The organism is Meiothermus sp. (assembly GCF_026004075.1).
Taxonomy (GTDB): domain Bacteria; phylum Deinococcota; class Deinococci; order Deinococcales; family Thermaceae; genus Meiothermus.
In genome coordinates, this window is record NZ_BPIK01000001.1 from 987118 (window position 1) to 1102460 (window position 115343).

99 protein-coding genes and 1 CRISPR repeat array (1 of these 100 running past the window's edge) are annotated in these 115343 nt (G+C 61.8%); of the genes, 52 read left to right on the plus strand and 47 right to left on the minus strand.

Annotated elements, in window-relative coordinates; all coding sequences use genetic code 11:
• Positions 1-56 precede the first annotated feature (56 nt).
• The 21 genes from Q0X18_RS04830 (at position 57) to Q0X18_RS04930 (ending at position 20989) form a co-directional block, all read left to right on the plus strand.
• Positions 57-1085, plus strand: a complete 1029-nt coding sequence (locus Q0X18_RS04830) for a transposase (RefSeq protein WP_297559263.1) — start codon at positions 57-59, stop codon at positions 1083-1085.
• 16 nt (positions 1086-1101) lie between these two features.
• Positions 1102-1443 carry a hypothetical protein gene (locus Q0X18_RS04835; RefSeq protein ID WP_297559265.1) on the plus strand — a complete coding sequence of 114 codons (342 nt, stop codon included), beginning with the start codon at positions 1102-1104 and terminating at the stop codon, positions 1441-1443.
• A 166-nt stretch (positions 1444-1609) separates the two neighbouring features.
• Entirely contained in the window at positions 1610-2638 is a 1029-nt protein-coding gene (locus Q0X18_RS04840; RefSeq protein ID WP_297559268.1) for an AHH domain-containing protein, read from the plus strand.
• A 99-nt stretch (positions 2639-2737) separates the two neighbouring features.
• Positions 2738-3337: a hypothetical protein gene (locus Q0X18_RS04845; RefSeq protein ID WP_297559270.1), complete on the plus strand. Its 600-nt coding sequence runs from the start codon at positions 2738-2740 to the stop codon at positions 3335-3337.
• A 107-nt stretch (positions 3338-3444) separates the two neighbouring features.
• Positions 3445-3597 (plus strand): hypothetical protein, encoded by a 153-nt coding sequence (locus Q0X18_RS04850; RefSeq protein WP_297559272.1) that lies wholly within the window; start codon positions 3445-3447, stop codon positions 3595-3597.
• 17 nt (positions 3598-3614) lie between these two features.
• Positions 3615-3953, plus strand: a complete 339-nt coding sequence (locus Q0X18_RS04855; RefSeq protein ID WP_297559274.1) for a hypothetical protein — start codon at positions 3615-3617, stop codon at positions 3951-3953.
• A gap of 147 nt (positions 3954-4100) precedes the next feature.
• The gene (locus Q0X18_RS04860) at positions 4101-5240 is read left to right on the plus strand and encodes a phenylacetate--CoA ligase family protein (RefSeq protein ID WP_297559277.1); all 1140 of its coding nucleotides are present in this window, start codon (positions 4101-4103) and stop codon (positions 5238-5240) included.
• A gap of 254 nt (positions 5241-5494) precedes the next feature.
• Complete coding sequence (locus tag Q0X18_RS04865) at positions 5495-5854, plus strand: NADH-quinone oxidoreductase subunit A (RefSeq protein ID WP_297559279.1); 360 nt, start codon at positions 5495-5497, stop codon at positions 5852-5854.
• Between the two features lie 26 nt (positions 5855-5880).
• Positions 5881-6420: an NADH-quinone oxidoreductase subunit B family protein gene (locus Q0X18_RS04870; RefSeq protein WP_013014132.1), complete on the plus strand. Its 540-nt coding sequence runs from the start codon at positions 5881-5883 to the stop codon at positions 6418-6420.
• A gap of 15 nt (positions 6421-6435) precedes the next feature.
• Positions 6436-7059 (plus strand): NADH-quinone oxidoreductase subunit C, encoded by a 624-nt coding sequence (locus Q0X18_RS04875; RefSeq protein WP_297559282.1) that lies wholly within the window; start codon positions 6436-6438, stop codon positions 7057-7059.
• Positions 7059-8306, plus strand: coding sequence for an NADH dehydrogenase (quinone) subunit D (nuoD, locus tag Q0X18_RS04880; protein WP_374707501.1), 1248 nt, complete (start codon positions 7059-7061; stop codon positions 8304-8306). Before Q0X18_RS04875 ends, nuoD begins: the two co-directional genes overlap by 1 nt.
• A 51-nt stretch (positions 8307-8357) precedes the next feature.
• Positions 8358-8909 carry an NAD(P)H-dependent oxidoreductase subunit E gene (gene nuoE, locus Q0X18_RS04885; protein ID WP_297559284.1) on the plus strand — a complete coding sequence of 184 codons (552 nt, stop codon included), beginning with the start codon at positions 8358-8360 and terminating at the stop codon, positions 8907-8909.
• Positions 8906-10222 carry an NADH-quinone oxidoreductase subunit NuoF gene (nuoF, locus tag Q0X18_RS04890; RefSeq protein WP_297559286.1) on the plus strand — a complete coding sequence of 439 codons (1317 nt, stop codon included), beginning with the start codon at positions 8906-8908 and terminating at the stop codon, positions 10220-10222. The genes nuoE and nuoF overlap by 4 nt, the downstream gene beginning before the upstream one ends.
• A gap of 8 nt (positions 10223-10230) precedes the next feature.
• Entirely contained in the window at positions 10231-12597 is a 2367-nt protein-coding gene (locus Q0X18_RS04895; RefSeq protein ID WP_297559289.1) for a molybdopterin-dependent oxidoreductase, read from the plus strand.
• A gap of 137 nt (positions 12598-12734) precedes the next feature.
• Positions 12735-13847, plus strand: coding sequence for an NADH-quinone oxidoreductase subunit NuoH (gene nuoH, locus Q0X18_RS04900; RefSeq protein WP_297562990.1), 1113 nt, complete (start codon positions 12735-12737; stop codon positions 13845-13847).
• Between the two features lie 21 nt (positions 13848-13868).
• Entirely contained in the window at positions 13869-14402 is a 534-nt protein-coding gene (gene nuoI / locus Q0X18_RS04905; protein WP_297559291.1) for an NADH-quinone oxidoreductase subunit NuoI, read from the plus strand.
• 129 nt (positions 14403-14531) lie between these two features.
• A complete protein-coding gene (locus tag Q0X18_RS04910) occupies positions 14532-15125 on the plus strand; it encodes an NADH-quinone oxidoreductase subunit J (RefSeq protein WP_297562998.1) in 594 nt (197 codons plus the stop codon).
• Positions 15122-15412: an NADH-quinone oxidoreductase subunit NuoK gene (gene nuoK / locus Q0X18_RS04915; RefSeq protein WP_297559293.1), complete on the plus strand. Its 291-nt coding sequence runs from the start codon at positions 15122-15124 to the stop codon at positions 15410-15412. The genes Q0X18_RS04910 and nuoK overlap by 4 nt, the downstream gene beginning before the upstream one ends.
• Before the next feature lie 3 nt (positions 15413-15415).
• Positions 15416-17248, plus strand: coding sequence for an NADH-quinone oxidoreductase subunit L (gene nuoL / locus Q0X18_RS04920; RefSeq protein ID WP_297559296.1), 1833 nt, complete (start codon positions 15416-15418; stop codon positions 17246-17248).
• Positions 17245-18666 carry a NuoM family protein gene (locus tag Q0X18_RS04925; protein WP_297559298.1) on the plus strand — a complete coding sequence of 474 codons (1422 nt, stop codon included), beginning with the start codon at positions 17245-17247 and terminating at the stop codon, positions 18664-18666. The genes nuoL and Q0X18_RS04925 overlap by 4 nt, the downstream gene beginning before the upstream one ends.
• An 85-nt stretch (positions 18667-18751) precedes the next feature.
• Positions 18752-20989, plus strand: a complete 2238-nt coding sequence (locus tag Q0X18_RS04930) for a proton-conducting transporter membrane subunit (RefSeq protein ID WP_297559300.1) — start codon at positions 18752-18754, stop codon at positions 20987-20989.
• Between the two features lie 98 nt (positions 20990-21087).
• On the opposite strand, the gene thrS is transcribed toward Q0X18_RS04930, so the two are convergent.
• From thrS to Q0X18_RS04945, 3 genes are all read right to left on the minus strand, one after another.
• Positions 21088-23046: a threonine--tRNA ligase gene (gene thrS / locus Q0X18_RS04935; protein WP_297563000.1), complete on the minus strand. Its 1959-nt coding sequence runs from the start codon at positions 23044-23046 to the stop codon at positions 21088-21090.
• Between the two features lie 627 nt (positions 23047-23673).
• Complete coding sequence (locus Q0X18_RS04940; protein WP_297559302.1) at positions 23674-24912, minus strand: MFS transporter; 1239 nt, start codon at positions 24910-24912, stop codon at positions 23674-23676.
• Between the two features lie 52 nt (positions 24913-24964).
• Positions 24965-26182: an MFS transporter gene (locus Q0X18_RS04945; RefSeq protein ID WP_297559304.1), complete on the minus strand. Its 1218-nt coding sequence runs from the start codon at positions 26180-26182 to the stop codon at positions 24965-24967.
• A gap of 25 nt (positions 26183-26207) precedes the next feature.
• Between Q0X18_RS04945 and Q0X18_RS04950 the strand changes: the two genes are divergently transcribed.
• On the plus strand, positions 26208-27152 hold the full coding sequence (locus Q0X18_RS04950) for a hypothetical protein (protein ID WP_297563002.1): 945 nt from the start codon (positions 26208-26210) through the stop codon (positions 27150-27152).
• 83 nt (positions 27153-27235) lie between these two features.
• On the opposite strand, the gene sixA is transcribed toward Q0X18_RS04950, so the two are convergent.
• Both sixA and Q0X18_RS04960 read right to left on the minus strand, forming a co-directional pair.
• Positions 27236-27709 (minus strand): phosphohistidine phosphatase SixA, encoded by a 474-nt coding sequence (sixA, locus tag Q0X18_RS04955; protein WP_297559306.1) that lies wholly within the window; start codon positions 27707-27709, stop codon positions 27236-27238.
• Between the two features lie 2 nt (positions 27710-27711).
• Positions 27712-29277: a Ppx/GppA phosphatase family protein gene (locus Q0X18_RS04960; protein WP_297559308.1), complete on the minus strand. Its 1566-nt coding sequence runs from the start codon at positions 29275-29277 to the stop codon at positions 27712-27714.
• 197 nt (positions 29278-29474) lie between these two features.
• Here Q0X18_RS04960 and Q0X18_RS04965 point away from each other — a divergent pair, with 197 nt between their 5' ends.
• A complete protein-coding gene (locus tag Q0X18_RS04965; RefSeq protein WP_297559310.1) occupies positions 29475-31358 on the plus strand; it encodes a polyphosphate kinase in 1884 nt (627 codons plus the stop codon).
• Positions 31359-31410: 52 nt separating this feature from the next.
• Here the strand turns inward: Q0X18_RS04965 and Q0X18_RS04970 are convergent, their stop codons facing one another.
• Complete coding sequence (locus tag Q0X18_RS04970) at positions 31411-32145, minus strand: glycosyltransferase (RefSeq protein ID WP_297559312.1); 735 nt, start codon at positions 32143-32145, stop codon at positions 31411-31413.
• Positions 32146-32247: 102 nt separating this feature from the next.
• Here Q0X18_RS04970 and surE point away from each other — a divergent pair, with 102 nt between their 5' ends.
• A complete protein-coding gene (gene surE, locus Q0X18_RS04975; RefSeq protein ID WP_297563004.1) occupies positions 32248-32982 on the plus strand; it encodes a 5'/3'-nucleotidase SurE in 735 nt (244 codons plus the stop codon).
• A gap of 2 nt (positions 32983-32984) precedes the next feature.
• On the opposite strand, the gene ychF is transcribed toward surE, so the two are convergent.
• The 3 genes from ychF to Q0X18_RS04990 all read right to left on the minus strand — a co-directional run bounded on the left by ychF (position 32985) and on the right by Q0X18_RS04990 (position 36493).
• The gene (ychF, locus tag Q0X18_RS04980; RefSeq protein ID WP_297559314.1) at positions 32985-34103 is read right to left on the minus strand and encodes a redox-regulated ATPase YchF; all 1119 of its coding nucleotides are present in this window, start codon (positions 34101-34103) and stop codon (positions 32985-32987) included.
• Between the two features lie 328 nt (positions 34104-34431).
• The gene (locus tag Q0X18_RS04985) at positions 34432-34953 is read right to left on the minus strand and encodes a DJ-1/PfpI family protein (protein ID WP_297559316.1); all 522 of its coding nucleotides are present in this window, start codon (positions 34951-34953) and stop codon (positions 34432-34434) included.
• A gap of 31 nt (positions 34954-34984) precedes the next feature.
• Positions 34985-36493 carry a S10 family peptidase gene (locus Q0X18_RS04990; RefSeq protein ID WP_297559318.1) on the minus strand — a complete coding sequence of 503 codons (1509 nt, stop codon included), beginning with the start codon at positions 36491-36493 and terminating at the stop codon, positions 34985-34987.
• A gap of 68 nt (positions 36494-36561) precedes the next feature.
• Here Q0X18_RS04990 and Q0X18_RS04995 point away from each other — a divergent pair, with 68 nt between their 5' ends.
• On the plus strand, positions 36562-37278 hold the full coding sequence (locus tag Q0X18_RS04995) for a hypothetical protein (RefSeq protein ID WP_297559320.1): 717 nt from the start codon (positions 36562-36564) through the stop codon (positions 37276-37278).
• A gap of 57 nt (positions 37279-37335) precedes the next feature.
• Positions 37336-38604: a S41 family peptidase gene (locus tag Q0X18_RS05000; protein WP_297559322.1), complete on the plus strand. Its 1269-nt coding sequence runs from the start codon at positions 37336-37338 to the stop codon at positions 38602-38604.
• Between the two features lie 20 nt (positions 38605-38624).
• On the opposite strand, the gene Q0X18_RS05005 is transcribed toward Q0X18_RS05000, so the two are convergent.
• The gene (locus Q0X18_RS05005) at positions 38625-39029 is read right to left on the minus strand and encodes a thioesterase family protein (RefSeq protein WP_297559324.1); all 405 of its coding nucleotides are present in this window, start codon (positions 39027-39029) and stop codon (positions 38625-38627) included.
• Positions 39030-39067: 38 nt separating this feature from the next.
• On the opposite strand from Q0X18_RS05005, the gene Q0X18_RS05010 reads away from it, so the two are divergent.
• From Q0X18_RS05010 to Q0X18_RS05035, 6 genes are all read left to right on the plus strand, one after another.
• Entirely contained in the window at positions 39068-40831 is a 1764-nt protein-coding gene (locus Q0X18_RS05010; RefSeq protein WP_297559327.1) for a M3 family oligoendopeptidase, read from the plus strand.
• 85 nt (positions 40832-40916) lie between these two features.
• Positions 40917-41111 carry a hypothetical protein gene (locus Q0X18_RS05015; protein ID WP_024050097.1) on the plus strand — a complete coding sequence of 65 codons (195 nt, stop codon included), beginning with the start codon at positions 40917-40919 and terminating at the stop codon, positions 41109-41111.
• 33 nt (positions 41112-41144) lie between these two features.
• Positions 41145-41876, plus strand: a complete 732-nt coding sequence (locus tag Q0X18_RS05020) for a hypothetical protein (RefSeq protein WP_297559330.1) — start codon at positions 41145-41147, stop codon at positions 41874-41876.
• Positions 41877-41897: 21 nt separating this feature from the next.
• Positions 41898-42329: a hypothetical protein gene (locus tag Q0X18_RS05025; protein WP_297559332.1), complete on the plus strand. Its 432-nt coding sequence runs from the start codon at positions 41898-41900 to the stop codon at positions 42327-42329.
• An 18-nt stretch (positions 42330-42347) separates the two neighbouring features.
• Entirely contained in the window at positions 42348-42686 is a 339-nt protein-coding gene (locus tag Q0X18_RS05030) for a hypothetical protein (RefSeq protein ID WP_297559334.1), read from the plus strand.
• An 18-nt stretch (positions 42687-42704) separates the two neighbouring features.
• On the plus strand, positions 42705-43100 hold the full coding sequence (locus Q0X18_RS05035; RefSeq protein ID WP_297559336.1) for a DUF2089 domain-containing protein: 396 nt from the start codon (positions 42705-42707) through the stop codon (positions 43098-43100).
• Here the strand turns inward: Q0X18_RS05035 and Q0X18_RS05040 are convergent.
• Positions 43097-43861, minus strand: coding sequence for an enoyl-CoA hydratase/isomerase family protein (locus Q0X18_RS05040; RefSeq protein WP_297559338.1), 765 nt, complete (start codon positions 43859-43861; stop codon positions 43097-43099). The genes Q0X18_RS05035 and Q0X18_RS05040 overlap by 4 nt on opposite strands.
• A 148-nt stretch (positions 43862-44009) precedes the next feature.
• Here Q0X18_RS05040 and infC point away from each other — a divergent pair, with 148 nt between their 5' ends.
• The 4 genes from infC (at position 44010) to Q0X18_RS05060 (ending at position 48298) form a co-directional block, all read left to right on the plus strand.
• Positions 44010-44567 (plus strand): translation initiation factor IF-3, encoded by a 558-nt coding sequence (gene infC, locus Q0X18_RS05045; RefSeq protein WP_297563006.1) that lies wholly within the window; start codon positions 44010-44012, stop codon positions 44565-44567.
• 283 nt (positions 44568-44850) lie between these two features.
• Positions 44851-46971, plus strand: coding sequence for an ATP-dependent helicase (locus Q0X18_RS05050; RefSeq protein ID WP_297559341.1), 2121 nt, complete (start codon positions 44851-44853; stop codon positions 46969-46971).
• 59 nt (positions 46972-47030) lie between these two features.
• Positions 47031-47489 (plus strand): hypothetical protein, encoded by a 459-nt coding sequence (locus Q0X18_RS05055; protein WP_297559343.1) that lies wholly within the window; start codon positions 47031-47033, stop codon positions 47487-47489.
• A gap of 56 nt (positions 47490-47545) precedes the next feature.
• Entirely contained in the window at positions 47546-48298 is a 753-nt protein-coding gene (locus tag Q0X18_RS05060; protein WP_297559345.1) for a hypothetical protein, read from the plus strand.
• A 6-nt stretch (positions 48299-48304) separates the two neighbouring features.
• Here Q0X18_RS05060 and Q0X18_RS05065 read toward each other — a convergent pair whose 3' ends face one another.
• From Q0X18_RS05065 to Q0X18_RS05090, 6 genes are all read right to left on the minus strand, one after another.
• Positions 48305-49024, minus strand: a complete 720-nt coding sequence (locus tag Q0X18_RS05065; RefSeq protein WP_297559347.1) for a DUF58 domain-containing protein — start codon at positions 49022-49024, stop codon at positions 48305-48307.
• A 2-nt stretch (positions 49025-49026) separates the two neighbouring features.
• Positions 49027-50226: a glycosyltransferase gene (locus Q0X18_RS05070; RefSeq protein ID WP_297559349.1), complete on the minus strand. Its 1200-nt coding sequence runs from the start codon at positions 50224-50226 to the stop codon at positions 49027-49029.
• 31 nt (positions 50227-50257) lie between these two features.
• Positions 50258-51424 (minus strand): polysaccharide deacetylase family protein, encoded by a 1167-nt coding sequence (locus Q0X18_RS05075; RefSeq protein WP_297559351.1) that lies wholly within the window; start codon positions 51422-51424, stop codon positions 50258-50260.
• A gap of 40 nt (positions 51425-51464) precedes the next feature.
• Positions 51465-52175, minus strand: a complete 711-nt coding sequence (locus Q0X18_RS05080; RefSeq protein WP_297559353.1) for a glycosyltransferase family 2 protein — start codon at positions 52173-52175, stop codon at positions 51465-51467.
• Between the two features lie 209 nt (positions 52176-52384).
• Entirely contained in the window at positions 52385-55123 is a 2739-nt protein-coding gene (acnA, locus tag Q0X18_RS05085) for an aconitate hydratase AcnA (RefSeq protein ID WP_297559354.1), read from the minus strand.
• A gap of 289 nt (positions 55124-55412) precedes the next feature.
• Positions 55413-55622, minus strand: a complete 210-nt coding sequence (locus Q0X18_RS05090; RefSeq protein ID WP_297559356.1) for a heavy-metal-associated domain-containing protein — start codon at positions 55620-55622, stop codon at positions 55413-55415.
• Positions 55623-55729: 107 nt separating this feature from the next.
• Between Q0X18_RS05090 and Q0X18_RS05095 the strand changes: the two genes are divergently transcribed.
• On the plus strand, positions 55730-57901 hold the full coding sequence (locus Q0X18_RS05095; protein WP_297559358.1) for a VWA domain-containing protein: 2172 nt from the start codon (positions 55730-55732) through the stop codon (positions 57899-57901).
• Between the two features lie 58 nt (positions 57902-57959).
• Positions 57960-59912 carry a S8 family serine peptidase gene (locus tag Q0X18_RS05100; protein ID WP_297559360.1) on the plus strand — a complete coding sequence of 651 codons (1953 nt, stop codon included), beginning with the start codon at positions 57960-57962 and terminating at the stop codon, positions 59910-59912.
• A 17-nt stretch (positions 59913-59929) separates the two neighbouring features.
• Here Q0X18_RS05100 and Q0X18_RS05105 read toward each other — a convergent pair whose 3' ends face one another.
• The 3 genes from Q0X18_RS05105 to Q0X18_RS05115 form a co-directional block, all read right to left on the minus strand.
• Positions 59930-62698 (minus strand): DNA translocase FtsK, encoded by a 2769-nt coding sequence (locus Q0X18_RS05105; RefSeq protein ID WP_297559362.1) that lies wholly within the window; start codon positions 62696-62698, stop codon positions 59930-59932.
• 127 nt (positions 62699-62825) lie between these two features.
• Positions 62826-63314 (minus strand): OmpH family outer membrane protein, encoded by a 489-nt coding sequence (locus Q0X18_RS05110; RefSeq protein ID WP_297559364.1) that lies wholly within the window; start codon positions 63312-63314, stop codon positions 62826-62828.
• Between the two features lie 12 nt (positions 63315-63326).
• Positions 63327-63818, minus strand: a complete 492-nt coding sequence (locus tag Q0X18_RS05115; RefSeq protein ID WP_297559366.1) for an OmpH family outer membrane protein — start codon at positions 63816-63818, stop codon at positions 63327-63329.
• Between the two features lie 124 nt (positions 63819-63942).
• Here Q0X18_RS05115 and Q0X18_RS05120 point away from each other — a divergent pair, with 124 nt between their 5' ends.
• Positions 63943-64380: a hypothetical protein gene (locus tag Q0X18_RS05120; protein ID WP_297559369.1), complete on the plus strand. Its 438-nt coding sequence runs from the start codon at positions 63943-63945 to the stop codon at positions 64378-64380.
• Positions 64381-64427: 47 nt separating this feature from the next.
• On the opposite strand, the gene pheA is transcribed toward Q0X18_RS05120, so the two are convergent.
• Positions 64428-65270, minus strand: coding sequence for a prephenate dehydratase (gene pheA, locus Q0X18_RS05125; RefSeq protein ID WP_297559373.1), 843 nt, complete (start codon positions 65268-65270; stop codon positions 64428-64430).
• Positions 65271-65519: 249 nt separating this feature from the next.
• Here pheA and Q0X18_RS05130 point away from each other — a divergent pair, with 249 nt between their 5' ends.
• Positions 65520-66542, plus strand: coding sequence for a lipid II:glycine glycyltransferase FemX (locus Q0X18_RS05130; protein ID WP_374707502.1), 1023 nt, complete (start codon positions 65520-65522; stop codon positions 66540-66542).
• A 276-nt stretch (positions 66543-66818) separates the two neighbouring features.
• Here Q0X18_RS05130 and Q0X18_RS05135 read toward each other — a convergent pair whose 3' ends face one another.
• The 7 genes from Q0X18_RS05135 to Q0X18_RS05165 form a co-directional block, all read right to left on the minus strand.
• Positions 66819-67421, minus strand: coding sequence for a 3'-5' exonuclease (locus Q0X18_RS05135; RefSeq protein ID WP_297559375.1), 603 nt, complete (start codon positions 67419-67421; stop codon positions 66819-66821).
• A 10-nt stretch (positions 67422-67431) separates the two neighbouring features.
• Positions 67432-69237, minus strand: a complete 1806-nt coding sequence (locus Q0X18_RS05140) for a putative nucleotidyltransferase substrate binding domain-containing protein (RefSeq protein WP_297559377.1) — start codon at positions 69235-69237, stop codon at positions 67432-67434.
• Positions 69238-69241: 4 nt separating this feature from the next.
• Positions 69242-69679: a hypothetical protein gene (locus Q0X18_RS05145; protein ID WP_297559380.1), complete on the minus strand. Its 438-nt coding sequence runs from the start codon at positions 69677-69679 to the stop codon at positions 69242-69244.
• Positions 69680-69753: 74 nt separating this feature from the next.
• Positions 69754-71481 (minus strand): sodium:solute symporter family protein, encoded by a 1728-nt coding sequence (locus tag Q0X18_RS05150; protein WP_297559382.1) that lies wholly within the window; start codon positions 71479-71481, stop codon positions 69754-69756.
• 11 nt (positions 71482-71492) lie between these two features.
• The gene (locus Q0X18_RS05155) at positions 71493-71747 is read right to left on the minus strand and encodes a DUF4212 domain-containing protein (RefSeq protein ID WP_297559384.1); all 255 of its coding nucleotides are present in this window, start codon (positions 71745-71747) and stop codon (positions 71493-71495) included.
• Between the two features lie 544 nt (positions 71748-72291).
• Positions 72292-74175, minus strand: coding sequence for an acetate--CoA ligase (acs, locus tag Q0X18_RS05160; protein WP_297559387.1), 1884 nt, complete (start codon positions 74173-74175; stop codon positions 72292-72294).
• A gap of 109 nt (positions 74176-74284) precedes the next feature.
• Positions 74285-76927, minus strand: coding sequence for an AMP-binding protein (locus tag Q0X18_RS05165; protein ID WP_297559389.1), 2643 nt, complete (start codon positions 76925-76927; stop codon positions 74285-74287).
• A gap of 214 nt (positions 76928-77141) precedes the next feature.
• Here Q0X18_RS05165 and acs (Q0X18_RS05170) point away from each other — a divergent pair, with 214 nt between their 5' ends.
• Positions 77142-79088 (plus strand): acetate--CoA ligase, encoded by a 1947-nt coding sequence (gene acs / locus Q0X18_RS05170; protein WP_297559391.1) that lies wholly within the window; start codon positions 77142-77144, stop codon positions 79086-79088.
• Positions 79089-79196: 108 nt separating this feature from the next.
• Here acs (Q0X18_RS05170) and prfB read toward each other — a convergent pair.
• Both prfB and ileS read right to left on the minus strand, forming a co-directional pair.
• Positions 79197-80295 (minus strand): peptide chain release factor 2 gene (prfB, locus tag Q0X18_RS05175; RefSeq protein WP_297559393.1). Its coding sequence is split into 2 segments (ribosomal slippage): positions 79197-80243 and positions 80245-80295, totalling 1098 coding nucleotides; the frame shifts between segments, so codons are not numbered across the junction.
• Positions 80296-80368: 73 nt separating this feature from the next.
• Complete coding sequence (ileS, locus tag Q0X18_RS05180; RefSeq protein WP_297559395.1) at positions 80369-83737, minus strand: isoleucine--tRNA ligase; 3369 nt, start codon at positions 83735-83737, stop codon at positions 80369-80371.
• A 485-nt stretch (positions 83738-84222) separates the two neighbouring features.
• Here ileS and fsa point away from each other — a divergent pair, with 485 nt between their 5' ends.
• The 7 genes from fsa to Q0X18_RS05215 all read left to right on the plus strand — a co-directional run bounded on the left by fsa (position 84223) and on the right by Q0X18_RS05215 (position 90578).
• Positions 84223-84873, plus strand: a complete 651-nt coding sequence (gene fsa, locus Q0X18_RS05185) for a fructose-6-phosphate aldolase (RefSeq protein WP_297559397.1) — start codon at positions 84223-84225, stop codon at positions 84871-84873.
• A gap of 111 nt (positions 84874-84984) precedes the next feature.
• On the plus strand, positions 84985-86262 hold the full coding sequence (gene rho, locus Q0X18_RS05190) for a transcription termination factor Rho (RefSeq protein ID WP_297563010.1): 1278 nt from the start codon (positions 84985-84987) through the stop codon (positions 86260-86262).
• 122 nt (positions 86263-86384) lie between these two features.
• Positions 86385-87593, plus strand: coding sequence for a peptidoglycan DD-metalloendopeptidase family protein (locus tag Q0X18_RS05195; RefSeq protein WP_297559399.1), 1209 nt, complete (start codon positions 86385-86387; stop codon positions 87591-87593).
• A gap of 225 nt (positions 87594-87818) precedes the next feature.
• Positions 87819-88445, plus strand: coding sequence for a site-2 protease family protein (locus Q0X18_RS05200; RefSeq protein WP_297559401.1), 627 nt, complete (start codon positions 87819-87821; stop codon positions 88443-88445).
• Positions 88446-89099 (plus strand): site-2 protease family protein, encoded by a 654-nt coding sequence (locus Q0X18_RS05205; protein WP_374707503.1) that lies wholly within the window; start codon positions 88446-88448, stop codon positions 89097-89099.
• A gap of 273 nt (positions 89100-89372) precedes the next feature.
• On the plus strand, positions 89373-89999 hold the full coding sequence (locus Q0X18_RS05210; RefSeq protein WP_297559403.1) for a lipopolysaccharide assembly protein LapB: 627 nt from the start codon (positions 89373-89375) through the stop codon (positions 89997-89999).
• A 129-nt stretch (positions 90000-90128) separates the two neighbouring features.
• Complete coding sequence (locus Q0X18_RS05215; protein WP_297563014.1) at positions 90129-90578, plus strand: TlpA disulfide reductase family protein; 450 nt, start codon at positions 90129-90131, stop codon at positions 90576-90578.
• A gap of 14 nt (positions 90579-90592) precedes the next feature.
• Here the strand turns inward: Q0X18_RS05215 and Q0X18_RS05220 are convergent, their stop codons facing one another.
• Positions 90593-90973, minus strand: a complete 381-nt coding sequence (locus tag Q0X18_RS05220; protein ID WP_297559405.1) for a Fur family transcriptional regulator — start codon at positions 90971-90973, stop codon at positions 90593-90595.
• 105 nt (positions 90974-91078) lie between these two features.
• Here Q0X18_RS05220 and Q0X18_RS05225 point away from each other — a divergent pair, with 105 nt between their 5' ends.
• Both Q0X18_RS05225 and Q0X18_RS05230 read left to right on the plus strand, forming a co-directional pair.
• Positions 91079-91975 carry a metal ABC transporter substrate-binding protein gene (locus tag Q0X18_RS05225; protein WP_297559407.1) on the plus strand — a complete coding sequence of 299 codons (897 nt, stop codon included), beginning with the start codon at positions 91079-91081 and terminating at the stop codon, positions 91973-91975.
• A 4-nt stretch (positions 91976-91979) separates the two neighbouring features.
• Positions 91980-92462: a hypothetical protein gene (locus Q0X18_RS05230; protein ID WP_297559409.1), complete on the plus strand. Its 483-nt coding sequence runs from the start codon at positions 91980-91982 to the stop codon at positions 92460-92462.
• Here Q0X18_RS05230 and Q0X18_RS05235 read toward each other — a convergent pair.
• Positions 92428-93486: an N-acetylmuramoyl-L-alanine amidase gene (locus Q0X18_RS05235; protein ID WP_297559411.1), complete on the minus strand. Its 1059-nt coding sequence runs from the start codon at positions 93484-93486 to the stop codon at positions 92428-92430. The two genes, Q0X18_RS05230 and Q0X18_RS05235, sit on opposite strands and share 35 nt — an antisense overlap.
• 160 nt (positions 93487-93646) lie before the next feature.
• Between Q0X18_RS05235 and Q0X18_RS05240 the strand changes: the two genes are divergently transcribed.
• Complete coding sequence (locus Q0X18_RS05240) at positions 93647-94084, plus strand: peptidylprolyl isomerase (protein WP_297559413.1); 438 nt, start codon at positions 93647-93649, stop codon at positions 94082-94084.
• Here the strand turns inward: Q0X18_RS05240 and Q0X18_RS05245 are convergent.
• Positions 94081-94971 (minus strand): YibE/F family protein, encoded by an 891-nt coding sequence (locus Q0X18_RS05245; protein WP_374707504.1) that lies wholly within the window; start codon positions 94969-94971, stop codon positions 94081-94083. The genes Q0X18_RS05240 and Q0X18_RS05245 overlap by 4 nt on opposite strands.
• Before the next feature lie 257 nt (positions 94972-95228).
• Between Q0X18_RS05245 and Q0X18_RS05250 the strand changes: the two genes are divergently transcribed.
• Positions 95229-95786, plus strand: coding sequence for a YIP1 family protein (locus Q0X18_RS05250; protein WP_297559417.1), 558 nt, complete (start codon positions 95229-95231; stop codon positions 95784-95786).
• Positions 95787-95957: 171 nt separating this feature from the next.
• A CRISPR array of direct repeats spans positions 95958-100324; the repeat unit is 37 nt; unit sequence GTTTCAATCCTCACTCGAGCTTTCGCCCGAGTGCAAC.
• 202 nt (positions 100325-100526) lie between these two features.
• Here Q0X18_RS05250 and cas2 read toward each other — a convergent pair.
• The 14 genes in view from cas2 to Q0X18_RS05320 are tightly spaced (at most 36 nt apart) and all read right to left on the minus strand, a layout consistent with a single transcriptional unit that may run on beyond the window.
• Positions 100527-100826: a CRISPR-associated endonuclease Cas2 gene (gene cas2 / locus Q0X18_RS05255; RefSeq protein WP_297559419.1), complete on the minus strand. Its 300-nt coding sequence runs from the start codon at positions 100824-100826 to the stop codon at positions 100527-100529.
• A gap of 2 nt (positions 100827-100828) precedes the next feature.
• Positions 100829-101848: a type I-C CRISPR-associated endonuclease Cas1c gene (gene cas1c / locus Q0X18_RS05260; RefSeq protein WP_297559421.1), complete on the minus strand. Its 1020-nt coding sequence runs from the start codon at positions 101846-101848 to the stop codon at positions 100829-100831.
• Positions 101845-102501 carry a CRISPR-associated protein Cas4 gene (gene cas4, locus Q0X18_RS05265; RefSeq protein ID WP_297559424.1) on the minus strand — a complete coding sequence of 219 codons (657 nt, stop codon included), beginning with the start codon at positions 102499-102501 and terminating at the stop codon, positions 101845-101847. Before cas4 ends, cas1c begins: the two co-directional genes overlap by 4 nt.
• A 36-nt stretch (positions 102502-102537) precedes the next feature.
• On the minus strand, positions 102538-103602 hold the full coding sequence (locus tag Q0X18_RS05270) for a putative CRISPR-associated protein (RefSeq protein ID WP_297559426.1): 1065 nt from the start codon (positions 103600-103602) through the stop codon (positions 102538-102540).
• On the minus strand, positions 103599-104567 hold the full coding sequence (gene cmr6, locus Q0X18_RS05275; RefSeq protein ID WP_297559428.1) for a type III-B CRISPR module RAMP protein Cmr6: 969 nt from the start codon (positions 104565-104567) through the stop codon (positions 103599-103601). Before cmr6 ends, Q0X18_RS05270 begins: the two co-directional genes overlap by 4 nt.
• Positions 104554-104946 (minus strand): type III-B CRISPR module-associated protein Cmr5, encoded by a 393-nt coding sequence (cmr5, locus tag Q0X18_RS05280; protein ID WP_297559435.1) that lies wholly within the window; start codon positions 104944-104946, stop codon positions 104554-104556. Before cmr5 ends, cmr6 begins: the two co-directional genes overlap by 14 nt.
• A 2-nt stretch (positions 104947-104948) precedes the next feature.
• The gene (gene cmr4 / locus Q0X18_RS05285; protein WP_297559441.1) at positions 104949-105737 is read right to left on the minus strand and encodes a type III-B CRISPR module RAMP protein Cmr4; all 789 of its coding nucleotides are present in this window, start codon (positions 105735-105737) and stop codon (positions 104949-104951) included.
• Positions 105727-106857 (minus strand): type III-B CRISPR module-associated protein Cmr3, encoded by a 1131-nt coding sequence (gene cmr3 / locus Q0X18_RS05290; protein WP_297559443.1) that lies wholly within the window; start codon positions 106855-106857, stop codon positions 105727-105729. The genes cmr4 and cmr3 overlap by 11 nt, the downstream gene beginning before the upstream one ends.
• Positions 106850-108316, minus strand: a complete 1467-nt coding sequence (gene cas10 / locus Q0X18_RS05295) for a type III-B CRISPR-associated protein Cas10/Cmr2 (protein WP_297559445.1) — start codon at positions 108314-108316, stop codon at positions 106850-106852. The genes cmr3 and cas10 overlap by 8 nt, the downstream gene beginning before the upstream one ends.
• Entirely contained in the window at positions 108313-109473 is a 1161-nt protein-coding gene (cmr1, locus tag Q0X18_RS05300; RefSeq protein ID WP_297559447.1) for a type III-B CRISPR module RAMP protein Cmr1, read from the minus strand. Before cmr1 ends, cas10 begins: the two co-directional genes overlap by 4 nt.
• 2 nt (positions 109474-109475) lie before the next feature.
• A complete protein-coding gene (gene cas7c / locus Q0X18_RS05305) occupies positions 109476-110453 on the minus strand; it encodes a type I-C CRISPR-associated protein Cas7/Csd2 (RefSeq protein WP_297559449.1) in 978 nt (325 codons plus the stop codon).
• Positions 110450-112297, minus strand: coding sequence for a type I-C CRISPR-associated protein Cas8c/Csd1 (gene cas8c, locus Q0X18_RS05310; RefSeq protein WP_297559452.1), 1848 nt, complete (start codon positions 112295-112297; stop codon positions 110450-110452). Before cas8c ends, cas7c begins: the two co-directional genes overlap by 4 nt.
• Entirely contained in the window at positions 112297-113040 is a 744-nt protein-coding gene (gene cas5c / locus Q0X18_RS05315; RefSeq protein ID WP_297559455.1) for a type I-C CRISPR-associated protein Cas5c, read from the minus strand. The genes cas8c and cas5c overlap by 1 nt, the downstream gene beginning before the upstream one ends.
• Positions 113041-113051: 11 nt before the next feature.
• A protein-coding gene (locus Q0X18_RS05320) for a CRISPR-associated endonuclease Cas3'' (RefSeq protein ID WP_297559457.1) crosses the window boundary here: on the minus strand, positions 113052-115343 show its 3' portion. The gene runs 945 nt beyond the window's last position; 2292 of the gene's 3237 nt are visible here — the last part of the coding sequence; its start codon lies off the right edge, out of view; the stop codon is at positions 113052-113054.

Genomic DNA, 115343 nt, shown 5'->3' on the forward strand with positions numbered 1-115343 from the left:
CCTCTCCTCGGCTACCCTTTTCTGCAAAGCACACAGACTAAGAGGGATTAGCTGCTATGAACCCACCAAAGTGCAACGACCTGGACTACATCCACTTCCTCATCGCTGCCCAGAGGGTCTTTACCTGCAGCGAAGCCGCCCGCTGCCAACCAGAGGCTCCAGCCCACGATGCCTTCACCCGTCTGCTCCAGCGACAGCCTCCCGACACGGAGGCGCTGTGGCAGGAGGCCAGGGCCTTGGTGGAGCCCACCCGAGGGCTTCTGGTGCTGGACGATACCACCCTGGATAAACCCTACGCCCGGCGGATGGAGTTGGTGACCTACCACTGGAGCGGCAAGCACCAGCGGGTGGTCAAGGGGATCGCCCTCATGACCCTGCTGTGGACGGAGGGCCAGGCTCTCATCTCCCTGGTGCACGGGCACAGCCCGTCCCGAGAGGGGATCGTCCCCTGCGACTTCCGGGTCTACGACAAGCCTTCGGGGGGCCCGAGCAAGAACGCGCACTTTCTGGAGATGCTGCGGGTGGCCAAGGGACGGGGCTTTGCCCCGGCGTACGTGCTGATGGATAGCTGGTACGCTTCGCTGGAGAACCTGAAGGGGATTGCTGGCCTGGGCTGGCGCTTCCTCACCCGGCTGAAGGGGAACCGCCTGGTGAACCCTGAGGGGGCGGGGCTGCGGCCGGTGAGCGAGGTAGAGATACCCCCGGCGGGGAGGGTGGTGCACCTGAAGGGTTTTGGTTTGGTCAGGGTGTTCCGGACGGTTTCAAAAGACGGGGACGCAGAGTACTGGGCGACCAACGACCTGGGGATGCGCGAGGATCAACGGGGGGAGCTGGAGCGGGCGGGATGGGGTATAGAGGTCTACCACCGGGGCCTCAAGGGGTGTTGCGGGGTGGAGCGGGCCCAGGTGAGGAAGAAGGCTTCGGTCTTAGGCCACCTGCTGCTGGCCCTGCGGGCTTTCCTCAGGCTGGAGGCATACCGCTTGCGGACGGGGGTGAGCTGGTACGAGTCCAAGACAAGCATCATTCGCGAGGCGATACGAAGTTACCTGGCCAATCCCATCCACATCCTTCACCCAACTGCGTAACTCCTAAACAAATAATATGGCTACCATCCGTTTGTACGAAACACCCGGCAAAAACTGGTTTGGTGCCGGCGGCATGTACGACGTGATCTGTGAGTATGCCCTGGCCCACCCCAGCGTGCAGGCCCTGCCCGAGTTTGCCAAGGCCATTGAGGAATCCCTGTGGTATCGCGGGATTAATTTGTACGAACACGGCGATGCGGCCATCAAAGCCTTCACCGAGGCGGTGGGCGACCTGGTGCGCTACATTGACTCCCCGGAGGGCAAGGCCCGTTGGGGTGAGCGTCATCCGGTCATCCTGGAGGGGGTTCAAGCGCTTTACGACCTGCTCCTCAACTATGACCCCGAGCGGTACAGGTGAGGCTTGCTGGAGGGGGGCATTTGGTACGGCCTACCACCACTTGCATAGGTTCGTAAGCGGCTAGCCGAGTGCTTTAGTACCAAACAGCCAGGGCCTGCGGGCCCAGAGCAGCGCCGGTGAGATCGCCCGGCTGATCCTGGGCTTCATCCCCATCGTGGGCGATGCCGTGGACGGCCTGGAGCAGCTCTACAACGCCGCCACCGGCAGGCAGGTAGACCCCGTTTTGGCGGTGCTCTCGGCGGCAGGGCTGGCGTTAGACCTGGGCACCGGCGGGGTGGGGGACGTGACCGCTGGGGTCAAGGCCGCCTACCGCGTCAGCCTGGCCATCAGCCGGCAGGGCGGGGGCCTGGTGGCCCTGGTCATCCGCGAACAGTTCGTCCAGTTCACCCGCGGGCGGCTCTCGCCGCAGGCGCTGGTGGACGGCCTGCGGCAGCGGTTCGGCAGGGTTGTGGAAATCGTTCGAGCACCGGGTTGCCGGTTTGGACCGCTTGGGCTAGGCTGCGTCGTCCTATATGACAAGACAGCAACTGCCGTTAGGGCGAGGGAAAGCCTGCAACCTGATACTGCACTCCGCAAGGTGGATGTGGGCTTGGGAGATGCGAGGCGGTCAAATTTTTCTGAAGCCTGCTACTTGGGAGCTGTTTCGAAGGGGGCTAAGCACCACAGTTTGGCAGAACTTTCTCTACTTGTCGTAGGACTAACGGAAAGCCAGATAACGGTTCAGTCCAGTAATGGCTGTCTATACACTAGGTTTAACAAGGCTATTCAAGGAACATTCAGAAGCAAATTTGCAGCAAAAGGAATTCCCCAATCTGAACTTGATGATGCAGCTCCACACCACATAGTTCCGATGAACGCCACTAAAGCTTTTGCGGCTTGTGACGATGGAGGATTTGATAACTGCTCGGAAGCACGTAGAATTCTGGCGAAGGCCGGAGTGAGTGTTAACGAAGCGTCTAACGGTGTATTACTCCCTTGGAAGAGGGGAGAACTCAGGATATTCGACACCAAATATCCCAATGCAACAGAACATAGTGGCATGCATACAAAAGTATATTTTAGGAATGTTTACGATAGGTTATCGGAACTGGATCGCCGGTTCGGTAGCAATCCTGACCGCCTCTCCAGGGAAGTTCGCAAAGAGCTACAAAAGATTGCAGATGAGCTACTAGCAGGTACTTTCCCAACGAGGTAATCCCGAAGTATGAGAGTTTATGCCATAAGCAGCGGCTTGCGAGACTCTGATAGTTGCCTTTGGCCTACCTTAGGTCTTGGCTCCAGGACTCATGAGGTAATGGATCTGATACGAGCGTCCTTTGAATCAGGTGGCTCTAGCTTAGCCGACCACTGGGCTAGGGAGAACTGGGAGATTCCAGCCGTGGTATTTAACTACGACAATCACCCGAAGGATACTCCACCTGCTAACTTTGATTACTGCCATCCCGTGAGCTCTCTCATCATGGATGAGTATGTCTTTCAACTTTTTGATGACTGCCTTTACGGCTCTGGGGAACTGCTACCGCTAAAGTCTACTGGCGACAGTCCATACTACTTGTTTAACTGCACAAAGGTCATTGACGTGTTGGATACTAAGAGGGGACACTACAACTGGCTTTCTGGTTACAGGGGCAAAGTAGCATCTGCGGCATATGTTCTTGCTTTCAAAAAATTGCCCGCTGGGCTGGACTTGTTCCGCGTTCCGCAACTCAGCAAAATGCTATTTGCCAGCGAGGAATTCTCAATCCGAATTAGAGAAGAGGGGCAGTGTAACAAGCGGCTAAGGAGCAATGTTAGGTGTGATCTAGTGTGGGATAGTGACGACCCCACTTACTGGGATGAGCGGTATCCGCCAGAACAGTGGGAGAGAGTCAAAAAGCTCAAGCACTCTACATAAGTCGAGATCATTCTCTGAAATGTTCCACATGTTTCATCTACTATTGATGAGCTGTTAACCCCAGCCAGGCCAAAGCCTTCGCCGCCAACTTCAACGCGAGGGGTTTTGTGCGTAAAATCTCGGAGGAGCTGATGTTATCGCAGGTTGATTTCGTCATCGTGGAGACGCTGTACATCCCGGAGGCGCAGAAGGCTGTGGTGGAGGCGCTGATAAACGAACTCCCACCAGACCAGAGGAACCGTATCCGCATACTGCGATAGCCCTGATAATAATAAATATGGCTACCATCATTCTGTACGAAAATGGCCCTGGTTGGTTCGGGGCTGGCGGCATCTACGATGTGATCTGCGAGTATGCCCTGGCCCACCCCAGCGTGCAGGCCCTACCCGAGTTTGCCAAGGCCGTTGAGGAATCCCTGTGGTATCGCGGGATTAATTTGTACGAATACGGCGATGCGGCCATCAAAGCCTTCACCGAGGCGGTGGGCGACCTGGTGCGCTACATTGCCTCCCCGGAGGGCAAGGCCCGTTGGGGTGAGCGTCATCCGGTCATTCTGGAGCGGGTTCAGATGCTCTACGACCTGCTCCTCAACTATGACCCCGAGCGGTACAGGTGAGGCTTGCTGGAGGGGGGCATTGGGCAGCAGCGACGAATGCACCTGTCCCATTGAAAGGGATGGTTTGGAGCATTGAAGAGGCACAACCCATCATCATAGATTTGGTGAGAACCGTATAATCGGCGTGTAGATAAAAGGAGCCCTGCTATGGATCGAGTCCAACGCCTTCGCACCGTGGTCGCTGCTGCGCAAAAGCACCCCGTTTACGCCCAAAAACTCAGTAACGTAGATGTCCAGAGCCTGACCCCCGAACGCATCACCAGCCTGCCCCTCACTACCCGTCAGGAGTGGCTGGCCTATATCCAGTCGAACCCCCAGCCCCCCAAAGGCGCGGCCCTGATGCACCTGACCCCGAGCCCGGCCATCGGCTGGATGCCCGAGTACCTCTCCGCCGAGGACGTGGAGTACCAGGCCCAGGCCTTATCGGCCCAGATGCAGCGCCTGGGGGTGGCCGGAAAGAAAGCCCTGGTGGCTTTTGGCTACCACATTTTTGCCGGGGGTTGGCTGTTTCACGAGGCCCTGCAACGGGCCGGTGCGATGGTTTTGCCACATGGCCCTGGTGAGGCCGAGCGCATCGTGCAGCTACAGCAACAGTACGGCTTCGAGATTCTAGTCTCTAACCCCAGCTTTGCCATGAAAATTGCCCAGGCCGGGGGCCGGTTTGAGCTTTTGATGGCTGGTGGCGAACCCTTTACCTCGGTACCGGGCTACCGCGAGAAGCTCGAGCAGGCCATCGGCGGGGTTGCGGTTGACGCCTACGGCACCTCGGAGCTGGGGGTGGTAGCCGGGGAGGGACTGGAAAAAAACGGGCTGTGGGAAATCCCCGAGATGGCCATTATCGAGGTGCTCGACCCCGAGACCCTCGAGCCCACCCCGGAGGGCGAAAAAGGGGAGATGGTGGTGACCTCGCTCTCGCGCACCCTGATGCCCATGATCCGCTTCCGCACCGGCGACCTGGCGGTGGTATCGCGCCCCGAGGGGCGGCTCTGCCTGCCCAGGGGGGTGATTGGGCGCACCGACCTGATGGTTAAGGTGAAGGGGGTTAAGCTCTATCCCACCGAACTGGCCCCCCTGCTCATGGCCTTTGGCATTGACCCCCGTGGCGGAGCCCAACTGGTGGTGGAAACCAAAGAAGGTGGCACCGACAAGCTCACGCTGCGCATCAAGGCCGAGGCGGTGCCGCCCCAGCTCGGCCCGGCCTTGCAGCAGGCCACCGGCATCCGCCTGGACGAGATTCAGGCCGACCCGGCCCTGGAAGGGCCGCCCCTGGTGGATAAGCGCTACTAAAAATCTCTTCCGAAAGCCCCTCCCAGTAAGGCAGATCTGGGAGGGGAGTGCCTTGGGGCTTGGCTGGAAGGGTCACGGTAGGTTTTTCTACAATGTTTGTCCGTATTCCAAACTATCTTCATAAGTAACAACCTGGTTGCGTCTGGAAGGTGGAAGTGTAAGATGTTGGCGACAGTCGGTCGGGCGGCAAGGGCTTTACCAAGCCTCGTGAAGATAGGCACAAGCTCGACCACCCTTAGTAGCAGAGGAGGCGCATGTCACCGATAAGTGAGTATCAGGCTTTACTGGTGTACCTGGCTGTTGCCGTCGGCATTGCCGTGCTGGCAACCGTGGTGGGGGCCCTCTTAGGCCCTAAAAAGGGTGGGCGTTTCAAGCTGATGCCCTATGAGTCGGGCAACGACCCTGCCGGGGAGGTCAAGCGCTTCCCGGTGCACTTCTACGCGGTGGCGATGCTTTTCATCATCTTCGATGTGGAGGTGGCCTTTTTGTGGCCCTACGCGGTGAGCGCCGGCACCGTGGGTGTGGTGGGCTTTGTGGGCCTGCTGGTCTTTACGCTTTTGTTGTTCGTGGGTTTTTTGTACGAGTGGTACAAGGGCGTGATGAAATGGCACTAGCGCGCCCGGCCCAAAGGGGGTTTTGAATGGCAACCATTGCAGACCTATTCACAAAAGATGTGCAGGAGCTGGAAAACGAGGGGGTTTTGTTCACCACCCTCGAGAAGCTCATCGCCTGGGGGCGCTCGAATAGCCTGTGGCCGGCGACCTTTGGTCTGGCCTGCTGTGCCATCGAGATGATGGCCTCGACCGACGCCCGCAACGACCTATCTCGTTTTGGCTCCGAGGTCTTCCGGGCCTCACCCCGCCAGGCCGATGTGATGATTGTGGCCGGGCGGCTCTCCAAAAAAATGGCCCCGGTGATGCGTCGGGTCTACGATCAGATGCCCGACCCCAAATGGGTCATCTCGATGGGGGCCTGCGCCTCCTCGGGGGGGATGTTCAACAACTACGCCATCGTGCAGAACGTGGACAGCGTGGTGCCGGTGGATGTGTTTGTGCCGGGCTGCCCGCCCCGGCCCGAGGCCCTCATCTATGCGGTGATGCAGCTTCAGAAAAAAATCCAGGGTAAGGCCCGCGACGACCAGGGTCGCAAGCTGCCCAAGGTGGAGGCCTGGAAGCGCTAGGCGCTCGAGGTGGACATGCAAAAGCTGACCGAGCTAAAAAAACAGGCTCAAGCCAACGGTTGGGCCATCGAGGAGGCCCACGGCAACACCTGGGTGGTGGTGCCCCGCGGCGAGTTCAAAGCCTTGTTGGCCCAGCTCAAAAGCCAGGGCTGGAACTACCTGGCCGACGTGGTGGGCATTGACTACCTGAAATACCCCCAACCCAAACCGGAACGTTTCTGCGTGGTCTACGAACTGGTCTCGCTGCCGGGCTACCAGGGGGGCGATGGCAGCCGGGTCTTTATCCGGGTGTATGTGCCTGAGGCCAGCCCCAGCCTGCCCAGCCTGACCGACCTGTGGATGGGGGCCGACTACCTCGAGCGCGAGGTGTTCGACCTGCTGGGCATCCGCTTCGAGGGCCACCCCGACCTGCGCAAAATCCTGACCCCCGAAGACCTGGAAGGCCACCCCCTGCGCAAGGACTTCCCCCTGGGCGAGACCCCTACGCTGTTCAAAGAGGGGCGCTTCATTGACCCCGACGCCTTCCGGGCTGGCCTGTCCGGCGATAAAAGCGGCATGACCGGCTGGCGGGGCGGTACCCGCAAGGGCTACCAGGACGTGGCCGCTGAGGTGCAGAAGGTTGTGAAGGGAGGCAACTGATGGTGCGCGACCCGCAAAAGCTACACAGCCCCTCGGTGGAGGCCTACGACATCGCCGATGCGCCGGAGCTGAAGTCCGAGGTCATGACCCTCAACGTGGGGCCCCAGCACCCCTCGACCCACGGGGTGCTGCGGGTGGTGGTGGATCTTTCGGGGGAGCAGATTCTGCGCCTGACCCCCCATATCGGCTACCTCCATACCGGCTTCGAGAAGAACATGGAGTACCGCACCTACACCCAGTGCATCACCTACACCCCCCGCATGGACTACCTGCACAGCTTCAGCCACGACCTGGCCTATGCCCTGAGCGTGGAAAAGCTGGTGGGGGCGCAGGTTCCCCCCAGGGCCCAGGCTATCCGGGTGATGCTCAACGAGCTGTCCCGCATCGCCTCGCACCTGGTCTTCCTGGGGACGGGCTTGCTGGACTTTGGCGCGCTGACGCCGTTCTTCTACGCCTTCCGCGAGCGTGAGGCGGTGCTCGACCTCTTCGAGTGGGTTTCGGGGCAGCGCTTCCACCACAACTACATCCGGATTGGCGGCCTCAAGGAAGACCTGCCGCCGGAGTTTTTGGGCGAGGTGAAGAAGTTTATCGCGCAGATGCCGGCCCGGATTGACGAGTACGAGGCTTTGTTCCGGGAAAGCCCCATCTTCTACGAGCGGGCTCGAGGTGTCTCGGTGATACCGGCCGAGGCCGCCATCAACCTTTCCCTCACCGGCGGTAGCCTGCGGGCCTCGGGGGTCAACTACGACGTGCGCAAGGCCTACCCCTACGCGGGCTACGAGACCTACGACTTCGACGTACCGGTGCTGACGGGGGGCGACATCTTCGACCGGATGGTGATCCGCATCCTGGAGATGCGCGAGTCGGTCAAGATTATCCGGCAGGCCGTAGAGCGGCTCGAGGCCCTAGGGCCGGGCCCCATCCGCGACCCCAACCCGCAGATCTCGCTGCCGCCGCGCCACCTGCTGGAAACCTCGATGGAGGCGGTAATCTACCACTTCAAACTGGTCACCGAGGGCTTCCACCCGGCCCTGGGTGAGGTCTACGTGCCCACCGAGAGCGCCCGTGGTGAGCTGGGTTACTACATCGTTTCCGACGGGGGTTCCATGCCCTACCGGGTCAAGGTACGTTCGCCCAGCTTCGTAAACCTGCAAAGCCTGCCCTATGCCTGCAAGGGCGTTCAGATGGCAGATATGGTTGCGGTAATCGCTTCTCTGGACCCGGTAATGGGGGATGTGGATCGGTGAGTTTCTTAACGGGGGTCTGGCTGGCCCAGACGCCCAGTGATGCGGAGGCCTATGGGATTTTTCGACGATAAGCAAGACTGGTTAAGCGAGGTATTCGCGCAGTATCCCGACCGGCGGGCGGCCCTTATGCCCATGCTCCGGCGGGTACAACAGGACGAGGGCTGGATCTCCCCCGAACGCCAGGAGGAGATCGCCCGAATCCTAGGTACGACACCGACCGAGGTGGCCGGGGTGATGAGCTTTTACAGTTACTACCAGGCCCTGCCCACCGGCAAGTACCACCTGCAGGTGTGCGCTACCCTGAGCTGCGCCATTGGCGGGGCCGACGAGCTGTGGGACGAGCTGGTGCAGGAGCTGGGCATCCTGCGCGGGGAGGTGACCCCCGACGGGCTCTTCAGCATTCAGAAGGTGGAGTGCCTGGGCTCCTGCCACACCGCGCCGGTGATCCAGGTCAACGACGAGCCCTACGTGGAGTGCGTGACCAAGGCCCGGCTGCGAGCGCTCCTGCAGGGCTTGCGGGAAGGGAAGAAGCTCGAGGAAATCGTGTTGCCCGGCAAGGTGGGGCACGAGGTACACGTGCGTGGGGAGGAGGTGGGCGCATGACCGGCCCCATCGTGAGCGGGAAAGACCCCCGTTTCGAGAAGACCCTTTACAAACACGTGGGCCAGCCCAACTCCTGGACGCTCAGCTATTACCTGGCCCACGGCGGCTATCAGGCCATCCGCAAGGCCATCGCCCAGGGCCAGGACTGGGTGATTGAGGAGGTCAAGAAGTCCGGCCTGCGCGGGCGCGGTGGCGCGGGCTTCCCCACCGGGCTCAAATGGAGCTTTATGCCCAAAAACACCGGCAAGCAGCACTACATCGTCTGCAACGCCGATGAGTCGGAGCCGGGCTCCTTCAAAGACCGCTACCTGATGGAAGACGACCCCCACCAGCTCATCGAGGGCATGATGATTGCGGGGGTGGCGATTCAGGCCAGCAAGGGCTACATCTACATCCGCGGCGAGTACCGCCGGGCCTACGACCGGCTTATCGCGGCGATTCGCGAGGCCTATGCGGCGGGTTACCTGGGCCAGAACGTAATGGGAACCGGCTTCAGCTTCGACCTGTACGTGCACCGGGGGGCTGGGGCCTACATCTGCGGCGAGGAGACCGCCCTGATGAACTCCCTCGAGGGCCTGCGGGCCAACCCCCGCATGAAGCCCCCTTTCCCGGCCCAGGCCGGCCTGTGGGGAATGCCCACCACCATCAACAACGTCGAGTCGCTCTGCTCGGCGGTGCACATCGTCGAGCGCGGGGCCGACTGGTTCGCCAGCATGGGCACCGAAAAGTCCAAGGGCCACAAGCTCTTCCAGGTCTCGGGTCCCTTCAAACGTCCCGGCGTGTACGAGCTACCCCTGGGCACCACCTTCCGCGAACTGCTCTTCGACTGGGCTGGGGGCCCCACCGAGCCCATCCAGGCCATTATTCCGGGGGGCTCTTCCTGCCCGCCTTTGCCCTGGAACGACGAAATCCTCGATACCCCCATGGACTACGAGTCCATCAGCGCTAAAGGCTCGCTGCTGGGCACCGGGGGGGTGATCGGCATTCCGGCCAGCATGAGCATGGTGGATGCTATGTGGAACGTGACCCGCTTCTACGGCCACGAGTCCTGCGGCAAGTGCACCCCCTGTCGCGAGGGGGTCTCGGGGTGGATGGTGAGCCTGTTCGAGAAAATTGGAACCGGACAGGGTCAGAAAGGCGATGTGGAGCTTTTGGAGAGCATGCTCGACCAGATCGAGGGCCGCAGCTTCTGCGCGCTGGCCGATGCAGCCTGCTGGCCGGTGCGCGGCAGCCTCAAGCACTTCCGCCATCAGTTCGTGGAGGCTGTGGAACAGGGCAAACCGGTGGAGCGCCTGGGAAGCCGCTGGGGGTGAGGTAGGAAATGGCCAAGGTAACCATTAACGACAGAACCATAGAGGTACCGAACGGCACCTCGGTGATGGATGCCATCTTCCACGCTGGCTACGACGTGCCCTTGTTCTGTGCCGAAAAGCACCTCTCGCCCATTGGGGCCTGCCGGATGTGCCTGGTTAAGACCGGCAGCCCGCGCAAAGGGCCGGACGGCAACTTCATCATGGAGGATGGGCAGCCCAAAATTTTCTGGATGCCCAAGCTGGCGGCGGCCTGCATCACCGCGGTAACCGACGGGATGGTGGTGGACACCCTCTCCGATGAGGTGAAGCACGCCCAGTCGGGGATGGTGGAGCTGACCCTGCTCAACCACCCGCTCGACTGCCCCACCTGCGACAAGGGCGGGGCCTGCGAGCTGCAGGATCGCAGCTATGAGTACGGCCTGGTGGAGAAGTTCTACCAGCCCGACCCCATGGAGCTGCCCATGTACACCCGCTTCGAGATGACCCGGCGGCACGTGGACAAGCACCATCCGCTCTCGCCCTTCATCGTGCTCGACCGCGAGCGCTGCATCCACTGCAAGCGCTGCGTGCGCTACTTCGAGGAGATTCCGGGCGACGAGGTGCTCGACTTTATCGAGCGGGGGGTGCACACCTTTATCAACAGCGAGGACGACGGTCTGCCCTCCAACTTCACCGGCAACATCGTGGACATCTGCCCGGTGGGGGCTCTGCTCGACCAGACCGCGCGCTTCCGGGCCCGCAACTGGGAGTACGACGCCACCGAGACCACCTCGATGGACGACGCCTGTGGAGCGGCCATTACCGTGGACACCCGGAGCGGGCTGCTCGAGCGCATCCGGGCCGCCGAGCGCCGCGAGGTGAACGAGGTCTGGATCTCCGACGCGGCCCGCTTCGGCCACGAATGGGTGAACGAAAACCGCGTGCGTTCGCCGCTGGTTCGCAAGGACGGAAAGCTGGTAGAGACCACCTGGGAGGAGGCCCTCGAGGCCATCCGCAAGGGCTTGAGCGGCGTGGCCAAATCGGACATCGGCGTGTATCTGGCGGGCAGCAGCACCCTCGAGGAGGGTCTGGCGGCCCTCGAGCTTGCCCAGGCCCTGGGTACGCCGCACCGCGACTTCCAGGGCCGCACCGCCTACCCGGTAACCGGCTTTACCCCGGCCAGCTTCGATGAGCTGCTGGACGCCGAGTTTGTGCTGGTGCTGGGCGAGCCCACCGAGGAGGCCCCCACCCTGCACCTCAGGCTCTCGGAGTACAGCCGCGGCCTCAAACCAGCCGGCAAACTGAACCACGGCACCCCCTTCGCCGACCTCAACATCAAGGAGCGGATGCCCCGCCTGACCCACAAGCTGGCCCTCTTCAGCGCCTACCCCAGCAACACCGCCAAGTGGGCTGGGGCCAGCGGCGTGCATGCACCGGGGGCCGAGGCGGCCCTGCTGGCGGCCCTGCTGAATCAGGGCGAAGCTCCGGCGGGCCTGGCCGAGGCGGTGGCCTGGGTCAGGGAGCGTCTGGCGAAGAGCCAGCGGGTGGTGCTGGTGCTGGGGGCCGGGGTGCTCAACCGGCCCGAGGCGGCCATCAAGGCCAAGCAACTCGCCGAACGCACCGGCGCCAAGGTGATGTGCATGACCCCGGCGGCCAACGCGCGGGGTCTGGAGGCGCTGGGCTTCTTCCCCGGCAAGGGCGGCGCGGGCTGGATCGAGGCCGGCCCCAAAGCGGTCTACTACGCCTACCTGCCCACCCTGGCCCAGCTCAAAGCGGCTTCCTTTCGCATCCTGCACCTCTCGCACCGGCACCCGCTGGCCGAGCAGTACGCCGATGTAATCCTGCCCAACCAGACCCCATACGAAAAGCGCGGCCATACCCTGAACCTCGAGGGCCGGGTGCTGCCTTTGGAGCCCGCGGCCATCAACAACGGCGAAGCCGACGGGGCGGTGGCGGCGCTGGCGGTGCTGGCCGAGGCTCTGGGGGTCAGTACCCCGGTTCGGCTGGTGCGCCAGGCCACCCGCCTGTTGGTCGAAAAGCACAAACTGCCGGCGGCGCTCGAGCGCTGGCTACCCAAAGGTACCGGCTGGGCGGCCTCGGAGTCCGATACTACCCAGGGAACCCTCTACCTGCGCCCGACCATGTGGCGGCGTGAGCAGATGGTGGGGGCGGTGACCAGAGCGGTGGAGGTCAGGCTGGAGATGAGCCCGGCTACGGCCCGCGCACAGGGCCTGGCCGACGGCTATCAGGTAGAACTCGAGCTGCCCGGTGGACGGGAGCGCCTCGAGGTCAAGACTGTGGCGGGGCTGCCCGATGGCGTGATGTACATGCCGGCGCTGGGGGCCTGGGCGGGCCGCAGCGTGGAGGCCAAAATTCTGGTAGGAGGTGCCGCATGAACCAGACTCAACGGAAGCACCCGCGCATGGGGTGCCTCTACACGCGCCTGGCTTTTGGCGCGCCGCTCCTGGCTGGCCTGGCGCTGGCCGCCGAGGCCACCCCTGCGGCCAGCTCGAGCGCCACCGACCCCTTGTGGATGGTGGGCCTCAAGGCCTTTCTGGTCATCTTTGGCCTGCTGACCGCCTTTGCCTACATGACCCTGATCGAGCGGCGCCTGCTGGCCCGCATCCAGATCCGCCAGGGGCCCAACCGGGTGGGGCCCGATGGCCTGCTGCAACCCCTGGCCGACGCCATCAAGTCCATCTTCAAAGAAGACCTGGTGGTTGCCAGGGCCGACAAAGTGGTCTTCGTGCTGGCCCCTATGATCTCCGTCACCTTTGCGGTGCTCACCTTTGGCCTGATCCCTTTTGGCCCCAAGGACGCCTTCTTTGGCTACGACCCCTGGGTGATCGACCTGGACGTGGGCATCCTGTACGTGTTCGCGGTTTCGGAGATCGCCATCTACGGCATCTTTTTGGCGGGCTGGGCCTCCAACTCCAAGTACTCCCTGCTGGGTTCGCTGCGCTCCTCGGCCTCGCTCATCTCCTACGAGCTGGCCCTGGGCATCAGCCTCCTGGCCCCGGTCTTGCTGGTGGGCTCCCTGAACCTGCGGGAGATTGTCGAGTGGCAGCACCAAAATGGCTGGTTGGTGCTGTATGCGCTCCCGGCTTTCGCCATCTTCCTCCTCACCAGCATGGCCGAAGCGGCCCGCACCCCCTTCGACCTGCCCGAGGCCGAACAGGAGCTGGTGGGGGGCTACAACACTGAGTACAGCTCCATCAAATGGGCCCTGTTCCAGATGGCCGAGTACATCCACCTGATTACCGCCTCGGCCCTGATTCCCACGCTCTTCCTGGGCGGCTGGCGGATGCCCGGCTTCATGGAGCAGATTCCCCTCATCGGCGGCCTGTTCGCCCTGCCCTACCTCTGGATGTTCGTCAAAATCGCGCTGTTCCTGTTCTTCTTCATCTGGGTGCGGGGGACTCTTTTCCGCTTGCGCTACGACCAGCTCATGGTCTTTAGCTGGGGTCGTCTCTTCCCGCTGGCCCTGGCCTGGTTTCTGCTGTCGGCAATGGTGGTGGCCTTCAAGTGGCCGGTTGCGGTGCTGGGCTGGCTCTCCTTGCTCAGCCTGGTGGTCTTCTCGGCCTATGTGATTCTCACGGCTAAGCCCAAGCCCCGGGCCCTGCCGCGCATGGGCGCGGGTGACTAGTATCGTGAAAGGAGTGAATCTGTGAGCATTGCTGCGCTGGCGCAAAGCATGGGTATAACCCTGAAGGCGCTGTTTTCCAAACCGGTGACCATTCCCTATCCGGATGCCCCCGTGCCCCTGAAGCCCCGCTTCCACGGGCGGCACGTGCTGACCCGTCATCCCAACGGCCTCGAAAAGTGCATTGGCTGCTCGCTTTGCGCAGCGGCCTGCCCGGCCTACGCCATCTACGTAGAAGCCGCCGAGAACGACCCCCAGAACCCCGTGAGCGCAGGAGAGCGGTACGCCAGGGTCTACGAGATCAACATGCTGCGCTGCATCTTCTGCGGCTTGTGTGAGGAGGCCTGCCCCACCGGCGCGGTGGTGATGGGCTACGACTTCGAGATGGCCGACTACCGCTACTCCGACTTTGTTTACGGCAAGGAGGACATGCTGGTCGAAGTTGAGGGCACCAAGCCCCAGCGCCGCGAGGCGGCCTACACCGGCAAGCCGGTCAAGCGGGGTTACAGCGTGCCTTACGTGCGAGCCGAACTCGAGGGCTTCAAGCCGCCCAAGTAGGGCATTGGGGGGCTCGAGTCCAAAAGGCAGGTGTTCCCCAACACACATTGCTGGGGGTAAAATCGCTCGGATTATGTGCGACCCTGAAGGTTCCTGCCCATCCCTAGCTCTCTGGAGGAATCAATGAGTATCGGATTATGGGAAATTCTTGCGCTACTGCTCCTGGTCGGTAGTGGCCTGGCCGTGGTGCGGCTACAAAACGCGGTTCACGCAGCCCTGGCGCTGATTGCCAACTTCCTGGTGGTGGCCGGTGTGTACGTGGCGCTCGAGGCCCGCTTTGTGGCCATGATCCAGATTATCGTCTACGCCGGGGCCATCGTGGTGCTCTTTTTGTTCGTTATCATGCTGCTCTCGGCGGCCAGCGCCAACGTGGGCCAGGATCTGCTGCCCCGGCTCTCCTGGGTGGCTGCGCTCGGGGCTCTGGGTCTGGCCGGCGTACTCACCTATACCGTAACCCGCTTTCAGCCGCCCGCCGATGTACCGGCCCTGGGGGGTGGCCTGCCCCAGGCCCTGGGGCCCCTGCTCTACGACCCGGAGAAATGGCTCTACGCCCTGCTGGCCGTGGGCTTCTTGCTGTTGGTGGCTACGGTGGCAGCGGTGGTGCTCATCGAGCCGGAGCGGATTGTTTCGGCGACCAGCCACCCGGCCCATCCCCGGCAGGATCAAAAGCCCAGCCCTACCGTCGGGCAGCAAAACGACGAGAAGGCGGTGGTCAAGCGATGATCTGGCTCGTGGCTTCGGCCCTGCTGTTTTCGATTGGCGCTTACGGTGCCTTGACCCGGCGCACCGCCATCCTGATGTTTTTGTCCATCGAACTGATGCTCAACGCCGCTGCGCTCGCGCTCATCAGCTTCTCCAAGCTCCTGGGTAGCCTGGATGCCCAGGTGGTGGTGCTCTTCATCATCGCCATTGCCGCCGCCGAGGTAGCGGTAGGCCTCGGTCTGATTGTGGCCATCTTCCGTCGCCGCGAGACCACTGGCGTTGACGAGCTCAGGCAACTGAGGGGGTAAACCGTGCAAGAGACCTTTCTTCTACCCCTGATTATCGCACTGCCCCTCCTGGGGTTCGTGCTTCTGGGACTCTTTGGTAAGCGAATTGGCGAGCCGGCAGCGGGCTGGCTGGCCTCCTTGCTGGTGCTGGGCAGCTTCCTTTTGGGCCTGGTCTTGCTGTTGCAGGGTGGGGCCCGCTGGGCGCTCCCGGACTGGCTACCGGGCATCCCCTTCAGCCTCAACCTCGACAACCTCTCGGGCGTGATGCTGATGGTGGTGGCCGGGGTGGGTTTCTTAATCCACGTATGGGCCATCGGCTACATGCACGGCGACCCTGGTTACAGCCGCTTCTTCAGCTACTTCAACCTGTTCATTGCGGCCATGCTGGTGCTCATCCTGGGCGATAGCCTACCGGTGGTCTTTATCGGCTGGGAGGGGGTGGGACTGGCCTCGTACCTGCTGATCGGCTTCTGGTACCACGAGCGCCTCAACGCCGACTCAGCCCGCAAAGCCTTCATCGTCAACCGCATCGGTGACCTGGGCTTTTTGCTGGCCATGGGCCTGCTCTGGAGCATGTTCGGCACCCTTTCGATCAGCGAGCTGGTCGAGAAGGTGGAGGCTGGGGGGTATAGCTTTACCACCCTGACTCTGGCTGGCTTCTTCCTGCTGGTGGGGGCTATCGGCAAGAGTGCCCAGGTGCCCCTGATGGTCTGGCTGCCCGACGCCATGGCAGGCCCCACGCCGGTCTCGGCCCTGATTCACGCGGCCACCATGGTCACGGCGGGGGTTTATCTGCTGGTGAGGCACGCCTTTATCCTGCACGGCGATAGCTTCCTGTCGGGCCTGATTGTAGTCATTGGTCTCCTAACGGCCTTTTACGGGGCGCTGTGCTCGCTGGGCCAGTGGGACATCAAGCGCATCGTGGCCTACACGACCCTCTCGCAGCTCGGCTTCATGTTCGTGGCGGTGGGGGTAGGGGCCTACTGGGTGGCCATCTTCCACATCGTGACCCATGCTTTCTTCAAAGCCCTGATGTTCATGACCTCGGGCTCGGTGATTCACGCCCTGGGGGGCGAGCAGGACGTGCGCAAGATGGGCGGTATGCGCAAGTATCTGCCCGCTACCCATCTGCACGGTCTGATTGCCACCTTTGCCTCGGGTGGTCTGGTGCCGCTGGCAGGCTTCTGGTCGAAGGACGCCATCCTGGCCTACTCCTTCGAGTATGGCCCCTGGCTGTGGTTCCTGATGCTGCTGGCCTCGGTGCTGGCCGCGCTCTACTCGATTCGCTGGTATGTGCTGGTTTTCTGGGGCGAGTACCGGGGCAAAGAACACCCCCACGAAAGCCCGGCGGTGATGCTCTGGCCCAACCACGTTCTGATGGGTGGTGCCATTGGTGTGGGCTTTATGGGATTGCCGTACGTGATTGATTACAAGAACTTTATCGAACCCTTCCTGACCAAAGCCATTGGGGAGTTCCCCCACGAAAAACTGCCGGTGCTCACCGAGTGGGTGCTCATCCTCACCTCGGCGGTGGTGGCGATCGCTGCTTTGTGGTGGGGCTTCCGCTTCTTCCAGCAGAAGATGCCAGCCTGGTACGAGCGCTTCCAGGCGGCGGCCTTGCAAGGGTTCTATGTTGATGCTCTATACAACACCCTGTTGGTGAGTCCGGCCAAAGGGTTGGCGGAGCTTTTATTTGAGGCGGATAAGGTTCTTCTGGCAGGTTTTGCTGGCTTGGGCAACCTGATGGGGGGACTGGGAAGCCTATTGGCGAAGCTCGAGACCGGGGCTTTGCGCTTTTACCTGGCCGGGCTGGTGGTCGCCCTGGTGCTCCTGGTGGGCTGGGGGGTGTTGCGATGATTCATCTAGGACTGTGGTTACCCCTCCTGGCGGGTTTGTTGCTCTTTATCGTGCCGAGCCTGGGCCGTACCTTCGCCGTCATCTCGGCGGCGGTGAGCCTGGCGATTGCGGTGGTGCTGTTTGCCGGCTACGGGGGCCAGGGGGTGGCGTACGCCAGCCAGACCCCCTTCCTGCCCGAGGTGGGCGTCTACTATGCAGTGGGGCTGGATGGGGCTGGTTTGCTTTTGTGGATTGCGGTGAGCCTGGTGGTGCTCCTGGGCGTCTGGGTTGCCGACGTACCTGTGCGCTTCCTGGCCCTGGCCCTGATGATGCAGACCGGTTTGCTGGGCATTTTTGCGGCCCAGGATCTGGTGTTCTTCTACGCCTTCTTTGAGGCCACGCTGATCCCAGCGCTCTTGATGCTGTGGTTTTACGGGGGGCCCGACCGCTTGAGGGCCATCTACATCTTTGCCCTGTTTACGCTGGTGGGCTCGCTGCCCATGCTGGCCTCCATCTTTGCGGTGCGCTACCTGGGCGGGGCCGAAAGCTTCCTCTACACTGACCTGGTGGCCCATCCCCTGACCGGGCAGGCCGCGGCCCTGGCGTTCCTGGGCTTTTTGGTTGCCCTGGCCGTCAAAACGCCGCTCTTCCCGCTGCACGCCTGGCTGCCCAGTTTCCACCAACAAAACCACCCCTCCGGCCTGGCCGACGCCATGGGCACCCTGTACAAGGTGGGCGTCTTTGCCCTGTTCAAGTGGGCCATTCCCCTGATGCCCGAGGGTTTCAAAGAGTGGCAGGGCTTGCTGCTCTTTCTGGCTGCTTTTGGGGCTTTGTACGCTGCCTGGCTGGCCTTCAGCGCGCCTGACTGGAAAACCCTGCTGGCCTATGCCGGGGTTTCGCACATGGGCGTTGCGGCCCTGGGACTCTTTAGCGGCAACATGGAAGGCACGGTGGGTGCGCTGTACCTGCTGGGAGCCTCGATGGTGTATGGCTCGGCCATGTTCCTGTTTGTGGGCCTGGTATACAAGCGCACCGGCAGCCTGGACGTTCTCCCGGTGCGTGGCCTGGCCAAGCACACCCCGGCGCTCTATGTGCTGGGGATGTTCTTGCTGATGGCCATGATCGGGCTACCGGGGCTCTCGGGCTTCCCCGGTGAGCTGATGGTGTTGCTGGGGGCCTACCAGGTCTCGCCCTGGCTGACCTTCCTGGCATTCCTGGCGGTGATTGCCGCGGCGGCCTACGCACTCACGGCCTTTCAGAAGCTCTTCCAGGAAACCCCGCAGGCCCAGGCCGTGCCGGATATGGATTCCCGCGAGTGGGGTTTTGCGGCCGTTACGGTGGGGGTGCTGCTGTTGATGGGGCTGTATCCCAAGCTATTTACGGCCTACCTCGAGCCCCTGGGCAAGACTATTGCAGCACTGTTCGGAGGTGCGTCGTGAACTGCCCTCGAGATTGGAACAGGAGAGCGGGTAGAACGATGATGTATGAAGGATGTGGCTCCCCTGTGAACGAGGGAGGTGTGGAATGCTGACTTTGTATATTCTGGTTGGCTTTGCGACCGTACTGTCGCTGCTGGCCTTCCTGATCTCCCGCGAGGCCAACCGCATCGTGACGGTAGCTGCCCTGGTGCTGGCGGGCTTGTTTTGTGTGGTGGACTGGGGCCAGACCGTGGAGGCCTTTGGGGGCCTCTACCGCTTCGATACCCTGGCCCGGGGCCTGACCCTGGTGGCTGTTCTGGGGGGGGTATGGACGCTGTTGCTGGGGCCTGCCAGGAAGTTCGAGTTCCCACTGCTGGTGCTTTTTGCGGTGGCAGGTATGCACATCATGGCCAGCAGCCCCAACCTGGTGGTGCTGGTCATCGCGCTCGAGGTGTTCTCGCTGCCACTCTACGTTCTTGCGACCTGGCAGCGCGACGAGAAAGGTTTTGAGGCAGGTTTGAAATACTTCCTGCTGGGGGCGCTGGGGGCGGCCATCTTCCTCTATGGCATCGCCCTGTACTTCGGGGCAACCGGCAGCTTCATGGTGGGTGCGACCGGCTCGGGGCCGCTTTACATTGCCGGACTGCTCCTGATTATGGCAGCCTTTGCCTTCAAGACTGCCATGGTGCCCTTCCAGTGGTGGTCGCCCGATGTCTACCAGGGCAGCCCCACGGTGGTCACCCTCTTCATGGCTACGGCGGTCAAGGCGGCGGCCTTCGCGGCCATGTTGCGCATCTTCACCCCCGAGGGCCTGGAAGTCTGGGGTATCGGGATGGCCGCGCTGATTGCTCTCAGCACCCTGTTTGGGAACCTGGGGGCCCTTGCCCAAACCGAAGCTAAGCGGCTTTTCGCTTACTCCTCCATTGCCAACGCCGGCTATATCGGGTTGGGACTGCTGGGCCCTACCGGGCAGGCCACCATCCCGTTCTATCTGCTCACCTATGGCCTGGCCACCGGCCTGATCTTTGCGGTGCTTTCGATGATCTCGAACCAAGAAGTGCCGCTCGAGCGCCTGCGGGGCCTGTGGTACCGCAAGCCCTTGCTGGGCGGCGCCCTTGGCCTGGGCATTCTTTCGGTGCTGGGGCTGCCTCCGCTGGCTGGGTTCTGGGCCAAGTACCTGGTTTTCCAGGAGGCGGCCCGGGCCGGTTTCTACGGACTGGTGGTGCTGGCCCTCATCACCTCGGCCATTGGCGCTTACTACTACCTCCGGGTCTTCTTCCTGATTTTCAGCCAGCCCACGCCCGCGCAGGAAGCCGAGGATCGTGAAGCCGAGGCAGCCTTGGCCCAGTTTGGTGGCTCGGAAGCTCCCGGCATTCCGGTTTCGGCGGCCCCAATGGGACTCACCCAGGCTCTGATGGCCCCTGCGGCCCAGACGGGCTTGCCTGCGCTGGGAATGTTAGTGGGAGCCATGGCCCTGCTGGGACTGCTCTCGGTTCTGCCTGGACTGGGCCTGCGAGCTTTCAGCGCGGGCCTGCCCCCGGCGGCAGCGGCTGTAACCATCAGTGCACCTGCGGATGGTTCGACCCTGGCACTGGGTAGCCATACCCTACAGGGGACGGGCAGGCCGGGGGAGACCCTCGAGCTCTTCGACAACGGCGCGGCCCTGGGAACCGTGACGGTGGGCCCCGACGGGCGCTGGAGCTTCGCGCTCCCGGCCCTGACCGCCGGTGCACACACCTACGAGGCTCGTCGCCCCGGGCAGATGTCCGGGGCCAGTGTCCGCGTGACCGCCACGCTTCCAGCAGAACCCGCTTTTACGGGGCCTGCGGATGGGGCCTCGGTTTCGGCCTCGGGCTTCGCCCTCCAGGGTGTGGCCCCGCCCGGCCAGATGGTGGAAATCTTCGAGGACGGTGCCAGCCTGGGCCGGGTCACCGCCGATGCCAACGGCCAGTGGAGCCTGAATGTGCCGCCCCCTCCCAGCGGAACGCGGGTCTACGAGGTGCGGGCCGAAGGGGCCAGCTCCGGGGCCCGCATCACCTTGCAGGTGCCGGAGGCCCAGGCCGGCGCTGCCTGCAGCCTGGACTTTTCCCTCTCGAACCTTCAGGCCGGGGGGGTGGTCTCGAGACCCTTCCGCTTTGGGGGGGTGGGCTCGGCCAGCAGCTATACCGTTCTGATCAAGCGCGGCGATCGGGTGATTGGGCGTAAAGACCTACCCCTCAGCGCTGCTTGTGGCTGGAGCTACCTCTCCGACCCCGGCCCCGGCGAGATCACCTACGAGGTGCGCCCGACGGGCACGCCCGAGACCGAGCCGCCGCTAGCTACCATCACCCTGAAAGTGCAGTAGTGGCGAACTGAGCACTAATCCCCACGCAGGGGAATTGTCTGCCCAAATCCAAAAGAATCTCCAGGGCTATAAGCAATTCTGCCCTGGAGATTCTTGCCTTATTTGCGGGCTTCAACCCGCTGCTTCATCTCGTCTATTAGGGCTGCTATTGCCAGCGTCCGCTGCTCCTTTACGTGCCGCTCGCGCACATTAACCGCGCCAGCCTCGGCTTCTTTGTCGCCTACCACCAGAATCAGGGGGATTTTTTGCAGCTCGGCGTCGCGGATTTTGGCGTTCATGCGTTCGCTGCGGTCGTCAATCTCCACGCGGAGCTTGTTTTTGCGCATCTCGGCGGCTACTTTCTGGGCATACTCCAGATGCCGGTCGGCAATTGGCACAATCACGGCCTGGATGGGGGAGAGCCACAGCGGAAAGTCGCCGGCGGTGTGCTCCAGGTAAAACGCAAAGAAGCGGTCGAAGCTACCCATGATGGCGCGGTGGATCACCACCGGGGTTTCTTTTTCGCCTTTTTCGTTGGTGAACTCGAGGCCAAAGCGCTCGGGCACGATAAAGTCGAGCTGGTTGGTGGCGATGGTGTCCTCCTTGCCCAGCACGCTCCTGATTTGCACGTCGAGCTTGGGGCCGTAGAAGGTGGCCTCACCGATGCCCTCCACATACTTGGCCCCGGTCTCTTCCAGGGCCGCCCGGATGGCCTTGATGGAGTCGCGCCAGTTGTCGTTTTCCTCGCCAAACTTTTCGGGGTTGTTTTCGAAGTCGGGCAGGGAGAGGCGGAACCAGTAGTCCGAGATGCCGAAGTCCTTGTAGACCTCGTCAAAAAGCTGAATGACCCGGATAAACTCCTCGGTGACCTGGGCCCTCGAGCAGTAAATATGCGCGTCGTTCTGGGTGAAGCCCCGCGCCCGCGTTAGGCCCGAGAGGGTGCCCGAAAGCTCGAAGCGGTAGACCGTGCCGAACTCGGCCAGCCTGAGCGGCAGGTCGCGGTAGCTCTTGGGCCGGGCCTTGTAAATCATGTGGTGGTGTGGACAGTTCATGGGCTTGAGGTAGTACTCTTCTCCCTCAATTTCGATGGGGGCGTACATGTCGTCTTTGTAGTAGGGCAGGTGGCCCGAGGTGTAGTAAAGCCGGGCGTTGGCAATGTGCGGCGTATACACATAGTGGTAGCCGTGCTCCTGCTCCTTTTTGTACATGTAGTCTTCCATCTGCTTGCGAATAAAAGCGCCTCGAGGCAGCCAAAGCGGCAGACCCTTGCCGACTTCCTCGCTGATGGTAAACAGATCGAGTTCGGCACCGAGCCTGCGGTGGTCGCGGCGCTTGGCTTCCTCCTGCTGCCAGAGGTAGTGCTCGAGCTCTTCCTTGGTGCGGAAGGCAATACCATAGATGCGCTGGAGCATGGGGCGGCTCGAGTCGCCGCGCCAGTAGGCCCCGGCAATGCCGGTGAGTTTGAAGTGGGGTGGAATGCGGCCCGTGCTGGGCACGTGCGGGCCCCGGCATAGGTCGGTGAAGCCATATGTATCGTCGCCCTGCCTGTAAAAGCTCAGCTCTTCGGACTCAGGCAGATCTTGGATGAGCTCGGTCTTGTAGGGATCCACGCCAGCATATCGCTTGAGGGCTTCCTCGCGTGGAAGTACAAAGCGCTCGAGGGGCAGATCGGCGGCCACAATCCGACGCATTTTCTCCTCGATGATTGGTAGATCCTCCTCGCGAATGGGCTCGGGAGCGTCAATGTCGTAATAGAAGCCGTTTTCAATCACCGGGCCAATCGCCAGCTTGACCTCTTCAGGTCTGTAACCCCGTTCGGTGTATAGCTCCCGTACCGCCTGGGCCATCACGTGGGCCAGGGTGTGGCGGAAAAGCCGGGCGTACTCGGGATCTTTTTCGGTCAGAATCCGCAGTTCGGCCTCGGGCGGTAAGGGCTTGAGTAGGTCGTACAGCTCTCCATTAACAATAGCGCCAATGGCAGCTTTGGCCAGACCGGGGCCAATGGCTTTCGCGGCGTCAGCAGCGGTGGCGCCGGATTGAAGTTCCAGTTTTCGTCCATCGGGAAGCACTACCATAATCACCTCAAAAAAAACCCCGGCCCTTCAACTACGAGCCGGGAGAACCTCAGCTGCCTTGCGGCTAGAAGCTCTCCCCAGGTCTGGTAGTAGGCCGAGACCTCATCTTGTGTAGAAGTGTACGTCTGTAAAGGGGAAGCGTCAAATGTGTTGATCAAACACACTGAAGCAAACGCAGTCTCGAACCCAAAAACTTAATGGTTCCTGGTTGCGTGAAGATATTTACTGAGTATAAATTTAAGAACGAAGCTACTCAACATAAACGGGCAGACAACGGGATTCTTTGAGCTTCGGGCGCGTTTTGAAATATTGTACCGAGTAAAAACTTCGTGCAATATCTTTGGTGAGCACAATCTTGACATTTTGTCAATGGGTTTACAACCATAACTTGATGAGATATCGTTACGCCAAGAGGAAAAGCATGAAAAAGGTGACCGCCCGAATCCTCATCTGGAACGACTAAATTGTCCCATCTCGAGAGGCAATTTTTTACCCGGTGGACGTTACGTCTGCTGGGTTTTTGAGTTAACCCAAGGGACTCTGTACAACCATCGCCTGACCCCGGCCTGAAGGGCTCCCCAGCATTGTTGGTTCTAGCCGTGGGGTCTCTTTTCCACGGGCGAAAGCGCGTTAAGTCTCTAGAGCATCCGGCAGCCCCTTCAAGCCGCGGATAGGAGAAAAGTAGAGCCAGGTAAAAGAAAATATAGCGATGAGCCCGGCAATCAAGGTGGCTTGGCGGATGCCCAACCACTCGGCCAGCAGTCCGCCCAGAATACCCCCCAGCGATCCCAGCCCAATACCCACGAACTGGCTGGTACCACCCACCCGCCCCAGCAGATGGCGGGGGGTTCGGGCCTGGCGAATGCTGACCACATTGACATTGCGCACTACCGTAGAGACGGCTTTTATAAACAAGATGAGGCTGACCAGAAAGGCTGCCACGATGGGTGGGGCCTGAACCAGTGCGAAGGCCACCCCGGTCAGGGAGGAAATTAGTTGCATGCGAATGACAATCCCTCCCATGCCCAGCCAATTGGTGAACCGCGCAGCAGTTAGAGCGCCGACCAGCGCACCCAGCCCCACCACACCAAAAATGACGCCAATCCAGGCCGGCGGTATTTCCAGCACCCGGCTGAGAAACAGAATCTGAAGGCCGGCCAACATGCCGATGTGCAGGTTGAAGGTGGCGCTCGAGAGCACCAGGGCGCGAAGGTAACCGTCCGAAAAGACCAGGCGCAGACCTTCGCCCACCTCGCTCAGCAGGAGCTTAGGGCTGCGCACCTGCTGCGACTCGCTGCTGGGGATGCGCTGAATCAACAAAGCCGAGACCCAGTACAAGAAAGCGTTGAGCAGAACCGTGAGGGGAGCCCCAATGGCTTGAACCAGCAGGCCGGCCACCCCCGGCCCGGCCACCGTGGCAACCTGTCGGCTGCTCTCGAGCTGGCTGTTGGCTGCTATCAGATGCTCGCGCCCGGCGATGCTTGGCACAAAGGCACTTACCGAGAGGTCGAAGAATACCCGTAGCATTCCGTAGGCGAAGGCCACCACCCACAACCACTCAATGCTGAGCCAGCCCAGCCACCCGGCCAGGGGGATGGTGAGCAACAAGAGGCCCCGCCCGTAGTTGGCCCAGGCCATGATTCGTTTGGGAGAGCCCTGATCTATCCACACCCCGGCGAACAAAGTGATTACCAGCCAGGGCAGGGTTTGCAGTGTGGCCAGCAGGCCCATCTGACTTGGGCTGGCGTTCAGGGTGATGGCGGCCAGGAGGGGCAGCGCCACTTCCAGTATCACTGCGCCAAAGGTGACGCTGGTTTGCCCCCACAGGAGGTAGCGGAACTGAACGGGAATACCTTTTGGGGCTTCCATTGCGATCCCGCAAATCATATGCCAATGCGGGCGTTTATCCAAGTTTGGGCTATCAAACGCGTTCGAGCAGCTTCAGACGCCGGCCTGCGTACAGGGCCCAGGCATAGCAGATGGAAGCCACCACCATGGGCCCCACATACCCCACGCGGTCGGCCAGCAAGCCCCCCAGCACTGGCGAGAAGGCCAGCAAGCCCACGATGGTGTTGGAGAGGCCAATGTACGAACTGCGCGCATCGGTAGGGGCCAGGTTCACCAGGTAGGTGGCGGTGCCCACCCCGATGGAGGAGAGATAGGCACCCTGGAGCGCGAAGACCACCCAGAAGGCTGTGTGGGGCAGCAGCAAGGCCAGGATGGGGGTTACTGCGCCCAGTGCCGCACCAATCAGGATCAGGCTGCGTGAGCCATAGCGCCTCGAGACCTGCACCCACAGCAGGTTGGAAAGCACCGAGGAAAGGGTGTAGACCATCAGGTAGGTTCCAATTTCGCCCTTGTGGCCCAGCACCCGCACAGCGTACGCAGCGAAGAAAGGCTCGACCATGCTGGCAATCGCCAGCAACACGCGCACCCTCAAGAATCGCCGGAAGTAAAAGTCGCGAAACGGCAGACCGAGGGAGATGCGCTCGCTGTGGGTTTCTTTGTCGGGGGGTTCGTCAATCAGGCCGAAGAGGTGCCAGCCGTAGGCAAAAGCCAGGGTGCCCAGCGTAAAGAGGATGGCATAGGGGTAGGGAAAAGGCAGGGGCAGATCGAGGATAAGGCGCACCAGGAAACCGGCCCCAAAGGCCAGCAACCCCCCTACCAGGTTGCGAACCGAGAACAGCGCGCTCCGGCGCTCCATGGGAATGGTTTTGCCGATGGTTTCCCAGAAAGGCAGGCTCGAGAACCCGGTAAAAAACCCGTTGAGGGCCAGGCCTACCACAAACACCCACAGGAGCAGGTCGGGGCGCTGGCCCAGGAAAAACCCGCCCAGGGCCACGATGCCCAGGCTGGCTACCCGAAGCAAGGCCATCCGGCGGTAGAGCGCAACCTTGACCGGCAGCCGGGCCACATAGGGGGCGACGAAGACCTGCGGCACCATGGAGCCGGCGTTGAGCAGGGCCGGCATCAGGCCAATGACCCAGTTGGCTGCGCCCAGCTTGGCGGCAAAAGAGGCCAGCACGATGGAGCCGTTGAAGAAAGCGTCGCCCAAGAGCACAAACCAACCATTGAGCATTGCCAAACGGTAATTGCGGTCTTTGAGGTCTAGAATATCGGGCGTGTCGGTCTTGGTCATTCCTACGCTGGGCCCCTTTCACATGCTGCACCCCCGCTACAACGGGGTGACGGTGCTTGAACTGATTCGGGCATACCAGCCCGAGAAGATTTTCCTGGCCTCGTATGGCCCTGAAGAGCTGGCGGCGCAGAGCTGGCGCGACCAGAACGAGCTTCCATTGTTCCACGTTTTGCCCTGGGCCGAAAGTGCAGGCATACCCGTGGAGGCGCTGGACTACCAGGCCCACCTCAAGCTCGAGGCCGAGCGGTTCAAGGAAGCCCTGGGCCAGTATCCCAAAGGGCAGCAGATTTTGAGCCAGGTACAGCCCCTCGAGGACAACCTCAAATGGGTGCTGACGAACCCCCGCACCCCGGAGGATTTTGCCCAGGAATCGGTGTTAGAGGCGTTGCGGGCCTACCACCAGGGCTATGTGCAGGTATTTGGTGAAGGGCCGGCCACCGGCTTTCGGCGGGAGCGCATGGCCCAGGTAGCCCTGCGCCTGGCTTCTCAAGAGGGTTCCCTGGCTGTGCTGGTGGACGTGCTCGAGTATCCCTGGCTGCTCCTGGCTCTTCCAGCAGAGCGGGTTGTGCTGCCGAGCACCCACACCCCTACCGAGCTAGAACGCCAGCGCAGCGTGCTGGATCGGGCCTGGCAACTGAACGAGTCGGACGACTGGGGGGTTCTATTGCAACAACTACAGGAGGTGGAAGGCCCCGAGGCCCTGTACTGCGCGGCCCAGATCTACCTGGCGGCGGGCCAGCCGCAGGATGCCTATCAACTGCTGGAAGAGCTTGTCCACACCGACTTTCAGCACCCAGCCTACCTGCCGGGTTACGCCCTGGCCCGGTATGGGCAGCTCGCCGACTGGGTGGGCCAGCGCGATAAGGCCCTGCGCGCCTATAAGGCCGTACTGGGGCTCTCCTGGGTTCCCCAGGAGGCCCGGGAAATTGCCCTGGCCGGCCAGAAGACCCCCTTTAGGCTCGAGCGATAAAGTTTCTACTCCCTTCGGTCGGCTTGAATCCTTCACCTCTGGCTGCGCATGGCGGTGAAGGATTCAAGCGGAAACGGTATCACTCACTGCCCCAGCCGGCGCAATAGCCGGGGAGCCCAGAACCCCAGCAGCTTCATCTGGCCGGGTTTGGGCGGGCCTTCCAGCAGGGCCACCCCACCTTTTTTGAAGGGGAAAGCCTGGCCTTCCCGGCGGGCGGTGAGAAGCCAGGCGCACAGCTTGCTAATCCAGGGCTCGTGCCCTACCAGGGCCACCGACGACCCCTGAAGGGTCTGGAGTAGTTCCATGCTAGGCTCGGCGGCCAGGTAGGGGGTGACCTCGGTCTCACCTTCCAGCAGCGGCACCAGCAGTTCGGCGGTTTGCACGGCCCGTAGCTTGGGGCTGTGGTAGAGCCGGTCGAGCCGAACCCCCAGGCGTTTTAGCCCCCGAACCACCTCGCTAAACTTCTGGATGCCTTCCTCCGAGAGTGGGCGGGCGTCGTCGGACTGGCCGGGCGCGGCCTCGAGCGCGATGGCATGGCGTATCAGGTAAAGCTCCACGGCTAACCTCGAGGCCCCCATTCTACCAGTAGCTCGCGTCCAAAGGCCTGCTGGAATAGCCTGGCTTGCTTGCGGGTCTCGGTCAGTTCTACCCAGGGTTCTTCCTGGGCCAGAAGGGTTAGGCGCACCTGCTTGCTACCGATTTCCACCTCCAGGCCCTCCACCCGGCCCACCCGGCTGCGCTCGAGGTATTCGCTGATGCGCAGGAGGGTGGCCAGCCGCAACAGGCGCTTGTGGTCGCCATCCTGCAACACCGATTTGTAGGCCCCAGGCCGGGGTTCGCCCTTGCGGTGGTAGCGTACCAGCAGGCCCAGCAAAACCTGCTCGCGATGGGTGAGGCCGGGAATGGCCGCGCTCATCACCAGGTACTCGCCGTGCTTGTGGTGGTCGTAGTAGCCCACGCTCATGCCAATATCGTGCAGCAGGGCAGCCTCGTCCAGGAGCTGCTCCTCGGCCTTACCATAGCCGTGTAGCGGCTCCAAAAGGCGGAACAGCAAGCGACAAAAATGGCGAACCCTGGCGGTATGACCGTATTCTTGGGGGTAGTGGGCAAACAGGTTGCGTATGTAAAACCCCCGCACGTCGCCCAGCAGATGGGGGGTGGGTAGAAATTCGCGGTAGAAAGCGCCCTCCCGTACCCCCTGCCCCGATATCCACAGGCCATCCAGACCGGCTTCCCGCAGCACCGTGCGGTAGACCAGCCCACCGGCCACAATCACGTCGGCGCGGTCGGACTGGAGGCCCTCGAGCTGCCGCCGCTGCTCGAGGGTGCGCTGGGCCAGCAGGGCCACCACCTCCTCGAGCGCCTCGCGGGTCAGAAAGTAGCCGTGCACCAGGTCGAGGGGGTAGTCCATGCGCCGCTGGGCTAGCTTGGCCAGGTTGCGTACCGTGCCGCCCATGGCCACCAGCGGCAGGGGGTTCTGGCGCACCTGGGCCAGCACCTCCTTCATCTCTTTGCGTACAAAACGCTCGAGGTCTTCGATCTCCCCCTTCTTGGGCGGGTTCGACCCCAGAAACATCTCGGTCAGGCGCACCGCACCCAGGGGATAAGCCCGTCCTTCACGGTAAGCCCGCCCCTCCATCAGCGAGAGCTGGGCGCTGCCCCCGCCCAGATCCATCACCCAGGCGTCCTGAAAGTTGAAGGAGTTGGCCACCGCCAGCACCCCGTAGCGGGCCTCGTCCTCGCCGGAAAGCACCTGCACCTGGAGCCCCAACCTGCGCACTTCACGCAAGAACTCCGGGCCGTTTTCCGCGTCGCGGCTGGCGCTGGTGGCAATCACCCTCAGCTCGTCGAGGTCGGTGGCCTGGGCAAAGTCGGCGTAGAGCTTGAGGGCCGACAAAGCCCGCTGAATCCCGCTCTCGCTCAGGCGGCCCTGGGTGGCCAGCCCCTCGCCCAGCCGCACAGTCTCCCGTATCTCGTCTATCAGCCGAAAATGCCTACCCGGCTCGTAGGCATATACCACCAGCCGCGCGGTTCCCGAACCCAGGTCTACGATGCCCAGCCGTTGCACCGCCCCATCGTAGAGGCTAAGCGTTATCGGCTCAAGTTCTGTCAAGGGTAGGGCCATGTATGCGGTGTAATGCGGCCAGGTCAAGAGGGCATCATTCCGCGCTGATGAAGTGGACGGCAACCGAGTTTGGGTTGTCTGACTCCGCGCTTCTCTTCTCTCCCATCGAACGATAAACTCAGGCCAGGGTGAAAAAATCTAAGATCAAAAAGCAAGCATTGCAATTTCCTGACACGGCCCGCCCAGACTTGGAGGCGATGCCCCAAAAGCCTAAAGCCCCTCGCTATGTGGCAACCCAGATAAGCCAGGAAGCGAGCTGGCTTTCCTTCAACCGGCGGGTTTTGGAGCAGACCCGGCGGCCCGATTTTCCGCTGCTGGAGCGGCTGCGTTTTCTGGGGATATGGGCCTCGAACCTCGACGAGTTTTTCTCCGCCCGGATTTCACGGGCTTTTGCCGAGGAGCGGGGAACTTCGGGCTATCGGGAATTGATGAAGGAGGCCCTGGATCAGGCTGAAGAGGCCGGTCGGCTGTACCTCGAGTTCCTCAAGGATCTGGCTGGGCTTGGTATCCACATCCTCGAGCCCTCCCAGCTCACCAAGGCCGAAAAGCAGTATTTCGGGGCCTACCTGGCCGAGGAAGTGGCCCCGCTCACCGATGTGATCCGGCCCGAGGCCATCCCTGAGCTGGCCAGCCAGGCCCTGTACTTTGCGTCGGGTGAAGGGTTGCTCCAGCACCTGATCCGGCTGCCCGAGAGCGTGCCCCGGCTGCTGGAAGTACCCGGACGCGAGGGGGGCTTCGTGCGCCTGGGTGCGCTGGTGCGTATGCGCAGCGACCTGTTTCTGCCCGTCAACCAGAAGCTGCCGCTTTATGAGTTTCGCCTGATCCGCTTGGCCCAGCTGGCCCGCTCCCGCGCCGACTGGGACGAACTACCCGAGGCCCTCGAGGCCCGCCTGGACGGGCAGGTGAGCCACCTCGAGCTCGAGGAAGACTTCCCCCCCTTATGGGCCGAGACCCTCCGGGTGGCCCTGGGACTCGAGCCCTGGGAGGTCTTCCGCATCGCCCCGCCCCTCGACCTGAGCTTTGTGAGCACCATCGTTGCGCGAGGCCCGGCTAGCGAGAAGTTCAAACCCATTACCATTGAAAAACCCAAAGGCTTTGCCAAAGATCCCTTTACCTACCTGAACCGCCGCGACCTGCTGCTGTACCACCCCTTCGAGGACTACGGCGCGGTAGAGGCCTTTGCGCAGATGGCCGCCCAGGACCCCAAGGTGGAGGCCGTGCGGGCCACCCTGTACCGCATTGGCGAGGAGAACGGCATCGCTCAGTCGCTCATTCAGGCGGCCCGGGCCGGGAAGGATGTGGCGGTGCTCCTGGAGGGCCGGGCCCGCTTCGACGAGCTGGCCAACCTCGAGTGGAGCCTGCGCTTCGCCGGGGCGGGGGTGCGGGTGCTGCCCCTGCCCAGCAAAAAGGTGCATGCCAAAGCCCTCTATGTGCGCCGGGCCGGGCAGGCCTATGTGCACCTGGGCACCGGCAACTACAACCCCATCAACGGGCGACTCTACACCGACCTTTCACTCTTTACCGCCCAGCCCGAGCTAACCGCGGACGTGTGGGCCTTTTTCTCGGCCCTCGAGCAGCAGCAAGCCCCGGTGCTGTCTACCTTGCGCACGGGCTCCAGCATCCGCGACCTGCTTGTAGAAAGCATCCAGGCCGAGGCCCACAAGAAGGGCGAGATCATCCTGAAGTTCAACCACCTCACCGACCCGGCCGTTCTCCAGGCTCTGGAGGAGGCGCTTAACCGTGGAGCTAGGGTGCATCTGATTATTCGCAGCACCATTACCACCCTCTGGGAAGGGCTGGAGGTCAAGAGTCTGATAGGGCGCTTTTTGGAACATGCCCGCGTGGCCGCTTTCAAAAACAAGGGTAAGTGGCGGGTCTGGGCCGGTAGCGCCGACGCCATGCCGCGCAACCTCGACCGCCGCTATGAGCTGTTTTTCCCCATCCTGGACGCCCGCGCCAAGCGCAAGGTGCTGGAGATTTTGCAGGCCCAGGTTTTGGACGACCGCAACAGCTTTATCCTGACCCCTAGCGGGCAGGAGCGGCGCTGGGGAGGAAAGCGGGATGGGCAGCGGCTGGGCTGATACCGAGTCTGCAAGTGGGTGATGGATAAAGCACCACCTGCTTGCAGAGCCCTCAGGTGAGGGCAGCTTGGGTTGTGCCCGCGATTACTCGATGGTCTTTGAGGGTTATTCCAGCTAAGCCGTGTTTAGCACAGAGTTTATCGAGGTTTTTCTGGCGCTCCTGGACTCGAGCTGCGTACGACATGTTGGCCCCGTGCATGGCGACTGCCACGCCCCGACCCGGCAACTGAACGAGGGGGTAGCCCGCCGAGACCACCCGCAGATACCAGTCCCAGTCCCAGTAGTCCGACATCTCCGGGTCGAACAGCCCCAGTTGGTCGTGAAAGAAGCGGGGATAGGCCACGCCGGTAGCCAGCAGGAGGTTGTCGCTTCGGAGCGACTGGGGGCTGGCCTTGAAGTCGAAGGGGATGCGCTCCAGTTCCAGGCCATCGCGCTCCTGCACTAAATAGCCGCCCCGGTAGACCAGGCCGGCCTGCGTCCGCAGGGCGCGCACCACCCGGTGCAGGTGGGTGGGGTCGAGCCACCAGTCGTCGTCGTCCAGCAGGGCGATAACCTCGCCGGAGGCGTGGGCCAGCCCGGTATTTCGGGCCTCGACCTGGCCCTGGCCCTGGTTGCGCACCCCGACGATCCGGGGGTCGCGCAGGCTGTGGGCGGCCAGGAGGCCTGCCCCGTCGCCATCGTCCACCACCACAGCCTCCCAGTCGGGGTAGAGCTGGAGCTGGAGTGAGCGCAGCGCCCGCAGCAGCAGTTGGGGGCGGTTGTAGGTGGGAATGAGCACGCTAACCATGCTTTGCCCTGACATTAAACCGGCTTTGTCAGGTGTTGTTGGTACGCCCCCTGACATTTGCTTGACCGACGCAAACCAAGCTCAGATTTGGTGAGGTAGATGATGCGAATCCTGGTTACCAACGACGACGGTATCTACAGCCCCGGCCTGCTGGCGCTGGCCGAGGTGGCTGCGGCCTTTGGGGAGGTGCGGGTGGTGGCGCCCGATGTGGAGCAGTCGGCCATGGGCCAGGCCATTACCATAACCCGACCCCTGCACTACCGCGCCACGCCCATGGGGGGCCTCGAGGCCTACCGTGTCAACGGTACGCCCGCCGACTGCGTGGTGCTGGGTACGCACCACTGGGACAAGGTGGACCTGGTGCTCTCCGGCATCAACCTGGGTTCCAACCTGGGCCACGAGATCTGGCACTCCGGCACGGTGGCGGCGGCCAAGCAGGCGGCTTTGCTAGGGATTCCGGCCATTGCCTTTAGCGCCCTCATGAATGGCCGGGAGCCCGAGTTTGATCTGCTGAAGCCGTGGGTGGGCAGGGTGCTCGAGGCCCTCCTACGCGAGCCCAGACCCTTCCTGATCAACGTCAACCTGCCGCCCAAACCCAAAGGTATTCTCTGGGCCCGGCAGTCGGTGCGGCGGTACGAGGGCCGGATTGTGCCCGGCACCGACCCCATGGGCCGGGCGCACTTCTGGTTTGTGGCCCACCCCGACCACGAGCCCGAGGAGGGCACCGACCGCTGGGCGGTGGGCCACAACTTTATCGCCCTAACCCCTCTGCGCCTCGACCTGACCGACGAGGCCCGTCTGAGCCAGACTTTTCAGCTGGCAGCCCTGGCCGACTGAGGCTAAACGTTAAACAGGATCAGCACCACGTCGCCGTCCTGCACCACGTAATCCTTGCCTTCGGTGCGCACCCAGCCCTTTTCCTTGGCGCTGGCCCAGCCGCCGGCCTCCACCAGCCTGTGCCACTCGATGACCTCGGCCCGGATGAAGCCGCGCTCGAGGTCGGAGTGGATCTCGCCGGCGGCCTGGGGGGCCTTGGTGCCTTTGCGGATGGTCCAGGCCCGCACCTCCTTTTCGCCGGCGGTGAAGAAGGTTTGCAGGCCCAGGGTGTGGTAGGCGGTGCGCACCAGCCGGTTGAGCCCCGACTCCTCCAGGCCCAGAGCGCGCAGGTACTCCTGGGCCTCCTCCTCGGAGAGTTCGGCCAGCTCGGCCTCGATCTTGGCCGAGACCACTACCACCTCGGCCCCCTCCCGCTCGGCCACTTCGCGCACTTTTTGCACGTGGGGGTTCTGAGCGCCCTCCGGCAGGTCTTCCTCGGCCACGTTGCATACGTAAATTACCGGCTTGTAGGTGAGCAGGCCAAGTTCGCGGGCCGCCCGGGCCAGCAGCTCGGGGTCGGCCCCGGTGTAGGTGCGGATGGGCTGGCCCTGGGAGAGGTGCGCCATAAGGGGCTCGAGCGTCTCCAGGAGGGCTTTGTCGTCCTTGTCGCTTTTGGCGCTTTTGCGCAGTTTGTCCAGGCGTTTCTCGATGGTCTGGAGGTCGGCCAGGGCCAGCTCGGTGTTGATGGTCTCGAGGTCGTCCAGGGGGTCTACCTTACCCGCCACGTGCACCACGTTGGGGTCTTCGAAGCAGCGCACCACGTGGGCGATGGCCGCCACCTCGCGGATGTTGGCCAGGAACTGGTTGCCCAGCCCCTCGCCTTTGTGCGCGCCCTTGACCAGACCGGCGATGTCCACAAACTCCACGTGGGTAGGCACGATGGGCGGCACCCGCTCGCCCTTGATAAAGAGCTTTTGCAAGGCGTTCAGGCGGGGGTCGGGCAGGGTGACCACCCCCACGTTCTTGTCAATGGTGGCAAAGGGGTAGTTGGCCGCAAGAGCGCCCGCTTTGGTGATGGCGTTAAACAGCGTGGATTTGCCCACATTGGGAAGACCGACGATTCCGACTCCGAGCGATGCCATGGGTTTCCTCTGGTCAGGCCCTCCGGCCTGCACACAAGCGAACATTCTACCCCAGGGAAGGCCAAAGCCCCAAGCCCGGCCCGGTAAAAGCAGTCTCGAGGGGGTGCTGATGGTGGCGGTGCTGTCGGGCTGGCAGCGGTGTTGTTGATGTTGCAATTTGGCCTCGATACCCAAAACCCGCCTAAACAGCCCGCCGATGTGCTAACCGATGAGAGCTACGTGCCGGTCGCTCTGCTGGCAATGGTCGAGATCGCCGGTCTGGCAAGAGCAGTCTTGCTTTATGTCGCTCCGCAGGATTACATGGATGGCCGAACAACCCAGGGCACTCTCAACCGACTAGGCCAAGGTGGGCCCTGGCCTCCTCGGCAAAGCCGGCCCAGTCCAGCACGGCCCTGGCCAGGGCCAGGTAGCCCTGGGTGGTGCAGACCTTGCCCTGCCAGTGATGGGGTGCTTTGCTGCGTTCTAGAGCAGTTCCCGCCAGCGCCTCTGCGGCGATGGGGTGGGCGGCCACCTGGCCCGAAACATGGCCGGCCTCCCACAGCAGCAAAGCGCCGTTGGCCCCGGCGAACACCGCCCGCAGGCTGCCCCACACCTCGTTGAGCCAGTCCTGGTGCTCGAGGTCGCGCCCCAGCTTGCGCATGTTGGGGCCGCCGGGTATCACCAGCACGTCCAGCTCGGGGCGTGCCACAAAGGTGTACTTGGGTGTCCAGACCGCACCGGCGCTGCCCTCGAGCGCGGTGCGGCCCCGCGCCACGGTAAACCGCTCCCAGCCCAAAAGCCGGGCAGCCTCCATCACCAGTGCCGCCTCGGCTTCCAGGAACCCCGGTGTGAGTAAAACGCCTAAACGCATGGGCTCATGCTAGGGAGTGCCTGTTGAGGGGTCAAGTTTTTGAGCGGGACGCTTTGCGCTTGGGCTGGCCTGGGATCGTTCTTTGGATGAACTTCTTCAGGTCGGCGGCCTGCTGGGCCAGCGAGGGCAGGTGCACGTACATCATGTGGCCGGCGGGGTAGTAGTGCACCTGGAGGTTTTTTTGCAGGTGGGGCTCGAGGCTCAGGTGGTTGAGGGTGTAGTCGGTGGCGAAATAAGGCGTAGCCAGGTCGTAGTAGCCGCTGCCCACGTACACCTGTAAAAAAGGGTTCATGGAGATGGCCTTGCGCAGGGTTTCAGCCACGTTCAGGTACTGGTTCTCGAACTCCTTGTAGCTCCAGTTGGTGTACAGGTTGGACAGAATTTCGTAGGGCAGGTCGCTCTGGAAGCCCAGCTCCTGCCGCACGTACTGGTTGAGGGTAGCGGTATAGGGCCCCTGGATGGCGGCGTAGCTGGGGTCGTACTCAAAGGTGGCCCCGGCGGCGTCGCGGTCGGTGCCGGTGAAGCGGCTGTCCAGCCGTCCCACGGTTTTGCGTTCGGCGCGCAGGAGTTCTTTGGTAAAGCGCATGATCTCGAGGCGCAGGTTGCAGGCCTGCACATACGCCTCCGAGAGGCCGGTGTAGCGTGCGAGCTGCTGGGCGATGCGCTTCTGCTCGGTGGCCGGTAGCTTGCTGCCCTGCATCAGGGCCAGGGTGTACTCGCCCAGGGCGAAGGCCTCCACTTCTTTGAGGAGGGCCTCGAGCGGCTTTTGTTGCAGGTCTCTGGGCAGTTTGCGGTGATACCAGGCGGTGGCGCTAAAGGTGGGCAGGAACAGGATGTGCGGCAGGTCGTTGCCGGGGTTGAAGCGGGCGGTGCTGAAGTCCAGGATGCTGCTCACCAGCATGATGCCGTTCAGGTACATCCCGTGCCGCTCTTGCAGGTACCCCGACAGGCCCGCCGCCCGGGTGGTGCCGTAGCTCTCGCCAATCAGGTACTTGGGGCTGGCCCAGCGCCCGTAGCGGTGGGTGTAGAGGCGGATGAACTCCCCGACGCTCTCGAGGTCGCGCTTGAAGCCGTGGTACTCCCTGGTTTTCTCGCCCTCGAGCATGCGGCTGTAGCCGGTGCCCACCGGGTCAATAAACACCAGGTCGCTCACCTCGAGCAGGGTGTGCTCGTTGTCCACCAGCCGGTACGGGGGTGGTGTAAGCGCCCCGGCGTCGCCCATCTCCACCCGCTTGGGCCCCAGGAGCCCCAGGTGCAGCCAGACCGAGGACGAACCCGGCCCCCCGTTGAACGAGAAGGTGATGGGGCGCTGGCCCGGGTCAGTTGTGTCGTCCTTGGTGTAGGCCACAAAAAAAACCGTGGCCCTGGGTTTGTGCCCTTCGGCGGTGCCCTCTTTTTCCGACTCCTCGCGCAGCACCATGGTTCCGCAGGTCACGCGGTAGCGCAGCTCCCTGCCGGCGATTCGGATGCTGTGTTGGGTGATGGAGAGCTGGTCTTGCGGCGCGGGCTTCTGGTCGGGGGTTTTGGTTTCTTCCGGCATGGAGATACTATATCCTGTCCTATTCGGGGCTTATCCGCTACAAAGAATCCTGCGCTACCCTATGCCAGATGACCTCGAGCTGGAAGTACCTTGCAGGTTTTGTGTTGATGAGCACACTGGCCCTAGCCCAGGTAGCCCCCGATGCAGCGCAGGTGCTGGAGAAGATGCGCCAGGCTCACGGGGGACAGGCCCTGGCAAACTTACGTACCTACCGTGAGGTTGCCACCCTCACCACTTTTTCCGGGCCGCAAGCCGAGCATCGGTTGACGGTGGTTTCGTATGTGGACTTTTTGTCCCAAAGGTTACGGGTGGAGTACCGGGATGGCGCTAACCTGATTCAGGTGCTCCAGGTATCGCCTGCAGGGGGCCAGAGCTGGAGCGCTATATCGGGTCGCAAGGCCCTCGAGTCCACCCTCACCAAAGAACTGCGTAATGGGCTTTACCAGACCTGGTACGGCCTGCGCTTAGGCGGAAACGGGCGTGAAATGGCACGGCTTGAAGGCAGGCGCACGTTTGGCGACGTGACCGGGCAAGCGGTGGTGGTGCGTACCCAGGGCAGCCAAACCACCTACCTTTTCAATGCCCAACATCAGCTTGTTGCCGAGCGCTACCAGAACAGCCAGGGTCAGCTAACGGTGCTCTACTCCGACCTGCGCCTGGTTTCAGGCATACGCATTCCTTTCCGGGCCCGCTTGTATGCCGACGGCGATCTGTTCGCTGAGGTCGCGGTGCAAGAGGCCCGGGTCAACCCAACACTGGGGCCTGAGACCTTCAAGCTACCTTGATGGGTCAAGATGTAATCCAAGCAACCCATCCCTGCGAATTTGGCGCAAAAATAAATCATGGACAGCCGGCGGCTTTGGGGGGTTGTATGGGTGCTGTGGGCGGGGCTGGCGCTGGCCAGCCCGGCGCAGGATCTGCTCGACGAGGTAAGCCGTTTGCTGGGCGATTACTACGGCGGGTTTTCCCAGGTCAGGCTGCAGGAACTCAAACAGAAGTACCAGGGGGAGCTGGAGAAGGTCTGTGCCCAGGAGGTGAGCTGCCCCAGCAACAAAGCCTATCCGCTTATTCAGGCCCTGGTGGCCGACTATGGCGACCGGCACACCCGCTACTTCACCCCCGAAGACTACGCCGAGATTCAAAGGCGGCTGGCCGGAAGCAGCAGCAGCCGCCCCCAACTGGGGGTGCAGCTCCAGGTGGTCTCGGGGCTGGAAGGTCTCCTGGTGGTGGAAGTAAGCGCCCAAACCCCCGCCGAGGAGGCCGGGTTGCGCCGGGGTGACCGCATTCTGGCTATCAACGGCGAGGCGCTGCCCCAGGCCGAAGGCGAGCGCATGGAATTTTTGCGCGAGCGGGTGGCCTCGGGAGCCCCCCTCAAACTGACCGTCCAGCGGGCCCAGCAGCGCCTGGAGCTCGAGGTACTCCCCCGCATTATCTCCCTGCGGCAGTTGCCCACCCTCAGCCTCCGGCCCGATGGGGTGGCGGTCTTGCGCATCCCTTCCTTTGGCGGCTACCAGCAGGTAGGGCCGCGAATCCATGAGCTGGTACGGCAGGCCCAGGCTGCAGGGGCCCAGGCCATGGTCATAGACCTGCGCAACAACGGCGGCGGGGTGCTGAGCGAGTGTCTGGTGGGGGCCGGGGCCTTTGTGAAGGAGACCTACCGCCGCTTGCAGGATAACCTGCGGGCCAGCGAGCAGGGCTATAAAGATGGCTACTACTACTTTCGCTCGGGAGGCCGGGAACGCCCACAGTACGAGGTGCAGGCCGCCTACTGGACGGGCCCGGTGGTGGTGCTGGTGAACGAGCGCACCGCCTCGTGCGCCGAGTACTTCACCTTCGACCTGCAAGAGGGCCGCCAGGCCCCGGTCATCGGCCAGCCGACCGCTGGTGTGGGCAACACCGCCACGGTCTTCCTGCGCCTGAGCGATGGCTCGGGTCTGCAGATCACCACCTCGAGGGCCCAGCGCAAAGACGGCAGCTACTACCCCGAGCGGGTAACCCCCACCCTGAACCTTTCCGACGACTGGTACGCCCTGGCCGAAGGGCGCGATCTGCTGCTGGAGAAAGCCGTCGAACTCTTGATGAGTGCGGATGTTGGCCTGGAGCGGGAGTAGGGACGGCCAGGGTTCGGCCTTTACAAACCCTCTACCGGTTCGCTCTCCATAGCCCGGATGGCCTGGCGCAGCCAGTCGGGAATGCGGGCGGGTTTGCCATCCTCGAGCCAGACCACCACCACCTTGATGCGGGCGGCCAGCTCCCCGCTGGCCCAGGTCTCGCTCAGGGTGCGGAAGCTCGAGTTGCCCACCTTCTCCACCCGGATGGCAATTTCCACCGGCTCGGCAAACAGGATGGGGCGGATGTAATCCACCTCGGCCCGGGCCATGACAAAGTTGCCGCTGTCTATGGCCGCCCCAGCCCGGCGCAGGTAGTGGCCCCGGGCCACCTCGTCGTAGGTCAGATACACTGCGTTGTTGACGTGTTTGAGGGTGTCTAGGTCGCTAAAGCGTACTTCGATGGGAACGCGCACCGGAAACCGCATACCCCTGGATTCTATCCCGAGCGCCTATACTTGAGCCTATGAGCCAAGCCATCACCGAACTTCCAACCTGGGATCTGGACGCCTTGTTTCCGGGCTTCGAATCTGAAAAGTTCAAGTCTACCTGGCAGCAGGTGGCCGACCAGTTGCAGGATTTACAGGAGTTCATCGAAAGGCAGCGTATAGGCCGGGGCGATGCCGCCACCGACCGCGCCACCTTCGAGGCCCTGCTGGACAAGCTGAACACCTTTGGCGATACCCTGGGGCCCCTCTTTGCCTATGTGCTGATGCGGGTGGATACCGATAGCGCCGACGCGGAGGCCCAGGCCAAGCTTTCCGAGCTCGAGCTGCTCCATCTGGAGTTCCAGAAACTGCGCCCCCGCCTGCAACGCTGGCTGGCTGGCCTCGAGGCCGATGCGGTGGGTGCCGGCGATTACCGGATTCTCATCGAGGAAGCCCAAGTGCTGGCCCGGCACCTGATGTCGGAAGCAGAAGAGGTGCTGGCCGCCGAGCTTTCGCTCTCGGGGGGGCGGGCCTGGGTCAAGCTGCACGGCAACCTGACCAGCCAGATTACGGCGGTGTTGAATGGCGAGGAGCAGCCCATCACGGCGGTGCGCAACCTGGCCATGCACCCCGACGAGGCGGTGCGTAAAGCCGCCTACGAAGCCGAGCTAAAGGCCTGGAAAGCCAACGAAGTGGCCCTTGCAGCAGCCCTGAACGGCTACAAGGGCGAGGTCTCGACCCTCAACCGCAAGCGCGGCTGGGAAGACGACCTGGCCCCGGCCCTGTTTGAAAACCGCATTGGCCGCAAGACCCTCGAGGCCCTGCAACAGGCCATGGTGGAGAGCCTGCCCCACTGGCGGCGCTACTTTGCGGCCAAAGCCCGGGCCCTGGGCAAGGAGCGGCTGGACTGGTGGGACTTGTTCGCCCCCATCGTGCGGCCCGGCCAGACCCCCAAAAAGTGGAGCTGGGAAGAGGGCCGGCGCTTTATCGTGGAGCACCTGTCGGGCTTCTCGCAGGCCGCTGCCGATCTGGCCGAGCGGGCCTATGCCGAAGGCTGGATGGACGCCCCACCCCGCAAGGGCAAGGTGGGCGGGGCCTACTGCACCCCGGTGGGGCAGGGGGCCTCGCGCATCCTGCTCAACCACGAGGATAGCTTCGAGTCTATTTCCACCCTGGCCCACGAGCTGGGCCACGCCTACCACAACTACTGTTTGCGCGAGGTGCCCTATCTGTTGCGCCAGGAGCCCATGACCCTGGCCGAGACGGCCTCCATCATGAACGAGACCGTAATCGGGGAGGCCGCGCTTAGGGTGCTGCCGCCCGCCGACCAACTGGGGGTGCTCGAGGGCGGTTTGCAAAGTGCGGCCCAGGTGATCGTGGACATTCACTCGCGCTTCCTGTTCGAGCAGGCGGTGTTTGCCCGGCGGCGGGCGCGGGAGCTATCGGCCGAGGAGTTTTGTGACTTGATGCTCGAGGCCCAGCAGGCCACCTATGGCGAGGCCCTGGCTACCTACCATCCCTACATGTGGGCGGTAAAGGGCCACTACTACGGCTCCAACTTCTATAACTTCCCCTATGCCTTTGGGCTTTTGTTTGGGCTGGCCCTTTACCAGCGCTACCGGCAGGAAGGCCCGGGGTTTGTGGCCCGCTACGAGGAGCTGCTGGCCTCGGTGGGCAAGTACCCCGCCGAGCAACTGGCGGCCCGCTTTGGCTTCGATCTGGAGTCGGTGGCCTTTTGGCGGGAGGGGATGGCCGTGCTGCTGGCCCGCATCGAGCGTTTCGAGGCGTTGCTAAACCAATGATGGAAAATAAAATATAGCAAAATGTAAAACTTGTATTGACAGAATATAAAACCTTGGTTTATATTTAGAACCAAGGAGGGCGGTTATGTTTGGAAGCTTCAATCCAGATGAACTCGCAGTGGTCATCGCCGACAAAATCAAGGGCTATCACCGGGAGGCCGAACTGGAGGGACAGTTGCCCAAACACGCCCTTCGCCGCCGCATGGCCCGGCTGCTGCGGGCCTGGGCCGAGGCCCTCGAGCCCGCCCAGGGCCCAAAAGGCCGCCTGCGTGAAGCCTGAATCAAGCCGCAAAACTTTTCCGTGGAGGTTCCCATGACTGAGCAAGCCCGCATCCAGGCCCTGCTAGAAGCAGGCAAAATTACCCAACAAGAAGCCGAACTGCTGCTTTCGGCCCTCGAGGAGGGCGAGGCGGCGGCCCAGGAGGCGGTGGGCGAGCAGTATGCCGCCGCTGGCTGGCAGCCCAAGGGCCTGCGCTGGGTGCGGCTCAAACTCACCGCCGGTCAGCTCGAGGCCCGGCTCGACCCGGCCATAGAGATGCCGGTGCTGGAGGGCCCCGCCGAGGTGCGAAGGGTGGGGCCCGACCTGGAAATCGTGCCAGAGACGAACACCGGTTTTCTGGGCGGCATGCTAGGCCGCATGGGCAGGCTCGAGCTGCGGCTTCCGCCGGGCTGGGGTCTGGAGGTGGAGGGCAAGGCGGCCCAGGTGGAGGCCCAGGGGATTGATTTTCTGAAAGGCCGGGTGGCTGTGGGCAACGTCGAACTGGAGGCCGTAAAGGGCCTCGACCTCGAGGTCACCGCCGGCAACATCGAGGGTTCCTTGCTGCTGCAAGAAGGTATGAACCAACTGCGGGTCTCGATGGGCAACGCCCAGCTAAACCTGCTACCCGGCAGCAGCGTGCGGCTTTCGGCCAGCGTGAGCCTTGGGAACCAGGAGATCAGGGGCCTCGAGGGCAACCCCAATGAGGGTGATCGGCAGATCGGCGAGGGCCGGGCCCGCCTCGAGGTCTCGGTGCGTATGGGCAATCTGGAGATAAAGGCCAGGTAAGCCCCTGGAGAGGAGCCCGGTATGGAAGACAAGAAACGCATAATGGACATGGTCAAGGAAGGCAAAATTACCGCCGAGGAGGCTATTCGCCTGCTGGAAGCGATGGACTCGAGCGCGCCCAGAACCGCCTCCGCGGGCTACGCTGCGGTGGTGGCCCCCCCACCCCCCAAAGGCCTCGCCAAGATGATCCGTATCGTGGTGGACGGCGAAGACGTCAAGGTCAAGGTCAACATCCCGGCGGCCCTTGCCAAGTTTGCTGCCAACTTCATCCCCCCTGAGGCCAAGCAGCAGTTGAGCGCCCAGGGCATTGATATTGCCGGCATCCTGGACATGCTCAAAGGTGAGCTGCCTGAAGGGCGCTTGGTGGACGTGGAAATCAGCGATGTGGGCAAGGTGGGCGACGGAGAAGTTAAGATGACCGGCCCCATGCGGGTCTTGATTGAAGTGGTCTGAAGCACCAAGAGGCATACAATGACCACAGTGGCTAAGGTAAGCATTTCACCCGGCTGGCGCTCGAGGTTGCACCTCATCCGCCCACGGTTTGTGTATCTATGGGTGCGGTTGTGGGCGCTTCCCATCCCCATTGTCCTGTTCGCGCCGTTGGTGATGCTCGAGTTTTTCTTGATGCTAAGCACCCGTATCCTGCGCAAAGCCAAAGCCCCAGACCCCCAGATGGACGTGGCCCTGCGCGGCCAGATCTGGGAACTGCGCAAGATGCCGCCCTTTGTTCTGCTGGAGGCGGAGGTGCGACCCAGGGCCTTTGATGCCAGAGCCCCTCAGCAGGTCTATGTCAAGATTGGCCTTTGGTAAACCCAACCTGGAGTCCTCATGAGACCTTTCCCCATGCCCACCCAGTGCCCGGTAGAAGGCTGCCACGGGCATCTGCACGTCACCGGGCTGGTCTGCCCCGAGTGTCGCACCGAGATTCGGGGCGAGTTCCAGCCCAACGAGTTTGCCCTGCTGCCGCCCGAGCACCTCGAGTTTTTGCGCCTGTACATCAAGGTGCGGGGCAACCTCAAGGAAGTGGAACGCATTCTGGGGCTTTCGTACCCCACCATCCGGGCCCGCTTCGAGACCCTGCTCAAGGTGCTGGGCTACGAGTACCAGGAAGTGCCCGAGAGCCCCAGCCCCCAGGAGAAGGAGGCCATCCTTGATGCCCTGGAAAAGGGCCAGATCAGCGCCGCCGAGGCCGCCGAACGGCTAAGGGCCCTAAAAAGGCGCTAAAAACGGGGCGGGCGCTTCTCGAAGAAAGCGGCGATGCCCTCGGCCAGGTCGCCGGTCTCGCGCACCCAGGCGTTGGCGATGGCGGCCAGCCGGAAGCCGTCCTCGAGGCCCATCCCGGGCAGGGCGTGGAGCAGCTCTTTGGTCAGCTTGAGCGAGGTCGGGGCGTTGGCGCTCACTTCCTGCGCCAGGGCCAGGGCTTCGTCCAGCACCTGCTCGGGTGGCACCACCCGGTTGACCAGGCCCATCCGGTAGGCTTCCTGGGCCGGGATGAGCTTACCGCTCAGGAGCAGTTCCTTGGCGTGTTTCTCCCCCACGTTGCGCACCAGGATTACCCCCACCAGCGCGGCCACAAAACCGATCTTCACCTCGGTGTAGCCCAACTGGGCCTGCTCGCTCATGATGGCGAGGTCGCAGGCCGTAGCCAGCCCGGCCCCGCCGGCCACTGCCGGGCCGTTGATGGCGGCGATGGTAGGTTTGGGGAAGGTGTAGACCCGGTGAAACAGGCGCATCAGCTCTTGGGAGTGGGCATAGTTGGCCTCGGCCCCCGCGGTGGTCACGTTCTTAAGGAACTCCAGATCGGCTCCGGCGCTAAAGGCCGGGCCCGCGCCGGTGAGCACCACGGCCCGGATGGCCGGATCCTGCGCGGCGGACTCGAGCGCGGCCAGCAACTCTTGCACCAGGGCGGGGGAGAGCGGGTTGCGCCGCTGGGGGTCGGCCAGGGTTAGGAGCCGAATATTTTGGTGGTCGGTTGAGAGGATCATGGCTTCTTTATGCTATCTCTAGGCACCCATACAACCAACAACTACTGCCAGAACGTTTGCAAGCATTGCCCTGCAACCTGCTTATTGTGTAGACTCGAGCTGTAGACAACCCAGCGAAGCCGGGTTTGTTGTTTGCGGAGGTGAAGTTATAACCAAGGATGTTCCAGTAAATGAGCGGATTCGGGTACGTCAGGTACGGCTGATTGACGAAAACGGCACACAGGTTGGGGTGGTAGACACCCGCGAAGCCCTGCGCATGGCTAAAGAGCGCGAGTACGACTTGGTTCTGGTCTCGCCCAACGCAGTCCCGCCGGTAGCCCGGCTGCTCGACTACGGCAAGTGGCGCTACGAGCAGCAGCAGGCCGAGAAAGAGGCCCGCAAGAAAGCCAAGCGCACCGAGCTCAAAAGCATGAAGCTCCGCCCCAAAATCGAGGCCCACGACTACAACACCAAGCTGGGGCACATCCGGCGCTTCCTCGAGGAAGGGCACAAGGTTAAGGTCACCATTATGTTCCGAGGGCGTGAGATGGCCCACCAGGAACTGGGTTATAAACTGCTGGAACGCATCGCCAAGGACTTGGAAGGCGTGGGTTTTGTGGAGATGCGCCCGGAGATGCTGGGCCGCGACATGAACATGGTAATGGCCCCGGGTTCCAAACCGTCGGCTCCGGTAGCGCCCTCTAGCTCGCCCTCAAACCCTGCTTAATAATTTTGCGAGCCTGGCCACGGAATGGCCGGGCTCCGCACAGCCCGTTTCCTGAGGTGGCCGGTTGTTGCGATACAGGCCGCGGCCTGTAGGGACAAGCCCTGATGGGTTCAGCCTCGAGGGCGCATCAGACCACTGCCCCTCGGGAAACAAGACGCGCTCCTCGCTCCGTAGTGCGGGGGGCGCGGGTTGCTTCACTTCAATGATGTTCTTTCCTGCAGGTTCGGAGGGTGTTCCCTTGTGCACCCTCGAGGCGGGTGGGGTGATAGACTTCTGAAGCTTTATGTCCGACCTCCTTTCCTCCCTTAATCCCTCCCAGCAGGAGGCTGTTTTGCACTTTGAAGGCCCGGCTCTGGTGGTAGCAGGGGCTGGTTCGGGTAAAACCCGCACGGTGGTACACCGGATTGCCTACCTGCTCCGCGAGCGCCGCGTTTATCCGACCGAAATTTTGGCGGTAACTTTTACCAACAAGGCTGCCGGCGAGATGAAGGAGCGCCTGGAAAAAATGGTGGGCCGAGCAGCGAGGGATCTCTGGGTCTCCACCTTCCATGCGGCGGCCGTGCGCATACTGCGCGCTTATGGCGAGTATGTGGGCCTCAAGCCGGGGTTTGTAATTTACGACGACGACGACCAAAACTCGCTTTTGAAAGAAATTTTGAAGGAACTGGCGCTCGAGGCCAAGCCAGGCCCTTTCCGGGCCATGATCGACCGCATCAAAAACCGGGGCGCAGGGTTGGCGGAGTTCCTGCGCGATGCCCCCGACTTTATTGGAGGTGTACCAAAAGATGTTGCAGCCGAGGTCTACCGCAAATACCAGAGCAGCCTGCGTATGCAGGGTGCGGTGGACTTCAACGACCTGCTGCTCCTGACCATTGAGCTATTCGAGCAGCAACCTGAGGTGTTGCATAAAGTGCGGCAGCGGGCGCGCTTTATTCATGTGGACGAGTACCAGGATACCAATCCGGTGCAGTATGCGCTCACCCGCCTCTTGGCCGGCGAACGTCCCAACCTGATGGTGGTAGGCGACCCCGACCAAAGCATCTACGGTTTCCGGAGCGCCGACATCAACAACATCCTCGATTTCACCAAAGACTACCCCGGTGCCAGGGTTATTCGCCTGGAGGAAAATTACCGCTCGAGCAGCAGTATCCTTCAGGTAGCGAATGCGGTTATCGAGAAGAATGCCCTGCGTCTTGATAAGGTGCTGCGCCCGACCAAAGCAGGGGGCGAGCCCGTGCGCCTGTACCGCGCACCCAATGCCCGCGAAGAAGCTGCTTTTGTAGCCCGCGAGATAACCCGGCTCGGCAGCTTTCAGCAGATTGCCGTGCTTTACCGAACCAACGCCCAGTCGCGCTTGCTGGAAGAACATCTGCGGCGGGCCAACGTGCCGGTACGCTTGGTGGGGGCGGTGGGGTTTTTTGAACGCCGGGAAGTAAAGGACTTGCTGGCCTATGGGCGTGTTGCGGTCAATCCGGCCGACTCGATTAACCTGCGCCGTATCGTCAATACGCCCCCTCGAGGGATTGGAGCAACGACGGTTGCTAAGCTAGTTGAGCACGCTCAGAAGACCGGAACCACGGTGTTTGAGGCCTTTCGTGCTGCCGAGGAGGTTATCAGTCGTCCCCAGCAAGTGCAGGCCTTTGTACGCCTGCTGGACGAGTTGATGGAGGCTGCTTTTGAATCTGGCCCCACCGACTTTTTTGAGCGCGTGCTGGATGCCACGGGTTTTCGGGAGGCCCTGAAGCAAGAGCAAGATGGCGAAGACCGTCTGCAGAACGTGGAAGAACTGTTGCGGGCGGCTCGAGACTGGGAAGCAGAAGAGGGGGGTAGCCTCTCCGACTTCCTCGACTCGGTGGCCCTTACCGCTAAAGCCGAGGAGCCGCAGGGCGATGCCCCGGCAGAGGCCGTAACCCTCATGACCCTGCACAACGCCAAGGGCCTCGAGTTCCCCACGGTATTTCTGGTGGGTCTGGAAGAAAACCTGCTGCCCCACCGCAACAGCCTGAACCGGCTGGAAGACCTGGAAGAGGAGCGGCGCTTGTTGTATGTAGGGATTACCAGGGCCCAGGAGCGGCTTTACCTGTCCTATGCCGAAGAGCGTGAAACTTACGGCAAACGCGAGTACACCCGCCCTAGCCGCTTTCTGGAAGACATTCCCCCAGAGCTACTCAAGGAGGTAGGGGCTTTTGGTGATAGCGAGGCTCGGGTTCTCTCGCATGCCCGCCTGGAGCCCAAGCCCAAAACCCAGCTTGCTGAGTTCAAAGGCGGCGAGAAAGTCAGGCACCCCAAGTTTGGCAGCGGGACGGTGGTGGCTGCAATGGGGGGAGAAGTCACAGTGATGTTCCCTGGCCTGGGCCTGAAAAAGTTGGCGGTCAAGTTTGCGGGCCTCGAGCGGCTCGATTGATTAAGGCCGGTTTTACTCTCGCCTTACCCAGACCGCACCCGGCGGAGTAGGGTAGGCCTATGAAAAGATTTATTGGCCGCCTTGGGGCTGTATTCGTTTTAGTATCGGGTTTGGCGCTGGCCGGGGGGGGCGACCTTGGATTCTCGGTACGCAATGGCCCGAACGGCAATTTCATGGGACATCTAGGGCTTTATCTGGATGGCTACCCCATTGATTTTCGCTCGCACTTGGTGATGGGTGCGCCGGGGGGCCTGTACCTAAGCGGCGAGGTGGTATACGTGTTTCCGTATTTCTTCTTGATTCGCCCCTACTTGGCAGGCGGCTTGGCGATGGGCATTACCGGTTATACCGCGCAAAATGAGCTACGCTTGCGCTTTGGCGAGCGATTTTACGCCATATTTTCTGCTGGTGTGCAGTTTCCAGACCGAGGCTACCGTCCTTACCTCGAGGTAAGCCAGATTATAGGCACCGAGAGTTTTCAGCGCTTTACGGTGGGCTTTATTGTTGAAGGCTTTTGACGCCTGTACTAAAGGGGCTACATGGCCTACGGTTGGCCGTTGTAGATTAGGGGGCGATGCACGCCCGTGACTACGCCGCAACCCGCCCGCTGGTGGTCTTTCACCAGGGCCAGAGCCGCTGGTATGAGCCGCTTTTGACGGCCTCCCTACACCATCAGCTGCCCCTGTTTGTATATCCCAGCCAGCCGGGCGCGAACCTCGAGGCGGCTCTTATGGGCCTACAGCCTTTAGGCTTTCGGGGAGCAGTACTAGAAGACCCCGGCCTGCAAGCCCTGGCCCTGGACGCGGTACAGCACCTCGAGCCCGAGGCAATGCAAGCCCGGCGTGTAGACCTGGTGCTACCCGAAGTTACCGGAACCCGCGGGTTTTACCTCGAGGCTCTGGCCTTAGCGAACCTGATCCGCCGCTACGCTTTTGGCGACAAAGCGCTCTGGCTGGGGCCACTGCGCCCTGAACTGACCCAGGGCCTGCGCGGCCTGACCAAGGTTTCGGTGCTCAGCCGGAGCTTCCCCGAAGGTGAGGGCTTTCTGGAGTTGCTGCCTCCTCCCCAGCGTGGAGTCGTGGCGGCTGCCGAAGTGCAGGCCACGGTGGTGGCTCGCCAGGCCGACCTCATCATCTACGCCGGGGGTAACCTACCACTGGCCCTACTCCAGCCCTACCACAGCGTGATTGCCCTTAAACCCATACCTACCGAGGCTTTGCAGCTTATTGGGGAGTGCGTGCCCCCGGAGGAGTTCCAAAGGTTCCACTTTGCAGCCCTGCTGGAAGCCCTGGGGTATGCTTTGCCACCAGAGACTTTTGTGCTATAGGGCCGGTCAGCGCTCCTCCAAAACGCCCTGTCGGATCAGGCCGGGCACAATCGGCTCGCCCACACGCAACAGGGCATAGCTACCCAGACGGCGGGCTGTGCTTCGCAGGCGCAATAGGTGTTGCTCGAGGGCCGCCTGATAGCCCTGTATCTCGGCCTGTCCCACCTCCAGCCGCTGGCCTACTTCTACATCGTGCAGCAATGCCTCTCCAAAGCCAGGCGACAACTCCTCGGGGGCCATAATCTGAACCAGAACCATGCGTTGTAGCTTTTGTAGCAGGCGTGACCAGTCCAGCTCATCCAGGCCGTCGGTTAACAACACCGTGACGCCCCTAGGCCGGGGTTGGTTCATCAGTACCGAAGGGCCTGGCTCAATCCAGCTCAACCGGCCCCGGTAACGCCCACTGCCCCAAAAAAAAGCGCCTTCCGGTCGAGCCAGCTCTACCAAAAGTCGCGCTACCCGCTCGGCGTAGGGCAGCTTGCCGTGTAGTTGCATACTTTTGGAGCCATCCAGGAAAAAGGTGAAGCGGGCTGGGGCTTCGGCCTGAAAGATGCGCGTGTATAAACGCCCGGTACGTGCAAAGGCCCGCCAGTCAATAAAGCGAGGTTCGTCGCCCTGAGCATACCCGCGCAGCTCGTAGAACTCGAGGCCCCTTCCCGGCACGGCCTGGGTACGCTCACCAGCAAAAGGTTGGGTGGGGCGGGTGCGGATGCGATAGCGGGTCACGGCTAGCGGGGTGTGCCAAGGCCACTTTGCGGTAGGCGAGGGAAGGGAATCTTTAGGCGGCGCGGTTCAATTTCTACTAGGCGGGTCGCCTCATCGTAGATGGCTACGATCTGCTCGGCTACACGGCGGGCTGTGCGTTGGTCGGCAAACTTACGAGCCCCTTCGCTAAAACGCTGGCGCAATTGTTCGTCGCGGAGCAGCTCGAGCGCCCGCTCGGCCATGGCCCGATAGTCACCAGGCCGTACCAGGTAGCCGCTGCTGCCTACCTCTACACCTTGCAACGTACCCTCGGCGCCCACCGCTACCACCGGCACGCCCACTGCCTGCGCTTCCCAGAGAACCAACCCCTGGGTTTCGGTCTCACTGGCAAACAAGAACAGCTCGGCCATGCGGTAGTAGCCGCCGATTTTCTCGTAGGGGACAGGCCCCACAAAGGTGACATGCTCGGATAAGCCAAGCCCGTAAGCCAGCTTCTCCAGCTCATCCCGCTCCGGCCCCATGCCGATCAGGGCCAGGTGCGCATCCGATTCCTTGCGAATCTCGGCCAGAGCGCGGATGACCACATCCACACTCTTTTCCTTACCCAGCCGCCCAATGTGAAGCAAGCGTCGTTTCCCGCTCGGCCAGGGTGAGATTGGGTCGGGGGCCGACTGCAAAATGTCTGTATCAATACCGGTTGGAATGACCTTAATTTCGCGCTCTATGGCATAACTTTCGGCCAGTTGTTTGACTGGCTCGGTCGGGGCTATCACCACATCGGCCCGGTTGTAGAAGGCCTGACATACCTTTTGCATGATGCCCACGTACTTGTCGAGGGTGGCGACACCGGGGATGTAGTGGGCGTATTTTTCCAGGTGGGTGTGGAAGGTCGAGACGTGTGGGAGGCGGCTTCGGTAGGCCAGCCGCGCGCCCCAGATACCGATAAACAGTGGGGTATGGGTGTGGAAAATCTCGAACTCGGTGGGTAGCAGGCGGCTGCTGGGCATGGCCAGCCGCTGGTTTTCAAAAAAGGGATAGGGCACGCTGGGCACCCGTACTACCCAGTCTTCATGGGGATCGGCATCCGGCATCTCGGGGGCCAGCACCCAGGCCTCGTGGCCCATGCGACGCAACTCGCGTTTGAGCAGGTAAACGCTGGTTGCAACCCCATTTGGCCCAGGCAGGTAGGTGTCGGTGAACAGGCCGATGCGATAAAGACGCACGGGTATATGTTAGCACAGCCTGCAATTGCCGCTATTGAGGGTTTTCTGGGGCTTTGGCTTTTTTGAGCCACCGGGCCAGGAATTCCTCCCGAGGGCTATACCCCAGCAGGGCTGAAGGCAGCGAGCGCCTGGGCAGCTCTCCCCGGTAGAGCCACAAAAACCACGCGCTGGCCGTGCCGCTAATCAGCCGTTGCAGGAAAGTAACTGGGGCCAGATGAAACCCAAACACCCGCAACCCTGCAGCAGCCTGGGAAATGCCCCATATACCTCTAATTTCCGGATTGGATTGCACATACTCGGCCAGCAGCGTGAAACCCTTGCGTCCCTCGCGCAAAAGCTGTATCTGAGTCATGGCTGGGGTGCGTACCGAGTCGAGGTGCACCTCGAGGCTGGGTTCACCTTTTTGCAAGCCGGGCTGGCTGGGGCCAGGGAAAGCACAGGGGCTTACCGCCAGATAATCGAAGGGGCCCAGCCCCAGCCGCTCTACTTTGTTCTTGATGAAGTATCGCTCGTGCCCGCCCTGACTGGCCCGCATAAGGCCTTCGCGCCAGGTGAGCGGTCGGGTCTCGAGCTCATCGAGCCGTACCGGCTGGTAACCAAGTTCTTTGAGCCTGGGCAGAATTTCATCCAGAATCGCCAGGGTCTGCGGGAACTGGTCATTGTCGTGCAGGAGAACGATGGAACCGGGCTTGCACCATACCAGAATGCGCCGGGCCAGGGCCTGGGGGTCTTGCTTTGTCCAGTCCTTCGACTCCACGTCCCACAGGGCTATCTGTTTGCCCGCGGCCTTGGTCAGCCAGCGGGTAAAAGGGGTATGAATGCCGTGGGGCGGGCGGTAGAAGCGACCCGGTATGGCCCGAATCTGGCGGGCCTCCTGCCAGGGCCACAGGAAAAAGGCCGGACGGTGTACCTGACCGTGAGACTCGATTTGATGTCCTTCGGCCCGGATCCTTTCCATGAGCTCAGGGTATTTTTGGGCCTGACTTCCCAGCACGAAAAAAGTAGCCTTCACCCCGTGTTGTCGCAGGCGCTCGAGGATAGCTTGGGTGTGGGTGCTGGGACCGTCGTCGAAGGTAAGGGCAATTTTGGGGCTGCTCCGGCTACCCCAGGCAATCGAACCCACGCCCATCCAGCGGTGAATCAGGTCTGCCGCCAGATAAAAAGCTGGCAAAAGCAAGATCAGAGCGACAACTTCCACGGTAGCCTCACTTGGCTTGGTCTAGTACGTTAAAGCAGGTTTATTGCCGTTCCCGGTCTGCATAATAGTCGGGGCCGTAATCCTGGGGCGCACCGCGCAAGCGGGCCCAGATATTCTTGAGGTGCACCCCGTACATCTTCCAGCGCCCCTTGCTTAAGCGGCGGCCCGAGGTGAGCACCCTGGCTTTGGGGGTATAGACAATTTTGCCACGCTGTTTGAGTTTGAGCATCAGCCGCAGGTCTTCGCCGAAGGGTACGTCGTAACCGCCTACCTCGAGGGCCACCTGCCGGCGTACTGCGTGGTTGCCCCCGGCGGTGTTGGGCTGGCCTAGCTTAGCCATGAGGCCTAAAAACAGCGGGTAGCCATAGCGCGAGAGCAGCCGGTCGAACAGAGGGCCATCGAAAAACTCGAGCGGGCCGTAGGTTTCCACCACTTCCGGATCGCTAAAAGCCTCCTGGATGGCGGCAATCCAGCCGGGCTCTACCCTGCAGTCGGCATCGGTAGCGGCCACCACTTCCCCAGTAGCGGCCTCGAGGCCGGTCTGGCGGGCGATGTGCAGGCCGGGCTGGGGCTGGTAGATCACCCGCACCCCCAGGCTGCGCCCGATCTCGCCGGTTCGGTCGGTGGAGCCGTTGTCCACCAGAATGACTTCGTAGGGGGGCGGCTCCTGTCGCAAAATGGACTCCAGGCATGCCCCAATCATCTCTTCTTCGTTGCGGGCCGGTACTACCACGCTGACGGTAGGTTTCATCTAATCTCCAAGCTGCCATCAACTATTAGAGGACGCCAGGCCCCCTTGCCGCGACAACACGGTGCTATGTTAGCACAGCCCATGCTAGCGCGACCTAGCAGCCAGGAGCCACATCCGGCTCATCTGATCGACCTACACCCAGCTTGGGGCAATATCCCCATGAAAACGGCGGCGGGGGCTTTGGTTCCCGCCGCCGTTAAGAGTGATCTTTATGCCTTTTGCTTCTCGGCCAGCATGTTCTTCAGCACGGTTTGCAGAATGCCACCGTTTTTGTAGTAGTCCACCTCTACCAAAGTGTCTATGCGGGCCTTTACCTGGAAGCTCAACTGACTGCCATCGGCGCGGGTGGCTACCACGGTGAGTTCCTTGCCGGGGGTGATGTCCTCGAGGCCCAGGATATCGAACACCTCGTAGCCGGTGAGGCCCAGGCTGGCCGCGCTCTGGCCGGGCTGGAACTGCAGGGGCAGCACCCCCATGCCCACCAGGTTGCTGCGGTGGATGCGTTCGAAGCTCTGGGCGATGACGGCTTTCACGCCCAGCAGGTAGGTGCCCTTGGCAGCCCAGTCGCGGCTGCTGCCATTGCCGTACTCGATACCGCCGATCACGATCAGGGGCGTGCCCTCGGCCTTGTACTGCATGGCGGCGTCGTAGACGAACATCTCTTCGCCAGTACCAGGCTCGCTGCCGCGCTCGGACTTGGGCAGCTTCTTGGTGTAGGGGCCTTCTTTGCCATCCAACATCAGGTTGCGGATGCGGATGTTGGCAAAGGTGCCGCGCATCATCACCTCGTGGTTGCCGCGGCGGGAACCGTAGCTGTTGAAGTCGGCGGGTTCGACCCCGCGCTCCATCAGGTACTTGGCGGCGGGGGAGTTTTTGGCGATGCTACCCGCAGGCGAGATGTGGTCGGTGGTGATGGAGTCGCCCAGCAGCAGCAGCACCCGCGCACCCTTGATATCGCCGGTCTCGCGGGCCTGGCCCAGGTTCTCGAAGAAGGGCGGGTTCTGGATGTAGGTGCTGTTGGGATCAAACTGATAAAGCTGGCCGGTGGGGGCCGGCAGGGCCTTCCAACGCTCGTCGCCCTCGAAGACGGTGGCGTACTGGCGGCGGAACATCTCGGCGTCCAGGGTTCGGTGCACGGCCTGGCGAATTTCTTCCTGGCTGGGCCAGATGTCCTTGAGGAAGATGGCCTTGCCGTTGGGGTCGTAGCCGATGGGCTCGCTGGTGAAGTCAATGTCCATGCGGCCTGCGATGGCATAGGCCACCACCAGCATGGGGCTGGCGAGGTAATTGGCCTTGACGTCGGGGTTGATCCGGCCCTCGAAGTTGCGGTTGCCCGAGAGCACCGCGGCCACCACCAGGTCGCCCTCCTTCACCGCCCTGGAGATGTCTTCGGGCAGCGGCCCGGAGTTGCCGATGCAGGTAGTGCAGCCGTAGCCCACGGTGTGGAAGCGCAGGGCCTCGAGGAAGGGGGTGAGGCCGGCGGCGTCCAGGTACTCGGTTACCACTTTGGAGCCAGGAGCCAGGCTGCTCTTAACCCAGGGCTGGGTGTCGAGGCCGGCCTCCACAGCTTTTTTAGCCAGCAGGCCCGCGCCCAGCATCACGCTGGGGTTGGAGGTGTTGGTGCAGCTGGTGATGGCGGCAATCACCACCGAGCCGTGCCGGAGGTCGAACTCCTCGAGCCCCCGCTTGACCGTTACTTTGGCGTCCAGCTTGTCGGGGCTGAGGCCAAAGCCGCGCTCCTTGGGGTCTTTGGTGAGGTGCTCGAGGAAGCTCTTCTTCACCTCGCCCAGGTTCACCCGATCCTGGGGGCGCTTGGGGCCGGCCAGGGCGGGCACCACGGTGGAGAGGTCGAGCTCGAGGTACTCGCTGTACACCGGCGCGGCGTCGTCGGTGCGCCACAGGCCGGTGGCTTTGGCGTACTTCTCCACCAGGTCTACCTGTTCGTCGGAGCGCCCGGTGAGGCGCAGGTAGGCCAGGGTCTCGTCGTCGATGGGGAAGTAGCCCATGGTGGCGCCGTACTCGGGCGACATATTGGCGATGGTGGCGCGGTCGGCCAGCGGCAGTTTGGACACCCCAGGGCCGTAGAACTCCACGAACTTACCCACCGCGCCGTGCTTGCGGATCATCTCGGTCACGCGCAGCACCAGGTCGGTGGCGGTGGCCCCCTCGGGCAGCTCGCCGGTCAGTTTGAAACCGATGACCCTGGGGGCCAGCATGTAGTAGGGCTGGCCCAGCATTACCGCTTCGGCCTCGATGCCGCCCACCCCCCAGCCCAGCACGCCCAGGCCGTTGATCATGGTGGTGTGGGAGTCGGTGCCCACCAGGCTGTCGGGGAAGGCATAGAGCCGACCATCTTCGCCTTTTTGCGTCATTACCACCGAGGCCAGGTACTCGAGGTTCACCTGGTGCACGATGCCGGTGCCGGGGGGCACCGCGCGGAAGTTTTTGAGGGCGTTCTGGCCCCACTTGATCAGGCGGTAGCGCTCCTCGTTGCGCTTGTACTCCAGCTCCACGTTCTGGGCAAAGGCATAGGCGGTGCCGAAGTAGTCCACCTGCACGCTGTGGTCAATCACCAGATCCACTGGCACGGTGGGGTTGATGATCTCCGGGTTGCCGCCGGCCTTGGCCACTGCGTCGCGCATGGCGGCCAGATCCACCACCGCCGGTACGCCGGTAAAGTCTTGCAGAATCACCCGGGCCAGCATCAGCGGCACGTTGACCTCGCCGGGGTCGGGCTGCCAGTTGGCCAGGGCCACCACGTCGTCTTTGGTGATCTTGTACTCATCGTGGTTGCGCAGGAGGCTTTCCAGCATCACCCGGATGCTGAAGGGCAGCCTGGACACCGGCGCGATGCCCTGACGCTCGAGCTCCATGATGTCGAAGTAATGCACCTCACCCATCCTGGTGGAGAGGCTCTTGCGGGTTTTGAAGTCGTCTCGGTAGGCCATAGGTTCTCCTTTGTGTTTTGACAGGCATGAAACCAATGTTGCGCGGCAGATAGCCACAAGGCTTTAGCCATTGTTTTCGGCTACCGACCATCCACGTCCGTTTACGAGGCCCCAACAGTTTACTCCACTACAACTGGAGTAAATAGGGCTTGGAAAACGGAGGTATCCGCTGGAGTTTTGGGGCTGGTTTCGATGCCTGGGCGGGTGCGCCCTGCCTCAGACACCCTCATGTTACCGCAGGATGGCCTTAGTGCAAACAAGTATTGGTTGCAATTGGGGTCAGGTTGAGCTACAGCATGCCGGCCAGGAAGCCCTGCTCACGCACCACACGGATCAAGTCCATCACGGTGAGCTGCTGGGGGTCGTACTCGACCTCGAGCTGGCCTCTATCCACGGATTGCACGTGCTGTACGCCCTCCAGTCTCTTGATGGCGCTCGAGACTTTAGCCACCTGTTCAGGCTGTTCCATGCCCCGTACACCCAACAACACTCGGTTCATACCAAGGTATTTTAGAGGATTCGTAGCTCCTTGACAGGTTTTTGTGCCGCGCTACATCTGCGGCTACAGTTGCTTTTTTACACAACCCTATACCCGATAATGCAACTATGTTGTTTGGGCTTCGGGCCGCTGTGGTTGGCTTGCTGCTGCTGGCCTTCTGGGGGCCCAGCCTGCCATTGCAGCAGTTGCGAACAGTGGTGTTGCTTGATCAGAGCCCTTCGGCGCGGGATGCTGTCTGGAAGGTAGCACCCCAGGTTCAGCTACCCGGAGCTAAGTACGTGGCTTTTGCCAGCGGGGCTGTCCAGGTGGCCAGCCCGACGGCCCGAAGGTTGGATCTGGGCGAGGGCACCCGTCTGGGGGAAGCCCTGGAGAAAGCCCGGGAACTGCAAGCAGACCAGATTGTGCTGGTGTCGGATGGGCTGTTTCAGGATATGCCTGAGGTCATTGGAATACCCATCTACGGCCTTTACCAGCCGCCCAGTCCCAACCTTTCGGTTGCTTTGACCGGGCCAGCGCTTCCGACCAAGGGGGAGACCATCGAGGTGCGGGCCGTGCTGGAGTCTACCGCGGCGGTGCGGGCCCGACTTACCTTCAACGGGCCAGCCGGGCTTGTAGAGCGAGAAGTGCAGCTCGAGCCGGGGCGTAGCAGCCTGGGGTATCGCTTCCGGCTGGATGGGCCTGCTGTGGTGACGGCGCGGGTTGAAAGCGCCTTGGGAGTAGAGCAAGCCCGCCTCGAGCTCGGCCCCTCCGACATCACCCGGGTCTGGGTGCTGGGGGACGTGGCCCTGGCCCGCTACCTGCGGGCCCAGGGTTTTGCAGTGGAGGAGCCACGGGAAATTTCCCTACCCATCCGGGCCGAGGTGGTGGCCTTGGGGGTGGGAGCGCGGGATTTATCGGTGGCCGAGCTGGATGCCTTGCAAGGTTTTTTGAACCAGGGGGGAAGTCTGTTGTGGACGGCAACTCCCAGGGGTTTGTTTTTTGGGGGTTGGGAGCGCACCAACCTGGCCGATAGCCTGCCGGTGGAGCCGATGGAAGAGCCGGGTGGGGTGGGGATTGTGCTGGTGCTGGATGTATCGGGCAGCATGCTCGAGGCTGACAAGCTGGGGCTGGCGGTGGTGGGCTCGCTCGAGCTCATCCGTTCGGCTCGTCCCCAGGACTACGTCGGGGTGGTGATCTTTTCCGATCGTCCGCGCTGGCTGTTCCGGCCCCGGCCCATGACCGAGCAGGGCCGCAAGGAGGCTGAAAGTCTGTTGCTTTCCACTACTGCCGGTGGGGGTACCCGTATCCGCCGGGCCTACCTCGAGGCCCTCGAGGCTTTAGAGCCGCTGCCAACCGACTCCAAGCAGATTATCGCCCTTACCGATGGGCTGGCTGCGGATGTAACCCCCGATCTGTTCGATGCCGCCCGCGAGGCTAGCCCAAAAATTAGAACCAGCACGGTGGCCCTGGGTGCCGACGCCGACCGCCAGTTTTTGCGTGAGCTGGCCCAGGCCGGTGGAGGCACCTTTTGGGATGTGCCCAGCCCGCAGGATCTGCCGCGCTTTTTCCTGGAAGAAGCCCAGCGGGCCTTCAAGCGAGAGGCTCTCGAGGGCAACTTCCCGGTCTCAGTACGGCCCCACCCCATCACCCGCGCCACCAACCCACCCCCCCTCTCGGTGCTTCTGCCTGCTAAAACCAAGCCCTGGGCTCAGACCTTGCTCAGTTCAGGAGAAAGTACGGTTCTGGCAGTAGGGGAGAGCGGGCGGGGGCGGGTCGCAGCCCTTTCTACCGACCTCTCGCGCTCCTGGCAGGGCTGGCCGGGTATATCCCCCCTGATGGCTGAGCTGGTGCGCTGGCTTTCGCAGACCCCGGCCCGGCCCAGGGTGCAGGCCGTACGCGAGCAGAACTTTATTCGGGTGCTTTTAGAAGGCCAGTTTGAACGACCCAGTGTGCGCGCAGCAGGGCGGGAACAGAGCTTTGCTCCTACAGGCCCTTTGCGCTTCGAGGCGCGCTTACCGCGAGAAGCTATGGGTGAAGCAGTGGTGTTTGAAAACGAACAACCCCGGCTGCGGCTGCAACTACCTGCCCTGCCCGAGTGGCGCAGTGAGGATGGACGCGAGAATCTCCGGCAACTGGTAGAGGCCAGCGGGGGCCGCCTGCTTGCCAACACCGCCGAACTGAGCCGCCTGGTGGGGCGCAAAGCCCTGAACCTGCAAATCCCCCTGGCTGCCCTGGCCCTGCTGTTGTTTTTGCTGGAACGCTATCTGGAGCGGAGGCGTATTGCTGCCGTGGGGTTTTAGGTTACGAATTGGTCAAATCTGGCTTGACTTCTGCGTGGTCAACGCTAGTGTGAGGTAGATGCGGCTGTATATTCTTGTGTTTTTGCTGTTGCTGGTGGGCTGTTCTGATCAGGGGGTACTGGCCCCCGCCCACACCCTTCCTGAGGAAGTTGTCTTGGAGGGCCTCGAGGGTAGTCTGGCCCTGCGGGTGGGCTCCAGCGTGGCCTGGCGGGTTGAAAGCTACAACACCTGGCTAAGCGCCACCCCTGCCACCGGCTTAGGCCCCAGGACGATACAGCTCAGGGCGGAATTCGCCGATGAGATACAAAACCAGCCCGAGTACACTGGAAGTCTTCGGCTTTCGGGGGATGTGCATGCAGAAATCTTGGTCCGGCTGCCTTTGGTGAGGGTTGTGGGGGGGGTGGTGGACTCGAGCCCAGCCGCTGCTTCGGTGAGTAGCTCGAGTCTGCCTTCCCAGCTGCAACGTACTTCAAGCACTCCGACCCCCAGTGCAACTGGTGATGAAATTCTGGTCAAATACCGCACCGACCTGCGCGCAGCCGCCCTCCCGGAGGGCAGCCGGGTTTTGTCCCACGACCGCATCAGCCGCCTGACCAAGCTTCAGTCGCCGAACCCCCAGGCTTTGCTGGAGCGCCTGCGCCTCGACCCCAGCGTGGAGTGGGCCGAAATTAACGGCACGGTAACGGCCCAGGGCGAGCCCACCGACCAGTTTTATCCCCAGCAGTGGTATCTGCGGGCCACCGGGGCGCGCTTTGCCTACCAGCAAACCTACACGACGCCCATCACGGTGGCGGTGGTGGATACCGGGGTGCGCTACGACCACCCCGACCTGGCCGGGCGGCTCTGGCAGCCCGGCGAGGGGGCCTACGACTTTGTAGGCGATGCCCTCCCGCCAGAGGAGCCAAATAAACCCTATGACCCCTGTGGCCAACCGGCTCCGGATGGACCCGGCGACAACGACCCTACCGACCCTTGTGATTTGTCGGCCAAAGACAAAGGCAGTCACGGAACCCACGTGACGGGCATCATTGTTGCGAATGCCGGTACATTTGTGCCTGTCTGCCCAACCTGCACCGATTCGGGTATGGTTGGGCTGGCCTACAACGCTCCAATCAAGGTTTTGCCCCTGCGGGTGCTGGGCTCAGGCGGCAGCGGTACTTTCGAAGACGTCGCTCTGGCCGTGCGCTATGCAGCAGGAATTCCGGTGGTAAAAGGAGGTCAAATTTTACAAAACCCCCTGCCGGTGCAAGTTATAAACTTATCGCTTGGTGCCCTGTTAGAACCCAAGGATTATCCTTACCTTATGTGCGAGGCGGTCGCGGACGCGGTTGCGCGGGGTGTTCTGGTGGTAGCGGCAGCGGGCAACTATCAGGATCAAGCTATAAAACCTGGTTCAATGGTTTATCCAGCGGCATGCCCTGGGGCCATCTCGGTCGCGGCCACCGATATGTACAACCAGGTGGCGGACTACAGCCAGCAAAACAGTGAAGTAGACATTGCTGCGCCGGGGGGCAACATCGCCCAGTCGGGGGGTGGTGTGCTCTCCACCACCTGGAATTACCAAACCAACCTGCCCAACTACACCTTCTACATGGGCACCTCCCAGGCCACCCCCCAGGTGGCAGCAGCGCTGGCCATGGCGCTGTCCAGCGGTCGGGCCAGCACTGCCACAGAAGCCTGGAACCTGATCCGCTCGAGCGCCACCGACCTGGGCGCGCCGGGCCGGGACGATGCCTATGGCTACGGTTTGCTCAACCTGCCGGGGGCTTTTGGCTGGACGCTGCCCAGGGGCGGGTTTCTGGTAAGCCTGAGTGGCCCCATTGCCCGGCGGGTGCCGGTGGTTGACGGGCGCTTCGAGACCTTTTTGGTGCCGGGGCGCTACACCATGGTAGCCTGCCGCGACGACTCGGGTAACAGCCTGTGCGATAGCGGCGAGCCTAAAATGGAGCGCCAGGTACAGGTGAACGGCGGGAATACCCTCGATCTAGGGACGATACTGGTTGGGCCCTAAACTCAAGCTGGTTTTGGCTATTCGCCGCCAAAATACTCCGGTAGCTGGTCGCGGGTAATCAGCACATCCCGTGGCTTGCTGCCCTGGTGCGGCCCCACGATGCCCATGGCCTCGAGCGCGTCCACTAGCTTGCCGGCCCTAGCGTGCCCCACCGAGAGGCGGCGCTGGAGCCGGCTGACCGAGGCGTAGCCCTCCTCGATCACAATCTCAGCGGCTTTTTTGAGCAGGGGGTCGCCAAAATCAATCTCGCCTGCATCGGCGCTGCCACCCCCGCCCAGGTTCAGGGGGCCCTCGAAGTCGGGGCCGTACTGGGTTACGAAGGCGTCTTCAAAGCTCTGTTCGCGCAGGAACCCGGCAATGCGGTGTACCTCGGTTTCCGAGAGGAAAGGGCCCTGCAGACGCACCGGCTTGGGCAGGCCCGGCTGATGGAAGAGCATATCGCCCTGGCCCACCAGCCGCTCGGCCCCGTAGGTGTCCAGGATGGTGCGGGAGTCGAAGCCCGAGGAGACCGCAAAGGCCATGCGGGCCGGGATATTGACCTTGATGAGCGAGGTCAGGATGTCCACCGAGGGGCGCTGGGTAGCCAGAATCAGGTGCATGCCGGTAGCGCGGGCCATCTGGGCCAGGCGCAAAATGGCCTGCTCGACCTCTTTGGGGGCGGTAATCATCAGGTCGGCCAGCTCGTCAATCACAATCACCAGGTAGGGCAATGTGGCCTCGCCGGCGGCCCGCATTTTGTGGTTGAACTGCTCGAGGTTGCGCGCCCCCACCTGGCTCATCATCTTGTAGCGCCGCTCCATGTGAGCTACAGCACCCAGCAAGACCCCGGCGGCGTCGGCGGGGTTAGTCACCACCGGCCGCACCAGATGGGGGATGCCCTCGTAGGGGGTGAGCTCCACCATCTTGGGGTCAATCATAAGAAAGCGCAGCTCGGTGGGAAGGTACTTGAAGAGCAGACTGGTGATGAGGGTGTTCACTGCCACCGACTTGCCCGAGCCGGTCGAACCGGCAATCAGCAGGTGGGGCATTTTAGCCAGGTCCTTGACCCAGACCTCGCCGTCAATGCTTTTACCCAGCACCAGGGGCAGGGTGTCTTTGCTGCGGGTGAAGGCGCTGGACTGGATGGCCTCGCTGTAGCGCACCAGTTCGCGCTCGGTGTTGGGCACCTCGAGGCCAATCACGCTCTTGCCGGGTATGGGGGCTTCGATGCGCACCGAGCCGGCGGCCAGGGCCAGGGCCAGGTCGTTGTGCAGGTTCTGTACCCGGCTGATTTTTTCGCCGGGGGCGGGCTCGAGCTCGTACCGCGTCACCGTGGGGCCGCGCGACCAGCTCACCACCCGGGCTTCTACCCCGTGGTGCTTGAGGGTGTTGTTGATGAGCTCAACCTGCCGCTGGGTGATGAGCTCCAGGGCCTTGGGGTCGTAACGGGGGGGCTCGGGCGGGTCGAGCAGGTCGAAACCGGGCAGTTCCAGGGCAGTGGATGTTCGGGGCGTAGAAGGAGGCGTGGGAGCGGTTTTGACCGAGCTGGGCTTGGGGTTTTCCTGGGCAGGCTTGCTGGTGGCTGCCACCTTATCCGGTTCGGGGAAGACCAGGTCGAAGTCGAAGGGGGGCTCGGCGGGGGGCTTGGCGGTTGCTACCGCAAAAGCCGGTGGCTCGGCCTGCAGGCCTTTTTCCAGCAAGGCCCGCAGCCCGGCGCGGTGGGCTTCTAAGGGCGCAGACTCCACCCACTCGGCCCAGCGCAGCCAGCCGTCTACCCGCTGCTCGAGGTCCTGGGTCAGGGCTTCGCTTTCCTGCCAGGCGGCCAGGCGATGCTGGTGCTCTTCCAGGGCAGTTAGCAGGGCCTGGGTGGTGCTGGGCTTGTCTAACGACCGCGCGGCGGCCTCACCCTGGCGGGTCAGGGTCTGGGCCTTGGTGAGTAGTGCGCCAATTTCCAGCACCAGCGCGGCGCGGCGTTCCTCGAGCGTCTGGGCCAGGCCCTCGCCTTTGAGCGGTGCGGCCAGCGCGGCGGCCAGGCGCTCGAGACGTACGGCCAGGGGCCGCGCCTCGGTGGCCAGCTTGCCCGCCAGCTCTTTGGCGCGCTCGGCTTTGAAGCTGTCCAGCAGTTTGGACAGGCCCTCGAGGGCTTCCCTGTCCTGGGGGTTGCGCCGGATGGCCTCGAGGTCTTGTACCAGGGTGTTGAGCGCCTTGTGCTCGGGGTAGCGCGCCGAAAGGGCCCGCGCCTCACCCAGCAGGCGGCTGGCAGACTGGGAGAGGCGGTAGGCCTGATACAGCCGTTTAGCAGCCAGTACCACCCGGCGCAAACCCTTACCCAGCAGGAAGCCCGGCCTTTGGCGCAGGGCCAGATCGGCTACAAAACTGAGGGCCAGCAGGGGAATGAGCAGGCCAAAATTGCCCAGACCGCCCACCAGCAGTGTGTGCAGATTACTACCCAGCAGCCCACCGTAAGGCCTGGCGAGGTGGGCCACCAGCGGTAAGGTGAGCAGGCCCCCCCCGAAGAGCAGGGCCGTACCACGCGCCAAAGGGCCCAGGGGCCGATCCAGCAGCAGCCACACGCCCAGCAGGGCAACCGTCGGTGGAACCAGCCAGGCCAGGTATCCCAGGTTGCCCCAGAACAGGGCCTGAATACCGCTGCCCAGTTGTCCGGCCAGGTTGGAGCCAAAATAAATGGCGGCGGCCAGGAGGGCGGCGATGCCCAGTATCAGCAGAGCAAAGGCCTCGAGGTCGCGCTTGCGTTCGGTAGGATTGGCCTTGCTGGCTTTGTCAGCTTTGGATTTGCCCTTCGCCATCGCTTACGATTGTAACATACCAAATAAACCCCTAAGGGTTGTGTTGTAGACGCCAAATCTTGCTGGGCTGGTATAAAGGCACGGGCCACAGGCTGCTGAAAAATACCTGTGACCCGCGATGGTTGGCTTATTTGGGAAGGGCTTTGATTACCGCGTCGGTGATCTCGAGTTCGTCGGCAGCATAAACCACCAGACCACTGCTGGCTGCTACTTTCTTATCGAAGATCATTGCAAAGCCTTGTTGCTGGGCTACCTTGGCGATTACCTGATCGATTTCCTCGGTGATGGGCTTGAGGGCTGCGTTGACGCGGTCGCTCCACTTCTTGCCGGCTTCTTGCAGGCTCTGGGCCAGCACCCGGTAGTCCTGCTGCTCTTTGGCGGTGGCGTTGCCCGCCCGCAGTTTGGCCTCGAGCGGCTGAAGCTGGTCACGGATGGGCTTCAGCTCGCGCTCGGCCTGGTTTCGGATGTCCTGCACCTTCTTGAAATCTTTGTGGGCCTGCACGATCTTTTCGGCGTCCACATAGCCGATGCGGTTGGGTGTTGGGCGGTTTTGGGCGATGAGGGAGCCCCCCAGCAAAAAGCTCAAAAGGGCTACGGCAAACAACCAGTTCTTCATAGTATCTCTCCGTTACTTGGAAATAGCCTGTTTTATGGCCTGGGTCAGGTCGAGTTCCTGGGCCGCGTACACAACCAGGCCACTGCTGGCGGCCACCTCCTGATCCAGCACAATAGCAAAACCCTGCTCCTTGGCAACCCTACCGATAACCATATCAATATCCTCGGTGATGGGCCGGAGGACGCTGCCTTGCTGCTCGCTCCACTTCTGACCGGCAGTTTCCAGCCTCTGCGCTGCGGTACGGTAGGCCTGCTGCTCCTGAGCAGTTGCGTTACCTTGACGCAGCTTGGCTTCCAGCGACTGCACCTGTTCCCGCAAGGGCTTGAGTTCTGCTTCGGCTTTGGCTTGAACCTCTTTTACTCTGGCAAACTGTGGGTGGGCCTCTACCACAGCCCGGGCGTTGAGATAACCGACCTTGTCGGCTGTGAGCGGGGTTTGCGCTACCAGCAGGCTGCTCAAAAGCAGAGCGGCTAGCGTGGGCACAAACAACGTGAGTCGCTTCATACGCGCCATACTGTAAGGGGGTGCCCTTAGCGTAGCGTGAGAGCGAGGCCACTGGTCATTTAGGCCGGACTTGGCTATGGTATTGCCTGCGAGGTCGCTGACCTCAAAACAGGAGGTGCATGCCATGAAACGATTACCCTTGCTGCTTGCCATGGTTTTGCTGGCTTTTGCTTCCACGGGACTGGCCCAGCGCTCTTTCCAGCTGCGCATCTCGGTGCCTTCGCCCACGCTGGGGTTTGGCCTCGAGGCCAACCTACAGCGCGACCTGGTGGCTTTGGTTTACGGCGATGTGATTTTCCAGGGGCCGGGCTTCCTGATTGGGGGCGAGGTGCTCTTCAAGCCCGACCTGGGCCGGTTCGACCGTGACCTGCGGGGCATCAAGCCCTATTTTGGTGGTGGTCTGGGCCTGCGGCTGCCCAATGCCAACTTTGCCCTCACCCTGGATGCCGGGCTCGAGTTCGCCCTCGACGGCGACACGGGGCTGTTTATTGGCGGCCAGAGCGTCTTCCCCTTCAACAGCTCGCCCTACGGCCGGGTGTTGTTTGGGGCCACCTTCCGCTAGTCCCTAGCTTCACCCCAAGCCCATGCGCCCCTTGCGGGGCGCATTCTTTATGGCTCCCTGAGCAGACCCCAGCTTGTAACGGCGGGGTAGGAGCCCAGCACTTTGACAAATGAGGCCCGGCGCAAGAGGGTGAGCAAAGCCTGGGAGGGGCCGGGGTCTTCGGCGTGGCCTTCGAAGTCGGCGTAGAAGATGGGGGAGAAGGGGCGGTCGGGGTCGCGGCGGGGGCGGGACTCGAGCTTGGTCAGATTAATCCCCTGGTCGGCAAAGGCCTGCAAAGCGGCCAAAAGCTCGCCGGGGCGGTGGCGGGTGGTGAAGACCACCGAGGTTTTGTAGGGCCCTTCGCGGCGGGGGAAGTCTTCGCGCGAGAGCACAAAAAAGCGCGTGTAGTTGCCGATGAAGTCCTGAATGCCCTCTGCGATAATCTCCAGTCCGTAGCGCTCGGCGGCGCGCCGGCTGGCGATGGCGGCCAGACCGGGCTGGGGGTGTTCGGCCAGCTCGCGGGCGGCCCCGGCGGTATCGTAGACCGGTTCGGCCTCGAGCTTGTACCGGGCGATGAAGCCGTCGCACTGGGCCAGGCCCTGGGGGTGACTTTTAACCTTGCGGATATCTTCCAGGCGGGTTCCGGGCGGGGCCAGCAGGCAGTGGTCTACCTTCAGCACCAGCTCGCCGACCACATGCAGGTCGGTCTCGAGGAGCAGGTCGTAGGTCTGGTTGATGATGCCGGCGGTGGTGTTCTCGACCGGCACCACCCCCAGGTCTACCTCGTGGTTCGAAACCGCCGAGAATACCTGGTGAAAGGTGGGCAGGCCGATGGTCTCGGCCTCGGGGAAGGCTTTGAGTGAGGCTTCTTCGCTATAGGCACCCTCGGTTCCCTGGAAAGCGATACGCATAACTCAGCCCAGTATATGTATTTTGTGGTTTCGCTGTACAACGGCTCCTGGCGATACCCTGCACAGAGTAACCTGTGGCAACCACCGTTTTTATCCGGTGCAAGGGTTGGCTGAGCCTGTTGAAGCCGATTCTCGGGTAATTTTGGCAACGACTGGAGGCCAATGACCCGTACTGGAAGACGTTGTGCAGAGACACGCCTCTTAACGAGGTTGAAGCGTATCTGCGTAAAGACAGTACAATGGTGATTCGTGCTAAGACTGGAACCCATTTCCGACCCCGCCATCTGGAACCAGATGGTGTCTTCGCTGCCCATTACCAGCGCATTGCAGTCGTGGGGTTGGGGCGAGGTTAAGAGACTTTCGGGCTGGCAGCCGGAGCGCTACGCGGTTTACGACAACAGCGAGCTTATCGCTGCCGCACAGCTTTTTCGCCGCAGATTTATCGGGCCTGTTTCGATGCTGTATGCCTCGAGGGGCCCCGCACTCAGGAGCATTCAAGACCTGCCCAGGGTGGTCGAGGTGCTCAAACAACAGGCACAGGGCGCGGTGTACCTGAAGCTCGAGCCCGAAACCGGCCAGCCGGCCCAGCAGGCCGCACCGGAATTCTCCCGGATGCAAATTGAGGAGACCATCCAACCCGAGTACACCATCTGGCTCGACTTAACGCTGGGCCGCGAGGGCTTGCTGGCTCAGATGGACAACATGCACCGCCGGAATACCAAACTGGCTGAAAAGCGCGTTGTGACCACCATTGAAGGCCCCGAAGCCTTCGAAGAGTTCTGGCAGCTCTTTGAGGAGACCAACCGCCGGGCCAAGCTCTTGCAGCATTCCAAAACCTACTACCAGACCGTGCTCAAGGAGATGAATCAGCCCTTGGGGCAGGCCTTCATTTCGATTTCCCGACTGGAGGGCAGGGCTCTGGCCGCCGGTTTGTTTGTGGCGTTTGCCGGCAAAGTGGACTATCTCTATGGGGGCAGCAGCCGCGAGAACTCCAACGCTAAGGCCCCCAACGGTATGCACTGGGGGGCCATCAACTGGGGACTTCAGAATGGCTATCGTATCTACGATTTATGGGGGGTGCCCCGTCAGAGCGAGGGCAGCCATGCGGCCGGTATAGATGCCTTCAAAGAGGGTTTTGGCGGCAGCCGGGTGCGCTTTCCTGCTTATGACGTGGCCCTCTCGCCACTGTACGGTGTGATTAAAAAGGCCCTGCGCTGGCGTAAAAACTGGGTCAACTATCGCACCCGTGGCACAACCCGCGATGTGCTCTGAATGCACTATGGGAAGCTCGTTCCCTAACGCGTCGCAACAAAACAGACATCTACGCTTCTGACTACTTCCTCGATGTTTGAACCGCTCCGTAGTCGAGAGTGGCTAGTGTGATACGCATTTCGGTAGTATCGTTCACTTAGACAAGCCTAAACGATACTACCGAAATGCTTTTCTACTCCCTTCGGTCGGCTTGAGTCCTTCACCGCTGGGCGTAGTCAGAGGTGAAGGACTCAAGCGGAAACGGTATGAGCAGTGCTGTAGTGAGCCGATCGGTTTTTATGTGAGCTGATGCAGGGTTTGTGCTTGCAACCGATGCCGGAGCGCTAAAAAAAGCTCGGCTGTGGCCAGCGCATCCCACAGAGCATGGTGCTCGAGGTGGCCGGGCAGTCCAAAAATAGCCCTGGCGGCTCCCAGTGCGCTGGGGTAGGGCCGGCTGTAGGGCTCGAGCTGCCTTCTTCGCTCGTTGAGCCGGGCCAGCAGCACTGTCGTATCCACTACCAGGGGCTTTGCCCAGGGCCGGCCTAAAGCTCTACAGCTTTGCTTCAAAAACCCCAAATCAATTGAACTAAAGTGCAACACCAGCACATCCCGGTTTATTCGCCGCTGTACCTCGTCGAGCACCTGTGCCAGGGGTGGCGCCGTCTCTAGTTCGCCGGGCAGGATATGGTGAGCCTTAATGCCCTCGATCGAGAGGGTCTCGGGCCGGGCCGGGCGCACCAGGCTGTAGTAGTGCGCGCCAAACTCGATCACCCCGCTGCGGATGGGCACCATCCCCACCGACAGAATCTGATCGGATGGCTCCAGGCCGCTGGTTTCCAGATCCAGGGCCCAGTAGTTGACCTCGTTCCAGGCAGGGCTTTTGCGAAAAGGCCACAGCATGAGCGGTACATTAACCCAGACGGTCGGTGTGGAAGCGCTGGCTCATGGCCTCCTGCATCTCGCGGATCTGCAAAAAGGCCTCCTTGAGGTGTCGGCGCTCGAGCGAGGAAAGCTGATCCAGTTGAATCTTGTTGCTGGGGGCAAGCCCCTGTCGCATGCTGGCGAGTTGCTGACGTAGCCGGAGGCGCATCAGAAAACCGAAGGCTTCGATCAGAGTTTCGGCTCCTTCCTGGCTTAGCTTGTTCTCGCGGGCAGCAGCCCGCAGGCGCTCGACCGTGCCCTTGGCCAGGCTGCCGGCTTCCAGGGCATGCACGCGGGCCAGGCTTACGATGGGGGCAATGCCCCCCTTTTTGATATCCACCCCGCCGTCTTCCTCCCGAATTTTCCGGAAAAACCCGATGGGAGGCCGGAACTGCACCGAAGCCTTGGCCAGGTGTGCGAGAAAGATGGCGTGCGTGCTACTGGAAGCCACAATTTTTTCCAGCGGTTCCAGTGAAAGCGCACCATAGACCTTGCGAAAATCGAAGAAAATCTGGGCCTCGAGCAGCTCCTGGGGGGTGGGGGTCTCGACCCAGTGCTGGAAGAGCTTTTGCCACTCTGTAAGGGGTTTGTGCCAGTGGGTGGCCATGTAGCCGCCGGGGCAGGGTGGGAAGCCGGCTTGTATCAAGCCACCAACTACATACTCTGCCAGTTCGGCGAAATACCGCTGGGCTTCGGGGGACTCTTCGGCGTAGACCAGGGCGTTGTCCTGGTCGGTGAGCAGAGCCTGCTCCATGCGCCCTTCGGAGCCAAAGACCATCCAGGCATAGGGTGTGGGGGCTGGCCCCAGGCGCTCTTCGGCCTGGCGCAGCAGAATACGAATTAGCTGATCGTTGAGGGAGCTGACGCTGCGGCCAATCTCGCTGGCCCCCAGGCCTCCCGCCAGCAGCGACTCGGCGATGCCGCTCAGCTCTTTGGCATAGCCTTTCAGGTCATCCAGGCTGCGGGTGCGCTCGAGCCGCCGCAACAGGTGCAGGGGGCTGCGGGCCTGCTGGCGCATGAAGACCGTATCGGTCACCAAACCCACAATCTGGCCGTCTTGCTCCAGGGGTAGATGGTGAATGCCCTGCTCGACCATAAAGGCCAGGGCCTCGAACAGGGGTGTACTGGCGGGCAGGGTTTTGGCCGGGGCGCTCATCACTTCCACCAGAGGGGTTTCGGGGCCTTTCCCCTCGGCCAGCACCCGGTTGCGCAGGTCGCGGTCGGTCAGGATGCCCATCGGACTGCCCTCGACCAATACCGAACTGATTTGATGCTTTCGCATGACCTGCGCCGCTTCCTGCACCGTGGCGCTACGGGCTACAAAGACCGGGGGCCGTGTCACCAGCTCACCTACTGCCAGGCTTAGATCAATGTTGACGATCCTGGGCTCCTGGCTTGGCGCTACCAGGCGCAGACGCTCGGCCAGGCCTTTGGTAAAAAACTCGGCAAACGGTGGATGCTCCAAAAGCCTACGAAAAACCGCTTCGGGCCAGCGATAAACCAGCAGGTCGTCCTCGGCCACGACGTCGAAGGCGGGCGCATCCTGCGAGATAAGGGAGGGATAACCGAAGATATCTCCCTCTTCCAGGTGGATTACCGTCCGACCGTCGCGCTCGAGGCGGGCCATACCTTTGCGAATCATGTAGAGGTGCTGGCTTTTGGGGCCGTTGCGCTCCAGAACCTTGCTGTCCTTGGGGAAAAATGCAATTTCCAAACCCCGTTCTACCTGGCCTAGGGTCTCGCTGGGTAGCAGGTTAAACGGGGCGTGCGCACGAACGAACTCGAGCGGGTTCACGGTTCTATTTTGCCGACTTTGCCGGGGAGTTTTGCCCCTCTTCCGGTAGCCGGACAATCAGACCCGAACTGAGCCATGCCGATAACGGCAGAATGATGCTCAAAGCCTGATTGGCCCCGGAAAAAACCTGTAAGGCGTAGCCAAACAGCAAAGCGGGAAGCAACATGAAAAAGATGCGGAAAATGCGCTCGAGTCCAGGTTTAGGCGGTAGGGGCCAGAAGCGCGAAAACACCAACCCCAGCAACCCCCCAAGCATCACCGCTGTGGCAATACGTAAGAGGTCGAGCGGGGTGGGGAAAGGCCAGCCAGTCAGGTAATGTCCGACCGCGTAAAACAAAAATAAAAATGCTGAAATACCCACCAACAGCCGTAACAAGCGCAGCGTTAGATTGGGGGGCACGTATATGTTGCTTTTCTTGAGCGATTCGAAGTTTTTGTTCATGGCTGTAAGGTAATCCTATAGCACTCTCAAACCCAAAACGTGTGGGGGTGGGAAAACCCACCCCCAAGATTGTTTTAGTGATAATGCGCATCCTTGGCGCCGCGCGGAATCCGCACCGATTCGACCAAATCCTGTACTTCTTTGGGCGGTTCGGGGGTCATACGCGAGACAAAGTAGGTGATCACGAAGTTGAGCAGCATTCCTACCGTGCCAATGCCCTCGGGGCTTACACCCAGGAACCAGCGGGGCATACCAAAGTAGCTGGTGCCAATTATGTAGAACGCTGTGAAGACCAACCCCACAATCATGCCGGTAATGGCCCCCTCGCGGGTGGTGCGCTTGTCAAAGATGCCCAGCAGGATGGCCGGGAAAAAGCTGCTCGCTGCCAGCCCGAAGGCAAATGCCACCAATTGCGCGATAAAACCTGGTGGGTTTTGGCCAAAATATCCGGCAATCAGCACTGCCAGCAAGATACCTACACGGGCTACCAGCAGACGCTGCCCCTCGGAGGCCCTTGGGTTGATGATGCGGTAGTACAGGTCGTGTGAGAGCGCCGAGGAGATCACAATCAGCAGTCCCGACGCCGTGGAAAGCGCCGCGGCCAGACCACCTGCCGCTACCAGGGCGATGATCAGCGGGGCCAGCTTGGCCACCTCGGGCGTGGAGAGCACGATGATGTCGTTGTTGATGAACACCTCGTTGGCGCTGGTGGTGTCGGGGTTGTTTACGTCGGGACGGGTAGTGCCGGGTATGAACTTGAAGGCGTTGCCCTTGGCGATGGTAATGGTGCCGTTGTTATCTTTGTCTACAAAGCGCAACAACCCGGTTTTTTCCCACTTGGCTACCCAGTCAATTTGCCGTACCTCCTCAAAGGTTTTGCCGTGCAGGGTATTAATCAGGTTGTAACGAGCAAACACCGAGATGGCCGGAGCGGTGGTGTAGAGCAGAGCGATGAAGAGCAAGGCCCAGCCAGCGGAGGCGCGTGCGTCCTTGACCGTGGGTACGGTGTAGAAGCGAATGATTACGTGGGGCAACCCAGCCGTACCAAACATCAAACATGCCGTAATCAGCAGGATATTCAGCATGTCGAAGCGCTGGAACGGTTGCGTATACTGAGTAAAGCCCAGGTCTACCTGTAGCTGGTTGAGCCGGGTGGTGATGTCGCTAAACGTCAGGGCCAGTTGCGGGATGGGATTGCCGGTGAGGATGCTGGCGATGGCTACCGCTGGAATCAGGTAGGCGATAATCAGCACCGTGTACTGGGCTACCTGTGTCCAGGTGATGCCTTTCATTCCGCCCAGCACAGCAAACAGTGCGGTCACGGCCACCCCAACCCACAATCCGGTAACACTGGGCACCCCCAGGTAGCGGGCGAAAACCGTACCTACCCCCACGAGCTGCGGGATCACGTAGGTGAACGAGACAAACACCGCAGCCACCACAGCCACCACACGCGCGGTTTGGGAGTAGTAGCGGTCGCCCACGAAGTCCGGTACGGTAAATTTGCCGAACTTGCGTAGGTATGGAGCCAGGAGCAACGCCAGCAACACGTAACCGCCCGTCCAGCCCATCAGGTAGATGGTGCCGTCGTAGCCCAGGGTAGATATCAGGCCCGCCATCGAGATAAAGCTGGCCGCGCTCATCCAGTCGGCGGCGGTGGCCATACCGTTGGCGATGGGAGGAACCCCACGTCCGGCCACGTAAAAGCCCTCGGTCTCACGCACGCGCGCCCAGATGCCAATCCCCACGTACAGGCCGAAGGTCAGGAGCACAATGATCCAGGTCCAAAGTTCTACACTCACTGGCAACCCCCTTATTCGTGTACGTCGAACTGCTGGTCAATCTTGTTCATCTGGGAAACGTAGATGAAGATCAAGATGACGAAGATGATGATGGAGCCTTGGTGAGCAAACCAGAAGCCCAGCGGAACTGACCCGAACTTGATGTTGTTGAGCACGTTTACCAACAAAATCCCAAAGCCGTAAGAGACCACTGCCCAGACGATGAGCAGGTTACGGATCAGGGTAATGTTGGCCTTCCAGTACGCGTCGGCCTTTGCTTTATCCATGCCTACCTCCATGTAGCACAAGTCCGGCCACCATAGCCAGGGGGTGGTCGCTTTTGCGCGTTTCAGACTTGCGCCATGAATCTATAGCCCTTCTATTAACCGGGTCAAGTTATTGCCGGTTTTTGTATATATGCGAAAAGCGGTGCAATTATTTGTTTTATGAGAGCCTGGAAGGTTTACTGCGGGTGCGTTAAAGCCAGCAAAACGACCCCCATACATTCCATGGCTTTATAGCGATAACACCGTTTCTGCTTGAATCCTTCACCGCCCGCCATAGTCAGAGGCGAAGGATTCAAGCCGACCGAAGGGAGTAGAAAAGCATTTCGGTAGTATCGTTTAGGCTTGTCAAAGTGAACGATACTACCGAAATGCGTATAACACCGCACGAAGTAATCTGGCAGTGCTTCCGGGTTTTATGCGGTTTGGGGTCGGCTGAGCTTGTCGAAGCCGGCGTTATTTGACCTATCGGTTATTTTTGATGCTGGCTCCAGGTCGGATGTAAGCCTCGAGGCTAAGGAAAAGTTATCTCTGGATAAGTTTTTTTTTATTCCTCGAGCGTGCTCAAATCGCCCGGATCCCGCCCCATCTCCTGGGCCTTGAGCAGGCGTCGCAAGATTTTTCCGCTGCGGGTCTTGGGGAGCTTGTCCAGGAAAACCAGTTCACCGGGGGTAGCAATGGGGCCAAGCTCGAGCCGCACATGCTGCACGATTTCATCTCGCAGGGCCTCGGTTTTTTCGCGCCCCACCCGCAACACCACGAAAGCCTTGATGTTTTCTCCCTTGATGGGGTCGGGTACCCCAATTACGGCAGCCTCGGCCACCGCCGGGTGGGAGACCAGGGCGCTCTCTACGTCGGCGGTGCCAATGCGGTGTCCGGCCACGTTGAGCACATCGTCGGCACGGCCCAGCACCGTGAAGTAGCCTTCGGCGGTTTTGCTGGCTACGTCGCCAGCGGCATACACGTTGCCGGGTATTTCCGTCCAGTACTGGGTATAGCGGGCGTGATTACCCCAGACCGTGCGCATCATGTGGGGAAAGGGGCGCTTGAGCGCGAGCAAGCCACCGGTTCCGGGGGCTATTTCGTGGCCCTCGGCATCCACCACCGTGGCCTCCACGCCGGGCAGGGGCACCCCTACAAAGCCGGGCCGGCCCTCCAGGGTGAGGGGGGTGCCCAGGGTGGGGCCGCCCAGCTCGGTCTGCCACCAGTTGTCAGCTACAAAGCCGCGCTTGCCGCCCTCCATCAGATGCTCAACCGCCCACTGCCAGGCCTCCGGGTTGAGGGGCTCGCCGGCCACCCCGATGAACCGTAGCGACGAGAGGTCGTGCCGGGCGGGCCATTCGGGACCAAACTTCATGAACATACGAACTGCCGTTGGAGCGGTAAACATTACGTTGACCCGGTAACGCTCAACGGCCTGCCACAAAGCTGCTGGGTTGGGATAGTCCGGCGCACCCTCGCGCAGCACGCTGGTGATGCCCTCGAGCAAGGGCGCATACACGATGTAGCTGTGGCCCACAATCCAGCCGATGTCCGAGGTGGCCCAGTAGACATCGGTGTCCTTCACGTCGAAAAAGGTGCGCAGGTGGTAGGCCGTGCCCACCATATAGCCCCCGTGTACGTGCAACACACCCTTGGGTTTGCCGGTGGAGCCCGAGGTGTAGAGGATAAACAGAGGGTGCTCGCTATCCAGCGGAACCGCTTCGGCCTCGGGTTGGTGCGACCAGAGCAAACTGTTGAAATCGTGAAAGCGAGGCCCCTCGGGCACGGCTTTGTTGCGGCAGAACCAGATGGTGTGAACGTCTAGGTCTTCGATGGCCTGGAGCACGATGGACTCGAGGTCTACCGGCTTGCCCCGGCGGTAACTCACGTCCCCCGCAATTACCAGCCTGGCCCCGGCGTCCACGATGCGCTCGCGCAGCGCCGAAACCCCCAGCCCGGCGTACACCACCGAGTGAATCGCGCCAATGCGGGCGCAGGCCAGCATGGCGATAATGCCCTCCAGAGTAAGAGGCATGTAGATGATCACCCGATCGCCTTTTTCTACGCCCAGACTTTTTAGCCCTGTGGCCAGGCGCGAAACCCGATCCAGAAGCTCACCGTAGGTAAGCTTCTGCTCGCTACCGTCTTCGCTCAGGTATAAAAGCGCGACCTGGTTGCGCTTGGAACCCTGGGCATGGCGATCCAGGGCGTTGTAGGTGATGTTGGTCTGGCCGCCCACGAACCACCGGTGGTCGGGGAAGTTCCACTCCAGCACCTGCTCAAAGGGCCGGAACCAGTGAAACCGCCGGGCCTGTTCCCCCCAGAACGCCTCGGGGTCTTGCAGGCTGCGGCGGTATTCGGCCCAGAAGTCGGGGACGTTGGCGTGCTGCCGCAGGTTTTCGGGGGCCTGGTAGCTGACCTTGGATTTTAGCAGTTGCTCGAGTTCCATAGGGGCGTCTCCTGTTCTGGCAGAATTATGTGCATTGAGGGTTTCAGTGGTTTTCCGAGCGTGGTAACGGGCTTTTTCTGGATTTGAGCCGGGAAGTCCTCGCGCTTGCTCATGGCTCGAGGGTGGACAGGTCGCCCGGATCGTCGCCGAGTTCCTGGGCTTTGAGCAGGCGGCGCAGGATTTTGCCGCTCTTGGTGCGGGGTAGCTGGTCCAGGATTTCTACCTCGATGGGCAGGTGGATGTTGCCCAGTTGGCGGCGTAGGTGGGCTTGCAGCTTGTCGGCCAGGATGGCGCGCACCTCGAGGCTGGTCTCGCGGGTTTTCAGCACTACATACAACTTGATCACCTCGCCCAGCTCGGGGTTGGTAATTCCCACGGCAGCGACCTCTGCCACCGAAGGATGGGAAAGCATGGCCCCTTCAATTTCAGCCGTACCAATACGCATTTCGCCAGCTTTGATCACGTCGTCCGAGCGGCCCAGGAGGGCAATGTAGCCCTCGCTGTCGCGTACGGCGATATCGCCGGTGCTGTAGCAGCCGGGAATGCGACTCCACTGCTCGAGGTAGCGCTCGTCGTTGTTCCAGAAGGTGCGCATGAAGTGGGGGAAGGGTTGCCCGATGACCAGGTGGCCTTTCTGACCGGGGGGCAGCTCGCGTCCCAGGGCGTCCACTACCCGCACCTCGACTCCCGGCAAGGGGAAGCCCGTCTTGCCGGGTTTGGCCGGCATGCACAGGGGGGTGGATAAGCAGGGGCCGCCGGTCTCGGTCTGCCACCAGTGATCCACCACGTGGGCCAGGTGCTTGGCGGCCCAGTGCCAGACCTCGGGGGCCAGGTACTCCCCCACGCTGGCGACCAGTCGCAGGTCGGACAGACGGGCATTCTGGGCGAACTCGTCGCCGTGTTTGCGCAGGGTGCGCAGCCAGGTGGGGCTGATGATGAGCACGTTGACCCCGCAGTCCTCCAGCGTCTCGTAGAAGCTGCTCACGTCGGGGTAGTCGAGCCGCTCCGCCCGCAGCACGGTGGTCAGGCCTTCCAGCAAAGGGGCGTACAGGCCGTAGCTGTGCCCCACAATCCAGGAGAGGTCGGCGGTGGCCCAGGAGATCTCGCCGTCTTTGAGGTCGAAGAGGGTGCGCAGGTGGTAGGTGATGCCCACCATGTAGCCCCCGTGCACGTGCACCACACCCTTGGGTTTGCCAGTGGAGCCCGAGGTATACAGGATAAACAGGGGATGCTCGCTATCCACGGGCAGGGCGGGAGTGGTGGGGCGGTGGGCCTCGATCAAATCCCAGAATTCCAGCGGTCTGACCGTACCGCCCCGGCTAAACCACAGCACCGGTATATCCAGACCCTGGGTGGCCTCCTCGAGCACATGGTTGAAGTGCAGGGTGCGCCCGCCCTGGTACATGCGGTCGGCGGCCACCAGCAGCCGGGCCTGGGTATCCTTCAGGCGCTCACGCAGGGCCTGGCTGCCCAGGCCGGCAGGAATGGCTACGTGCACCGCTCCAATGCGGGCGCAGGCCAGGAAGGTCAGGGCCATTTCCAGCCCGGTGGGCATATACACCGCCACCCGGTCGCCGGGCTTGATGCCCAGCGACAGCAGCCCACCGGCCAGGCGGGCGGTGAGGTCGCGCAGCTCGCGGTAGGTTAGCTTGTGTACGGTGCCATCCCCGGCCAGGGCCATCAGGGCGAGCTGGTTGCGGCGGGGGCCGTCGGCGTGCCGATCCAGGGCGTTGTAGGTGATGTTGGTGGTGGCCCCCACGAACCAGCGGTGGTAGGGGGTGTCCACCTCCCGAACCCGCTTCCAGGGGTTGAACCAGTGGAAGCGCTCGGCCCAGGCGCCCCAGAAAGCCTCGGGCTGCTCGAGGCTGCGCCGGTACTCAGTGGGATAGTCCTTGAGGTTGGCCTTTTCTACCAGGGGCTTGGGGGCCCAGACGGGGGTTTCCTCGCTGGACGAACCCAGGTAGACCGGCGCGCTGGCGGGAAGGGGCTTGGCCTCATCCGAGGGCGGTTGTTCGGCTCGAGTGCGGCTGGAAGCGGCCCTGGCTACCTCCTGCACGGCCTGCACCAGCCGGGTAAAGGCGTAGGGAAAGCGCCTCGAGGGCACCACCACCCCAAAAGCCCCCATCACCGCACCGTCCGGGCTGAAAATGGGGGCGGCCACCCCGGAGATGCCGTCGGCGTGCTCCTCGAGCTCCACGGCAAACCCCATCTGGCGCACCTTGGCCAGCTCTTCCTCGAGGGTCAGCGGGTCGGTGATAGTGAGCCGGGTAAAGGCCTTGAGGTTTTGCAGGTGGGGGGCCTGGGCCTGGCTGTCCATGTAGGCCAGCACGGCCTTGCCCAGGGCCAGGGCATGAAAGCCCTCGGCGACCTGATCCTCCAGCCCGGCTAGCTTGGGTAGGCCCTGCCGGCCGCGGGTGGATAGGCGCAGCTTACCCTCGCGGTCGAGAAGGGCCAGATAGGTGCGCTCGCGGGTACGCAGATAAAGCTCTTCCAGGGCATCCGATAGCTTCTCGGGCTCGGCCAGGCGGTTGGGCGAAGGCGCCAGCGCGCTTTTGGAGAGCCGGTAGGTGCTGCCCTCCCGTTCGGCAAAGCCCTCCGAGACCAGGCTGGCTAGCAGGGCATAGGCGGTGGAGAGGCTTTTGCCCAGAAAAGCGGCCAGGCGAGCGGCTTCTACCCCCTCGGGATGCTCGGCCAGGTAGGCCAGTACCCGAAGCGCGGCTTGAACGGTGGTTAGCTTACGACTCTGTGCCATAGGTCTTCCGGTCTCTGCGCCCTGCTATCAGAAGACCAGCGCAGGCTCGTCTGGATTCTGTGGCTATGATGGCCCGGCTGCGTTTGAACTGTCAAGTAAAGCCAGATTTCGCACATTTGCCGAAGCTCGGTCTTTCTTGACGCCGTTCCCTGCCCCGCCTATGCTCACCAACAAAAGACCCCTTGATTGGTAGTCTGATCTAAAAGAGGCGCGTATGGAAAAAATCGAAGCGGTTTTGAAGGAGGAACGGGTTTTCCAACCCGCGGAGGCTTTTCGGCAAGCGGCCCGTATTCGTCGGCTCGAGGACTACGAGGCCCTTTACCGTGAGAGCCTAGAAGAACCTGAAAAGTTCTGGAGTCGGGTGGCCTCGGAGCTACACTGGTTCAAGCCCTGGGACAAGGTGCTCGAGTGGAACCCACCCAACGCCAAGTGGTTCATCGGGGGGCAGCTCAACCTTTCCTATAACTGCCTCGATCGCCACCTCGCAACCCGCGGCAACAAGGCCGCCATCATCTTCGAGGGGGAGCCAGGCGACTCGCGCATCCTCACCTACCAGCAACTGCACCGCGAGGTGAGCAAGTTCGCCAACGTGCTCAAAGGGTTGGGGGTGCGGAAGGGCGACCGCGTGACCATCTACCTGCCCATGATCGCCGAGGCTGCCATCGCCATGCTGGCCTGTGTGCGCATTGGGGCGGTGCACTCGGTGGTGTTTGGGGGCTTCTCGGCCTCGGCCCTGGCCGACCGTATCAACGACGCGCAGGCCAAGGTGCTCATCACCGCCGACGGCGGCTGGCGGCGCGGGAGCGTGGTTCCGCTCAAGGCCAACAGCGACGAGGCCCTTTCAGACGCTAAATCTATCGAGCACGTGGTGGTAGTGCGGCGCACCGGCCACGAGGTGCACATGGAGCCGGGCCGCGACCACTGGTACCACGAGCTGATGGCCAATGCCGCACCTGACTGCCCCCCCGAGCCCATGGACGCCGAAGACCCCCTCTTCATCCTGTATACCTCGGGCTCCACCGGCAAGCCCAAGGGGGTCTTGCACACCACCGGGGGCTACTCGGTGTATACCTACCTGACCGCCCAGTACATCTTCGACCTCAAGGAGACCGATACCTACTTCTGCACGGCGGACGTGGGCTGGATTACCGGTCACAGCTATGTGGTGTACGGGCTGTTGCAAAACGGGGCCACTACCCTGATGTACGAAGGCGCGCCCAACGCCCCGGACGAGGGCCGCATCTGGAGCATCATCGAAAAATACAGCGTGAGCATCCTGTACACTGCCCCCACGGCCATTCGTGCCTTTATGAAGTGGGGCGAGCAGTGGCCCCTCAAGTACAACCTCTCGAGCCTCCGCCTGCTGGGCTCGGTAGGGGAGCCCATCAACCCCGAGGCCTGGCTCTGGTACTACAGGGTGATTGGCAAGGAGCGCTGCCCTATCGTGGATACCTGGTGGCAGACCGAGACCGGTGGGATCATGATCACCACCCTGCCGGGTGTACACCCCATGAAGCCCGGCCATGCCGGCAAGCCCTTCTTTGGGGTGAAGCCCGAGATTGTGGACACCTCGGGCCAGCCGGTGAACAACCCCGACGAGGGCGGCCACCTGATCATCCAGAAACCCTGGCCCTCCATGCTGCGTACGGTCTGGGGCGACCCGGAGCGTTTCGAGCGGCAGTATTTCTCCCAGTACCCCGGCAACTACTTCACCGGCGACGGGGCCCGGCGCGACGAAGACGGCTATTACCTGATTCTGGGCCGGGTGGATGACGTCCTCAACGTTTCGGGCCACCGGCTGGGTACCATGGAGGTCGAAAGCGCCCTGGTTGCGCACCCGGCAGTGGCCGAGGCAGCGGTGGTGGGGCGGCCCGACCCCATTAAGGGCGAGGGCATTGTGGCTTTTGTGACCCTCAAAACAGGCTTTACCCCCAGCGCCGAGCTTGCGCAGGAACTCAAGGCCCATGTGGTCAAGGCCATTGGGGCCATCGCCCGCCCCGACGAGATTCGCCTCACCGATGCCCTCCCCAAAACCCGCTCCGGCAAGATTATGCGCCGCCTGCTCAGGCAGGTGGCCTCGGGCGAGGAAATTAAGGGGGATACCAGCACCCTCGAGGATCGGGGGGTGGTGGAGCGGTTGAAGTCCACCCCCGCGCAGTAGCCTGCGAAACATCCCTGAAGGGGTCGGCTGGGCTGGCCGAAGCCGACCCCGATTTGCTCCACGAAGACACTAGCCTACGGCACCGAGCCTCTTTATCCAGGCCCGGCCCTACTCCTCGTCGGCGCTGGCAACCGCCTCCCGCCGCCCGGCCTTCCACTCCAGCCCGGCCCAGATGAGGCTCTCGAGGTCGCCGTCCAGCACGTTCTCGGGGTCGTGGCGCATCTCGCCGGTGCGGTGGTCTTTGATGTACTGCTTGTCCAGCACGTAGCTCCGGATCTGGCTGCCCCACTCGATGGGCCGCGACTCACCTTTGAGCCGGGCCAGCTCCTCCTGTTTTTTCTTCCACTCGATCTCGAACAGCTTCGAGCGCAGGATGTTCATAGCCATCTCTTTGTTCTTTTGCTGGCTGCGTGTGACCTGGCACTTCACGATGATGCCGGTGGGCAGGTGCACCACCCGCACCGCCGAGTCGGTGGTGTTGACCCCCTGGCCGCCCTTGCCCTGCGAGCGCATCACGTCGATCCGCAGGTCCTCGGGGGCGATCTGAACGTCCACCGACTCGTCCACCTCCGGCATCACCTCCACCGCGGCGAAGCTGGTCTGGCGCTTGCCCTGGGCGTTGAAGGGGGAGGGACGCACCAGCCGGTGCACCCCGGCCTCGGCCGAGAGCAGGCCGTAGGCGTTCTCGCCCCGCACGATAAACTGGGCCTGGTCAATTCCGGCCTCGGCGCCGGGTTCTAAGTCCACAAGCTCGAGGTTGAAGCCCTTGCGCTCGGCAAAGCGGGTGTACATGCGGTAGAGCATCTGGGCCCAGTCGCAGGCCTCGGTGCCGCCGGCGCCCGGCTTGATGGTCACAATGGCGGCATTTTCGGCATAGGGAAAGCCGAGCAGGGTTTGGTGGTAAAGGTCTTCCAGCTCGCGCCCGGCCCGCTCGAGCTCGGGTTGCATCTGCTCCCGCTCCTCGGGCGAAAGCTCCGGCCAGAGCTCCAAGAGCCCTTGCAGGTCGGACTCCAGGCGCCGGTAGCCTTCTACCGCCTTGCGCAGCCGGGCCGCTTCCTGCGAGATTTTGCGGGCGTGGGCCGGGTCGTTCCAGAGGCTGGGGTCGTTGATTTGACGGTCTAGTTCCTTCAGGCGGGCTTCTTTACCAGCGATGTCAAAGATACCCCCGAAGGGCCTCGAGCCGGTGTTCTAAGGTCTCCAAATCCATAGCACTTGAGTGTAGGCTGCCCAGGCGCAAACGTCAAATGCTTGCGCCCGTTCCTTGCTGGCCGAGTTTAGCTTCAGGCTTTGCTCAAGCCGAATTTGACCGAGCCCTCTTCGTCGGAAATTTCGGTGATAAAGCCGACTGGTTCGCCCTCTTCCATCGAAAGGGCCAGCGTCTCCTCCTGGAGCCTCGAGCCAAACTTGGCCAGGGCTTGCCTGTACTTACCGTCGGCCTGGTAGGTTAGGCGAATGCGATCCGAGACGTTCAGCCCCATGTCCTTACGGGCTTGCTGTACCAGCCGGATCAGATCGCGATTGAGTCCCTCGAGCAGCAGGTCTTCATCAAGGCGAACCTCGAGCGCCGCCATATAACCCCCCTCTTCCTGGGCGGCAAAGCCCTCGGGGGAGAGGGCCTCGAGCAGCACCTCCTCGGGCTTCAGCACGATGCGCTCGCCCTCGATTTCCAGGCTTAAAGTCCGCCCAGCTTTGAGGGTTTTGGCTACCATCCGGCTGTCGAGTTCGGCTAAGGCAGTGCGGATGGCCGGAACCCGCTTGCCATACTTTTTGCCCAGTACGGGCAGGTTGGGCAGTACCCGGTAGGTGAGCAGTTCCTCGCCCAGGCCCAGCACCTCGACCGTTTTCACGTTCAGCTCTTCCGCAATTTCGTCGGCGAAGTGGCGCAAACCAGCCAGTTCGGCCTCGGTGGGGGCGGTGACCAGCACCCTGGGCAGGGGGATGCGGGTCTTGATGCCGCTGGTGGCTCGAGCCCCTCGAGCCAGCCCCACCACCTTCACCACCGCGCCCATCTGGGTGAGCAGGGTTTCATCCATGAGGCCCGGCTCGGCTTTGGGCCAGTCGGAGAGGTGCACCGACTCGGGAGCCTGGGGCTGAACCGAGCGCACCAGGTTTTGCCACAGGGCCTCGGCAATGAAGGGTGTAAACGGTGCGGCCAGCTGTGCTACCGTGACCAGGGCTTCCCACAGGGTGGCATAGGCCGATTCGCGGTCGGTGGTATCGTCGTTTTTCCAGAAGCGCCGGCGGTTGCGGCGCACATACCAGTTGGATAGCTCCTCCACAAACTGCTCGAGGGCCTTACCCGCGCCACGGGCGTCGTAGGCATCCAGGGCAGCCGTGACCTGCTGGATAAGCTGTTGCTGGCGGGCCACCAGCCACCGATCCATCTCGGGGCGATCCTGTACAGCAGGGCGCTGATTCAGGCTGGGCTTGTCCAGATTGGCGTACAGCACAAAGAAGCCGTACACGTTCCAGAGCGTGCCCAGAAAGCCCCGCTGGGCCTCCTGCACCAGGCGCTCGGAGAAGCGCTTTTGCTCCCCCGGTTCCGAACCGGTGAACAGATACCAGCGCACCGCATCGGCCCCATACTTGTCGAACATGGGCAGGGGCTCCACCACGTTGCCCTTGCTCTTGGACATCTTGTGACCCTTCTCGTCTACCAGGTGACCCAGGCAGATGACGTTCTTGAAGCAGGGCTGGTCGTACAAGAGCGTCGAGATGGCGTGCAGCGAGTAGAACCAGCCGCGGGTCTGGTCGATGGCCTCGCAGATGTAGTCGGCGGGGAAGTGCTTGCGCCACAGCTCGAAGTTGGCCTCAAAACCGGGCAGCGGCTTGCCGTCCTGGTCAACCATCAGGTGCCACTGGGCGTAGGGCATGGCCCCCGAGTCGAACCAGACATCGAGCACCTCCGGCACCCGACGGAAGGTTTTGCCGTTTTTGACAAAGGTAATTTCATCCACGTAGGGCCGGTGCAGGTCGAGGTCGCTCAAGTCCCGGCCGACCAGCTCGGAAAGCTCCTGCACGCTGCCCACGCAGATGTACTCCGAGCCATCTTCCGATACCCAGAAGGGCAGCGGCGTACCCCAGTAGCGCTCGCGGCTGATGGCCCAGTCGACGTTGTCCTTGAGCCAGTTGCCGAAGCGACCGTGCTTGATGTGCTCGGGAATCCAGTTAATTTTCTCGTTGTTGTCGTACAGGGCCTGGCGGAAGTTGGAGGTTTTGATGTACCAGCTCGGCTTGGCAAAGTACAGGATGGGGTCGCCGGTGCGGTCGTGGAAGGGGTAGCGGTGGCGAATCTGACCGGCATGGTACATGACCCCCCGTTCCTTCATGATGCGGATCAAACCTTTATCAGCATCCTTGAAGAACTTGCCGCGCTCTTCCGTAACCTGCATCAGGCCGTACTCGTTGGTGCCAAAGAGCAGGGGCGTGCCGTATTGGCGGGCCAGCTCCAGGTCTTCAGCCCCGTAGACTGGGGCCTCGTGGGCGACCCCCGAGCCGTCCTCAGCGCTCACGAAGTCGGCCAGGGCGATGAAGTGCATAGCGGGACGAGCCAAAACTGCTTGCCTCAAGGATTCAAGGGAATCTTCTATCGGGGCCTCCCTGAGTTTGTCTCTGTACCATTCGGTCATCCCAGGTACTTCCGACCTTCGCGCCCCTTGACGAGGTACAACACCCAGTTCCACGCACACCTCGGGGAAGGGGGGGGTGTACTCCCACCACTCCAGATCGGCGCCCTTGAGGTGTGCGATCACCTCGAGCTCCTCCTTGTGCAGCTCTTTGAGCCGCTCCACCGCCTCGGTAGCAAAAATCAGGTGGCCCACCGAGGGCGACCGTACCACGGCGTAATCCATTTCGGGGTTGACGGCGGCCATGGTGTTGGAGGGCAGCGTCCAGGGGGTGGTGGTCCAGACCAGAATAGCCAGGTTTTCTAAGTCCTCGAGCCGCACCCCCTGGGCCTGGAGTTTTTCCCGTACCGCGGGCGGGGTGGTCTCGAGCTTCAAGGGGAAGCGCACATACACGCTGGGGTCGTCCACTTCCCGATAACCATCGGCAATCTCGTTTTGCGAGAGGGTGGTGGAGATGCGGGGCGAGAGCGGCACCACCTTGTAGTCCTGCACCACCATGCCCCTGTCCCACATGCGCTTGAGCAGGTTCCACACCGACTCGATGTAGCTGTTGTGGTAGGTCACGTAGGCGTTCTCGAGATCCACCCACATGCCCATGCGCTCGGTAAAGTAGTTCCAGTCCTCGATGTTGGCGAAAACCCACTCCCGGCACTGCTTGGTAAACTCGGCGATCTCCTGGTGGTTCAGGGCCTTGCGGCCCAGCACGCCGAGCTTTTTCTCCACCGCAATCTCTACCGGCAGGCCGTGGGTGTCCCAGCCCCCCTTGCGGGTGACATGGTAGCCCTGCATGGTTTTGTAGCGGGGGAAGATGTCCTTGAAGCTACGGGCCAGCACGTGGTGCATGGCCGGCTTGCCGTTGGCGGTGGGGGGGCCTTCGTAGAAGACAAACTCACCCTTGGGCGCAGCTTTTTGATCCGACTTAGCAAAAATTTGATTCTCACGCCAGAAAGCCAGTACAGCTTCTTCCAGCTTGGGGAAGTTGGTCTCGGTTACCTCTTGAAACAGCTTTTTTTCCTCCACCATAACCTGGTTCCTTTCTGAGGTAGGTCACAAATAAAAACCGCCCGACCTGTGACCCAAAGTTCCTCAGGTGCGGACGAGAAGCTCAGCTCGAGGTTTCCCGCGTTACCACCGCACTTCCCGAACGCTTTTGACGGCGCTCGGGCACTCGTTCGCGCTGTTTCGGGCGCACCCGTTGGGGTCTACTCAGGCCCACCGGCCCTTTCTTCCCAAGCGGCCTGGGGTGATCCTTGGCTTCCAGGTTGCCGCCTGGCTCGCACCCTCCCAGGCTCGCTGCGTGGTCTTTGAAAGCCTACCTGTCCCCAGCTCTTTACACCGGTTGGAGCCTGTGATATATTCCACTGCTGGCAACCGGCTAACCTGAATGGTAGCAAGCTGCTAACCCCGCGTCAACAACCAGATCACTTGTTTCTCATCGCTGGTCGGCGATATACTCGCCTGGAAAACCCGTCCAAACCTGACCAGAAGCGGGAAGGAGTGCATGCGCCATGGATCTGTACCTGGATACTGCTGAAGTGAGTGAAATCAAAGAAATAGCCGACTGGGGTGTGCTGGCCGGTGTTACCACCAACCCCTCCCTGATCGCCAGGTCGGGTCGCCCGCTCGAGCCCACCATCAAGGAAATCTGCCAGATTGTGCAGGGCCCGGTCTCGGCCGAAGTGGTTTCCACCACCGCCGCCGAGATGATCGCCGAAGGGCGCCGTCTGGCGGCCATTGACCCGCACGTGGTGGTCAAGCTGCCCACCACCGTGGATGGCCTCAAGGCTTGCAAAGCGCTTTCTGATGAAGGCATCCGCATCAACATGACCCTGGTGTTCTCGGCCAATCAGGCCCTGCTCTGTGCCAAGGCCGGGGCCTGGTGTGTTTCGCCTTTCCTGGGCCGCATTGACGACATCTCCTGGGAAGGCATGGACTTAATCCGCGAGATTGCCGAACTCTTCCAGGTGCAGAACCTCAGCACCCGGATTCTGGCCGCTTCGATCCGCCACCCCCGCCACGTGACCCAGGCGGCTATGCTGGGGGCTGACATCGCCACCATGCCGGCCAAGGTTTTCCAGCAACTAGTCAAGCACCCCCTAACCGACCTGGGCCTCAAAGCCTTCCTGGAAGACTGGGCCAAAGCCAGCGCCAAGGTATAAGTACCCAGAGCGGCGTGAAACCATCGGAACTGGAGTAGAAAAATGCCCAAATCGAGTACAGCTGACCCCAACGCCGAAGCTCAGGTCACCGTGACCCGCACCGGCAAGAAGATCCGTCGCAAGGCCGAGAGCAAAGTGCCTCTGAGCTACCAGGAACTCTCGAGCCGCATCCTGCCCGAGCTGCACCTACTGGCCGCGGAAGCCGGTATTCCCAACTACAAAAAGCTCTCCAAGGACGAGCTGGTCATGCTCCTGCTCTCGCAGGAGGCCAGCGAAGAGGGCCTGGTGATCGCCAAGGGCTATCTGGAGATCAGCCAGGACGGCTACGGTTTTTTGCAGGAAGACCTCTACAACCTCGACTCCCGCACGGCCATTGTCTCGGCGGGCCTGATCAAGCAGTACCAGCTACGCACCGGCGACTACGTGGTGGGTAAAGCCCGGGTAGCCCGTGAAAACGAACGCTACGGCACGCTAATGAAGGTGGAGGCGGTCAACAACCTCGACCCCGAAGCCGCCGCCAAACGCCCCAAGTTCGACGACCTGATTCCGCAGTTCCCCGACCGGCAGATTATCCTCGAGACCACCGGAGAGGAGTCCTCTAACCGCGTCATCGACCTGCTGGCGCCCATCGGGCGGGGGCAGCGCGGCCTGATTGTGGCGCCGCCCAAGGCCGGTAAGACCACCCTACTCAAGAAGGTGGCTCGAGCCGTGCTCAGAAACGAGCCCGACATCAAAGTGATCGTGCTGCTAATTGACGAGCGCCCCGAAGAGGTCACCGACTTCCGCGAGTCGGTCGAGGGGGCCGAGGTGATCGCCTCGACCTTCGACGAGCCGCCGCAGAACCACATCCGGGTGGCCGAATTCGTGCACGAGCGGAGCCGCCGGATTGTCGAGGAAGGCGGGCACGTTCTGATTCTGCTGGATTCCATCACCCGTCTGGCCCGGGCCAACAACCTGGTCACGCCACCTACCGGGCGCACCCTTTCGGGCGGCCTGGACTCCGCAGCCCTGCACTTCCCCAAGCGCTTCTTGGGGGCTGCCCGCAACATTCGCGGCGGCGGCTCGCTCACCATCCTGGCTACAGCCCTGGTCGAAACCGGCAGCCGCATGGACGATGTAATCTTCGAAGAGTTCAAGGGCACCGGCAACATGGAGCTGCACCTCTCGCGCCGGCTGGAAGAGCGCCGCATCTTCCCGGCCATCGATATCCTTAAGTCGGGTACCCGCCGCGAGGAGCTGCTGCTGGGCGAGGAGGTCATCCAGAAGATGTGGCTGTTGCGCAAGGTGCTGGCCGATATGGACCCGGCCGAGGCCATGGAAATGCTGCTCGCGCGCCTGTCCCGCACCAAGACCAACAAAGAGTTCCTTGCAACTTTGGGGGGAAAGTAGGTATACTTCCCCCCGGAAGTCATCGGAAACCCAGAGAGCTGTAGGTCATCTGGGTTTCTACTCGAGGAGCTGCTGCTTTTTGGTATCTCCTTCGAAGAAAAGCGCAGTTTTGGAGGTTGACTTTGGCAATAAGCGAACTCTTGAGCAGTGTCTTGGCGACGGGGGTTCTCGGTCTGCCGCTGGGAATAGCCCAGCCCAACCTACCTGGAGCCGAAATACAAGTCGACACACCCGCCCGCAAAGGTTGGGTTATCTACACCGTGCGCCCCGGCGATACTTTGAGCCAGATCGCCAGCCGGTTTCGGGTAGATGCCAGGGCCATCATGTATAGTAGCGGCCTCGAGAATGCCACCCTGCGTCCTGGGCAGGTGCTGCGCGTACCCTTGGTTGAAGAATCCAGCGATGGTATCCGCCTCCCGCCCGATGTTCGTGCTTATGTGGTGCGCCGGGGCGATACTGTGCAATCGGTTGCACGGCGCTTCGGCCTAACCATGCTGGGGCTGGTTTCGGCCAACCCCAGCCTTCAGAGCTTGGATCGGCTCGAGGTGGGTTCTACCCTATACATTCCAACGGGAGAGCCTGGTTTGCTGCTTCGCCTCAAACAGGGGGAGACCATTCAAGACCTGGCCCAGCGCTTTGGGCTTTCGGTTGCCATAGTGGCCAAGGCCAACGGGCTGGATTCACCCACTGATGTACGGCCTGGCGACTTGATTTTGTTGCCTGGCGTGCAGGCCAGAACCACCTACGAGCGTCTGTTGCAAATTCAGGAGGCCGAGCGCAAAGCTCGCGAAGAAGAAGCGCGCCGCCTGGCGGAAGAGCGCCGTAAGCAAGAAGCGGAACGGCAAAAGCGGCTGGCAGAGGCACAGCGTATGCAGGCACAGAGCCGTGCCCGTGTACGGCAGCAAGCACAAAGCCAGCCCCAACTGCGTCGGGCCAACGCTGTGGTGGCTGCAGCTGGCTACCGCTGGCCGTTATCGAACTTTACCATCACCACCTACTTTGGACGGCGCGGGGTATTTCAACGGTTTCATACCGGCATTGATTTAGCGGCTCCTGTGGGTACGCCTATTTATGCAGCGAGAGCCGGACAGGTGGACACCGCTGGCTGGAGCCGCTACGGCTATGGTCTGCACGTGATCATCAACCACGGTGGAGCCCAGGAGACTCTCTACGCCCACATGTCGCGGATTGCGGTTCGCCCTGGGCAGTGGGTGGGTAGGGGAGAGCTAATCGGATACGTAGGCTCAACGGGTTGGAGCACCGGCCCGCATCTTCATTTCGAAGTGCGAGTAGGTGGCGCAGCCCGAAACCCAATGGCCTACTTGCCCTGACGCTCACTTGATGGGCTCCATACGGTTCCGGTCTGCAACCAAGCCTGATCCTGATTCTGTGCTGTGCTTCAAAATATAGCAGCTCTCCAAGGGAATGGCGCAATTCCAAATTGGAACTTACAATAAATGCTTTTCCGGGCTTATTTTTTGGGCTGCTTACAGTGGCAAAAGTAGCAAACATTGTGATAATCCATAGCGTGCAGAAACCCGTAAACTGGTGATGACATGTTTTTCTTTGAGCTTCTCGGCAGAGATCCATTGGCCTACCTGGTTGCGTTTGCTGCAGCCGCTTTTGGCCTGGTTGTTCATAACCTCTTTCAGGCCTATCTGGCCGATCGCTACAAGGATACTGACCCCAGACGCTACGGCTTCCTTACAGTGGAGCCGAGGGTGCATCTAGATGGACTGGGTCTGATTTTTCTAGCACTCATTGGTTTTGGCTTTCCTCGCCTGGTACCCTGGCGACTCTTTGGGACAAAAGCTGCTCAGACTGCATTGATGGGGCCGTTGGGTTTTTTCGCGGCTGCTTTTTTCTACCTGCTGCTGGCAAGGCTTTTAGAGAATCTGGGCCCGGCTACCACGAGCATTGCATTAGGCATGCAGGTAGCGGGCTCCTTGATGATCAGCCACGCCGCAGTGTATTTGTTTCCCGTACCCCCCCTGGATGGGGCCAGGGTAGTGTACGCCATTGGTAGCGCAGAGGCGCGCCGTTTTATGGATCAGCTCCAAAGCTATGGCTTCCTGGGATTTTTCCTCATTTTCCTGGTTTTGAACCTAAGCGGGATTTTACCGGCCATCCGGGCGGGCCTAAGCGGTTTGCTCAACAGCCTCTTTGCCGCAATTGGTTTATAGATGGGACTGTTGCCACTGTTGCAATCAGATCCCCTGGCCTTTGGCCTGGTGGTGTTGGTGCTGCTGGTCTCGTTGGCCTTGCATGAATGGGGCCATGCTGTTACGGCGCTTTGGATGGGAGACCCAACAGCCAGAGATCAGGGGCGGGTTACACTCAACCCATTCAAACATCTTGATCTCATCGGCTCTATAATGATTCTGCTGGTGGGCTTTGGCTGGGCCCGGCCTGTGCCTATTTATCCACCCAACTTTCGGCAATACAGGCTGGGTCTTTTTGTGGTTTCGATTGCGGGAATCTTCATTAACCTTCTCATTGCTACCGCGCTCGCGCTGGTGCTTCGTGGAATTCTGGCAACCGGCCTCTTGGATAACCCCAGCGGCTTTGTGCTGGTGATAGCCCAGGCCATGGCTGTAGCAGCCAGCATCAATCTAACCCTAGCCGTTTTTAACTTGCTACCTATTCCGCCTCTGGACGGCTCCAAGATTCTGCAAAGCGTCCTACCGCTGCGCTGGCATTCTTACATTTGGCGTTTGGAATCAAACCCCGCCTACGCAATTGTGGCTATGCTGCTCTTGCTTACCGTGCTTCGCCAGCCCTTGAGTAGCTTCCTTGGCCTTGTGCGGGCACGCTTTTTTGAGTCTTTTGGCTTGTAAAGATGGTCATGAAAATTAAACCCCAGATTGCCTTTATGGCTGCTGGGTTTGCTTAATCAGAGCACATACCTCGCTCTACCCGGCGAATATGGAATCATCCTTCCTCGAGGTAGTGCTGTCCCCCGCTACACAGATAAATGCGGTCGGGTTGCCTCAGTGATGAACTGCACGCATCTGGTATCACGGGCAGTATTTAGTCTGGGTTCAAAAATCACAGCCTGGAGCTTGAAGGCTTGCTAGGGTTTGGGTAGGGGAGACGATTCGATAGACTGCATGGCTCAACTCGACGCTGCAAGCGGAATAGAACAGGCGCTCAGGTATCTGGCTAAGGGCGACGCCGTGCAAGCTTTGCGGGCGCTGGATAGGGTTTCCTGGGTAGATCTGGGCTGGCCGGACTACTGGCGGGTGCGGGCCGAGGCCTTTCTAATGCTGGGCGAAGCCAGACAAGCGGCCAAATGTGCCGGAGAAGGTTTGTTGGAAGATCCCGACAACCTCGAGCTGCTGGTGCTTTATGTACGTGCGCTGTTGCAAGGGGGAGAATATCAAAGGGCCCAGGATGCCCTAAACCACGCGTTGTTGGTGGCACCGGACAACCTCGAGCTACAGTCCCTTGCCGATGCCCTCGAGTCACAACCACCCCACCCGGCCGCTCCAGCTAAGACAGTACTTACTCCCCCTCACAGAGATTCCAGCCCCATAAAAAACTCGCGCTGGGGTAAGCCGCCATTTACCGAAGCCGAGGCCCGCGCCATTCAGCGGGCCTTTGCTGGTAATAGCCGGGCTTACCCCAGTGTTGGCAAGTCCAAAGCTCCAGCGCGTCGACGCTGGTGGGGATTGTTGTTTCCGCTGATGGCTATGGGATTGGTGGCTTACTGGCTGTGGCCGCAAGTGGTTAGGTAAAGCCCTATGCCCATACGGGATAGTTTCGTGTTAGGGCCAACGAATATGTAAGCTACTTCCCCGAGGGAGCTGCCCTGGTTGCGTATCCTTCAAATGATGAGGCGATGGATATGGCTGATGTTACCGCTGATGGGAGGGCTGGGGGTTTTTTTGCTGCAGCCTCGAGCAGAGTCTACGACAGAAGTTTTGCCCTCCATAACTCTTCAACGACTAGAGGGCACGGCTATAAATCTGACTGACTTCAAAGGTAAGCCCATTTTGCTCAATGCCTGGGCTACCTGGTGTGAGCCCTGTCGACGTGAAATGCCCCTTCTACTCGAAGCGGCGCGTACAAATCCAGACGTACAATTTATTTTTGTGAACATCAGCGATGGCCCCGAGGCTGTAAAGGCTTTCGAGAAAGAGCTGGGCCTGAAAATACCGAACGTTATACTAGACCCCGAAGCCAGGCTTAGCGATCCCTTGCGGATACAGGGTCTGCCCGTCACCCTGTTTTACGACGCAGAAGGCCGATTGATCAACCGTCGCATTGGCGAGATTCGAGCTGAGGAGCTGCCAGGGTTGATCGAGGCGTTTTGAGCGGCGAAATCTGCCTAATGTCTGGCGCTCAGGCACTGGGTACACTGACCGTACAGCACAATTTCGTGGCGTTCGGTTCTGAAGCCCTGGGGCACCATAGAGGAGAAATCGCCCGGACAGCCCTCGAGCTCGAATACCTTGCCACAGCAGGTGCAGTGAAAGTGGTGGTGGTGCTTTTTGCCTGATAACTCGTAGCGAGGGGCCTCACCTGGAAGTTCAACCGGGATCGCGCTGCCCTCCTCGACCAGACCCTTCAGGGTGCGATAGACGGTCGCGATGCCCAGGCCGGGTACTTTGAGCCGGGCCGCCTCGAGCACCTCGGAGGGGGAGAGCGGTCGGTTAAGCTCTTGCATCACCTGACGGATGGCCTGCCGCTGGCGTGTGGAGCGCTCCATGTTCTTCAGCATAGCAGATGGGCCGGTTGACAGAATGATATTGAGTTATCATTATGAATACGGTACTTTTGCCTGGAAAGGGTATAAGGTGCGAGGAGGTTGTTCATGCGAAGTATCCTTCGGACGGGATTGGTGCTGGTCTTGGGCCTTGGTATAGCCCAGGCCAGTACCCTTTCAGTCTCGGCGACCACCGGTTTTCTGGCCGACATGGTGCGGAATGTGGGGGGTAGCCGGGTCTCGGTTGTGCAGGTGGTGCCCGATGGCAGCGATCCTCATAGCTTTGAGCCCCGTCCCTCGGTGGTGCGGGCCATTGCTGGTTCTAGGGTTTTGTTTGCCAACGGCCTTTCCCTCGAGCCGTTTTTGGAGAAGCTCGAGGCCCAGCTTCCAGCCGGCGCCCGCGTGGTTAAGCTGGCCGAAGGGATGCCCAACCTGATCGAGGTGGCCGAAAACGAGCCCCACCAGGAAGCCGAGCATGCTCATGAGCACGGTACTTACGACCCCCACCTCTGGCTCGACCCCACCTATGGGGTAAGGTACGTGGAAAAGATACGTGATGCCCTGATAGCCCTGGATCCCGCCGGGCGGGCCATCTATACCCAGAACACGGCCCGGTATATTCAGCGGATTCGCCAGGCTGACGCCGAGGTACAGCGCTGCCTGGCGGCCATTCCCCAGGCCCGGCGCAAGCTGGTTTCCCAGCACGAATCGCTCGGCTACTTTAACCGTTACTACCGCCTCAAAAGCCTGGGCAGCCTCGCCGACTTTGTCGGCCAGGAACGGGGCCCGGCCAGCCTGGCCCGGCTGGCCCAGGTAATGAAAAAAGAAGGTGTGCGGGTGATATTTGTCGAGCCTCAGTTTTCGCAGAGCCAGGCCCGCGCCCTGGCCGAGGCTACCGGGGCCCGCATCGTCCGCATCTATTCCGACGCCTTCGATAATACAGTCAACTCCTATCTCAAGCTGATACAGGCCAACGGTCAGGCCATTTGCACGGCCTTCAAGTAAAGCGATGCGGTCCAATCCCCTCAATGTGCAGTTCTGGTTATGGGGCCAGGATGTGCTGGCGGGCCACCTCGAGGCCTTTGGTTTTAGAAGATGTCCCAATGCCAGCGGCCAAGGCTCGAGCCTCTACCGCAAGGGGCCGGTAGGGCTCCACTCGAGCACGGCCTGGCTGGGTATCGCCCAGGGCGTGCTGGTCTATAAGCGGCCGGTCGAAGGCTTTTTTCTGCTCGAGGATGATCAGTCCATGCCGCTTCTGCCCGAGCAGGCTCGACCGGTGGATCGGGTGTGGGGCCTCGAGGTGCTGCGGTCTTTTGTGCTGGGCTACGAGGCTTGGATTTTGCGCCACGCCGGGCCTGCCTACCGAAAGATGCTGATGGAGAACCTGCCCCCTATGCTGCGGCGCGACCGGGCCTCCTGGGAGGGTTGGGTAAGTACAGATGGCTGTTCGACCCTGTTTAGCGCTGGACATTGCCGCTGTTCAAAAAAGTGATAATGCCTGCGGCCAGCCCGTTGGCCAGCCGGGCGCGGTAAGCGCTGGTGCCAAGTTTTTTACCCTCGACTGGATGATTAACAAAGCCAATCTCGACCAGAACGGCCGGAATACGGGCATTGCGAATCACGTAGAAGGGGGCAGTCTGAACCCCGCGGCTTACCGCGCCGGTTTCGCGCACCATTGCCCGCAGGGTTTTGAGGGCCAGTTGCTCGGAAAACTTGAGGTTGGCCTGGGCCAGCAGGTCGCTCATGAGCCGCTGGGCTACGCCGCGGGCTTCCTGGGTCAGACGCTGCCCAAGGGCGCCCCCACCGTTTTCCAGGATGGCCTTAGACAAAAGCCGCTGATCGATGGCCTCACCGAAGTAGTACACCTCAATACCCTGGGCGGCCCGCTCGGCGGCGTTGGCGTGAATAGAGACAAACAGGGTGCGCTTACTGTTGGCCATGGCGGCACGAAGCCCCAGGTCGGTGGCTTTACTGACCGAGAGGTGGGAGTTGTCGGCTCGGGTAAGAACTACCTGGACACCCCGGGCCTCGAGCAGCCGCTTTGTGCGCAGGGCCACGTCGAGCGCTACGGCTGCTTCCTGTACGAAGCCTATGGCGCCGGGGTCTATGCCCCCGTGACCGGGATCGAGCACCACCACCGGCGCGGGTGCTTTGGCACGGGGTCGGGTGCGGGCGGCAGTGCTGCTGCGCACCTCGAGCACCAGACGACGGGGATTGGAAAGCTCGAGGGTGCGGTAGCTTGTACCTGTCTTGAGGGTCACGACATAGGTCGAGCCCCCCGGACTGGGGGCAGCCCGGTAGCCCGCCACCTGTGGGGTGTTGAGCAGGGTACGCAGGCTGCGAGGTGGGGTGCCCTGGAAGCGAATGGAAACTTCGTTACCCTGACGAACTAGACCAAACTTTGCTCCACTGGGCAGGCTGAATACCAAACGGGTAAGACCATTTTCTGTGCCGACTGAAGGCTGAGCAAAGCCCAGCGCCGACAGACATACAATCACCGCAAAAATACACCGCATCTATCGGGATTGTAGCGCTCTGGCATGAGTTTTGATAGCCCTGGACTGCTTTACGTAGAGAAATATTTTGCCCTTGATGAGATTGTCACTAAACGCCCAGGCGGATAAGCCGGATATTGTAATGGGAGGTGCGCATATGCAAATAGACCACAAAAGCGTTGTGAAACTGGTGTATGAGCTGTGGGTGGAAGGGCACAAACTCGAGGGCACCGACGGTCACCCCAAAACTGTGTTGATGGGCCATGCAACCGGGCTACCCCCTGGCCTCGAGGCCGCCCTGCTGGATAAAGAGCCCGGTCATTACCGGATAACGCTTCCGCCAGAACCACACAACCCAGCACTGCGGGTAGAGGTTTCGGCCAGCGAACTGCCCGAGCCACCTCGGCTGGGGGGCGGTTATAGCGGGGAGGGGCCGGAGGGCCAGCCCCTGCTATACCGCGTGGTGGCTATCGAGGGTGAGCGGGTCACCCTGGACGCCAACTCACCTCTGGCCGGTAAAGCCCTCGAGTATCGTTTGACTATCCTCAGCGTTCGACCCGCGGAGCCAGAAGAGCTCGAGCACGGCCACGTTCACGGTGAGGGAGGTGTGCAACACTAGGCCCCAGGCCACCTGCGCTCGATGTAGTCGAGCTTGCGCCCCCGCAACAGCCATGCGGCTACCAGGGTAGTGAGGGGAACGGCCAATACCAGGGCCAGTGAACCTACCAGCATGGTTACGATTTCGGCAGCAAAGGTTTCGTTGTTGAGCAGCAAAGCCAGCGGAACATCACTTTGGTTAATCAATAGCAGCAAAGGGAGCGCCCCTGCTGCATAGGCCAGAATAAGGGTATTGACCAGGCTGCCGATGTGGTCAAAGCCCACTGCCATGCCGCGGGTGTACAGCTCCCGTACGCTGTAGCGCGAGTTGACTTGAAGTAGGGCCTGCACGACTGCCGCCTGTGTAACGGTTACATCGTTGAGCGCACCCAGCGCTCCAACAACCACCCCAGCCAGGTAGAGCGAGACCAGATCCAGGTTGCCCCCGAGCTGAAATCGGGCTAAAAAAGCCTCTTCCGAGGTTAGGCCAGTAAATTGCATCCACTCGGTCAAAAGCGTCGAAAGCACCAGAGCTATTAGCGCAGCTATAGTGGTGCCAATGAGGGCAGCGGAGGTTTTTCGGTTAATACCGTGAACAAAATATATTGAAAGCGCCAGGATACCAAAAGCCCCCACAAAGGTAACCAGCAGCGGATTGTTGCCCGCGGCAATTTGAGGCACCACCACGTAGGCCAAGACCCCCATACTGGCTGCCGTTCCCAACAAGCCCCGCAAGCCCTTGCCGCGCCCTAGCGCGATGGTCGCCAGGACAAAAAGCCCCAGTAAGGCCCACAGGTAATGCAGTCTGTAGGGTTCGGCAAGGTAGGTTTTCCCGTCAACCTCGTAGATTACTACCAACTGCCCGATGCGAAAATCTACTGTTTCTGTGGGCAGCTCAGCTTCTTTCATCTGATTTCCAACCCGTACGGTTGCGCGCTCTGGCCCTAATGAAAGGAGGCGACCAACGGCATATCCGCCCACTGAGCTTGGGGGTACAGATTCTTGTCCGTCGGCGTTTTGTGCCCAAGCCAGACTTAAAGCAAACAGAAGAACGATAAACCAGCGCATGGCTCTAATCTAATTGGGCTTTTGATGAGAGATGCATGGGCAATATTTGAAATTTCGTAGTAAACTACATTTGCTCCAAAAGCGAAACGGGAGGCTTTATGAATACCACGCCGTCCATTACCGACACCCTGATGAATATGGTCAACCAGAGTATCCAGGTGCTCAGTAAACCCAGTGTGGCGACCTTTGAGCAATTTGAGAATAAAGGCACCCTCCGTGAAGCCGTTATCTACGTTCTGGTTGCCTCCATCATCACCGGCTTGCTTAGCCTGGGCAGTGGTTTGGGCGGATTTTTGAACGGTATTATCGGCACGATTATCGGGTTCTTGGTTTTTACTTACTTGGTGCACTACGTAGGGAAGTCGCAGGGGGGAACGGGATCGCTGGACAATGTGGCTTATACCTTTGCCTTATTTTGGGCCCCCATTAACGTGCTGGTTGCGGTAGTGAGCCTGATTCTGATTATCACGCTGATCGGTATTTTCCTAATTCCTCTGCTGGTTATTGTCGCATTGTTTATAAATGTTTACTTTGCTTATCTGGCGGTTCAGTCGAGCATGAACCTGCGCGAAAGCAGCAAAATCTGGATTACTCTAGGGGTGGCTTTTGTGGGAACTCTGGTTGCGAGTATGGTGATTGCTGCAATATTGTCCTGAACACTGAATCACGCTTTACAAGGCACGACAAGATAAGCCCGACTGTAGCCGGATAGGACTTTTTTCCCTACCCAAAGGCATTCGTTGTTGATACAAATATAGCAACCCACTTAGGTGGGCATCCCCAAAGGCGCTTGTGGGTTCCCCTCCCTAACCCACAAGCGTTGTTTGTTTTCAATCCTCACTCGAGCTTTCGCCCGAGTGCAACGTTGCGGCGCTCGCGTACCTGTTCGTCCCCGCTTGTTTCAATCCTCACTCGAGCTTTCGCCCGAGTGCAACGGCGCGCGCAAAGCGCGTTGACATTGGCGACCTGTTTCAATCCTCACTCGAGCTTTCGCCCGAGTGCAACCCCCCCTGAGTTACGGCAGGGGGGTGTGTGGTGTTTCAATCCTCACTCGAGCTTTCGCCCGAGTGCAACGCTGAGGGTTGTCACAGCAACCGTGGAAGTGACGTTTCAATCCTCACTCGAGCTTTCGCCCGAGTGCAACCAACCAGAGCCGCGTCTGGCGCTGCACTGAGTGCGGTGTTTCAATCCTCACTCGAGCTTTCGCCCGAGTGCAACCAACCAGAGCCGCGTCTGGCGCTGCACTGAGTGCGGTGTTTCAATCCTCACTCGAGCTTTCGCCCGAGTGCAACCGGATCGTGCTGCGCCAGGCCATGTTCGCGGCCCAGGTTTCAATCCTCACTCGAGCTTTCGCCCGAGTGCAACTTCATGTCGTGGATGTAGTTGTACAGCATTTCTGTACCGTTTCAATCCTCACTCGAGCTTTCGCCCGAGTGCAACAACCACGCCTTGGTAGCCTGCTGCTACCAGGGCGGCCACGGTTTCAATCCTCACTCGAGCTTTCGCCCGAGTGCAACGGGTCAAAATGATTTCGTTGCCGAAGGAGACTCCGGTTTCAATCCTCACTCGAGCTTTCGCCCGAGTGCAACCGGGCAACACCACCTACCTGCCTGCTCTCGATTTTGTTTCAATCCTCACTCGAGCTTTCGCCCGAGTGCAACGAAGTGCCGAAGAAACCTGAGGTCGCCACCAAACAGGTTTCAATCCTCACTCGAGCTTTCGCCCGAGTGCAACCACCTCTCTAGGTTTTTTTGTTTTGACTTTAGAGTTTCAATCCTCACTCGAGCTTTCGCCCGAGTGCAACATTCTGCTCCCATACCACGCCGCTGGGTGGCCGCGTTTCAATCCTCACTCGAGCTTTCGCCCGAGTGCAACACGTAGCAGCGCAGCCCGTGCCATGCGCCGATCGTTTCAATCCTCACTCGAGCTTTCGCCCGAGTGCAACCTCTGCACCTGCCCTGGCCTGGTCTGGCTCCTAGTTGTTTCAATCCTCACTCGAGCTTTCGCCCGAGTGCAACCGCTCAAGCTGCAACGTCTCCTGCAATCAGCCAACGTTTCAATCCTCACTCGAGCTTTCGCCCGAGTGCAACTGCGAATCCATCGGTTTGCGGAATCCACTTAGGTTTCAATCCTCACTCGAGCTTTCGCCCGAGTGCAACTGCTGGCTTCTGGCGATGTCGCAGCCATTGAGTTTCAATCCTCACTCGAGCTTTCGCCCGAGTGCAACGCGATTTGCTCAAGCACGATGTCTCGTCGGCAAATGTTTCAATCCTCACTCGAGCTTTCGCCCGAGTGCAACTATCGGGCCCTGGCCCTGGCCCTGCACGCGGGCAGCGTTTCAATCCTCACTCGAGCTTTCGCCCGAGTGCAACGGGATATGGGGGTGAGGCATTACGGGTACTCCCGTTTCAATCCTCACTCGAGCTTTCGCCCGAGTGCAACCCGCGGGTCTTTAAAATCCGTTCGGCGCGGTATCCCCGTTTCAATCCTCACTCGAGCTTTCGCCCGAGTGCAACCTTCTGTATGCGGTGGTGGCCCGTCTACCGAGCATAGTTTCAATCCTCACTCGAGCTTTCGCCCGAGTGCAACGCTGCACGCTGGTGCGATCGTTGAGCGTGCTAACGTTTCAATCCTCACTCGAGCTTTCGCCCGAGTGCAACCGTCTCCTTGCACGGCGAGGCTATGAGCACGCTTGCCGTTTCAATCCTCACTCGAGCTTTCGCCCGAGTGCAACGCGCTGGGTGCCATGCTCAGAGTCGATGAGGGGGCGTTTCAATCCTCACTCGAGCTTTCGCCCGAGTGCAACCCTATGCCGGTGGCCGTGTGGATGCCACCGCCGCTGGCGTTTCAATCCTCACTCGAGCTTTCGCCCGAGTGCAACCGACTGCCTGGCCCAGCGCCAGTGCCTTGCCCGGGTTTCAATCCTCACTCGAGCTTTCGCCCGAGTGCAACGTGGTCTGTAGTTTGTCGGCCCCCCCGACCAGCGTTTCAATCCTCACTCGAGCTTTCGCCCGAGTGCAACCGGGTAGCGCTGTTCACCCTCGTAGGGCGCTCAGGTTTCAATCCTCACTCGAGCTTTCGCCCGAGTGCAACCGCCCTGGCTGCAGGGCCGCGTGGCCGTGCCGTATGGTTTCAATCCTCACTCGAGCTTTCGCCCGAGTGCAACCTTGGCGGGTGACGCTTGGGTTGGGGGTCCTGGTTTCAATCCTCACTCGAGCTTTCGCCCGAGTGCAACGACATGGCCGTCGGAGTCGCAAACGGCCTCGGCGTGTTTCAATCCTCACTCGAGCTTTCGCCCGAGTGCAACGCAGCGGCCAAGCTGCAAGTCCGTTTTGGCTTGGCGTTTCAATCCTCACTCGAGCTTTCGCCCGAGTGCAACGGCCATATTTGACGCCAGGCTGCCGCCCGGCCGCCAGTTTCAATCCTCACTCGAGCTTTCGCCCGAGTGCAACGCGCCAGGGCATCGTGCGGCTAGATTTCAAAGCGGTTTCAATCCTCACTCGAGCTTTCGCCCGAGTGCAACAACTGCGTCTGAAGCCACTACAGGCTCCCGATGCTGTTTCAATCCTCACTCGAGCTTTCGCCCGAGTGCAACCGTACCCGCTCGGGGCCGCGCCGCAAGTGAGCGTTTCAATCCTCACTCGAGCTTTCGCCCGAGTGCAACATCGCCTACGTGCGCCGTGTTGCTCAGCCTATGTGGTTTCAATCCTCACTCGAGCTTTCGCCCGAGTGCAACGTGCCGCTAGCTGCCCTGAGCCATGGCTAATGGGTTTCAATCCTCACTCGAGCTTTCGCCCGAGTGCAACGCCAACTGCCGCCCCAGCAGCCGGTTTTGCCCGGTCGTTTCAATCCTCACTCGAGCTTTCGCCCGAGTGCAACAGCGACGCCGCGCACGCCCTGCTAACCAGGGCGGGTTTCAATCCTCACTCGAGCTTTCGCCCGAGTGCAACAGCCCGCGTGAGCGCCAGCTAGCCCGCCCGCAATGGTTTCAATCCTCACTCGAGCTTTCGCCCGAGTGCAACGGCGAGCTACGTGGCGCTCGGGCTCATGGCCCTGTTTCAATCCTCACTCGAGCTTTCGCCCGAGTGCAACAGGCGGGGGCTCGTTTCGCTCTGCGCGTTGCCGTTTCAATCCTCACTCGAGCTTTCGCCCGAGTGCAACCCCGCATGCGCGGGTTCTGCGGGTTTCTCAGCCATGTTTCAATCCTCACTCGAGCTTTCGCCCGAGTGCAACCCGGTCGGTGCCGATGGTATCGCCTGCACCTGAGGTTTCAATCCTCACTCGAGCTTTCGCCCGAGTGCAACGCTCGGGTCTTCCGCCTGGCTCGCACATACGTTTCAATCCTCACTCGAGCTTTCGCCCGAGTGCAACGCACGCGCAAGCACGTTGCCTAATGGATAAAAGTTTCAATCCTCACTCGAGCTTTCGCCCGAGTGCAACCCTTGGCGCCATGGCGCCGTTCAGGCCGTGTTCGTTTCAATCCTCACTCGAGCTTTCGCCCGAGTGCAACCGGCCGAAAAGCTGTGCCGCGGTATTGGCCGTTTCAATCCTCACTCGAGCTTTCGCCCGAGTGCAACGGCTGGGTTCCATCGCGTCAGGCCATTGCTTGTTTCAATCCTCACTCGAGCTTTCGCCCGAGTGCAACCCGTGGTTGTGAGCCCGTACCGTGGCATCTGTTTCAATCCTCACTCGAGCTTTCGCCCGAGTGCAACCCGCCAGAACACGATGCTGTCACTGTCTGCCTGGCGGGTTTCAATCCTCACTCGAGCTTTCGCCCGAGTGCAACGCTTCCAGGCCAGCCTCTGCCGAGCGTGCGCAGTTTCAATCCTCACTCGAGCTTTCGCCCGAGTGCAACCCGCCGACGTGCTGCAGATCCCAGCCGGTTTCAATCCTCACTCGAGCTTTCGCCCGAGTGCAACTCAGCTGGTGCCCCATGCTGGAACCGGAGGAGTTTCAATCCTCACTCGAGCTTTCGCCCGAGTGCAACCGTCGCACGGACGGTGAGCGCCTGCCTGCTGGGTTTCAATCCTCACTCGAGCTTTCGCCCGAGTGCAACGATGCGGTGGCGTAGACGTTGCGCATACGCTGGTTTCAATCCTCACTCGAGCTTTCGCCCGAGTGCAACCGAGCGGGGCGCAGATGCTTGGGCCAGTAGAGGTTTCAATCCTCACTCGAGCTTTCGCCCGAGTGCAACGGCCTCATTCTAGCGTGCGTACTGGACGGGGTTCAATAGGCCGTTTGCGCGAACCCCCCAAAAAAGGGTTCCGACGCTGGGTGGGGGAAGGTGGAGGGAAAGCGGGTTTTCAATGTCCCCTAGCCGATTTCTCGGCTTGCGCGAACCCCCCTGGGTTTTGGCACTTGCTTGGGGTTCGCGCAAAGCAAGTGCCAGGGTGGGGCTAGATTACCAGTGGATCGTCGAAGTCGGTATACCTGTCCTGGCCGTGCACCCGCAGACATTTGTCGCGGCCACCGGGGAGGGTGTAGATGCGCAGGCTGTCTTTGTCGGGGTCAATCACCTTTAGCAGCCTGGCTTCCATGTCCTCGAGCTGGGCCCGCGAGACGCGGCACTCGAAGACCGACATCTGCACCCGCTGACCGAAGTTTTTGCAGATCTTGGCGACACGGGCCAGGCGTGCCTGGCCGTCTGCGGAGGTTACGTTTACGTCGTAGGTCACCAGAATATCCAGCCGTTCCATGCCTATCGCCCCACAAAAGGTAGGTACTGCGGAAGGTCGCCCCGCAAATAGCGGGCCAGCAGGCGGGCCTGAATATGTGGTAGCAGCCCCACCGGAACAGGTTCTTTGAACAGGGGGTGCTGCACGGTTTCCAGGCGGCGTGTCTGGAAGGCTACAATTACCACTTTTCGGCCTTCCTCGTTCAGCAAAACAGCCCCACCGGGGCGTGTCTCGAAGTGCTCGAGGGTCAGTTGCTTGCGGTTCAGGAGCGATAGGGTCAGCCGATCGGCCCACCAGGCCCGGAACTCTTCCATCAGGTCGAGTGCGAGCGCGTGGCGTCCGGGGCGCAGGGCGTGCAAGAAGCCGGCCTGGGGGTCGAGCCCCACCCCCTCGAGCGCCGCGGTGCACTGGGTGGTGAGCAGGGCATATACGAAGCTGAGCAGGGCGTTCACCGGGTCGCGCGGGGGTCGTTTGTTGCGGCCATCGAAGCGGAACTCGCCCGAGAGCAAAAGGTCGCCAAAGGCCGCAAAGTAGGCGCTGGCCGCGTTGCCCTCGAGGCCCCGTACTTCGTCCAACGAGCGGGCCTGCGGAAGCTGGCGCAGCGCGGCTTCGTGCTCGTAGAGGGCCAGAGCCAGGGCCTCGGTTTCGCCGCGCTCCCGCACCGCCCGTTGCAGCACCAGGCGGGCGTTTTTGAGTTTGCCCTCTACAAAGCGCTGGGCCAGGTAAAGGCTGCTCGAGGGGTTGTCCAGCGCGCGGTACTGGGCCTGCCGCAGCAGCACATTGCCCGCAACCGGGCCCGCAAGCCGACCCTGGAAGCGGCCCGACTCGCTGAACCAGGCCACCTCGAGGCCGTCCTGGGCGCAGCGGTGCAGCAGGTAAGGCGAAACCAGCACGTTGCCAAACAGCGCCAGGCCCCCCAGGTGGTGCAGGGGTACGTTGCGCAGGGTTACGTCTTCGTGCTCGATGCGCAGGGTATCGCCCTCGAGGCGCAGATACACGCCCTGGGTTTGTATGTAAAGGGTGTTCAATACTTCGCTGTTCATGATGTTTGTCGGGCTTGCCAGGCCTGCAGGGCCTGCGGCACCTCAGGCATGCACACCCCCAGGAGGGAGCAGTGTTTGCAGCGTTCGTCGGCAGCGGGTGGAGGCAGGTGCTCCTGCTGCAACAGCTTGCGCAACGCGCTGATGGTGGCGAGGGTGGTCGCGCGCAGCTCGGGGGTAAACTGCACCACCCGGCGGCGCTGGCTCGATTTGCTGAACAGCGCCCCCTCCATCACGCTCTGGCCGAACATCTCTTCCAGGCACAGAGCCTGGGCGCAAAGCTGCACCTCGGCGGCTTTGCGGGCCAGCTCGCGGGGCCAGCGCCGGCCCACCTTGTACTCCACCGGGTAGGGCACGCCCTCCACAAACTCCACCACATCGGCCCGGCCCGTAAGCCCCAGCCGCTCCGACCACAAGGGCAGGCTCCGCTCCACCCAAACCCCCTCGCGCAGCAAGCCCTGCGGGATGTCTACGTTCTCGTGGGCGCGCGTACCGCGCAGGGTGAACTCGTTGTCCTCCCACTCGCCCTCGAGCAGAATCAGGGCCGCCCGGCGGGGGCAGTAGGTGTACTGGGCCAGGGCGCTCAGGGGTAGGGGCTCCTGGGGCAGGGAGGGTGCCGGGATTATTTCGGGAAATACATCGTCCAGTTCATACATAAAATCCCCCTCAAACACGCCGACCTGCCGGGTTGCCTAGCCTTCCCAGGGTTCAAAGTCTTCTTCGGAATAGTTGCTCCAGCGAAAGCCTTCCCGGCACATCTTTTCGTATTCGGGGCCGTGGCGGGTCAGGGCAAACACATAAAGCTTGCCGTCTTTCTCGGTATAAAAAAGCCGCTCGTCCACCTGGCCTTTGGGATAGCCCAGGGCATCGCCTCCGCCACTTTTGAATTCGCTGAGGGCCGCGCGGTTGGGCAAGCGCAGACGCTGGAGTAGCCTGTGGTAGCGCTCCTGGGTGGCGGGTTCCAGCTTTTCAAGTTCTCGCCGGGCCTGTCTGTAAAGGTAGATGGGTACGCCCTGGGCCTGCTCGAGCTCATTCTTGAAGGCTTCCAGGTAAGCTTCGCCCAGTGGCGACAGGCCAAGGTATAGCTGTCCCTCAAACTCAAATTCCTCGAGAAGCACGTGGGCCTCTTCGGGGAGCAAAGCGGCTCTGGACTCTGCCTCCGCTTTAGGCCGCAGCCCAGCTTCTCCCGCACTCAGCCAATCGAAAAAATCGGCGTACCAGACAAAAAGGCTGCTATCCCAGCCGATGGGTGTAGGTGGGAGGATGGCAATTTCCTTGAACTGTTCGTGAATATAGCAGACTGGAACCTTGAAGACCAAGCCCAGAACGGTGGCGTAGGAGATCTCAGCCTTGAAGCCTCCTGTGGCGTTGATGATAATCTCCCTTTGTCTTTTTGCTGCTTTGCGAATCTCTCCGGCCAGGGTGCGAACGAAGTTTTTTAGGCCAAAGTCCACAAAGCCCTTTGCCTCGTAAGCCAGGCCCCCAATCTCAACCAATCCACAGGGTACGTTGGCTTGCAGGAAATATTGCCGCAGCAAATGCGCTGCCTTACGGCCTTCCTCGGTGGCACTATACAACAAGACGATCTCGTCTCCAGCCTGCAAAATGCGCGAAAGGGAGTTGGTCTCAGCACAGGCCTTTTGGGGATCTGCCTGCAGGTAGTTCAGGATCTCCTGATCTGTAGGGTTCTCCTTGAGAGCCTTCTTGGCGTTAGTAAGCAGACTGGTGCCTACGGTGGTAAGGATGACGGTGCTCACGTATGCTCTCCCAATAACTGCTCTATTTCGGCGTGCTGGGGGTTTCTGCCAGGGTTCCACACCCTCCACCCTTGCAGGTGCTTACGGATGGCCTCGAGGGTGGGCTTGCGCAAAGGGGCTGGCTTATCGCGCAACTCCTGGAGGAAGAAGCTCAATTCACCGCGCTCGTTGTTGGGCTTGATTTTTTCGATTCGGGCTTTGTAACCCTGGTACAGTTCCTCGCCCAGCTCGGCCTGGCTTTTAGGCTTGGGGGGCAGCCTCACCTCGAAATACCCATAGCCCGCGTTGGTCTTGCCCCCCAGGCCCAGGTGTTCCAGCCCCCATCGCAAGATCTCCGCTGCGGTGTACAGCCAGTCCGTGGCGTTTTCCGAGGAACTCGAGAGCGCCAGGCAAAACTTGGTTCCCGGCTTCACGCTCAAAAAGCCCACCGGGTTGGGGTCGTCGAAGTCGGTGGGCCAGCACTGGCCGCCGCTGTAGTAGTCTGGGTGGTGAACGGTGATGACGTCTTTCTGGAAGGGCTGACGGCTGCTGGGGTCTAGCCAGCCGTCCCAGTAGACCAGGTGCGCGGCCTTCTGGGTTGTGCCGAGCAGAATCTCTTGCTGGCGCTCGTCCAGGCCGTAGTGCCGCGCGGCCCGAGCCATCAGGCCCTTGAGGGCGCTGCCCGGAAGGTAGGGCGTGCCGTAGGTGTGGTGAATGCTCAGACCGTTTTCAATGGGGCTGGCGTTGCCCAGGCCGATAGCCAGGGGGGTGCGGGCGGTGGCCTCGAGGAAAACCGCACCGCTCAGGGCCGCTTTCCAGCGCTCAAAGGCGTTTTCGTAGACCTTTACCTTTGTAATGGAACTGGCAGCGATTGCGTCCAGCAGCGCTCGAGCCGCCTGCTTGCTGGTATCGTGCTCCCTGAGGTACCTGTACAGCGCCAGCCCGGCATGATTGGGGGGCTCGAGCAGAAGCCTAGCGGCCCTCATCGTCGCCTCCTGCCTCGACCTTCAGAACGCTTTTAGCAAAGCGCTTGAAGTAGACCCAGGCCTCCAGCACCCGCCGGGTGTGGTGCATGTAGGCCGTGGTAGGGGCCTCATGCAGATGCGCCAGCAGGTCGCCTTCAACCTCGAGGATGGCCCCCAGGTGCTCGAGCAGCTTCTGGTGGGCCCGGGCCCGCGGGCCTTCGCCGCTGGCTTTGTCGGCGCTAAAGGCCACTGCCTGGCACAGCCCGCTCTGCAGCACCATCACCGGGAAGCTGTGGCACAGGCCGCCGTAGATTCTCTTGAGTTCGGGGTCGGCCTGCTCCAGGCTGCTCACCAGCTCCAGGGCCCGCTTCATATCCTTCTGGTTGCGGGTTTGGGGCATGGCTACACACCCCCCAGCACCCGCAGCAAACCGCGCCCCACACTGGCCTCGCCCCCTATCTGGAGGTAGGGGCGCCGGTGCAGCTCGGCAAAGTGCGCCGCGTCTTTGGCAAGGGCAAAGCTCGAGAAAACGGCCTCGGCAGGAATGGCCTCCTCGTACCACAAAGCCCCGCTGGCGACGGTTTTGCTTGCGCTCTCGAGGCGCACCCGTGCAATGACCTCGAGGCCGGTCTGGCAAAAGTAGCTGAACACATCGTTGCTCACCAGGGCCAGGCGCTCCATCAGGTCTGGCTCCTCTTTGCCAAACAGCAGCCCGCTGATGGCCTTAGCCAGCGCTTCAGAGGAGCCTTTTACCTTCAGGTCGATGTCCTCCAGAATCACCTGGTTGTTGTACTGGATGGCGCTCCCGGCCAGGGCTTCCTCACCGGTGATGCTTGGTTGAGATAGTTTCGACGATAGGCCCAGGGCTTCGGCATCGCGCTGCCAGCGCTGGAGCACCAGCGGGCAGGTGATGAGCGCGAAGGTTCCAGCATAAGAACGCACCGGCAGCAGCAGCAGACGGGCATCGGTGAGGGTAAGTTCGCCCATCTGCTCCAGCGAGCCAAAGACCTTATTGGCCGCTTCATCCGCGCGCCCATCGCGCAGCACCCCCTTGAGGCTGCTGGCGGGAATCAGCGGAAAACCTGTGGCTGCTTCGCGGGCCACCGGCAGGTCAATCACCGAGCCCGAAACCTGCCCAGTGCCGGGGTGCACCGGGGTCAGGGCCTGTAGAAAAAAAGCTTTAGTCTGCATAACTTCCCACCCCCCATAAGGCAAGACCAAAGCCGTCCTTACGGTCTTGCTCGCTATCCGAAACTGGACGCAACCAGCTTTCCAGCACCGCGCTGGGATCGCCCTCCAGCAGCTCGAAGAAGTAGACGCTGCCCGCGGGCACCATCCAGCGCACCGGCTTGGGTCGGTTGTTGCGCAGGCTCCAGCCCGAGACCGGCTCCCGCCGCCCCACCGCTGCGGCCACCAGCCGCAGCCTGACCTTTGCCAGCCCCCGGGGCAGGTGCTGTTCACCCGGCTTTTTCAACCACCCGGGCTTCCAGCCGTCTTCGAACAGGGCCGGCGTGGCTAAAACCATGCGGATTAGCTGGCCCTTGGCAAGCCCGGCAAAGGCTTCCTGGATACTTTTGGGGCAGTCCCACCAGTAGCGGGATAGTTCCTCGCGCACCCGCAACGCTACTGGGCGCGACTCACCCCCCAAAAAGCCCAGAAGCTGGGGCTGGTGGCCTTCGGGTAGGGCGGCCCTGGCCCGCAGGGTATAGGGGATGTACTGCCCGTCCTGCACTTGCTCGAGAGCCCGGTAGCTCGCGCTAAAAAGCTGGCCTTCCCGGGCCTTGCCCTTGGATGGATCCATTGCCACATGGATACGCTGCTCGCTGGGCAGGCCCGCCATCGGCTCAGGCAGAGTAGTCTCCCCTAGTAGCCACTGCTCCATATCGGTCTGCCGCCATAGGCTGTAACCGGGCTGGGGTTTGACATCTTCGCTCACCCGGAGCGGCATCAGGCCATTGGGCAGGTTGCATCCCCCCACCGGCCTGAAAGGTTGCAAGCGCATAATTTTGTTATGGCCTTCCTTCTGGTAAACCAGCGCATCGCGTGGTGCGGGCAGCACAATTTCTTCCCTGCGGGCCAGCAAAGGGCCATAAATGGGTAGGCCGTGCAGGCTCCGAAGGAACTGGTAGTTGCCCCAGTTGACCTTCTGGGCCAGGCCAATCTGAGTTCGAACAAAACCCGCTACTGTGATGGGTAAGGGTAAAGGCAGGCTTTGCGCGGCTGTCTCGGTTCCATCGGCGGCGCTAAAGGGCCTTCCATCGCGCCAAAACTGGGGGGTGAGGGCTTGAATTTCCAGAACACGTTCAGGCACGGCTAACCTCCGGTTGATTTTCGGTTTTTACACCGCTTAGAAAACGAGCAACAACCAGCTCTTTGGCGTAGTCGAGCAGATCCTGGCGGGATTCGAACAGGGGCAGCTTCAGGCCCTTGCGCTCCTTACGCCCCAGGATGCGCTCGGCCTCGGCTTGCAGGTAGGCCACGTTCATATCGTCCTGCCACTCCCGGGCTAGCTCGAGCAGCTCGTAGGCCAGGCCCTGGGTGAGATCGCCCTGCTCGAACGACTGCAGTAGCTCACGCCAGCGCAGCCTGTCCCAGGTGCGCACCACGGTAATGGGTGCTCCCCCTCGAGTGTGCAGGGCTACCGCCAGGGCGTTACGTCCCCCATCCTTGGCCGCTTTTTCGGCGTCTCGAGCCCGCTGCAAAGACTGGGAGAGCGGCTCGCGGTAGTGCACCACCGCTATCCCTGCCGAGAGGGTGCCGCGCACCCGGTGCCGGAAGTTTTCGGAGAGGTCTTGCGCGCAGGCAACGGCCTGGTTCACCGGCAAAAAGGCCAGCACATCGTCGCCGCCGGAGTAGACCATAAAGCCGTGGTGCTCCCGAACGATCCTCTGGGCTTCGCGGGCGAAGTCGTCGAGTGTGTTGGAAAGCGCGCGGTGGGCTTCGGGGTTATCCTGCCGGCTAATCAGCTCGCCCATGCGGTCGCCGTCGGCCACCAGGATGGCGAAGTAGGGCTGGGGTTCTGTGATGTGATCGTCGTCCTCGCCCCAGCGATCTTCGGGCTGGGCTTTGGGGTTTTGGGCCCGGCGGGCCATGGTGCGGGTGTCCACCACTGTCTGGTACATGCCCGCGCCATAGCAGCGCTTGAGCAGCGAGATGGCGTCGAGGTGCTCGGTGGGCTTGATGCGCAGGGGGCGGTGGGCGCCGTCGGGCAGGCGCAGGGTGGCCTCGCCCCACATGCGGGGGTCTATCACCGCTGCGCGGGAAGGGTCGAGGGGCGACTTGGGTATGCCCTCGTCGTTTTGCTGGGTGGGGGCAAACTCGCGCAGGGCCTTGCGTCCGGCCAGCAGACGCTCCACGCCCTGCCGGGCCTGGGGGTAGTTGTTTTCCAGCGGAACCCAGGCCGCGTAGAACTCGAGGAAACTTTCAAGCTGAAGCTGCGCCCTGCCCTGGTCAATTTGCTTCTGGTATTGCTCTGGGAGGCCGTCCATGGCTTCTTGCCAGAGGTACTTCAGCTTTTCCTGAGCGGCTTTGCGGGCCCCCTCGACCAACTGCTGGGGGTCGCCGGTCGCCTCGGCCAGAATTTTGTTGGCCCCATCGGCTTCCTGGTCGGATGGGAAGATGAGCAGGGCGTTCTGGTCGGCCAGATAGCGGGCCACCACCCGGCTCAGTTCCTGCAAAATCTGCGAACCGGCGTACAGGTCGGCGGTGCGCCGGGCCGCGACGATGAAGTCCTGTACGGGGCCGATGGAGATGGAGAGCAGGTAGGTCACAGGCGTACCTCCTCAGTGAAGCCCTCCTTTTGGGCAGCCCGCAAAACAGTTTCTATCAAGTCCTTCCCACCTAGCGCCCGTACCACACGATCGTCGGTGGGCCAGGAAAGATCGTAGGTCTGGCCTTTCACACTGACCCCCTGGGGTTCGGGCGCGGAAAGCACCAGCACCATCGCCCGCACCGAGCCATCAGCGAAGGCGACCGGCTTGAGGAGGACGGGTGAGGCCATGCGGCTTCCATCGGCAGGGGTGATTTCCCCTGCGAAGGCGCCGGTGAACTTCTGGTAGATAATGGGCAAGCCCATATAAGGCTTGGCCAAGCTGACTTTTTGGCCTGGAGTGAGAGCTTTTAACTTGGCGTGATCTTCCCACATGGCCCCGCCCATCGCGCTGTACTCGGGATACTTTCCGGTGTAGTGCCCCTTGCGGAAGCGGGCCCAAAAAATGCTCAGGTCTTTCCAGGCCCTTACTCCGTCTTTGTAGGGCTTGGAGAAGGTAGCCCTCGCCCCAGATAGACACGAGTAGTACCCGTTGGATTGAAGCCCCGCGAACCACCCCTTTAGCTCAGAGAGGTCTTTGGGGTGCCATCCGGTTTGGGATGAAACGACTTGCAACGCCCCTAACCCCCGCCGAGTCCGGGCCCCCACCCCGCCAAAAGCCAGCCAGGCTCGGACGGCTGTTTTTACCTCAGCCTCTTCCTCGAGCGTGAGGGAGTTCGAGAGCCGTAGCTCGAGGCTAAACGAGACCCCGACGAGCCCCGAGGCTTCGGAATCGTTTTTGTTCCTCAAAAAGGGATAGACGAAAAAGCGCTCATAAGGCTTTACCCTTTCACCCAGGGACGAAGGCTGGAGAGTGTTTTCGTAACCCTGCTCACTGACTGTCAGGGCCACCTGCCCTTGTTTCTTCGCGCTCCCCCAGATGCGCTCCTCTGCTTCAAACAGCTCCTTGGCGGTGGCATACTGCGCCCCCGCCGTAGCCCGCCACCAGAAACGCAGGTGGCCGCGCACGCTGGCTGCCCGCACCGGGTGCTCAGGGTCTACCTGACGCGGTGTGGCGCTGCCGCCAAACATGGGGGTGATGGTGCGCAGCCGGAGCGTCCAGGTTTCCAGGGCCGGCGCCTTGAGCGGCGGGGGTGGAATCGGAACCGTCCTGGGCATGGCTAGGCTCCCATCCAGGCATCCCAACTGGCCTCGTCCCACTCGGAAAGCTCGAGCATCCGCACCCCTTTGGGCAGTTGGGCGGGGTCGGCGGTAATCCGGTAATCGGAGAAGCTGCGCGGGGGCCTGCTCTCGTCCAACCGCTCCACCGAGACCACCTGCCCCAGCTCGAGCAGCCGGTGCGCAGGCGCACAGCCCAGCCGGGCCTGGCGCCGGTTCTGCTCGTCGTTATTGGGGTCGCCGTTGCCCACGTGCTTGAACAGGTACAGGCGGCGGGTCGCCATGTGGCCCTTGCTGGCGCTGCGGTCGTGCTCGAACATGTTCATGAGGGCTTCCACCAGCAGCTTCAGGTCGGCCTCGCTAAAGCCGGTTTGCTCGGCCAGGTGGGCGCTGATGAAGCCTTTAGCCATGTACAGCCCATAGGCCACCTGGCTTTTGCGCCCCATGGTGCGCAGCTTGTCCTCGGGCTGCTCGGCCTCCCAGCGCAGGTAATCTTCCAGGGTTTTGGCGTTTTTTACGTCCTCGGCCACCGCCCCACGGGTAATGCTGAACTCCGCCGGAAAGATGGGGTCGAGGCTCCGGGCGAAGGTGATCTGCACCGGCCCCCGCACCTGGCCGGCGTTGGCCCCGGTGCTCATCACCGCGCCAAAGGTGCGCACGTCGAAGAACTGCTCGCACATCCAGCGCCGCGCGGCCTCTACTTTGTCTTTGGTCTTGCTTCCGGTAAACCCGCCTTCGGTTTTTATGTGAGCCTCGAAGATGGGCCGGTTCAGGTTGGTGCCGTGCTGCACGAAGATGCTGGCCCCCGCCACCTGGGCGTAGTTACGGAGGCGCCGCTTCAGGGCCACGTCGCTCACCAGGCCGTGGCCGTCCTCGGGGTCGATGCGCGGGGCGTTGCCGCTGTCGGGGTCGCCGTTGGGGTTGCCGTCCTTGACGTCGAAAAACAGCAGGAACTCGTAGCGGTTCTGGATAGGGTTCATGTGCTCTCCTTTTCAGAATCAGATTTCTTGCGGCTGGCGGCCATCTGCTGGTAGTAGCCCAGGGCAAAAAGGCTCTGCTCTTCCAGGCTCAGGGTGCGCGGCAGGTTTTTACCCAGGGCTTTCCAGACCTCGGCGAGCTGGGTGTTGAACCAGTAGGCCAGGCCGGGTGCGTCTTTAGCCATCTTGGCCAGGTGGTGCTGCGAGAGCCGGGTCAGCCGGCCCAGCACCAGCGAGGGGGTGCTGGAAGCGGCCCCGTAGTAGCGCTGGATCACCCCGGCGTTGATCTCGGACTCGCTGGCGGCCTCCTGAATCTGGGCCAGGATGCACATCAAGCGGCCACAGTGGTAGGCCGGGCTGGGGTGGCTTAGGTCGAGTTCTGCACTCATCCGATAACCTCCTTTGCGGTTGTGGTAGGCCTTCAAAAGCCCCATGCGGGCGTAGATGCGCCCAAGGGCAGCAGCGTCGGGTTTCTGAGCCTTCAAGGCTTCGGTAAAAGCCCCGGTCATCACCTCGGCGGTGTGGGTCTCCATGATTTTGGCGACCGCTGCGTAGGGGATGGGCAGGCGGGGGTTGAGGGCGGCCCGCCAGAGGGGGGTCTGGAGCTGTTTGATGGGTTTGAGGTAGTCGTCGAAGTTTTGCTCGGGGGTTTTGGGCCGCTGGAGACTGAGGAAAAGCCGGTTGAGGCCGGGGGGGCTGGCAAGGCTCCCTCCGTCGCGCCGCACGATGGCGAGGTCGGAAAACCAGGCCGCTACTGCATGAATGAAGTCCTCGAGCTGCCCCATCTGCCAGTCGCGCAGCATCACCCGGCCCGAGGCCGGGCTCATGGCGGCGGAAAAGAAGCGGGCGCTCTGCAGAACGGGCGGGGCCTGGCCGGTTCGGAGGGCCTGTAAAACCCGACGGGCGCGCTCGAGGGCCTGTAGCTCCTGGGCCTCGTCTGCTGCAGGCGCGAAGAGGTCTTTGAAGAAGTCGTCTTCTTTTGGAATTTCCCGATCGTACCAGACCACCACCTTCATCTCGCCCAGGATCTCGGCTTTCTCCAGCAGGGCATCCAGCCCGGCCCGGTAGGCATTGGCGGCCTGCTCCTCCACCGCGGCGTTTTCCCCCTGCGAGAGGCCATAGGACTCAAAAGCCTCCTTGTCGTAGGTGACCAGGGCGTGCCCAAAGGCGCTCCCACCCAGCTTAGTCACCTTGGGGTGGGTGGAGGCGGGGGTCACCAGCGCACCGCTGGCGAACGAGGGCATGCGCCCTTCTGAGCCCGACTTGGGGAAAGCCTGGGTTCTGAACTGCCGCCACCAGTCGTGCCAGTCGGGGAAGTCCAGCACGCACCGGCCCTGAAGCCAAAAGGAGACTTTATCGGTGGGTTTGAGCTTTTCGGCCCCTCTTTTCTGGGCCTGGGCCTCGAGCTTCTGCAAAATTGTCTGCATCTGCTCCGGGTCGGACAGGGCCTGGGCAATGGGTTTTAGGAGCGGTACGTCGTTGGCGGCAAGCTGAATCAGCAGACGGAAGGTGGCCTGTTTTTGCAGGTTCCTGGCGTGCTCATCGGGCTTCCTGACCTGGCCGTTAGCGTCCCGCTCGGCCAGGCCAAACACCACCGCGCAGGTATCGGCCAGGAAGTGAGCGGCCTGCTCTACCGAATGCCCCTGGCCCCGCAGGTAGCCGGGAAGGCTAATCATATCGGGCTGGGAAAGGTCGGGCGCGGTTCTGGCCTGGTTTTCCAGCGGAATCAGCTCGGTGAAGGCCCCCTGCGGGCTTACCCCCACCAGCCAGCGGATTTCTTTGGTGGTAAAGCCCGGCTCGGCCAGCAACCCTTTTTGCTGGGTGTACGAGACCAACTGCGAAAGCATCACCCACCCCCTTTGCGAACCTGTGGGCTTTCGTAGGGGGGCACCTCGAGCACCCCCTGCACCACCTCGGCCTCGAACAGGCTGATGCTCGGTTTCTCGCCGCGGTCGGTACGCAGCGGGCGGCCTGGGCGCGAGAGGTCGAAGACGTCGTAAAGCATCCAGCCGATTTTTTCGTTGTAGGGCACCGGGGCGGCCCCTTCATCCTCCACCAGCCGGAAGTAGCCGGTAAACTCGCGGCAGCCCAGGTAGGGCTGGTAGATGCACTGGCCGGCTCGAGCCCGCCGGAGAAAACTCTGCTCGATTTTTTGCCGCAAAGCGGGGTCTTCGCGGTAGAGCACGGCCTGGGCGGTCAGGCGGTAGCGCACGTTTTTGAGGGCCATGGTCTGGCGCTGGGTGCGGCCCTTGGCACCACCGCTGGTCTCATCCCCCGAGGCGTCGGCGTACAGGGGCTCAAAGCGGCTGGGGTCTTTCATCCAGGCCTGGATGTTGCGCACGCTGGCCTTCTCCTTGACCTCGTTGCGCATCAGGCTGATGTAGCGCACCGGGCTCAGCACCTCGATGCGGCGCACCTGCCAGTACATCAGGGGCGTTTTGTGCTGGGGGTCGAAGTCGAGGTAGATGGCATCGAAGATACCACGCGCCGCGCTGGGGGTGATGATGGGGTAGCTGAAGCGCTCCACCTTGAACTCGGGCCGGGTGAAACAGGCCAGCTCTCCCCAGACTTCTAACTGAAAACTTCGCATCCAACCTCCTTTCAGACCACCAGCCCCGCGGCCCCTCCCTCCTGGGGTGTAAAGCCCAGCCGGGCGTCGTAGAGCGCGGGGTCGGCAGAGAGAAACCAGTCCGGGGCCTCGCCCCGCCCATAGCGCAGGAAGACCGTCTCCAGGAAGGGCGGGGGGCCATCTTGGGGCAGGAAGTAGGGCACGGTGTAGGGCCGGGCCCGGTGAATCCAGGCCGCGGAAATGCCCTGGTCGCGGGCCTCCTGCATCAGGGCCAGGGCTTCGTCGTTGTAGGGCACCACCACGTTTACCGCCGCCGACTCGATGATTCGGTAGCGCCGGGCCAGCTCGGCGTAGTTCTGGGTCTGAATCAAGGCCTCGATCTCGGGGTTGCTCACCTGCTGGAGCGCGTAGAGGCTCTGGTAGTAGCGGCGGAAGGTGGCGGGCTCGAGCGTGAGCGGCCCCTCGGCCTGCAAGGCGCGGGTAAGGGCGGCGGCCCGGCCGTAGGTCCGGTCGGGGTAGGCTTCCTCCTCGGGCAGGAAGACCACCAGCCGGCCCTGCGGGCGCAGGCCGTGCCGGTTGATGCGCCCGGCGGTCTGGGCGATGGCCTCGAGCGGCCCCAGGGCGCGATAGCCCACCGGGAAGTCCAGCTCCACCCCGGCTTCCACCACCTGGGTGGCTACCAGGCGGCAGGGCTGGCCCTGCTCGAGGCGGCGCTGTACCTCCTCGAGCACCCCCCGCCGGTGGGCCGGGCACAGGGCGGTGGACAGGTGGTAGAGCCCCTCGAGGTCGCGCGCCTGGGCCTCGTGGAACAGGGCGTAGGCCTGGCGCTTGAGGTTGAGCACGGCCAGCACCTGCGGCTCGGCCTCCAGCAGGGTAGCCAGGTGGGGCCAGGGGGTGGGGTTTTTCAGCCACCACTCGAGTTCTACCCGCTGGCTCTGGGCAAAAAGCTGTTCGGGTTCCGGCAGCATCTCCACCGGCTGCCAGCCCTGGGGCTCACCGCGCCGGATCTGCTCGTGCAGGGTGTCGAAGGCGGGCTGGGTAGCGGTGGAAAACACCACCACCGCCCCGTACTTCTCGCTGGCCAGGTGGGCCAGGGTTTTGAGGGTGGGCAGAGCCAGGTGGGTGGGCAGGGTCTGCACCTCGTCGAAAAGCAGCACGCTACCCGCCAGGTTGTGCAGTTTGCGGCAGGCCCCAGGGCGGTTGGCGTGCAGGCTTTCCAGAAGCTGCACGTGGGTGGTAAGGACGATGGGGGCCTCCCAGTTTTCGCTCAGGAGGCGGCGTTCGCGCTCCTGCAAGTCCTGCTCGTCGGAGAGTTCTCTGGAGAGGGGCCGGTAGGCCAGGCTGTGGTCTTCCAGGATGTAATGGGGCCCGAAGTCCTGGAACAGCTCGCGGTAGACTTTGGCGGTCTGGTCGAGGATGGAAAGATAGGGCAGCACCACCACAATCCGGCGTATGCGGGGGTCGCGCACGGCCCGCCGCAGGGCGAAGCGCAGCATGGCCAGGGTTTTGCCCAGGCCGGTGGGGGCGGTGAGGGTGAAGACCGAGGCGGCCTGTTCTGCTGCGCTTGCTGCGGCCTCGGCCACCAGCCTGCGCAGCTCGCGCGTTTTCTGGGGGATGTGGCCTGCCTGACCGAGCCGGGCCAGGTGGGCCTCGAGGCGCTCCAGGGCTTCCCTGGCCCGCAATTCCGGGGGTGCAGGACGGGCTTCAGGGCCTTTGATGTGGGCCTCGGTGTCCAGAAAATCGGCGTCCACCAGGGCCGAGAAGAGCATGCGGGTATCCAGCATGGCGGCCGCGCTGGCCGGCGGGGTGATGAGGGTACGGCTGGGCGGGGGCAGCTCGAGGCCGTCCTTCTGCAGGCGGGCTTTGAGCACCTCGAGGTCGGGCTCGCTCAGCCGCAAATCGGGGGGGAAGCCCTTTCCGTCCTCGCGTAGCTTCATCTCCTTCAGGCTTTCCTTAGCCCCGCTCTGCAACCCGATGTGGTGGCCCTGTACGGCCAGGGCCACCGCGGGCTGGCGGTACTCAAACAAGGCCAGGTGGGCCCCCGCCGACCAGTGGTCGAGGCCCTTTTCCCTGCCCTCGAGCCGGCGCTGGAACAGGTCGCCGTACTTGCCCAGGTCGTGCAGGCGGCCCGCCAGCCGGGCGTTTTCTTCCTCGCCAAAGGGCCGGGCCTTGGCCGCCGCCCGTTCGGCCACCTGGTGCAGGTGTTCCCGCAGGGGCTGCCAGCGGGCGGGGTTGGGGTGGGTGTGGGCCCAGTAGGTTCTGGAAACCAGGCCGGGCTGCCCGTACTGCTCGAGCACCGCCCGCGCCTCGGCCAGCCAGGCCCG

What these genes read in the sequence shown, in the direction of transcription:
- Q0X18_RS05005 (WP_297559324.1), bottom strand. Translation starts at nt 39,029, where the DNA reads ATGCGGTTTCCGGTGCGCGTTCCCATCGAAGTACGCTTTAGCGACCTA.
- Q0X18_RS04925 (WP_297559298.1), top strand. Translation starts at nt 17,245, where the DNA reads ATGATTCATCTAGGACTGTGGTTACCCCTCCTGGCGGGTTTGTTGCTC.
- Q0X18_RS05200 (WP_297559401.1), top strand. Translation starts at nt 87,819, where the DNA reads ATGTTTTTCTTTGAGCTTCTCGGCAGAGATCCATTGGCCTACCTGGTT.
- Q0X18_RS05090 (WP_297559356.1), bottom strand. Translation starts at nt 55,622, where the DNA reads ATGAACCGAGTGTTGTTGGGTGTACGGGGCATGGAACAGCCTGAACAG.
- Q0X18_RS05030 (WP_297559334.1), top strand. Translation starts at nt 42,348, where the DNA reads ATGACCACAGTGGCTAAGGTAAGCATTTCACCCGGCTGGCGCTCGAGG.
- Q0X18_RS05095 (WP_297559358.1), top strand. Translation starts at nt 55,730, where the DNA reads ATGTTGTTTGGGCTTCGGGCCGCTGTGGTTGGCTTGCTGCTGCTGGCC.
- Q0X18_RS05205 (WP_374707503.1), top strand. Translation starts at nt 88,446, where the DNA reads ATGGGACTGTTGCCACTGTTGCAATCAGATCCCCTGGCCTTTGGCCTG.
- Q0X18_RS05230 (WP_297559409.1), top strand. Translation starts at nt 91,980, where the DNA reads ATGCGGTCCAATCCCCTCAATGTGCAGTTCTGGTTATGGGGCCAGGAT.
- Q0X18_RS05220 (WP_297559405.1), bottom strand. Translation starts at nt 90,973, where the DNA reads ATGGAGCGCTCCACACGCCAGCGGCAGGCCATCCGTCAGGTGATGCAA.
- Q0X18_RS05210 (WP_297559403.1), top strand. Translation starts at nt 89,373, where the DNA reads ATGGCTCAACTCGACGCTGCAAGCGGAATAGAACAGGCGCTCAGGTAT.
- cas7c (WP_297559449.1), bottom strand. Translation starts at nt 110,453, where the DNA reads ATGAACCCTATCCAGAACCGCTACGAGTTCCTGCTGTTTTTCGACGTC.
- cmr1 (WP_297559447.1), bottom strand. Translation starts at nt 109,473, where the DNA reads ATGCCCAGGACGGTTCCGATTCCACCCCCGCCGCTCAAGGCGCCGGCC.
- Q0X18_RS04970 (WP_297559312.1), bottom strand. Translation starts at nt 32,145, where the DNA reads ATGGTTAGCGTGCTCATTCCCACCTACAACCGCCCCCAACTGCTGCTG.
- Q0X18_RS04985 (WP_297559316.1), bottom strand. Translation starts at nt 34,953, where the DNA reads ATGCGTTTAGGCGTTTTACTCACACCGGGGTTCCTGGAAGCCGAGGCG.
- Q0X18_RS04865 (WP_297559279.1), top strand. Translation starts at nt 5,495, where the DNA reads ATGTCACCGATAAGTGAGTATCAGGCTTTACTGGTGTACCTGGCTGTT.
- Q0X18_RS05010 (WP_297559327.1), top strand. Translation starts at nt 39,068, where the DNA reads ATGAGCCAAGCCATCACCGAACTTCCAACCTGGGATCTGGACGCCTTG.
- Q0X18_RS04995 (WP_297559320.1), top strand. Translation starts at nt 36,562, where the DNA reads ATGACCTCGAGCTGGAAGTACCTTGCAGGTTTTGTGTTGATGAGCACA.
- pheA (WP_297559373.1), bottom strand. Translation starts at nt 65,270, where the DNA reads ATGCGTATCGCTTTCCAGGGAACCGAGGGTGCCTATAGCGAAGAAGCC.
- Q0X18_RS04860 (WP_297559277.1), top strand. Translation starts at nt 4,101, where the DNA reads ATGGATCGAGTCCAACGCCTTCGCACCGTGGTCGCTGCTGCGCAAAAG.
- cas2 (WP_297559419.1), bottom strand. Translation starts at nt 100,826, where the DNA reads ATGGAACGGCTGGATATTCTGGTGACCTACGACGTAAACGTAACCTCC.
- cmr5 (WP_297559435.1), bottom strand. Translation starts at nt 104,946, where the DNA reads ATGCCCCAAACCCGCAACCAGAAGGATATGAAGCGGGCCCTGGAGCTG.
- Q0X18_RS05025 (WP_297559332.1), top strand. Translation starts at nt 41,898, where the DNA reads ATGGAAGACAAGAAACGCATAATGGACATGGTCAAGGAAGGCAAAATT.
- Q0X18_RS05100 (WP_297559360.1), top strand. Translation starts at nt 57,960, where the DNA reads ATGCGGCTGTATATTCTTGTGTTTTTGCTGTTGCTGGTGGGCTGTTCT.
- Q0X18_RS04875 (WP_297559282.1), top strand. Translation starts at nt 6,436, where the DNA reads ATGCAAAAGCTGACCGAGCTAAAAAAACAGGCTCAAGCCAACGGTTGG.
- Q0X18_RS05235 (WP_297559411.1), bottom strand. Translation starts at nt 93,486, where the DNA reads ATGCGGTGTATTTTTGCGGTGATTGTATGTCTGTCGGCGCTGGGCTTT.
- cas5c (WP_297559455.1), bottom strand. Translation starts at nt 113,040, where the DNA reads ATGCGAAGTTTTCAGTTAGAAGTCTGGGGAGAGCTGGCCTGTTTCACC.
- acs (WP_297559391.1), top strand. Translation starts at nt 77,142, where the DNA reads ATGGAAAAAATCGAAGCGGTTTTGAAGGAGGAACGGGTTTTCCAACCC.
- Q0X18_RS04845 (WP_297559270.1), top strand. Translation starts at nt 2,738, where the DNA reads ATGGATCTGATACGAGCGTCCTTTGAATCAGGTGGCTCTAGCTTAGCC.
- ychF (WP_297559314.1), bottom strand. Translation starts at nt 34,103, where the DNA reads ATGGCATCGCTCGGAGTCGGAATCGTCGGTCTTCCCAATGTGGGCAAA.
- Q0X18_RS04930 (WP_297559300.1), top strand. Translation starts at nt 18,752, where the DNA reads ATGCTGACTTTGTATATTCTGGTTGGCTTTGCGACCGTACTGTCGCTG.
- Q0X18_RS04960 (WP_297559308.1), bottom strand. Translation starts at nt 29,277, where the DNA reads ATGGCCCTACCCTTGACAGAACTTGAGCCGATAACGCTTAGCCTCTAC.
- Q0X18_RS05060 (WP_297559345.1), top strand. Translation starts at nt 47,546, where the DNA reads ATGCACGCCCGTGACTACGCCGCAACCCGCCCGCTGGTGGTCTTTCAC.
- fsa (WP_297559397.1), top strand. Translation starts at nt 84,223, where the DNA reads ATGGATCTGTACCTGGATACTGCTGAAGTGAGTGAAATCAAAGAAATA.
- Q0X18_RS05120 (WP_297559369.1), top strand. Translation starts at nt 63,943, where the DNA reads ATGAAACGATTACCCTTGCTGCTTGCCATGGTTTTGCTGGCTTTTGCT.
- Q0X18_RS05055 (WP_297559343.1), top strand. Translation starts at nt 47,031, where the DNA reads ATGAAAAGATTTATTGGCCGCCTTGGGGCTGTATTCGTTTTAGTATCG.
- Q0X18_RS05020 (WP_297559330.1), top strand. Translation starts at nt 41,145, where the DNA reads ATGACTGAGCAAGCCCGCATCCAGGCCCTGCTAGAAGCAGGCAAAATT.
- Q0X18_RS05040 (WP_297559338.1), bottom strand. Translation starts at nt 43,861, where the DNA reads ATGATCCTCTCAACCGACCACCAAAATATTCGGCTCCTAACCCTGGCC.
- Q0X18_RS05165 (WP_297559389.1), bottom strand. Translation starts at nt 76,927, where the DNA reads ATGGCACAGAGTCGTAAGCTAACCACCGTTCAAGCCGCGCTTCGGGTA.
- Q0X18_RS05115 (WP_297559366.1), bottom strand. Translation starts at nt 63,818, where the DNA reads ATGAAGCGACTCACGTTGTTTGTGCCCACGCTAGCCGCTCTGCTTTTG.
- cas4 (WP_297559424.1), bottom strand. Translation starts at nt 102,501, where the DNA reads ATGTATGAACTGGACGATGTATTTCCCGAAATAATCCCGGCACCCTCC.
- Q0X18_RS05250 (WP_297559417.1), top strand. Translation starts at nt 95,229, where the DNA reads ATGAATACCACGCCGTCCATTACCGACACCCTGATGAATATGGTCAAC.
- ileS (WP_297559395.1), bottom strand. Translation starts at nt 83,737, where the DNA reads ATGGTGGAGGAAAAAAAGCTGTTTCAAGAGGTAACCGAGACCAACTTC.
- cmr6 (WP_297559428.1), bottom strand. Translation starts at nt 104,567, where the DNA reads ATGAGGGCCGCTAGGCTTCTGCTCGAGCCCCCCAATCATGCCGGGCTG.
- acnA (WP_297559354.1), bottom strand. Translation starts at nt 55,123, where the DNA reads ATGGCCTACCGAGACGACTTCAAAACCCGCAAGAGCCTCTCCACCAGG.
- nuoE (WP_297559284.1), top strand. Translation starts at nt 8,358, where the DNA reads ATGGGATTTTTCGACGATAAGCAAGACTGGTTAAGCGAGGTATTCGCG.
- cas1c (WP_297559421.1), bottom strand. Translation starts at nt 101,848, where the DNA reads ATGAACAGCGAAGTATTGAACACCCTTTACATACAAACCCAGGGCGTG.
- cmr4 (WP_297559441.1), bottom strand. Translation starts at nt 105,737, where the DNA reads ATGCAGACTAAAGCTTTTTTTCTACAGGCCCTGACCCCGGTGCACCCC.
- Q0X18_RS05225 (WP_297559407.1), top strand. Translation starts at nt 91,079, where the DNA reads ATGCGAAGTATCCTTCGGACGGGATTGGTGCTGGTCTTGGGCCTTGGT.
- Q0X18_RS04830 (WP_297559263.1), top strand. Translation starts at nt 57, where the DNA reads ATGAACCCACCAAAGTGCAACGACCTGGACTACATCCACTTCCTCATC.
- nuoF (WP_297559286.1), top strand. Translation starts at nt 8,906, where the DNA reads ATGACCGGCCCCATCGTGAGCGGGAAAGACCCCCGTTTCGAGAAGACC.
- Q0X18_RS04940 (WP_297559302.1), bottom strand. Translation starts at nt 24,912, where the DNA reads ATGGAAGCCCCAAAAGGTATTCCCGTTCAGTTCCGCTACCTCCTGTGG.
- Q0X18_RS05035 (WP_297559336.1), top strand. Translation starts at nt 42,705, where the DNA reads ATGAGACCTTTCCCCATGCCCACCCAGTGCCCGGTAGAAGGCTGCCAC.
- Q0X18_RS04965 (WP_297559310.1), top strand. Translation starts at nt 29,475, where the DNA reads ATGCCCCAAAAGCCTAAAGCCCCTCGCTATGTGGCAACCCAGATAAGC.
- Q0X18_RS05155 (WP_297559384.1), bottom strand. Translation starts at nt 71,747, where the DNA reads ATGGATAAAGCAAAGGCCGACGCGTACTGGAAGGCCAACATTACCCTG.
- Q0X18_RS04945 (WP_297559304.1), bottom strand. Translation starts at nt 26,182, where the DNA reads ATGACCAAGACCGACACGCCCGATATTCTAGACCTCAAAGACCGCAAT.
- Q0X18_RS05245 (WP_374707504.1), bottom strand. Translation starts at nt 94,971, where the DNA reads ATGAAAGAAGCTGAGCTGCCCACAGAAACAGTAGATTTTCGCATCGGG.
- Q0X18_RS04870 (WP_013014132.1), top strand. Translation starts at nt 5,881, where the DNA reads ATGGCAACCATTGCAGACCTATTCACAAAAGATGTGCAGGAGCTGGAA.
- Q0X18_RS05105 (WP_297559362.1), bottom strand. Translation starts at nt 62,698, where the DNA reads ATGGCGAAGGGCAAATCCAAAGCTGACAAAGCCAGCAAGGCCAATCCT.
- Q0X18_RS05050 (WP_297559341.1), top strand. Translation starts at nt 44,851, where the DNA reads ATGTCCGACCTCCTTTCCTCCCTTAATCCCTCCCAGCAGGAGGCTGTT.
- Q0X18_RS05000 (WP_297559322.1), top strand. Translation starts at nt 37,336, where the DNA reads ATGGACAGCCGGCGGCTTTGGGGGGTTGTATGGGTGCTGTGGGCGGGG.
- nuoH (WP_297562990.1), top strand. Translation starts at nt 12,735, where the DNA reads ATGGTGGGCCTCAAGGCCTTTCTGGTCATCTTTGGCCTGCTGACCGCC.
- Q0X18_RS05145 (WP_297559380.1), bottom strand. Translation starts at nt 69,679, where the DNA reads ATGAACAAAAACTTCGAATCGCTCAAGAAAAGCAACATATACGTGCCC.
- Q0X18_RS05215 (WP_297563014.1), top strand. Translation starts at nt 90,129, where the DNA reads ATGGGAGGGCTGGGGGTTTTTTTGCTGCAGCCTCGAGCAGAGTCTACG.
- Q0X18_RS04835 (WP_297559265.1), top strand. Translation starts at nt 1,102, where the DNA reads ATGGCTACCATCCGTTTGTACGAAACACCCGGCAAAAACTGGTTTGGT.
- cas8c (WP_297559452.1), bottom strand. Translation starts at nt 112,297, where the DNA reads ATGCTTTCGCAGTTGGTCTCGTACACCCAGCAAAAAGGGTTGCTGGCC.
- acs (WP_297559387.1), bottom strand. Translation starts at nt 74,175, where the DNA reads ATGGAACTCGAGCAACTGCTAAAATCCAAGGTCAGCTACCAGGCCCCC.
- nuoK (WP_297559293.1), top strand. Translation starts at nt 15,122, where the DNA reads ATGATCTGGCTCGTGGCTTCGGCCCTGCTGTTTTCGATTGGCGCTTAC.
- Q0X18_RS05110 (WP_297559364.1), bottom strand. Translation starts at nt 63,314, where the DNA reads ATGAAGAACTGGTTGTTTGCCGTAGCCCTTTTGAGCTTTTTGCTGGGG.
- surE (WP_297563004.1), top strand. Translation starts at nt 32,248, where the DNA reads ATGCGAATCCTGGTTACCAACGACGACGGTATCTACAGCCCCGGCCTG.
- Q0X18_RS04990 (WP_297559318.1), bottom strand. Translation starts at nt 36,493, where the DNA reads ATGCCGGAAGAAACCAAAACCCCCGACCAGAAGCCCGCGCCGCAAGAC.
- Q0X18_RS04855 (WP_297559274.1), top strand. Translation starts at nt 3,615, where the DNA reads ATGGCTACCATCATTCTGTACGAAAATGGCCCTGGTTGGTTCGGGGCT.
- Q0X18_RS04895 (WP_297559289.1), top strand. Translation starts at nt 10,231, where the DNA reads ATGGCCAAGGTAACCATTAACGACAGAACCATAGAGGTACCGAACGGC.
- Q0X18_RS05015 (WP_024050097.1), top strand. Translation starts at nt 40,917, where the DNA reads ATGTTTGGAAGCTTCAATCCAGATGAACTCGCAGTGGTCATCGCCGAC.
- Q0X18_RS05080 (WP_297559353.1), bottom strand. Translation starts at nt 52,175, where the DNA reads ATGAAACCTACCGTCAGCGTGGTAGTACCGGCCCGCAACGAAGAAGAG.
- Q0X18_RS05135 (WP_297559375.1), bottom strand. Translation starts at nt 67,421, where the DNA reads ATGCTGTGGCCTTTTCGCAAAAGCCCTGCCTGGAACGAGGTCAACTAC.
- nuoD (WP_374707501.1), top strand. Translation starts at nt 7,059, where the DNA reads ATGGTGCGCGACCCGCAAAAGCTACACAGCCCCTCGGTGGAGGCCTAC.